The organism is Bradyrhizobium guangdongense, assembly GCF_004114975.1.
GTDB lineage: Bacteria > Pseudomonadota > Alphaproteobacteria > Rhizobiales > Xanthobacteraceae > Bradyrhizobium > Bradyrhizobium guangdongense.
On sequence record NZ_CP030051.1, the window covers coordinates 3,302,115 to 3,414,838 of the forward strand.

General features: G+C 63.6%; 107 protein-coding genes, 2 tRNA genes and 1 pseudogene (1 of these 110 only partly in view). 62 read left to right on the plus strand and 48 right to left on the minus strand.

Annotated features, from left to right (window positions below):
• Positions 1–268: the final stretch of an FAD-binding domain gene (locus tag X265_RS15670; RefSeq protein ID WP_128965627.1), read on the plus strand. The gene continues 938 nt to the left of window position 1, outside the view; 268 of the gene's 1,206 nt are visible here — the last part of the coding sequence; its start codon lies beyond the left edge, outside the window; its stop codon occupies positions 266–268.
• Between the two features lie 21 nt (positions 269–289).
• On the opposite strand, the gene X265_RS15675 is transcribed toward X265_RS15670, so the two are convergent.
• A complete protein-coding gene (locus tag X265_RS15675) occupies positions 290–685 on the minus strand; it encodes a PaaI family thioesterase (RefSeq protein ID WP_128965628.1) in 396 nt (131 codons plus the stop codon).
• A 187-nt stretch (positions 686–872) separates the two neighbouring features.
• Positions 873–1,586 carry a hypothetical protein gene (locus X265_RS15680; RefSeq protein ID WP_128965629.1) on the minus strand — a complete coding sequence of 238 codons (714 nt, stop codon included), beginning with the start codon at positions 1,584–1,586 and terminating at the stop codon, positions 873–875.
• Positions 1,587–1,808: 222 nt separating this feature from the next.
• Between X265_RS15680 and X265_RS15685 the strand changes: the two genes are divergently transcribed.
• The 5 genes from X265_RS15685 to X265_RS15705 all read left to right on the plus strand — a co-directional run bounded on the left by X265_RS15685 (position 1,809) and on the right by X265_RS15705 (position 4,185).
• The gene (locus X265_RS15685) at positions 1,809–2,138 is read left to right on the plus strand and encodes a DUF6949 family protein (RefSeq protein WP_128965630.1); all 330 of its coding nucleotides are present in this window, start codon (positions 1,809–1,811) and stop codon (positions 2,136–2,138) included.
• Positions 2,139–2,215: 77 nt separating this feature from the next.
• A complete protein-coding gene (locus X265_RS15690) occupies positions 2,216–2,746 on the plus strand; it encodes a gamma carbonic anhydrase family protein (RefSeq protein WP_128965631.1) in 531 nt (176 codons plus the stop codon).
• Positions 2,747–2,823: 77 nt separating this feature from the next.
• Complete coding sequence (locus X265_RS41370) at positions 2,824–3,105, plus strand: HAMP domain-containing protein (RefSeq protein WP_128969283.1); 282 nt, start codon at positions 2,824–2,826, stop codon at positions 3,103–3,105.
• The gene (locus X265_RS15700) at positions 2,996–3,811 is read left to right on the plus strand and encodes a PAS-domain containing protein (RefSeq protein WP_128965632.1); all 816 of its coding nucleotides are present in this window, start codon (positions 2,996–2,998) and stop codon (positions 3,809–3,811) included. The genes X265_RS41370 and X265_RS15700 overlap by 110 nt, the downstream gene beginning before the upstream one ends.
• The gene (locus X265_RS15705; protein ID WP_128965633.1) at positions 3,811–4,185 is read left to right on the plus strand and encodes a hypothetical protein; all 375 of its coding nucleotides are present in this window, start codon (positions 3,811–3,813) and stop codon (positions 4,183–4,185) included. The genes X265_RS15700 and X265_RS15705 overlap by 1 nt, the downstream gene beginning before the upstream one ends.
• 215 nt (positions 4,186–4,400) lie before the next feature.
• On the opposite strand, the gene X265_RS15710 is transcribed toward X265_RS15705, so the two are convergent.
• The 6 genes from X265_RS15710 to X265_RS15735 all read right to left on the minus strand — a co-directional run bounded on the left by X265_RS15710 (position 4,401) and on the right by X265_RS15735 (position 10,048).
• A complete protein-coding gene (locus X265_RS15710; RefSeq protein ID WP_128965634.1) occupies positions 4,401–4,895 on the minus strand; it encodes a hypothetical protein in 495 nt (164 codons plus the stop codon).
• A 238-nt stretch (positions 4,896–5,133) separates the two neighbouring features.
• Positions 5,134–5,865 (minus strand): aspartate/glutamate racemase family protein, encoded by a 732-nt coding sequence (locus tag X265_RS15715; protein ID WP_128965635.1) that lies wholly within the window; start codon positions 5,863–5,865, stop codon positions 5,134–5,136.
• A 22-nt stretch (positions 5,866–5,887) separates the two neighbouring features.
• Complete coding sequence (locus X265_RS15720; protein WP_128965636.1) at positions 5,888–6,766, minus strand: ABC transporter permease; 879 nt, start codon at positions 6,764–6,766, stop codon at positions 5,888–5,890.
• A gap of 3 nt (positions 6,767–6,769) precedes the next feature.
• Positions 6,770–7,729, minus strand: coding sequence for an ABC transporter permease (locus X265_RS15725; RefSeq protein ID WP_128969284.1), 960 nt, complete (start codon positions 7,727–7,729; stop codon positions 6,770–6,772).
• Positions 7,729–9,018, minus strand: coding sequence for an ABC transporter substrate-binding protein (locus X265_RS15730; protein ID WP_128965637.1), 1,290 nt, complete (start codon positions 9,016–9,018; stop codon positions 7,729–7,731). Before X265_RS15730 ends, X265_RS15725 begins: the two co-directional genes overlap by 1 nt.
• A gap of 43 nt (positions 9,019–9,061) precedes the next feature.
• Positions 9,062–10,048: an ABC transporter ATP-binding protein gene (locus tag X265_RS15735; RefSeq protein ID WP_128965638.1), complete on the minus strand. Its 987-nt coding sequence runs from the start codon at positions 10,046–10,048 to the stop codon at positions 9,062–9,064.
• A 265-nt stretch (positions 10,049–10,313) separates the two neighbouring features.
• Between X265_RS15735 and X265_RS15740 the strand changes: the two genes are divergently transcribed.
• Entirely contained in the window at positions 10,314–11,021 is a 708-nt protein-coding gene (locus tag X265_RS15740; RefSeq protein WP_128965639.1) for a GntR family transcriptional regulator, read from the plus strand.
• A 23-nt stretch (positions 11,022–11,044) separates the two neighbouring features.
• Here the strand turns inward: X265_RS15740 and X265_RS15745 are convergent, their stop codons facing one another.
• The gene (locus X265_RS15745; protein ID WP_244659316.1) at positions 11,045–11,803 is read right to left on the minus strand and encodes a TetR/AcrR family transcriptional regulator; all 759 of its coding nucleotides are present in this window, start codon (positions 11,801–11,803) and stop codon (positions 11,045–11,047) included.
• A 101-nt stretch (positions 11,804–11,904) separates the two neighbouring features.
• Here X265_RS15745 and X265_RS15750 point away from each other — a divergent pair, with 101 nt between their 5' ends.
• Genes X265_RS15750 through X265_RS15760 form a run of 3 tightly spaced genes read left to right on the plus strand, consistent with a single transcriptional unit; the run spans position 11,905 to position 17,650 of the window.
• Positions 11,905–13,446 (plus strand): efflux transporter outer membrane subunit, encoded by a 1,542-nt coding sequence (locus X265_RS15750; RefSeq protein ID WP_128969286.1) that lies wholly within the window; start codon positions 11,905–11,907, stop codon positions 13,444–13,446.
• Positions 13,443–14,558, plus strand: a complete 1,116-nt coding sequence (locus tag X265_RS15755; protein ID WP_430648586.1) for an efflux RND transporter periplasmic adaptor subunit — start codon at positions 13,443–13,445, stop codon at positions 14,556–14,558. Before X265_RS15750 ends, X265_RS15755 begins: the two co-directional genes overlap by 4 nt.
• 35 nt (positions 14,559–14,593) lie before the next feature.
• Positions 14,594–17,650, plus strand: coding sequence for an efflux RND transporter permease subunit (locus X265_RS15760; protein ID WP_128965640.1), 3,057 nt, complete (start codon positions 14,594–14,596; stop codon positions 17,648–17,650).
• Positions 17,651–17,761: 111 nt separating this feature from the next.
• On the opposite strand, the gene X265_RS15765 is transcribed toward X265_RS15760, so the two are convergent.
• From X265_RS15765 to X265_RS15775, 3 genes are all read right to left on the minus strand, one after another.
• Positions 17,762–18,388: a transglutaminase-like cysteine peptidase gene (locus X265_RS15765; RefSeq protein WP_164938615.1), complete on the minus strand. Its 627-nt coding sequence runs from the start codon at positions 18,386–18,388 to the stop codon at positions 17,762–17,764.
• A gap of 328 nt (positions 18,389–18,716) precedes the next feature.
• Complete coding sequence (locus tag X265_RS15770; RefSeq protein WP_128965642.1) at positions 18,717–19,328, minus strand: PilZ domain-containing protein; 612 nt, start codon at positions 19,326–19,328, stop codon at positions 18,717–18,719.
• A 140-nt stretch (positions 19,329–19,468) separates the two neighbouring features.
• Positions 19,469–20,659: an MFS transporter gene (locus X265_RS15775; protein WP_164939009.1), complete on the minus strand. Its 1,191-nt coding sequence runs from the start codon at positions 20,657–20,659 to the stop codon at positions 19,469–19,471.
• Positions 20,660–21,055: 396 nt separating this feature from the next.
• Between X265_RS15775 and X265_RS15780 the strand changes: the two genes are divergently transcribed.
• Both X265_RS15780 and X265_RS15785 read left to right on the plus strand, forming a co-directional pair.
• On the plus strand, positions 21,056–22,207 hold the full coding sequence (locus tag X265_RS15780; protein WP_128965644.1) for a zinc-binding dehydrogenase: 1,152 nt from the start codon (positions 21,056–21,058) through the stop codon (positions 22,205–22,207).
• Positions 22,208–22,410: 203 nt separating this feature from the next.
• Positions 22,411–22,923, plus strand: a complete 513-nt coding sequence (locus tag X265_RS15785; RefSeq protein ID WP_128965645.1) for a hypothetical protein — start codon at positions 22,411–22,413, stop codon at positions 22,921–22,923.
• Here the strand turns inward: X265_RS15785 and X265_RS15790 are convergent.
• Positions 22,920–23,429 carry a hypothetical protein gene (locus X265_RS15790; protein ID WP_128965646.1) on the minus strand — a complete coding sequence of 170 codons (510 nt, stop codon included), beginning with the start codon at positions 23,427–23,429 and terminating at the stop codon, positions 22,920–22,922. The two genes, X265_RS15785 and X265_RS15790, sit on opposite strands and share 4 nt — an antisense overlap.
• Before the next feature lie 283 nt (positions 23,430–23,712).
• On the opposite strand from X265_RS15790, the gene X265_RS15795 reads away from it, so the two are divergent.
• On the plus strand, positions 23,713–25,716 hold the full coding sequence (locus X265_RS15795; protein ID WP_128965647.1) for a DEAD/DEAH box helicase: 2,004 nt from the start codon (positions 23,713–23,715) through the stop codon (positions 25,714–25,716).
• A 75-nt stretch (positions 25,717–25,791) separates the two neighbouring features.
• On the opposite strand, the gene X265_RS15800 is transcribed toward X265_RS15795, so the two are convergent.
• On the minus strand, positions 25,792–26,094 hold the full coding sequence (locus X265_RS15800) for a hypothetical protein (protein WP_128965648.1): 303 nt from the start codon (positions 26,092–26,094) through the stop codon (positions 25,792–25,794).
• 123 nt (positions 26,095–26,217) lie between these two features.
• Entirely contained in the window at positions 26,218–26,721 is a 504-nt protein-coding gene (locus X265_RS15805) for a GNAT family N-acetyltransferase (RefSeq protein WP_128969288.1), read from the minus strand.
• 154 nt (positions 26,722–26,875) lie between these two features.
• On the opposite strand from X265_RS15805, the gene X265_RS15810 reads away from it, so the two are divergent.
• A complete protein-coding gene (locus tag X265_RS15810; RefSeq protein WP_128965649.1) occupies positions 26,876–27,265 on the plus strand; it encodes a COG4315 family predicted lipoprotein in 390 nt (129 codons plus the stop codon).
• 19 nt (positions 27,266–27,284) lie between these two features.
• On the opposite strand, the gene X265_RS15815 is transcribed toward X265_RS15810, so the two are convergent.
• The gene (locus X265_RS15815; RefSeq protein WP_128965650.1) at positions 27,285–27,839 is read right to left on the minus strand and encodes a PAS domain-containing protein; all 555 of its coding nucleotides are present in this window, start codon (positions 27,837–27,839) and stop codon (positions 27,285–27,287) included.
• Positions 27,840–28,290: 451 nt separating this feature from the next.
• Here X265_RS15815 and X265_RS15820 point away from each other — a divergent pair, with 451 nt between their 5' ends.
• Together X265_RS15820 and X265_RS15825 are read left to right on the plus strand one after the other, a co-directional pair.
• A complete protein-coding gene (locus tag X265_RS15820; RefSeq protein ID WP_128965651.1) occupies positions 28,291–29,100 on the plus strand; it encodes a rhomboid family intramembrane serine protease in 810 nt (269 codons plus the stop codon).
• A gap of 188 nt (positions 29,101–29,288) precedes the next feature.
• Complete coding sequence (locus X265_RS15825) at positions 29,289–29,717, plus strand: CBS domain-containing protein (RefSeq protein WP_128965652.1); 429 nt, start codon at positions 29,289–29,291, stop codon at positions 29,715–29,717.
• Positions 29,718–29,723: 6 nt separating this feature from the next.
• On the opposite strand, the gene X265_RS15830 is transcribed toward X265_RS15825, so the two are convergent.
• Complete coding sequence (locus tag X265_RS15830; RefSeq protein ID WP_128965653.1) at positions 29,724–30,749, minus strand: patatin-like phospholipase family protein; 1,026 nt, start codon at positions 30,747–30,749, stop codon at positions 29,724–29,726.
• A gap of 246 nt (positions 30,750–30,995) precedes the next feature.
• On the opposite strand from X265_RS15830, the gene X265_RS15835 reads away from it, so the two are divergent.
• Both X265_RS15835 and X265_RS15840 read left to right on the plus strand, forming a co-directional pair.
• Positions 30,996–32,069 (plus strand): hypothetical protein, encoded by a 1,074-nt coding sequence (locus X265_RS15835; RefSeq protein WP_128965654.1) that lies wholly within the window; start codon positions 30,996–30,998, stop codon positions 32,067–32,069.
• A gap of 410 nt (positions 32,070–32,479) precedes the next feature.
• Positions 32,480–32,674, plus strand: coding sequence for a hypothetical protein (locus X265_RS15840; RefSeq protein WP_018322145.1), 195 nt, complete (start codon positions 32,480–32,482; stop codon positions 32,672–32,674).
• Between the two features lie 16 nt (positions 32,675–32,690).
• On the opposite strand, the gene X265_RS15845 is transcribed toward X265_RS15840, so the two are convergent.
• Positions 32,691–33,683, minus strand: a complete 993-nt coding sequence (locus X265_RS15845) for a zinc-dependent alcohol dehydrogenase family protein (protein WP_188637374.1) — start codon at positions 33,681–33,683, stop codon at positions 32,691–32,693.
• A gap of 105 nt (positions 33,684–33,788) precedes the next feature.
• Here X265_RS15845 and X265_RS15850 point away from each other — a divergent pair, with 105 nt between their 5' ends.
• Both X265_RS15850 and X265_RS15865 read left to right on the plus strand, forming a co-directional pair.
• Positions 33,789–34,649, plus strand: a complete 861-nt coding sequence (locus X265_RS15850; protein WP_128965655.1) for a LysR family transcriptional regulator — start codon at positions 33,789–33,791, stop codon at positions 34,647–34,649.
• A gap of 930 nt (positions 34,650–35,579) precedes the next feature.
• Positions 35,580–38,042, plus strand: coding sequence for a putative bifunctional diguanylate cyclase/phosphodiesterase (locus X265_RS15865; protein ID WP_164938616.1), 2,463 nt, complete (start codon positions 35,580–35,582; stop codon positions 38,040–38,042).
• Here the strand turns inward: X265_RS15865 and X265_RS15870 are convergent.
• The 4 genes from X265_RS15870 to X265_RS15885 form a co-directional block, all read right to left on the minus strand.
• Positions 38,028–39,296 carry a serine hydrolase domain-containing protein gene (locus tag X265_RS15870; RefSeq protein WP_128965657.1) on the minus strand — a complete coding sequence of 423 codons (1,269 nt, stop codon included), beginning with the start codon at positions 39,294–39,296 and terminating at the stop codon, positions 38,028–38,030. The two genes, X265_RS15865 and X265_RS15870, sit on opposite strands and share 15 nt — an antisense overlap.
• Positions 39,297–39,359: 63 nt before the next feature.
• Positions 39,360–39,923 (minus strand): nitroreductase family protein, encoded by a 564-nt coding sequence (locus tag X265_RS15875; RefSeq protein ID WP_128965658.1) that lies wholly within the window; start codon positions 39,921–39,923, stop codon positions 39,360–39,362.
• Between the two features lie 93 nt (positions 39,924–40,016).
• Positions 40,017–42,059, minus strand: coding sequence for a threonine--tRNA ligase (thrS, locus tag X265_RS15880; RefSeq protein WP_128965659.1), 2,043 nt, complete (start codon positions 42,057–42,059; stop codon positions 40,017–40,019).
• Positions 42,060–42,214: 155 nt separating this feature from the next.
• Positions 42,215–42,910: a zinc ribbon domain-containing protein gene (locus X265_RS15885; RefSeq protein ID WP_128965660.1), complete on the minus strand. Its 696-nt coding sequence runs from the start codon at positions 42,908–42,910 to the stop codon at positions 42,215–42,217.
• Positions 42,911–42,921: 11 nt separating this feature from the next.
• Between X265_RS15885 and X265_RS15890 the strand changes: the two genes are divergently transcribed.
• Complete coding sequence (locus tag X265_RS15890) at positions 42,922–44,118, plus strand: MFS transporter (RefSeq protein ID WP_128965661.1); 1,197 nt, start codon at positions 42,922–42,924, stop codon at positions 44,116–44,118.
• Between the two features lie 91 nt (positions 44,119–44,209).
• Positions 44,210–44,602, plus strand: a complete 393-nt coding sequence (locus X265_RS15895; RefSeq protein WP_128965662.1) for a hypothetical protein — start codon at positions 44,210–44,212, stop codon at positions 44,600–44,602.
• A gap of 25 nt (positions 44,603–44,627) precedes the next feature.
• Here X265_RS15895 and X265_RS15900 read toward each other — a convergent pair whose 3' ends face one another.
• A complete protein-coding gene (locus tag X265_RS15900) occupies positions 44,628–45,950 on the minus strand; it encodes an alpha/beta hydrolase (protein ID WP_244659317.1) in 1,323 nt (440 codons plus the stop codon).
• Positions 45,951–46,316: 366 nt separating this feature from the next.
• On the opposite strand from X265_RS15900, the gene X265_RS15905 reads away from it, so the two are divergent.
• Both X265_RS15905 and X265_RS15910 read left to right on the plus strand, forming a co-directional pair.
• The gene (locus X265_RS15905) at positions 46,317–47,684 is read left to right on the plus strand and encodes an APC family permease (protein ID WP_128965663.1); all 1,368 of its coding nucleotides are present in this window, start codon (positions 46,317–46,319) and stop codon (positions 47,682–47,684) included.
• A gap of 2 nt (positions 47,685–47,686) precedes the next feature.
• Positions 47,687–48,901: a hypothetical protein gene (locus X265_RS15910; RefSeq protein ID WP_128965664.1), complete on the plus strand. Its 1,215-nt coding sequence runs from the start codon at positions 47,687–47,689 to the stop codon at positions 48,899–48,901.
• Here the strand turns inward: X265_RS15910 and X265_RS15915 are convergent, their stop codons facing one another.
• Entirely contained in the window at positions 48,902–49,114 is a 213-nt protein-coding gene (locus X265_RS15915; RefSeq protein ID WP_128965665.1) for a hypothetical protein, read from the minus strand.
• Between the two features lie 92 nt (positions 49,115–49,206).
• On the minus strand, positions 49,207–49,545 hold the full coding sequence (gene yidD / locus X265_RS15920; RefSeq protein ID WP_128969291.1) for a membrane protein insertion efficiency factor YidD: 339 nt from the start codon (positions 49,543–49,545) through the stop codon (positions 49,207–49,209).
• A gap of 230 nt (positions 49,546–49,775) precedes the next feature.
• On the opposite strand from yidD, the gene X265_RS15925 reads away from it, so the two are divergent.
• A complete protein-coding gene (locus tag X265_RS15925; protein ID WP_245478055.1) occupies positions 49,776–50,579 on the plus strand; it encodes a COG3904 family protein in 804 nt (267 codons plus the stop codon).
• A pseudogene (locus X265_RS41375) lies at positions 50,537–50,836 on the plus strand (hypothetical protein); the annotation flags it as partial. The gene X265_RS15925 and the pseudogene X265_RS41375, both read left to right, overlap by 43 nt.
• Before the next feature lie 15 nt (positions 50,837–50,851).
• Here X265_RS41375 and X265_RS15935 read toward each other — a convergent pair.
• Entirely contained in the window at positions 50,852–51,307 is a 456-nt protein-coding gene (locus X265_RS15935; RefSeq protein ID WP_128965666.1) for an iron-sulfur cluster assembly scaffold protein, read from the minus strand.
• Between the two features lie 241 nt (positions 51,308–51,548).
• Here X265_RS15935 and folE point away from each other — a divergent pair, with 241 nt between their 5' ends.
• From folE to X265_RS15955, 4 genes are all read left to right on the plus strand, one after another.
• Positions 51,549–52,241 (plus strand): GTP cyclohydrolase I FolE, encoded by a 693-nt coding sequence (gene folE, locus X265_RS15940; protein ID WP_128965667.1) that lies wholly within the window; start codon positions 51,549–51,551, stop codon positions 52,239–52,241.
• 27 nt (positions 52,242–52,268) lie between these two features.
• The gene (hisI, locus tag X265_RS15945; protein ID WP_128965668.1) at positions 52,269–52,691 is read left to right on the plus strand and encodes a phosphoribosyl-AMP cyclohydrolase; all 423 of its coding nucleotides are present in this window, start codon (positions 52,269–52,271) and stop codon (positions 52,689–52,691) included.
• A gap of 164 nt (positions 52,692–52,855) precedes the next feature.
• Positions 52,856–53,875, plus strand: coding sequence for a lytic transglycosylase domain-containing protein (locus X265_RS15950; protein ID WP_244659318.1), 1,020 nt, complete (start codon positions 52,856–52,858; stop codon positions 53,873–53,875).
• Positions 53,876–54,022: 147 nt separating this feature from the next.
• Positions 54,023–55,198 (plus strand): DUF2336 domain-containing protein, encoded by a 1,176-nt coding sequence (locus X265_RS15955; RefSeq protein WP_128965669.1) that lies wholly within the window; start codon positions 54,023–54,025, stop codon positions 55,196–55,198.
• 123 nt (positions 55,199–55,321) lie between these two features.
• On the opposite strand, the gene X265_RS15960 is transcribed toward X265_RS15955, so the two are convergent.
• The 3 genes from X265_RS15960 to X265_RS15970 all read right to left on the minus strand — a co-directional run bounded on the left by X265_RS15960 (position 55,322) and on the right by X265_RS15970 (position 57,356).
• Positions 55,322–55,900 carry an Hpt domain-containing protein gene (locus X265_RS15960; RefSeq protein ID WP_128965670.1) on the minus strand — a complete coding sequence of 193 codons (579 nt, stop codon included), beginning with the start codon at positions 55,898–55,900 and terminating at the stop codon, positions 55,322–55,324.
• Positions 55,901–55,931: 31 nt separating this feature from the next.
• A complete protein-coding gene (locus X265_RS15965) occupies positions 55,932–56,477 on the minus strand; it encodes a response regulator (protein ID WP_008133731.1) in 546 nt (181 codons plus the stop codon).
• Positions 56,478–56,576: 99 nt separating this feature from the next.
• A complete protein-coding gene (locus X265_RS15970) occupies positions 56,577–57,356 on the minus strand; it encodes an NAD kinase (protein ID WP_128965671.1) in 780 nt (259 codons plus the stop codon).
• Between the two features lie 252 nt (positions 57,357–57,608).
• Between X265_RS15970 and X265_RS15975 the strand changes: the two genes are divergently transcribed.
• On the plus strand, positions 57,609–59,171 hold the full coding sequence (locus X265_RS15975; protein ID WP_128965672.1) for a S10 family peptidase: 1,563 nt from the start codon (positions 57,609–57,611) through the stop codon (positions 59,169–59,171).
• On the opposite strand, the gene X265_RS15980 is transcribed toward X265_RS15975, so the two are convergent.
• Positions 59,161–60,546, minus strand: coding sequence for a serine hydrolase domain-containing protein (locus X265_RS15980; protein WP_164938618.1), 1,386 nt, complete (start codon positions 60,544–60,546; stop codon positions 59,161–59,163). The genes X265_RS15975 and X265_RS15980 overlap by 11 nt on opposite strands.
• Positions 60,547–60,656: 110 nt before the next feature.
• Positions 60,657–61,199 (minus strand): tetratricopeptide repeat protein, encoded by a 543-nt coding sequence (locus X265_RS15985; RefSeq protein ID WP_128965674.1) that lies wholly within the window; start codon positions 61,197–61,199, stop codon positions 60,657–60,659.
• A gap of 255 nt (positions 61,200–61,454) precedes the next feature.
• Between X265_RS15985 and X265_RS15990 the strand changes: the two genes are divergently transcribed.
• The 4 genes from X265_RS15990 (at position 61,455) to X265_RS42090 (ending at position 63,908) form a co-directional block, all read left to right on the plus strand.
• Positions 61,455–61,820: a His-rich protein BRANT gene (locus X265_RS15990; RefSeq protein WP_128965675.1), complete on the plus strand. Its 366-nt coding sequence runs from the start codon at positions 61,455–61,457 to the stop codon at positions 61,818–61,820.
• Positions 61,821–62,013: 193 nt separating this feature from the next.
• Complete coding sequence (locus X265_RS15995) at positions 62,014–62,436, plus strand: hypothetical protein (RefSeq protein WP_128965676.1); 423 nt, start codon at positions 62,014–62,016, stop codon at positions 62,434–62,436.
• Positions 62,437–62,721: 285 nt separating this feature from the next.
• On the plus strand, positions 62,722–63,429 hold the full coding sequence (locus X265_RS16000; RefSeq protein ID WP_128965677.1) for an outer membrane protein: 708 nt from the start codon (positions 62,722–62,724) through the stop codon (positions 63,427–63,429).
• A gap of 236 nt (positions 63,430–63,665) precedes the next feature.
• Positions 63,666–63,908: a DUF6719 family protein gene (locus tag X265_RS42090; RefSeq protein ID WP_128969293.1), complete on the plus strand. Its 243-nt coding sequence runs from the start codon at positions 63,666–63,668 to the stop codon at positions 63,906–63,908.
• Positions 63,909–63,979: 71 nt separating this feature from the next.
• Here the strand turns inward: X265_RS42090 and X265_RS16010 are convergent, their stop codons facing one another.
• Both X265_RS16010 and X265_RS16015 read right to left on the minus strand, forming a co-directional pair.
• The gene (locus X265_RS16010) at positions 63,980–64,234 is read right to left on the minus strand and encodes a hypothetical protein (protein ID WP_128965678.1); all 255 of its coding nucleotides are present in this window, start codon (positions 64,232–64,234) and stop codon (positions 63,980–63,982) included.
• Positions 64,235–64,529: 295 nt separating this feature from the next.
• Positions 64,530–64,898, minus strand: coding sequence for a hypothetical protein (locus X265_RS16015; protein ID WP_128969294.1), 369 nt, complete (start codon positions 64,896–64,898; stop codon positions 64,530–64,532).
• Between the two features lie 105 nt (positions 64,899–65,003).
• On the opposite strand from X265_RS16015, the gene X265_RS40495 reads away from it, so the two are divergent.
• Both X265_RS40495 and X265_RS16020 read left to right on the plus strand, forming a co-directional pair.
• Positions 65,004–65,174: a hypothetical protein gene (locus X265_RS40495; protein WP_164938619.1), complete on the plus strand. Its 171-nt coding sequence runs from the start codon at positions 65,004–65,006 to the stop codon at positions 65,172–65,174.
• 210 nt (positions 65,175–65,384) lie between these two features.
• A complete protein-coding gene (locus X265_RS16020) occupies positions 65,385–67,082 on the plus strand; it encodes a methyl-accepting chemotaxis protein (RefSeq protein ID WP_128965679.1) in 1,698 nt (565 codons plus the stop codon).
• A gap of 52 nt (positions 67,083–67,134) precedes the next feature.
• On the opposite strand, the gene X265_RS16025 is transcribed toward X265_RS16020, so the two are convergent.
• The 3 genes from X265_RS16025 to X265_RS16035 all read right to left on the minus strand — a co-directional run bounded on the left by X265_RS16025 (position 67,135) and on the right by X265_RS16035 (position 68,670).
• Complete coding sequence (locus X265_RS16025) at positions 67,135–67,890, minus strand: dienelactone hydrolase family protein (protein WP_128965680.1); 756 nt, start codon at positions 67,888–67,890, stop codon at positions 67,135–67,137.
• A gap of 86 nt (positions 67,891–67,976) precedes the next feature.
• Positions 67,977–68,051: transfer RNA gene (locus X265_RS16030), tRNA-Thr, on the minus strand.
• Positions 68,052–68,205: 154 nt separating this feature from the next.
• A complete protein-coding gene (locus tag X265_RS16035; RefSeq protein WP_128965681.1) occupies positions 68,206–68,670 on the minus strand; it encodes a hypothetical protein in 465 nt (154 codons plus the stop codon).
• A gap of 289 nt (positions 68,671–68,959) precedes the next feature.
• Between X265_RS16035 and X265_RS16040 the strand changes: the two genes are divergently transcribed.
• Positions 68,960–69,439 carry a hypothetical protein gene (locus X265_RS16040; protein WP_128965682.1) on the plus strand — a complete coding sequence of 160 codons (480 nt, stop codon included), beginning with the start codon at positions 68,960–68,962 and terminating at the stop codon, positions 69,437–69,439.
• A 44-nt stretch (positions 69,440–69,483) separates the two neighbouring features.
• Positions 69,484–69,978 carry a hypothetical protein gene (locus X265_RS16045; protein WP_128965683.1) on the plus strand — a complete coding sequence of 165 codons (495 nt, stop codon included), beginning with the start codon at positions 69,484–69,486 and terminating at the stop codon, positions 69,976–69,978.
• Between the two features lie 254 nt (positions 69,979–70,232).
• On the opposite strand, the gene rlmB is transcribed toward X265_RS16045, so the two are convergent.
• Positions 70,233–71,063 carry a 23S rRNA (guanosine(2251)-2'-O)-methyltransferase RlmB gene (gene rlmB / locus X265_RS16050; protein WP_164938620.1) on the minus strand — a complete coding sequence of 277 codons (831 nt, stop codon included), beginning with the start codon at positions 71,061–71,063 and terminating at the stop codon, positions 70,233–70,235.
• A 207-nt stretch (positions 71,064–71,270) separates the two neighbouring features.
• Here rlmB and X265_RS16055 point away from each other — a divergent pair.
• The 3 genes from X265_RS16055 (at position 71,271) to X265_RS16065 (ending at position 72,114) form a co-directional block, all read left to right on the plus strand.
• A tRNA-Tyr gene (locus X265_RS16055) sits at positions 71,271–71,356 on the plus strand.
• A 147-nt stretch (positions 71,357–71,503) separates the two neighbouring features.
• Positions 71,504–71,893 carry a hypothetical protein gene (locus X265_RS16060; protein WP_128965685.1) on the plus strand — a complete coding sequence of 130 codons (390 nt, stop codon included), beginning with the start codon at positions 71,504–71,506 and terminating at the stop codon, positions 71,891–71,893.
• On the plus strand, positions 71,890–72,114 hold the full coding sequence (locus tag X265_RS16065) for a hypothetical protein (RefSeq protein ID WP_128965686.1): 225 nt from the start codon (positions 71,890–71,892) through the stop codon (positions 72,112–72,114). The genes X265_RS16060 and X265_RS16065 overlap by 4 nt, the downstream gene beginning before the upstream one ends.
• Before the next feature lie 222 nt (positions 72,115–72,336).
• On the opposite strand, the gene X265_RS16070 is transcribed toward X265_RS16065, so the two are convergent.
• Together X265_RS16070 and X265_RS16075 are read right to left on the minus strand one after the other, a co-directional pair.
• Positions 72,337–73,377: a Bug family tripartite tricarboxylate transporter substrate binding protein gene (locus tag X265_RS16070; protein WP_128965687.1), complete on the minus strand. Its 1,041-nt coding sequence runs from the start codon at positions 73,375–73,377 to the stop codon at positions 72,337–72,339.
• 228 nt (positions 73,378–73,605) lie between these two features.
• Positions 73,606–74,565 (minus strand): LysR family transcriptional regulator, encoded by a 960-nt coding sequence (locus X265_RS16075; RefSeq protein ID WP_128969295.1) that lies wholly within the window; start codon positions 74,563–74,565, stop codon positions 73,606–73,608.
• Between the two features lie 168 nt (positions 74,566–74,733).
• Between X265_RS16075 and X265_RS16080 the strand changes: the two genes are divergently transcribed.
• The 10 genes from X265_RS16080 (at position 74,734) to X265_RS16125 (ending at position 87,782) form a co-directional block, all read left to right on the plus strand.
• Entirely contained in the window at positions 74,734–75,354 is a 621-nt protein-coding gene (locus X265_RS16080; RefSeq protein ID WP_128965688.1) for a UbiX family flavin prenyltransferase, read from the plus strand.
• Between the two features lie 26 nt (positions 75,355–75,380).
• Complete coding sequence (locus tag X265_RS16085; RefSeq protein ID WP_128965689.1) at positions 75,381–76,802, plus strand: UbiD family decarboxylase; 1,422 nt, start codon at positions 75,381–75,383, stop codon at positions 76,800–76,802.
• Positions 76,803–76,926: 124 nt separating this feature from the next.
• The gene (locus X265_RS16090) at positions 76,927–77,766 is read left to right on the plus strand and encodes a helix-turn-helix transcriptional regulator (protein WP_128965690.1); all 840 of its coding nucleotides are present in this window, start codon (positions 76,927–76,929) and stop codon (positions 77,764–77,766) included.
• Positions 77,767–77,908: 142 nt separating this feature from the next.
• Positions 77,909–80,911 carry a xanthine dehydrogenase family protein molybdopterin-binding subunit gene (locus tag X265_RS16095; RefSeq protein ID WP_164938621.1) on the plus strand — a complete coding sequence of 1,001 codons (3,003 nt, stop codon included), beginning with the start codon at positions 77,909–77,911 and terminating at the stop codon, positions 80,909–80,911.
• Positions 80,908–81,723: an FAD binding domain-containing protein gene (locus tag X265_RS16100; protein WP_128965692.1), complete on the plus strand. Its 816-nt coding sequence runs from the start codon at positions 80,908–80,910 to the stop codon at positions 81,721–81,723. The genes X265_RS16095 and X265_RS16100 overlap by 4 nt, the downstream gene beginning before the upstream one ends.
• Positions 81,720–82,238, plus strand: coding sequence for a (2Fe-2S)-binding protein (locus X265_RS16105; protein ID WP_128965693.1), 519 nt, complete (start codon positions 81,720–81,722; stop codon positions 82,236–82,238). Before X265_RS16100 ends, X265_RS16105 begins: the two co-directional genes overlap by 4 nt.
• Positions 82,231–83,775: an AMP-binding protein gene (locus tag X265_RS16110; protein ID WP_128965694.1), complete on the plus strand. Its 1,545-nt coding sequence runs from the start codon at positions 82,231–82,233 to the stop codon at positions 83,773–83,775. The genes X265_RS16105 and X265_RS16110 overlap by 8 nt, the downstream gene beginning before the upstream one ends.
• A 31-nt stretch (positions 83,776–83,806) precedes the next feature.
• On the plus strand, positions 83,807–84,613 hold the full coding sequence (locus tag X265_RS16115; protein ID WP_128965695.1) for an enoyl-CoA hydratase/isomerase family protein: 807 nt from the start codon (positions 83,807–83,809) through the stop codon (positions 84,611–84,613).
• 76 nt (positions 84,614–84,689) lie between these two features.
• A complete protein-coding gene (locus tag X265_RS16120) occupies positions 84,690–86,021 on the plus strand; it encodes an MFS transporter (protein ID WP_128965696.1) in 1,332 nt (443 codons plus the stop codon).
• 63 nt (positions 86,022–86,084) lie between these two features.
• The gene (locus X265_RS16125; RefSeq protein ID WP_128965697.1) at positions 86,085–87,782 is read left to right on the plus strand and encodes a GMC family oxidoreductase; all 1,698 of its coding nucleotides are present in this window, start codon (positions 86,085–86,087) and stop codon (positions 87,780–87,782) included.
• A gap of 654 nt (positions 87,783–88,436) precedes the next feature.
• Here the strand turns inward: X265_RS16125 and X265_RS16130 are convergent.
• From X265_RS16130 to X265_RS16160, 7 genes are all read right to left on the minus strand, one after another.
• Entirely contained in the window at positions 88,437–93,926 is a 5,490-nt protein-coding gene (locus X265_RS16130) for a trifunctional serine/threonine-protein kinase/ATP-binding protein/sensor histidine kinase (RefSeq protein ID WP_244659320.1), read from the minus strand.
• 330 nt (positions 93,927–94,256) lie between these two features.
• A complete protein-coding gene (locus X265_RS16135) occupies positions 94,257–95,264 on the minus strand; it encodes an alpha/beta fold hydrolase (protein ID WP_128965698.1) in 1,008 nt (335 codons plus the stop codon).
• Positions 95,265–95,318: 54 nt separating this feature from the next.
• Positions 95,319–95,894, minus strand: coding sequence for a VOC family protein (locus X265_RS16140; protein ID WP_128965699.1), 576 nt, complete (start codon positions 95,892–95,894; stop codon positions 95,319–95,321).
• A 24-nt stretch (positions 95,895–95,918) separates the two neighbouring features.
• Positions 95,919–96,341 carry a GlcG/HbpS family heme-binding protein gene (locus X265_RS16145; protein ID WP_128965700.1) on the minus strand — a complete coding sequence of 141 codons (423 nt, stop codon included), beginning with the start codon at positions 96,339–96,341 and terminating at the stop codon, positions 95,919–95,921.
• A gap of 55 nt (positions 96,342–96,396) precedes the next feature.
• The gene (locus X265_RS16150) at positions 96,397–97,260 is read right to left on the minus strand and encodes an enoyl-CoA hydratase/isomerase family protein (RefSeq protein ID WP_128965701.1); all 864 of its coding nucleotides are present in this window, start codon (positions 97,258–97,260) and stop codon (positions 96,397–96,399) included.
• Between the two features lie 75 nt (positions 97,261–97,335).
• Positions 97,336–98,040 carry a type 1 glutamine amidotransferase domain-containing protein gene (locus X265_RS16155; RefSeq protein ID WP_128965702.1) on the minus strand — a complete coding sequence of 235 codons (705 nt, stop codon included), beginning with the start codon at positions 98,038–98,040 and terminating at the stop codon, positions 97,336–97,338.
• 279 nt (positions 98,041–98,319) lie between these two features.
• A complete protein-coding gene (locus X265_RS16160; RefSeq protein ID WP_128969297.1) occupies positions 98,320–100,080 on the minus strand; it encodes an MOSC and FAD-binding oxidoreductase domain-containing protein in 1,761 nt (586 codons plus the stop codon).
• A gap of 199 nt (positions 100,081–100,279) precedes the next feature.
• On the opposite strand from X265_RS16160, the gene X265_RS16165 reads away from it, so the two are divergent.
• From X265_RS16165 to msrA, 10 genes are all read left to right on the plus strand, one after another.
• Positions 100,280–101,344 (plus strand): alpha/beta fold hydrolase, encoded by a 1,065-nt coding sequence (locus X265_RS16165; RefSeq protein ID WP_244659321.1) that lies wholly within the window; start codon positions 100,280–100,282, stop codon positions 101,342–101,344.
• A gap of 64 nt (positions 101,345–101,408) precedes the next feature.
• The gene (locus X265_RS16170; protein ID WP_128969299.1) at positions 101,409–102,713 is read left to right on the plus strand and encodes an epoxide hydrolase family protein; all 1,305 of its coding nucleotides are present in this window, start codon (positions 101,409–101,411) and stop codon (positions 102,711–102,713) included.
• A gap of 34 nt (positions 102,714–102,747) precedes the next feature.
• The gene (locus tag X265_RS16175) at positions 102,748–103,596 is read left to right on the plus strand and encodes an enoyl-CoA hydratase/isomerase family protein (protein ID WP_128965703.1); all 849 of its coding nucleotides are present in this window, start codon (positions 102,748–102,750) and stop codon (positions 103,594–103,596) included.
• Positions 103,597–103,736: 140 nt separating this feature from the next.
• Positions 103,737–104,213, plus strand: coding sequence for a (2Fe-2S)-binding protein (locus tag X265_RS16180; RefSeq protein ID WP_128965704.1), 477 nt, complete (start codon positions 103,737–103,739; stop codon positions 104,211–104,213).
• Positions 104,210–106,387 carry a xanthine dehydrogenase family protein molybdopterin-binding subunit gene (locus X265_RS16185; protein ID WP_128965705.1) on the plus strand — a complete coding sequence of 726 codons (2,178 nt, stop codon included), beginning with the start codon at positions 104,210–104,212 and terminating at the stop codon, positions 106,385–106,387. Before X265_RS16180 ends, X265_RS16185 begins: the two co-directional genes overlap by 4 nt.
• A gap of 36 nt (positions 106,388–106,423) precedes the next feature.
• Positions 106,424–106,849, plus strand: coding sequence for an OsmC family protein (locus X265_RS16190; protein WP_128965706.1), 426 nt, complete (start codon positions 106,424–106,426; stop codon positions 106,847–106,849).
• Between the two features lie 36 nt (positions 106,850–106,885).
• Positions 106,886–107,344 (plus strand): cupin domain-containing protein, encoded by a 459-nt coding sequence (locus tag X265_RS16195; RefSeq protein ID WP_128965707.1) that lies wholly within the window; start codon positions 106,886–106,888, stop codon positions 107,342–107,344.
• A 54-nt stretch (positions 107,345–107,398) separates the two neighbouring features.
• Complete coding sequence (locus tag X265_RS16200) at positions 107,399–108,496, plus strand: mandelate racemase/muconate lactonizing enzyme family protein (protein ID WP_128965708.1); 1,098 nt, start codon at positions 107,399–107,401, stop codon at positions 108,494–108,496.
• 4 nt (positions 108,497–108,500) lie between these two features.
• Complete coding sequence (gene sdhA, locus X265_RS16205; RefSeq protein WP_128965709.1) at positions 108,501–110,297, plus strand: succinate dehydrogenase flavoprotein subunit; 1,797 nt, start codon at positions 108,501–108,503, stop codon at positions 110,295–110,297.
• A 17-nt stretch (positions 110,298–110,314) separates the two neighbouring features.
• Entirely contained in the window at positions 110,315–110,827 is a 513-nt protein-coding gene (msrA, locus tag X265_RS16210; RefSeq protein WP_128965710.1) for a peptide-methionine (S)-S-oxide reductase MsrA, read from the plus strand.
• Between the two features lie 3 nt (positions 110,828–110,830).
• Here the strand turns inward: msrA and X265_RS16215 are convergent, their stop codons facing one another.
• Together X265_RS16215 and X265_RS16220 are read right to left on the minus strand one after the other, a co-directional pair.
• Entirely contained in the window at positions 110,831–111,481 is a 651-nt protein-coding gene (locus X265_RS16215; protein WP_128969300.1) for a response regulator transcription factor, read from the minus strand.
• Positions 111,482–111,617: 136 nt separating this feature from the next.
• Positions 111,618–112,388 carry a sensor histidine kinase gene (locus tag X265_RS16220; protein WP_244659330.1) on the minus strand — a complete coding sequence of 257 codons (771 nt, stop codon included), beginning with the start codon at positions 112,386–112,388 and terminating at the stop codon, positions 111,618–111,620.
• Positions 112,389–112,724 lie beyond the last annotated feature (336 nt).

Here is a 112,724-nt window from a genome sequence, read left to right on the forward strand (position 1 = left end):
ACTCGCCCGTGCCGACGGGTGCTACCGGGATGCTTTTAACGCCTACGAGGCGCGGCTTCGCAGTTACATCGAAGCCAAGCAGCGCGGAGCGGCGCGCTTCGCCGCGGCCTTCGCGCCGAGGACCTCCTATGGTCTGTGGTTTCGAAATCAGGTCGTCAGGGCCTGCTCATGGCCGGGCGCGGCGAGACTCATGGTCGGTCGTGACATCACGGACAGGCTGGACCTGCCGGACTATCGCTGGGACCGGCACGATACGGCGAGCGCCTGAGCCGGCCGCGATCTCCAGGTTCTAGCTCTTCGCAAGAATTCGCAGCCGCGCGGTGGCTTCGGCGACCGTAAGGTCCTGCACGTCGACGAGCTCGGCCTCTACGACCATGTCGCGCTCCGTCTGCTCGACCACACGCGCCCGCGCCGTGATCGGTCCGACTGCCGCAGGTTTCAGGAAACGCGTGTCGAGGTTCCTGGTGACCACGGTCAAGCCAGGCGAGAGTCTTGCGAGCGCGCAAATCCCCGTCGCCGAGTCCAGCATCGCCGCCAGAAAGCCGCCCTGGACCGTCCCGTGTCTGTTGGTGAATGCGACCTGCGCCTGGAAGCGAATCAGCGCATCCCCGTTCTCGTCCGTGCCGATCCATTCGCGTCCGAGCAGCTGAGCCCCGGGCGGAAGATTTGCTGTCACCTCGCTCACATAGACCCTCCCGGCGTGGAGCCCGGCTTTGCATCATTCGAATTTTCCGATGATGACACTATGCTCCTGTTTTGCCCGACGGGTCAAGCTAAAGTTCGAAAAAAGCGAAGTCGCGAGAAATGCAGGGATTGCCAGTCGCCTGGCTACTGTGCATGGGGTTGTTTTCGAGTTCTTGTCGCGGCCGGCTTCAGCCGTGCGGCCCGCGCAGCTGCGCCGTCAGCTTGTCCATGGCGTCCGCGACGTCGCGCCATTGCGACAGCCAGCTGCGCGGAAAGCGGAAGGTGAGGTCGGCGGCGCCGACGCGGCGCTCGGACAGGCACATGCCGGGCGTCGATGCATCGCGCGTGCAGCGCGCGGTCAGTGCGGGGGACGTCGCGGAATACAGATCCTCGCTGCCATAGGGCGTGTCGCTGCGGAACGGGCGCATCGTCAATCCGTCGTCCGGCGTCGTGGCGGCCTGGTCGAGATAGCGCGGATAGATCGTCGTCGTCCGCTGCTCCGGCGAGAGCGCATCGTGATGCGCCGCGATTGACAGGAAGATGCGATCGATCGGCTGCATGGCCGTGTCGACGGTGTCGGCGGTGACGTGCCTCGGACCGCTCGGTACTTCCAGCGAGGGATAGAGGAAATCGAGGTCGATGCGCTCCTGCGGTCCGGAGTGCCGTTGGATCTTCATCCGGATCGCCTGAAGCGGCAGGTTGAACAGCGTGCCGCCGACGCTCACGGGCAACTTGTCCGGTGCATCAGTGCCGCCCGTGCTCCAGGTCGGCCACAGCAGATAAGCGACCAGGGCGATCGCACCCGCCGCGACCACGCCGGTGAGCGCTAACGGGACGAGATGGGCACGCGTCTCTGCGCCTGCGCCGGGGGACCGAGGAGAGGTTGCCGAAAACACCGTCATGACGTCGCGCAAGAGACCGGAAGTCGGCCGGCGGCCGACGAATCACCGGCGAATATGCCATGCGGCGGCGAATTCGCGGAGGGGTTCCCGGTGAGGGGGAACGGGACTGGCTCTGCGCGCGGCGGGCGGGATCGTTAACCTTCCCTTAAGGATAATGTAGCGTTAACCGGCACTATTTGTCACAGGAAAGCACCTCGCGTTGCGTTAAGGCGGACTGCTCCGATGACACCCGAAGCTCTCAATACTTTCTTCTCGATCTGCATCGGCTTCGCACTCGCGGGCGCGCTCGCAAACGGATACCAGGCCCTCTCGCAGCGGCCTGCGGGCTTCGGACTGTTGCAGGAGGGCGTCGCTCCCCGGACCTTTGCAGCAGTACCGTTCCTGGTGTTCGCGGCGCCCTTCATCATCATGCGCAACACGCTGCGGGGCATGCGGCTGGAAAGCCGCCGCTTCGAATTCGTGATGATGGCGACCGTCATCGCCGGCTTCTGGAGCATGATGAGCGGAACCTTCTTCCTGATGACGCTGCGCGCGACCGGCGTGCTGGGCTGACGCTTTCCAGGACTGCGCGGCGGCCCTTTGCCTCCGCGCCCTCGTTTCGCTATGGCTTGAGGCGACAGGAGACCTCCATGGCGATCTACGAGCTCGACGGGCAAGCGCCCGATCTTCCTTCTGACGGCAATTACTTCATCGCGGAGACCGCGACCGTGATCGGCCGCGTGCGCCTGAAGCCGGGCGCCAGCGTCTGGTTCGGCGCGGTGCTGCGCGGCGACAATGAGTGGATCGAGATCGGCGAGGGCGCCAACGTCCAGGACGGCTCGACCTGTCATACCGATCTCGGCTTTCCGCTCGTGATCGGGAAGGACTGCACCGTCGGTCATAATGTGATCCTGCACGGCTGCACGATCGAGGAGGGCGCGCTGATCGGCATGGGCGCGATCGTGATGAACGGCGCCAGGATCGGCCGCAACAGCATCGTCGGCGCCGGCTCCGTCATCACCGAGGGCAAGGAGTTTGCCGAGCGCTCGCTGATCATCGGCTCGCCCGCGCGCGTGATCCGCACGCTCGACGACGCCCAGGTGCAGCGGATGGGCAGCGCGGCGAGGTTCTACGTCGCCAATGGCCCGCGCTTCAAGAAGGGGCTGAAGCGGATCGGCTGAGGCCCGCGCTGGCCGCGCGTCGCCCGCGCGGCCACGGACTCGCGGCGCTGTTGCTCGGCGCGCTCAACGTCGTCGTGATGCGAGGATCGGTGTTGGCTCCTCTCTCCGATATTGCGCAGGCGACAGATCGCATCACGACAGGCGACATCAGGAGCCAGGTGCCGCATCTTGCCCGCTACGACGAGATCGGTCGGCTGGCGCGCGCCGTGCAGAACTTCCGCGACGCCGTCGCGCAGATATTCGAGCTGGATGAACGCCAACTACCGCAAGATCTACAATCTCCCCGACACGATTCAGGCCGGATCGACGCTGGAGGAAATCCTCCAGCACCGGGTCAAGAGCGGCTTGTTCGGTGGTGATGTCACGAAGTATGTCGCGGCTGTTCTCGACCGGATCGCCAAGCGAGAGCCTGCTGCCTATGAGATCAATCTCAATGACGGCCGCACCATCAAGATCTACGAACGACCGATGGACGGCGGCGGTTGGGTGTCGGTGCAGGAGGATGTTACCGAACAACGCCAACGCGAGCGCATGCTCGAACGGATGGAGCGCTTCCTCGCCACCATCATTGAGAACGTGACCGAAGGCATCATCGCCAAGGATGCGCGCAACCTGCGCTATCTGTTCATCAACAAGGCTGCCGAAAAGCAGATCGGCATGTCCCGCGCCGAAATCGTCGGCAAGACGGCGCGCGAACTGTTTTCCAAGGAGACTGCCGATCTGATCGAGCAGCGGGACAAGCAGCTGCTAGCCCAGCAGCAGCAACTCGAGCCCATCACCGATACGATCAACAACCCCATCCGCGGTCGACGCCAGGTATCGTGGCGGCGCCTCCAGATCGGCGGAGCCGAAGAGGACTCGCATATCTTCGTGACCATGGTCGAGGATCTCGGCAAGGAGATGGGCGCCGCCGCGCAATGGCCGGCTCGGCTCGGCGCTGCGCAATACGCGCGGTCTACTGACGCTCGCGCGGAAGTGAGCTATCCCGCCTATCGTCTATGCTTGAGCGACGTTAGCTTGGCCTTGTTTGAAGCGTGGAGCGTTTCCACGCGGAGGGTAAGTTGATGTTACGCAAGATGATGATGGCCGCACTGACCGTTGTTGCGGTCGGTCTCGCAGCGCCTCAGACCGCGCAGGCGAGAGGTGGTTTCGGGCATGGCGGCGGCTTCCATGGCGGTGGCTTCCATGGTGGGGGCTGGGGTCACGGCGGCTGGGGCCACGGCTGGCATGGCGGCGGCTTCTGGCCGGGCGTCGCAATCGGTGCCGGCATCGCAGGCGCCGGCTATTACGGCGCTTATGGCTACGGCTATCCTTACTACGGCGATCCCTATTATTACGGCCTCGGTTACGAGGACTATGGTGCGCAATGCTATCCTGTGCGCCAGCGCGTGATGACTCGATCGGGCTGGCGTGTCCGCCGCGCTCAGGTCTGTGAATAGCGGCTGCGGATAAGGGGTACCCGGCGAGGCATCCAAATACCGGGACTTTAAAAAACAAGGCCGTTGACGCAGTATACCGTCAACGACCTTGCCAGCCCCGGATATTGAAATCGGCTCACGCCATCCGGTATGAGCGAACATCGCGCGGAATCACACGGACGAATGTGATCCATTTCACATCTGGCGAAAATAAAAGTCGGTCGCCCTGGATCCAATCAGCCGCGAGAGCGTTTGCGGGCGCTGACATGGACACGGTGACGCGCCGGTTTCTTCGAAGTAACCGCGGGTGTCTCGGCCTCGGTGGCGCGGGCGGAGGCAAAGGATTGCCGCAATCCGTCGATGGATTCGTTCAGATTGGCGACCTGCTCCGACAGGCGCTTGGTGTCGGCCTGCTGCGAGGCGAGCAGCCGCTTCATGGTCGAAAGCTGGTCCTGCACGACCTGAAGCTGATCGATCGATTCCTGCTGGGTCGCCTCCAACCCCTTGGTCTTCTCGACGAGCTGCTCGGAGGCTTGCGCCGCGCGCGCCTGAAGTTGCCGCGAGGCGACCACCCGGTCGGTCTCCGGCGTGGCGCCGGTATAGGCGCGCCAGATCGCGATCGAGGTGACGCCGGCGATCAGCAGCAGCAGCGCCGCAGCCGTCAGCGCGATCGGCTGGGCACCGAGACGGAAGAGGGGATTGGACGGTGTGTCCTCTGCGAGATCGATCATCGCTGACAAAACCCAAATTGAACTTGGTGAGTGGCGAAGAGCGGCAGCACAAGAACGAACAAGGCGGCCGGGACGTCCCGAAAGCGTTACAGTTCGGCAACAATTGGGACGAAAAGGTGGCCGCCGGGGAGAAAAGCGTAGCTGGAACAAGGCCACAGTTCCCCCATCCGCGCCAAAATGGCCTCGAGCAGGGGAGTATTGGGGTACGCCCAACACCCGCTACGCGCGGATCGCGGGCCTAGGGCTGAAACGGCGCAAACGGACCGGAATAGGATTTCGCTCGCGGCGCAGCGTAGGGGCCCAGCCGGGACGTCGTTAAGCCCAGCCGGACCAGCCCCTCAGCCAGGGCCACCGCAGCCGCGACGCCGTCGATGACGGGCAGACCGTGCTTGTCCGCGAGCTCGGCGGCGAGATCGGCCATGCCGGCGCAGCCGAGCACGATGGCCTCGGCGCGGTCGTCGCGGATGGAGGCCAGAATCTCGGCCGAGATCTTGCCGAGCGCTTCAGTATTGCGTTCCTCGAGCGCGAGCACGGGGACCTCGGCGGCGCGGACGCGGGCGCAGCGGTCGGCAACGCCGTACTTCTTGAGATTATGCTCGATCGGTACGATGGAGACACCGAGCGTCGTCACCACGGCAAAGCGTGCGGCGACCAGGCTCGCCATGTGGAATCCGGCTTCGCCAATGCCGATCACCGGCACCTTCGCCACGGCACGTGCAGCGTCGAGGCCGGTGTCGTCGAAACAGGCGATGATGTGGGCATTCGCTCCGTCGCGGTCGGCTTCACGAATGCAGCCGAGCATGCCAGGAACGGCGAAGGCCTCGTCGTAAAATCCTTCGATCGAGACCGGTCCCATCGCGGGCTGGCGCGCATCGATCACCGTGTCGGGCCGCGCGATCGCGCGCGCTGCCGCGGCGATCTTCGCCGTCATCGAGGCCGTCGTGTTGGGATTGACGACGTGAAGTCGCATCGTGATCAGACGAGTCCCTTTGTCAGACAAGCCCTTTGCCGGCGTCCGAGCCTTTGGCCGCCTGCCGCTTGTTGAGCATGTGGATGGTGCCGAGCGCAAGCGTGATCACCGCGAAGGACACCGCGGAGATGATGGTGCCGAGCGCATAGATGTCCGGGTTGGTCACCGTCGTGGTGAGGCCCTGGAGATCGAGCGGCAATGTGTTCACCGCGCCGATCGCCTGACTGGAGCGCGCGAGCTCGTCCCAGGACAGCGTGAAGCCGAACAGGCCGATGCCGATCACCGACGGCAGGATGATCGGCAGCACGACGTAGCGGAAGGCCTGCCACGGTGTCGCACCGAGATCGCGCGCGGCTTCTTCGAGGCGCGGGTCGAATCGGTTGAAGATCGCGAACATGATCAGCAGGCCGAACGGCAGCGTCCACGTCAGATGCGCGCCGAGACCGGAGGTCAAAAGGCCCATCGAGGTTTCGAAATTCTCGTTCCAATGCGTCTTGATCAGGTCGTCGATGATGCGGAATTCCAGCGAGATCCCAAGCGAGGTGATGATCGAGGGGACGATCAGGCTGGCGATTGCCGAGTAGAACAGGATGCTCTGCGCTCTGAACTTCCTGCGGAAGGCCATGCCGGCGGCGACTGACAGCACGACGGTGACCGCCATCACGATGACGCCGAGCAGCAGCGAGCGACGGAAGGACGCTCCGAGATCGATGATGCCGGTACCCTGAAACAGCTTGGTCAGCCAGTAGGTCGACACGCCATTCATCGGGAAGGTGAGTCCGCCCTGCGGTCCCTGGAAGGACAGCACGTAGATCGCGATCATCGGGCCGTAGAGAAACAGAACATAGGCCGCGAAGAAGATCGCGAGCACATAGAAGCTGCGCGGACGTCCTTCCTTCATCGCCTACAGCTCCTTCTTGATGTCGACGATGCGTGACATCATGGTGATGATCAGGAATGTGATGACGAGCAGGATCACGGCATTGGCGGCTGCGGCCGGGAATTGCAGTGCGTTGACCCGCGTCTCGATGATCTTGCCGGCGGCGGCGATCTGCTGGCCGCCCATCACGCCGATGGTGATGAAGTCGCCCATGACGATCGTGATGACGAAGATCGAGCCGATCACGATGCCGGGTTTTGCCAGCGGAACGACCACGTTGACCAGCGTCTGAAGGCCGGTGGCACCGGCGTCATAGGCCGCCTCGATCAGCGACTTGTCGATGCGGATCATGGAATTGAAGATCGGCACCACCATGAAGAAGGTGAACAGGTGCACCAGCGCCAGCACCACGGAGAATTCGGAGAACAACAGCCATTCCACCGGCTGGTTGATCAGGCCCGTCTTCATCAAGCCGGAGTTGACGAGGCCATTGCGCCCGAGCAGCGGGATCCAAGCGATCATGCGGATCACGTTGGAGGTCCAGAACGGGATCGTGCAAAGCAACGACAGTCCCATCTGCCAGGTCTTGGACTTGACGTGGAAGGCAAGGAAATAGGCGACCCAGAAGCCGATGAAGAGCGTGATGGCCCAGACCAGGAAGCACAGCTTGAGCGTCTTCAGATAGGTCTTTGCGATGGTGCAGAGATCGGGAAGCTGCGCGATGCAGCCTTCGAACGTGTCGGTGTAGCCGCGGCCCGAAAAGGCCGGCAGCAGCTGATATTCGTTGTAGTCCCAGAACGAGACGATGACGACGAAGACGAGCGGAATCAGGAAGAAGGCGAGAAACACCAGCATCATCGGCCCGGCCTGAAGCCAGGAGACGAAAGAGGGCGACAGGCGCGCCGCTCTCGCCGGGCGCGCCGTGTCCGATCCCCGGACGAGGTCCGGGGATGCCTGTTGCAGGATGTTGTCGGACGTATCCATCACGCGGCGATGAACTCGTTCCACTTGCGGACCATGTAGTCGTTCTCGTCCATCACAGCATTCCAGCACGCGACCGCGCCCATGCGGTCCTCGTAGGAGCCGCCGTCGCGCACCGCGCCGGCTTTCTCCAGCAGCGAGCCGTCCGGCGCCTTGATGTCCTTCTCGGCCGGCTTGCCTTCCATCCAGTACGCCCACTCGTAAGGCTCCATGTTCGCCTTCGCGGTAGAGAGCACGGCCGAGTAGTAGCCCTGGCGGTTCAGGTAAGCGCCGGCATAGCCTGAGAGGAACCAGTTCACGAACTCGTAGGCCCAGTCGAGCTTCGGACCCGAGACGCCCTTCGAAACGCAGAAGCCGGAGGCCCAGGAGCGATAGCCTTCCTTGAGCGGCTGGAAGGTGCAGGCGATGCCCATCGAGCGCACCTTCGTCACTGCCGGCGACCACATCGACTGGATCACGGTCTCGCCTGAGGCCATCAGGTTGACGCTCTCGTTGAAATCCTTCCAGAAGGCGCGGAACTGGCCGGCCTTCTTCGCCTCCGTCATCACCTTCATGGTGAGATCGATCTCCTCCTTGGTCATGTTGCCCTTGTCGGCATATTTGTACTTGCCGGTGGCTTCCACGACCATCGCGGCGTCCATGATGCCGATCGACGGGATGTTGAGGATCGAGGCCTTGCCCTTGAATTCAGGGTTGAGCAGCTCGGACCAAGAGCTGATCGGGCGCTTGATCAGGTCGGGGCGGATGCCGAGCGTGTCGGCATTGTAGACGGTGGGGATCAGCGTGACGAACTCGGTCGCCGAGGTCGCGAACTTCTTGGAGTCCTTGCCCTCGAGATAGAGCACCTTCCAAGGCGCGGTGCCCTGGCCGCCGATCTTCTTGCCGCCGGGCGTCTCGCCCTTGGTGAACACCGGCGTGATGTTGTCGAATTCCTTGATCTTCTTGGCGTCGAGGGCAAGGATGTTGCCCGACGGCACCAGCTTCTTCAGCGAGAAATATTCGGTATCCAGCACGTCGAAGGAGTTCGGCTGGGTCATCACGCGTTTGGTGACGTCGTCGGTGGTCGCGGTGATGTATTCGATCTTGATGCCGGTGTCCTTCAGGCACTGCTTGGAGATGTCGTCGCCTTCGTTCACGGCGGTGCCGAGATAGCGCAGCACCTTCGGCTCGGCCGACATGACGTAGGGGAAGCCGGTGATGGCGCCGGAGCCGGCGGCGAGGCCCGCGAGACCTGCGGTGCCCTTGAGTAGCGTGCGGCGGCTGACGCCTGAAGTCTTGGTCGTCTCGGTCATTCCAGTCACTCCTCTGTGTTGCGCATTTTCTGTGATGACGGCGCTATTGCAGGCGTTGCGCCTTGGCGGGATCCCAGGTCGCCAGCACGCGATCGCCCGGACGGAACGGGTGGACGTCGAAGGTGGCTTCGGGAACGTGCGAGAAGAGGGCGGTGCCGTCCTCGAGCGTGAGCGAGACGGCGATGTAGGAGCCCTGGTACTCGGTCTGGGTCAGCAGCGCCGGCGCGCCGAAGGCGCCGTCAGTGAACGGCACGATGCCGAGCTGATCGGCGCGCACAGCGATGAGGTTGCCGGCGTCGCTGAGGACGTTGTGACCGCCGATGAAGCGCGCCACGAATTCGGTTCGGGGGTGGTGGAAGATGTCGCGCGCCGAGCCCTGCTGCTCGATCCTGCCCTGGTTCATCACCACGATGTGGTCGGCGAGCGCCATAGCCTCTTCCTGGCCGTGGGTAACCTGGATGAAGCTGATGCCGAGCTCGCGCTGCAGCCGCTTGAGCTCGCCCCGCATCTTGACCCGCAGGAACGGATCGAGTGCCGACAGCGGTTCGTCGAGCAGGAGGATCTGCGGCTCGGTGATCAGCGCGCGGGCGAGCGCGACACGCTGCTGCTGGCCGCCGGAGAGTTGTGCCGGAAGCCGAGCGGCGTAGGGGGTCATTGCGACCAGCTCTAGCAGCTCGCCGGCGCGTTTGTGCCGCGTCGGCTTGTCGACGCCGCGCATTTTCAGGGCAAACGCAACATTGTCGAGCACGGAGAGGTGCGGAAACAGCGCGTAGGACTGGAACATCATCGCCGTGCCGCGCTTGGCGGGCTCGAGATCGGTGACGTTCTGCGCGCCGAGGATGATGTCGCCCTCGCTGACCGCCTCGTGGCCGGCGATCATGCGCAAGGTCGAGGTTTTGCCGCAGCCGGACGGGCCGAGCAGGCAGCAATAGGTGCCGGCGGGGATCTTCAGATTGATGGTGTCGACCGCCATAGTCGTGTCGTAGCGCTTGGTGACGGCGACCAGTTCGAGAGCGGCGGGAGTGGCCATGGCGTGTCCGCGAGAGGGGCGATGCTGCGCCTCTCTCCGCAAGGTCCGTGCCAACGGCGCCAAAATTGTCGAACTCGAAAACTGTGCAGCGGAGTCAGTCCGTTAGTTCGAATCCGGCGCGTTTGTGCGGCGCATGGGGCGCGCGGGACATGCACACGAAATGGGCGAAGATTGTATAAAGTTTCGCCTGTGATTGGATACAACTGGTCGACTACCATCCGAGCTCGAACCTTGATCGAGCCCTCAAACCCGCCCCTTCGAACTGATGGCCGCGAAACCCCGCCAAAAATCCGATGCGCCCGACGTGAGCGATCGAGTAATCAAGATCAGGGAGGGCGTGAGCGCGGCGATCTTCGAGCATCGTCTGCTGCCGGGTACCAAGCTTGGCGAGGACGAGATCGGCGAGATCTATGGCGCGAGCCGCACCTTGGTGCGCACCGCGCTGCAGCAGCTTGCGCATGAGGGCATCGTCAACATCGAGAAGAACCGCGGCGCCTTCGTTGCCCGACCGACGCCGGCGGACGCCCGCGAGGTCTTCGAGGCGCGGCGGCTGATCGAGCCCACCATCGTCGATCATGCAGTCGACTTCGTCTCGCCGGCCTGGATCGAACGCCTGCAGCAACATCTCACGCAAGAGCGCGAGGCCGAGCTGCGCGGCGATGCGCGCGCCTCGGTCCGACTCTCCGGCGAGTTTCACCGGCTCGTCGCCGAGATGAGTGGCCACAGCATCTATCTCGGTTTCCTGAAGGAGCTGATCGCGCGCTCCTCGCTGATCATCCTGCTCTATCGCCGTCACGACACGCCCGCCTGCGGCACCGAACATCACGCCGAGATCGTCACCGCGATCCGCGAGGGCGACAGGGAGGCCGCGCGCGTGCAGATGCTGTCGCATCTGAACGAGATCGAAGCCGAGCTTTTCTTGAAGGATCCCGCCGCCGACGAGCTGCGGCTCGCGGACGTGCTGGGCGCATGACGCCGCTCGCGGACCGCTCGATCCTATCGTCTCGCGCGCGCTTTCGCTGAACGGGCGCGCCTCTGTTTTTCGGGCTGTCGCGCAGCGGCCGGATTACGCTCATATGCGGCGAGAAACACGTTGATGCCGCCCTCGATCAGGGCACGATGCTGGGCTTCGCTCGGCGCGCTCATGGACAATGCCCATTTCAGGATTTCCTTGCCCTGGATCAGGCTGAGAAATTGCGTCGCCGCGAGCTTGATGTCTGGAATCTTGACGAGCTGCTGCGCTTGCGCCGCGCGCAGGAAGGCGCCGACCTCGGCGTCGCAGCGCTCCGGTCCTGCTTTCATGAAGACGTCGGCCACGCGCGGATAGCGGGAGGCGCATGACATGATCAACCTGTGCATCGCCAGCCCGCGCTGGTCGAGAAAGCCTTCGAGGAACGTCCTTGCGATCGTGCGCAGTCCCTTCCTGAGATCGATCGGCTCGCCGTTATCCTGCCACAGGGTCTTCGGTCCGAATCGGTGGCATTCATCGATCACCAGCGCCAGCAGCAGGTCGTCCTTGTCGTCGAAATGAACGTAGAGCGTCGCCTTCGACACGCCGGCCTGACGTGCGATCGCGTCCATGCTCGTGGTGTCGAAGCCGGATTCGAGAAACAGTTCGCGCGCGGCGTCGAGAATCTGGCGGGGCTTGGCCTTGGCGCGCGTGGGTTCGCCGACGTCGATCCGAGGCGAGGCCCGTCGTGTTTGCGGCTTTTGGGCGGCAGCAGTCATGTTCTGCAATTCTTCACGGCTTGACATTTTCCTGACTCTAGCAACATACATCACCGCGATAGAAAACTAAACGGTTTAGTTCTGTGACATCTGACCATCCCGGCCCGCGCCGGCGCAGGCGCTCCGTCCTGGCGGGCCGGCCGGGCAAGGCACTTTCCCGGGCGGGCGCGCTCCTTCCGGCTGTTCTGCTTGCGTCCTGTGCTGTAGGCCCGGACTTCGTCGCGCCCGCGAGCCCGGGCGTCGAAGGTTTCACCCCTCAGCGTCCCGCGGCGACGACCAGCGCTCCGGTTGCAGGCGGCAACGCGCAGGGCTTTGCGTCCGGCAGCGACGTGTCCGCGTATTGGTGGACGCTGTTTCGATCGAAGCAGCTCAGCGCCTTCGTCGGGGAAGCTGTTCGCAATCACCCCGACGTCAAGGCGGCCGAACTCGCGCTGCGCAACGCGCGGGAGAACGTGCTGGCGCAGCAGGGGAGCCTGTTTCCGCAGTTGACGGCGAACGGATCGGCCGAGCGCGATCGGGCGTCGACCTCCGAGTCAGGCCAATGGCCGGCGCAGGCCTCGACCTACACGCTCTATGGCGCCTCGGTCAGCGTCTCCTATGCTCTCGACCTCTGGGGCGGCACGCGGCGGCAAGTCGAAGCCCTGCAGGCGCAGTCCGAGTACCAGGCCTTCAAGCTCGAGGCGACCTATCTGACGCTGACGGCCAACGTGGTCACCGCCGCGATCACGGACGCCTCGCTGCGCGATCAAATCAGCGCGACCGAGGAGATCATCAAGGCCGAGGCGGATCAGCTCGCGCGCATCCAGCACCAGTTCGATATCGGTGCGATCTCGAAATCGGACGTGCTGTCGCAGGAGGCAACGCTCGCTCAAGCGAAGGCGACGCTGGCCCCGCTTCAGAAACAATTGGCACAGCAGCGCGACCAGCTGATGGCGTATCTCGGGCGGCTGCCGAGCCAGGACCGTGGTGAGCATGTCAGGCTCGTCGACCTGCGCCTTCCGGGTCGGCTGCCCCTGTCATTGCCGTCGGCACTGGTGCGGCAGCGTCCTGACATCAGGCAGGCTGAAGCGACGCTGCATCAGGCGACCGCGACCGTCGGCGTCGGTATCGCCAACCTGCTGCCGCAGCTCACGCTGTCCGCCAGCTATGGCGCGAGCGGTCCCGAGCGGCTGTTCTCGCCCGACACCATCGTCTGGAGTGCGGCCTCCAGCGTCAGCCAGAAGATATTCGACGGCGGAACGCTCTACCACACCAAGGAAGCCGACGTCGCCGCGTTCGAGCAGAATCTCGCGCTTTACAAGAGCGCGGTGGTGACCGCCTTCCAGAACGTTGCGGATTCGCTGCGTGCGGTCCAGTACGACGCCGCGACGTTGAAGGCGCAGGCCGCAGCGGAGAAGGCCACTGCGGACAGCCTGGCGATGGCAGTCGAGCAGTTCAAGACCGGCGCCGTCCCCTATGCCAACATCATCAACGCCCAGCAATCCTATCTCAATGCGCGCGTATCGCGCATCAAGGCGCAGGCGACGCGCTTCACCGATACGGCCGCGCTGTTCCAGTCGCTCGGCGGCGGCTGGTGGAATCGGACGGACGAAACCCCCGACGCGCTGCCGCGCGTCGATCCCGGCTATTTCGCCGGCTCCGACAAGAAAACCCAGGACGCAATGCGATGATCAAACGCATGACTATCATGCTGGGCGGGATGGCCATCCTGTTCGGCGGCCTCTACGGCTTTCAGACCTTCAAGGACATGATGATCAGGAAGGCGATCGGCGGCATGGCTAATCCGCCGCAGACCGTGTCGACCGTGGTCGCCGCCAACGCACCATGGCAAACCACCTTGAGTGCGGTCGGCTCGCTGCGGGCAGTGAATGGCGCCGATCTCGCGCTTCAGGTTGCCGGCATCGTCCAGGGCATCCAGTTCTCTTCCGGCGAAAGCGTCGCGGCGGGGCAGCCTCTGCTGTCGCTGGTCGCAACCGACGACGTCGCCAAACTCAACTCGCTGCAAGCGACCGCCGAGAACTACGCGATCGTGCTCAAGCGCGACGAGGAGCAGATCAAGTTCTCCGCGGTCAGCCAGGCGACGCTCGACGGCGACAAGGCCAATCTGAAGAACGCGCAGGCCCTGGTCGATCAGCAGAAGGCGGTGGTCGAGCAAAAGACGCTGAAGGCGCCGTTTGCCGGCCGGCTCGGCATTCGCGCCGTCGATCTCGGTCAGTATTTGAGCGCCGGTACCACCATCGTCACCCTTCAGAGCCTCGATCCGATCTATGTCGACTTCTACCTGCCGCAGCAGGCGCTGGCGTCGATCAGCATCAACCAGGACGTCACGATCTCGGTCGACGCGTTTCCGGGCGAGCGCTTTACCGGGCAGATCACGGCGATCAATGCCAAGGTCGATTCGACGAGCCGTAACGTCCAGGTCCGCGCCACCCTGCGCAACGGCGAGGCACGGCTGCTGCCGGGCATGTTCGCGAAGGTCGAGATCGCCGTCGGAAAGCCGGAGCAGGTGGTGACCGTGCCGCTGACCGCGATCGTCAACAATTCCTATGGCGATCTCGTCTATTTGGTCGATAACCTTCACGACGGGCAGGGCATCGCGCGCCAGATGTTCGTCAAGACCAGGTCGCCGAAGGGGGACCGCATCGCGGTGACCGAAGGCGTCAGTCCGGGCGAGACGGTGGTGATCGCGGGCCAGCTCAAGCTGCGCAACGGCAGCCCGGTGAAGGTCGACAATTCCCACGTGCCGGTCGCGGAAGCCGCGCCGGACATCGTCGATCAATAGACCCGGCCACGAGCACGAGCAGGCAGCCAAAAGCGATGCGTTTCACCGATATCTTCATCCGCCGCCCGGTCCTGGCGTTGGTCGTCAGCGCCTTGATCCTGGTGCTCGGGCTGCGTTCGATGTCGACGCTGTCGATCCTGCAATATCCGCGGACCCAGAATGCGATCGTCACGGTGTCGACGGCCTACGCAGGCGCGGATTCCGACATCATCGCCGGCTTCATCACGACGCCGCTGGAGAACGCCATCGCGCAGGCGAACGGCATCGACTACATGACGTCGAGCAGCGTCACCGGCACCAGCACGATCACGGTCAATCTGCGGCTGAACTACGATTCCGGCAAGGCGATGACGGAGATCAATGCCAAAGTCAGTTCCGTCCTCAACCAGTTTCCGAGCGGCACGCAGCAGCCGACGCTGACGCTCAAGGTCGGCCAGACCATCGACGCCATGTATATCGGCTTCGCCAGCGAAGTCCTGGCGCCGAACCAGATCACCGACTACCTCACGCGCGTGGTGCAGCCGCGGCTTCAGGCGGTCCCGGGCGTGCAGACGGCGGAGTTGCTGGGCGCCAAGAAGTTCGCGCTACGTGCCTGGCTCGATCCCGACAAGCTCGCGGCCTACGGCCTGACTGCGAGCGACGTCTCGACCGCGCTGTCCGGTAACGACTACATCTCGGGCCTCGGTGCCACCAAAGGCCGGCTGGTGCAGGTGGATCTGGCGGCCTCGACCAATCTGCATTCGCTGGAGCAGTACCGCAATCTGGTGATCAAGAGCGCTAACGGCGCCATCATCCGCTTGCGCGACGTGGCGAACGTGACGCTCGGCAACGACGATTACGACAGCGAGACGAGGTTCAACGGCAAGACCGCGGTTTATATCGGCATCCAGGCGGCGCCGACGGCCAATCTGCTCGACGTCATCAACGGGGTGAAAGCGGTGCTGCCCGACATCAAGACGCAGTTGCCGAACGGTCTCGTCGGCGAGGTGCTCTATGATTCCACCGATTTCGTGAACTCTTCGATCAGCGAGGTCGTCCATTCGCTGCTGGAAGCGGTGTTGATCGTGATCGTCGTGGTCTTCATGTTCCTGGGCTCATGGCGATCGGTGCTGATCCCCGTGATCGCGATTCCGCTGTCGCTGATCGGCACGTTCGGCCTGATGCTGTTGATGGGCTTTTCGATCAACCTGTTGACCCTGCTGGCGCTCGTCCTCGCCATCGGATTGGTCGTGGACGATGCCATCATCGTGGTCGAGAGCGTGCACCGGCTGATCGACGAGCGTGTGGCGCCGGTCGAAGCCGCCATCCAGTCGGCGCGCGCGCTGGCGAGCCCGATCATTGCGATGACCGTGGTCCTGATCGCCGTCTACGTGCCCGTCGGTTTCCAGGGCGGCCTCACCGGTGCGCTGTTCACCGAATTCGCCTTCACCCTCGCCGGCGCCGTGACGGTGTCGGCGGTGATCGCGCTGACGTTGTCGCCGATGAACTGCGCCTGGCTCCTGCGCCGGACTGAACGCGAAGCGACCGATTGGGAGGCGCGCCTGGTGCGCCGGATCGATCATGTGCTGGAATGGCTCTCCGGCGCCTATCGCCGTCGGCTCGAGGCCGTTTTCAAGATGAAGCCGGTCGTGGCCGTTTTTGCGCTGCTGCTGCTCGCCGGCATTCCCTGGCTCTACGCGAGCTCGACCAGCGAGCTTGCGCCGGACGAAGACCAGGGCGTCGTCCTCTCGCTGACCACGGCGGCGCCCTCGGCGACGCTTCAGCAGCGGCAGTTCTACGGCAAGCAGCTCTACGACCTAGTGGCCAACAGACCGGAAACGAAGACCGTGTTCCAGATCGACACCTCGACCCAGGTGATCGGTGGCTGGGTGCTCAAGCCTTGGGACCAGCGCAGTCTCACCACCAAGACGCTTCAGCCGGATTTCCAGAACCTGCTCAACACCATCGCCGGTACCCGCTCCGTTGCGTTTCAGCCCTCGCCGCTGCCGGGCAGCAACGGGCTGCCGATCCAGTTCGTCATCGGCACGACCGGATCGTTCAACGAACTCGACGAGGTCTCGCGCAATTTCATGACGGAGGCGATCAAGAGCGGCCAGTTCATCTTCCTCGACACCGACCTGAAGGTGGACAAGCCGCAGACCATGGTCATGTTCGATCGCGACAAGGCCGGCGATCTCGGCCTCAAGATGAGCGATGTCGGCGGAGCGCTCGCTACCATGCTGGGCGGCAATTATCTCGATTACTTCAGCCTTGACGGACGCTCCTACAAGGTGATCCCGCAAGCGCGGCAGAACGATCGCCTCACGGCCGGTCAATTGCTCGGCTACTACATCCGCGCCAGCGACAATTCGATGGTGCCTTTGTCGACGATCGCCCATCTCGACAACAAGACGGTTCCCCAATCGCGCAATCACTTCCAGCAGATCAATGCCGCGACGATCTCCGGCGTCGCCATGCCGAATGTGTCCATGGGAAGCGCTCTCGCGACGCTCAAGCAATTGGCGAAGTCATTGCCGGCCGGCTATTCGGTCGATTTCGGCGGCGCCTCGCGGCAGCTCGAGCAGGAATCGGGCGGCTTCGTCACCACTTTCGCCTTCGCCGTGATCATCATCTTCCTGGCGCTGGCGGCGCTGTTCAACAGCTTCCTCGATCCGGTCATCATCCTGGTGTCGGTCCCGATGTCGCTCGCGGGTGCGCTGATCTTCATCAGTCTCGGCCTCGGCGGCGCGAGCCTCAACATCTATACCCAGGTCGGGCTGCTCACGCTGATGGGCCTCGTCAGCAAGCACGGCATCCTGATGGTCGAGGTCGCCAACGAACTGCGCGCGGCCGGCAAGGATGTGACCGAGGCCATCGTCGAGGCCGCGGCGATCCGGCTGCGGCCGATCCTGATGACCACTGCGGCGATGGTGCTCGGCGTCGTTCCGCTGATCACGGCGAGCGGCGCAGGGGCGGTGTCGCGCTACAATATGGGCCTCGTGATCGCAACCGGATTGTCGATCGGCACGCTGTTCACGCTGTTCGTGGTGCCGGTTGCCTACGCGCTGATCGCGCGGCCGGCTCCGCTCCAAGCCCACGCGGCCGCGGCCTAGGCTCTCAAAAGGTTGCGCCCAGCCATTGGGGGATGGCTGGGCGCGCGCGAACCGGTCTGGGACGGGGAGGGGTGGGGATGTGACCGGGTCGCGTAACTCGTCCTCTGTTGACTACTGATCTCTGGCGCTGGCGGTGGAGACCGCCGGCTTGGTGTCGCCGAGCGAAACCCAGACGTTGGGATCGCTCTGCGATTGGCGCTTGACGAAGCGGTAGCCGGTCTCCGTCCAGGCAACGACGCTCTCGTTCTGATTGTCGAGAACGAACTCGCCCTTGTCGGTCTTCACCGTGAGCACCGCGTGGCCTTCGCCTTTCTTGTCGCGCACGACCGTGATGAGCAGGGCCTCGCGCGGCCAACCCGCATCCATCAGCATCTTGCGCTTCAACAGCACGTAGTCTTCACAGTCGCCGTAGCCATCGGTCGGCAGCGACCACTTCTCGACCACGCCCCAGTGGTCCTGGTCCGTCAAAGGCTTGATGGTCTCGTTGACCCAGCGATTGACCTTGACGAGGTCGCGCCACGCGGTCTGCGACATCACGATGTCGCGCGGCTGTGTCGGCCCGCCCTGACACTGAGCGGCATTCTCTGCGCAAAACTCGACCCAGCCGATCGGCGCACGCGTGGTATCGCCGAGGCTCGCGTAGAGCAGACGGCTTTCACCGGCCTGCGCTGCCGCGCTGATCCCGAAGAGCATGGCAGCAAGTGCCAGTGCCTTCCCCTGTCCCCTGAAATCCAACATTGCGGCCCCCGTTTTTTGTTGGGACCACATTGCGCACGGAGCTTTTGAGTTGCCGCTAAGTCAGCCAAGTCAAGTCGAGTCGAATGCAAGTAAAAGGCGCAGCGAATTCGATCTATACTTGAATCGAATTTGAATAAAATTTGAGAAGACTGCAATTGATTCAAATTGTAGCGATTAACGCGGGAACGCTGACGGAACTGTCAATTCTGCGCTGGGAAGGCCGTGCGTTAACCCGCTTGAGGCTGCAGCCGGACGCAAAAAGACGGCGTCCGCATCGCGGAGGCCGCCTTCGAGGCTGGAAATCCAGGGGGGCTGGTGCGCTTTCGCTTTACCGCGCGGTAACGCTCTCTTCGAGTGTCTCGATCGGCTGCTCGTGCATGAACTCGAGGGCGAAGCCGTCTTCGAGGTTTCGGACCACGCGGCCCTGGACCCGGCCGAGCAGAACGATCGATTTCAGCGGCGGCCGGTTCTCGGCGGCAATAGCGGCGCCCGACAGCGAGAGGTCGATGATGCGGCAGGTCATCTTGGTGCCGTCCTCGAGCGTCAGCACGGCGATCGGGTTGCGCGGCACGATACGGTCGTGACGGCGGTCCTCCGGCAGATTGAGGATGTCGCGGTTGGCGAGCCAGGTCAGCTGGGCCGCGAGCTTGTCGCGCTTGCGCGGCGTCGCCCCGACCGTCATGGCGAAGCCGTTGTCGATGATCCGGGTGATCTTGCCCTCGACCCGCCCGATATGGTCGAGATAGGCGACCACGCGGTCGCCGACATTGCCGATGCCGGGCGCCAGCAGCGCGAGCCCGCCGGGCGACATGTTGATCACCTGGCAGGGGAATTCACGGCGATCCGGCAGCATGTAACGGCCGAGCAGGTGCACCTTCACCCGCTGGAAACGCCGGCGTTCCTCGGTGGCCGGAAGAAATTTTTTGTTCGCCAACGCCATTTTCACTACCCGACCCCCCGCCCGGGCGGAGTCCGGCACGACCGTAAGGTGCATAGGGTTAATGCCGCGTTATGATTTGGCGCGGCGAATACATACCGACACAATGCGTTCAAAAAGCCACAACGGCGGCCGGGCCGCCCCTAGGCTTTCCTGGTTGCGCGCCCATAAAGTAGGCAGAGCAGTGCCAGCAGCACCGCGGCCGACAACCCCAGCGACCAGTGGATGCCGATCGCCGCCCCGACGACGCCGACGGTGATGCCGCTGAACGCCCGCATGCCGAGCCCGGCCATATTATAGAGGCCGACGACGCGGCCGCGGATGTCGGACGGGGCGCTGAGCTGCACCAGCGCCTGCGCCATGGTGTTGAACGACAATTCGAAGAAGCCGGCACAGAACAGCAGCACGATCGCGACCGGATAGATCCGCACCGATGCAAAGCCGAGCAGCGCGACGCTCCAGAGCATCGCGAGCGTGATCGCGGTGCGCGGCGTGCCTTTCAGCCGTCCCCAGGATTCCAGCGCGATGCCGGCAAGCAGCGCGCCGGCGGCGTCGGCCGCAAGCAGCACGCTGTAGGACACACCGGGATCGCCGTGGCCGAGATCGCCGGCAAAGCCCGGCATCTGCGCGTGATAGGCGTTGCCGATCATGAAGGAGGTGAGCCCGGCGAGCCAGGTCATGGCCGTCAGCACCGGCTGGGTGCCGATGGCGCGAATGGTCATCAGGATGTCGGCGAAGCCGCGCACCGCGAAGCGTCGCGCAGCGAGGCTCTTGTCGCGCACGGGCGCCCAGAACAGCCAGAGCAGCATCGGCAGATAGAACAGCGTGTTGAAGATGATGCCGTGCGGACTGCCGAGCGTCAGCATGATCAGGCCGCCCACCGCAGGACCCACCAGGATGCCGAGATAGCGCGCCATCGCGTTCAGCCGCACCGCGCTCGGGAGATCGGCAGGGCCGACCAGGTCGTAGAGCAGCAGCTGGTTCGGCGTCTGCCACAGCACGCCGGCGCAGCCGTGGATCACCAGCAGCAGCATCGCGTGCCACATCTGGATGCTGTCAGTGATGAAGAAGAATCCCCATCCGCTTGATGCCGTGATGAACAGCAGCATGCCACACTGGATGATGCGGCGCGGGTCGAACCGGTCGGCGAGTCCGCCGACCGCGACGGAGAACAGCAGGAACGGCAGCCAGTGCGACAGCACGGCAAAGCCGCCCAGCGTCGGCGAGTGGAATTTCTGGAACACCACCCAGTAGCTGATCACATGCTCGATATTGTCGGCCATCATCGCCAACACATAGGCGATGAACTGAAGCCGGTAGGGCACGGACTTCATCGCCGCGAACGATCCGGACGCGGCCACGGGATTTTGCGGAAGGGGATTCAAGCGGGCACCACAGGTAGGATGTTTGCGGCCTTACACGTTCGCTGCAGGCGGCTCAAGATACTAGAGTGTGCCTGAACAGCAGCCATGCAATGTCGCAACATACTCCACCGTCATCCTGAGGTGGGCGCTCTTGCGCGCCTCGAAGGATGGGCCGCAAGCGCGCCGGTGGCCCATCCTTCGAGGCTCCCATAGGGATGCCGATGCATCGCAAGGGGAGCACCTCAGGATGATGATGGAGTTTGTGGCAGGTTGCGGGACTGCGCCTTGGCACGATCGCGCATCTCACATACGCTCAGCTTCAGCCCGCACCATGCATCATAACAGACGGGCATTGAGGAAACAGCAATGGACCAGATCCGCGTATGCACCCACGCCGGACCGGGCACCGAGCCCGTCATCCGCACCGTGCCGTGGCCGAAGGTCGGTGCGAAGGGCGCGCTGATCAAGATCGGCGCGTGCGGCGTCTGCGGCACCGACTTGCATATCCTGAAAGGTCACTGGCCGAAGCCGTTGCCCTGGCCGTTCACGCTGGGACATGAGCTCGGCGGCGTCATCGTCGAATGCGGCGACGAATTCACCGAGGACTTCATGAGCAAGCCGCTCCAGGTCGGATCGAAAGTGATGATCCCGCCGCTGATGCCCTGCGGCCGCTGCTATTACTGTATCCACTATCCGCAAACCGCCAACAAATGCCTGACGCCTGTTTATTACGGCCGCTATCTCGGCTTCGACAAGGCGCCGCACATGTGGGGCGGCTGGGCCGAATATGTCTATGTCGATCTCGACATGCTGCCGGGCACCAAGATCTACAGATTGCCCGACGACATGTCGCTGCGCCTGGGCGCGCTGTCGGAGCCGCTGACCTCCTGCATCCGCGCCTTCAACCGCGCCACGCGGGCCGGTGGTTTCAGCTGGGGCGATACGGTCGTGATCCAGGGCTCTGGTCCGATCGGCATTCTGGCGGTCGCGGCGGCAAGAGAGATGGGGGCAGGGCGCGTGATCTGCGTCGGTGCGCCGGAGGAGCCGCGGCTGAAGCTCGCGCGCGAGTTCGGTGCGGAGGCGACGGTCAACATCGAGGAGTTGAAATCGCCGCAGCAGCGTATCGCGCGGGTCCGCGAGATCGTCGGCGGCTTCGGCGCCGATCTCGTGATGGATTGCTCGGGTCATCCGACCGCCGGCCCCGAAGGCATCGAGATGCTGCGCGACGGCGGCACCTATGTCGAGATGGGCCAGTTCACCGACGCCGGCTCGATCGACACGTCCTGGCATCGCATCTGCACCAAGGACCTCAACGTGCTGGGATCCTGGGGCTTCACCGGCAACGATCTTCCGCTCGGCGTCGACATGCTCTACCGCACGGCGAACAAATATCCCTGGCTGAAGATGCAGACGATCTATCCGTTCACGGAAGAGGGCGTTGCGCAGGCGGTGAAGGACGCGATGGCGATGAAGACGGTGAAGTCGACGATCGTGCCCTGGCCGGAATTGGTGGAGTGAGATCGTAGCCCGGATGGAGCGCAAGCGTAGTCCGGGGCTGCCGCTCCCGCATTTCGCGCCACTCCATGCGGGCTACGTGCTGCGGCTCCGGCGGGCCCGAACCGAATGCCCCGAAAGTTCCACAGGGAATCCGCGATTGATCCACGCGGTGGTGAAACTTAGGCCCATGTTCCGGCTTTCAGTTCACGGGAGAGAAAAACATCGTGAAGCGGATTCTGAGACCCATCACCTACGTCCTGGCGGCCGTCTACTTCCTGGTAGATGCGGTGTTCATGGCCGTGGCAATGCCGATCTCGCGCTGGTTGGCGCGGCGTTTCGAGTTCAAGCGGCTGCGCGCCTGGATCAGATCGCTGCCGCCTTATCCCTCGCTCGCGCTGTTTTCCGTGCCTGTGATCATCCTGGAGCCGATCAAGCCGGTGGCCGCGTATCTCGTCGCGACCGGCCAGTTCCTGAGCGGTGTGGCGGCGTTCATTGGCTGCGAATTGCTGAAGTTGGTGCTGGTCGAGCGCCTGTTCCATCTCACGCGTGACAAGCTGATGCGGATTCCAGCGTTCGCCTGGGTGTATGGTAAGTTCACGGAGATGAGGGCGTGGCTGCAGGCAACCGAGGCCTGGCGTGCCATCCGGGCTTTGAGCCGCGCAGCGAAAGATTATGTCCTGCGGCTCAGAACAAGGCTTACTGGCAGCGTCAGCAGACTGGTGACGTCAAGGGATTAGACCCGCAGCTCGGCAGCCTTCACCACGCTCGCGCCGACGACCTTCGTCCCCTCGAGCTCGCGCACGATGCGTTCGTCCGGCCCGACGATGCCGAGATCGAACTCGTGCTCCGGCGTAATCAGGATCATGCGCTGGCCGACGATGACGACGACCGTCATGTCATTGCGCTCGCCCTCGGCGGCCCAGGCGCGGATGTCGGTGGCGTAGGGCTCCTTGCGCCAGGCATTGGGCAAGCCCGGGTCGCAGCGGACTTCGACGCCGTCCTCGGATGTGGTCAGGACGAGCTTTGAAAGGTTCGGCTTCCAGCATTCGTCCAGGAGATCGCTGACGAGCCAGAGGCAGCTGAAGCTTTCGCATTCGGCAGGCCGGCCGGCATAGATCGCGCAGCCGCGGCCGGGCTTGCAATGTGCGCACCAGGTGCCCGCCGGCTTGGTAAGCGCCTCGATGGCCATCACCTTGCAGCAAAGCGTGCAGTCGCCGCAGTGCCGTTCACCTGATGTGGTCATACATGCGTCCCCAGCACGTCCGATGTCGCGCATTCTAGGCGAGATGACCGCGAAAATCCGCCGTTTCTGATCAAAAGCGCGCTAAAACGCGCTGACGAGCCTCCCGGGCCTGTTCACCCTGTCGCCAATGCCATGCATCAAAGGCATGGTGATTTGGCCGCTGCTGGCGTAAAGAGCGTCCAAATCAAGATCATCATGGGTGTGAGCGGGCCTATTGCTGTGATTGCAGCGTCAGGCCCTCGGTTTTCCATTCTGCGCCCCGACCAATAAGGTTTTCCACTCCGTGTCCTTTCCGGCCCTCACCCCGCCGCTCGCCCGTGCCCTGGCTGAGCGCAATTATGATTCACCGACTCCGGTCCAACTTGCCGTGCTCGGCGAGGATGCGATCGACCGCGATCTCCTGGTCTCCGCCCAGACCGGCTCGGGCAAGACGGTCGCTTACGGCTTGGCCATGGCCAAGGACCTGCTCGGTGATGCCGAGCGGTTCGGGCAGGCCGCAGCACCGCTCGCGCTGATCGTCGCGCCGACCCGCGAGCTCGCCTTGCAGGTCCAGCGCGAGCTCACCTGGCTCTACGAGCTTGCTGGGGCGCGCGTCGTCTCCTGCGTCGGCGGCATGGACCCGCGCCGCGAGCAGCGCGAGCTTGCCGCGGGCGCCCATATCGTCGTCGGCACGCCCGGCCGGCTGTGCGATCATCTGCGCCGCGGCCGCCTCGACATCTCGGAATTGAAGGTCGTCGTCCTCGATGAGGCCGACGAGATGCTCAATCTCGGCTTTCGCGAGGACATGGAGTTCATCCTCGAGACCACGCCGGAGACGCGCCGCACGCTGCTGTTCTCGGCGACGTTCCCGCGCGGCATCGTCGCACTCGCCAAGCAGTATCAGCAGGACGCGTTCCGGATCGAGGTCGCGGGCGACGAGGGCGGTCACGCCGATATCGAGTACCGCGCCATCCGGGTCGCGCCCGGTGATGTCGAGCATGCGGCCGTCAACGTGCTGCGCTTCTACGAGGCGCCGAGCGCGCTGGTGTTCTGCAACACCCGCGATGCCGTCAGGCATTTGCAGGCGGCGCTGCTCGAGCGCGGCTTCTCCGTGGTCGCTCTGTCGGGCGAGTTGACGCAGAACGAGCGCACCTTGGCGCTCCAGTCGCTCAGGGACGGGCGCGCCCGCGTTTGCGTCGCGACCGACGTTGCGGCCCGCGGCATCGACTTGCCGAGCCTCGACCTCGTCATTCACGCAGATCTGCCCAACGACCCTGAAGTGATGCAGCATCGCTCCGGCCGCACCGGGCGCGCGGGCCGGAAGGGCGTCAGCGTCCTGCTGGTGGCGCCTGTACGACGCCGGCGCGCGGAGGTTTTGCTGAATTTGTCCGGAATCGAAGCGAACTGGGGTACGGCGCCGCAGGCGGATGAGATTCGCAAGCTCGATCATGAGCGCATGAAGGACGTGCTGTTCACCGAGGAGACGACTGCCGACGATCTCGAACTGGCGAAGGCCCTGCTGGCCGAGCGGCCGGCCGAGGAGATCGCGGCGGCGCTGGCGCGGCTCTATCGCGCGCGGCTGCCGTCGCCGGAAGACATCATCGATCCCGGCGAGGATCGCGGACGGCGCGAGAGTCGTCATCGCGAGGATCGCGCATCCCGTGGCGAGGACCGCTCCGAGCGGCCCCGTGCCAAACCAGGGAAGGGATCGTCGAAGCATGTCATGGCGGAGCCCACCGTCTGGTTCCGGGCCGCCATCGGCCGCCGCAAGAATGCGGAGGCACGCTGGCTACTGCCGATGATCTGCCGCCGCGGCGGCATCGACAAGCGCGACATCGGGGCGATCAAGATCATGGACACTACCACCGAGTTCGAGATCTCCGAGCGCGTCGCGGAGGCCTTCGCCGTCAAGGTCAAGCGTCCGGACAAGGAAGACAGTATCCGCATCGAGCCGATGACGGGTGCGCTGCAAGACCATGCTGCCGTGGGCAAGCCGGCACGCGTGCCGCGGCGCGATGAACGCGACGACGACCACGTCGTGCGCCGCAGCGACGATCCCTGGAACGAGCCGAAGCAGTACGACGCGCCGCGGAGAAAGCCCGACGCCAAGCATCAGGGCAAGCCGCACGCCAAGCCGTATGCCAAGCCTCACGTCAAGTCTCACGAGGGCGGCAAGTTCGGCAAGCCGGCGTTCGGCAAGAAGAACAAGACATCAGGTAACAAATCCGGTGACTCCAAATATGCGCCGTCGGTCACCGAATGGCCGGGCGCGCCGGGCAAGAAAGGCAAGAAGAAGCGCCGCGGCTGACTGATGCGGCGAGCACAGACGGCAATGATGCCGCCGGATTGCACCGGCGACATCATCTGAAAAGTCAGCCAGGGCTTAGCGGCCGCCGCCACCACCACCACCGCCTCCGCCGCCACCACCGCCGCCGCCGGCATCACGCATCGCGGAGCTGTAGCGAGGGTCCGACTGCTTCATGTAGGTCGGGGATGTGTCACGGCTGACGCGAACGACGGGGCGCCGTCCAGGTCCCGGTTCTTGCAGGTTGATGATGCCGCAGCTTTCGAACAAGCCGGCATCGCAACCATAGGTGCGGAACTGCACCGCATTGGCACTGGTTGCGGTGAACGCGCTCGTCACAGCGAATGCAAGCAAAGCAACGCCAGGCAATGTGAGTTTCATGGCAATTCTCCAGCCTCAATTTGGCGAGACCGGAATGGCTCGCACAGGTCTTCGACGGGAGCCGGTCGAAACCGGTTCGAGGCCTGGCTTCACGCCCGCGTGAGGCGGGGGCAGGGAAGACCGTTATTTGCCGAGCTCGCGCAGCATGTAGGTCGCGCTCGCGCCATAGGACGACAGTTTGTCGCGCAGAGCCGCGTCCGGTGCGACGGCGTGGAAGCCAAGACGCTCCCACAGCACGCGCGTGCCGTAGACCGAGACCAGCGCCAGCGTCGCGATGCCTGATGATCGAGCGAGCTCCCCGATCTCCGTGACATAAGCGCGCGCAGCGCCGCCGCGGTGGTCGGGCAGCACGGCGACGTCGTGGATGTAGAGGCAGTCCGCGCCGTCGGGCAATCGGCCGAGAAAATAGTCGAGCGGCGGGACCTGATGCCGCATCCAGGGATGCGCGAGAGCGTAGCCTGCGATCTCGCCGCCTGTGGCCAGCACACGGCAACCGCGCGGATAGAGCCGCATCTTCTCGGCGAATATTTCGGGGCGCTCGGCGAGATCGGGATGAATCCGTGCCGCGATCGTGCAGATCGCTTCGAGGTCTCCAGCGTGCGCGTGGCGCCAGTGCGGCTTGCTCATGTCGGCTGCTTCGTACATCGGACGCAATTTATTCCATCGCGTTGACGCGCACAGACAAAAATATCTTTGCGAGCTTTCGAGGAATAGTGCGCGCGGTGCGGCGTCCTACCCATGCAAGTCAATTTTGCAAGCCCATTGCCTGACAGGAGACATCATGACGACATCCTCGATCCGCCTCGCGCTGACGCTGCTCACGTCACTCGCTCTCACCAGTGCTGCGTTTGCGGCGCCGCCAACCAAGACCGGCAAGACCGACAAGGGCAGCGTGCTCACCGACGCCAAGGGCATGTCGCTCTACACCTTCGACAAGGACATGGACGGCAAGTCGGCCTGCAACGGTCCGTGTGCGACAAATTGGCCGGCGCTGAAGGCGGAGGCCAGCGACACGCCCGGCGACGGCTACACGATCATCACCCGCGACGACGGCTCCAAGCAATGGGCCCACAAGGGCAAGCCGCTCTATACGTTTGCCAAGGACACCAAGCCCGGCGACATCACCGGCGACGGCTTTTTGAACGGCGCCTGGCATCTGGCGATGCCGTGAGCGCGATGGGCGAGGCCGCCTACCGCAGCCCCTCATAGACCATCAGCCCGCGTGCGATCTGCAGCTTGCGGATCGCGCGCGGCAGCAATTTCTCCGGCTGGTGCAGATAGCGCCAGGAGGTGACGGTGAAGGCTGAAAGCGCGCCGCATTCGTCGTCGAACGGCGCGAGCACGCCGGTCAAGCTCACCGGCGTGTGCGGGCGCGCGTTGAAGGGCAGCAGCAGCAGCTCGAGATGAGCCTTGCTGCCGTCCTCGCGCAACGCCGTGACGCCGGCGATGGCACCTAACGTCTCGTCGGCGACGACGGTTGCGATTTCCTCGATCTCGCTGCGGCTCGCATCGGTGAACAATGCGGCAAAGCCCTGGTCCTTGAGATCGCAGCCGGCGAGGGCGCAGACGCGGGTGCCGGCGACGCGGAACGGAAAGCCTGTCTTCGGCTCGCAGGACAGCACGAAGATGTCGCCCAGCAGCTCGCGCACGGCGGCCGGGTCGATGTCGGCCCGATCAGGAGCCCGTGCGCTGCCGCGCTTCTTGTCCCAATACGCGAAGAACGCGCGGCTCGATGGATGTTTCATGATTGACGCTCACCCCTCGGCGCAACCTCATGGGACAAACCTGTCCCGCTTCAGCGCACCCGAGATCTCCTTGATGTTGTGCAGGAGAGGAATTGCAGCGTCCATGCCGCAGGGGCGTTTTCGGCACCTCGGGCGCCGCCTTTGCTGCGTTAACGTTAAATTAACTATGCGCTTTCGCTCCGCGTCGGCCTTGTTATGGTGATCGCGGTCGCAAGCCCCGCCGCTTTCATCCAGGTTCTCGGCGAGGCCTGTACACGGGCGTCAAACAGTTTGGTCACTGGCCGCGGGGAGGGGTGGGGATACTCCTGTTCCTCCGCAGTGTCAGGAAGATCGACACGGACAGGCGGGGCTTTCCCAGGGCTCCGCCTTTTCCTTTTGTGCACTTGCGCAAGGGCGGCAAAGGCGACTATCTGCAGGCTTGTTGTTTCGATCGCCTGAAAGCGAAACCGCCTTGGACTCCCCGCCGCAACCCCCATCGGATCAGCCGGTCGTCGTCGAAGAGGCGCCCCGCGAGCCGATCCTGACGCTGCCGTGGCCACTGACGGCTTATGTCGTCCTCCTTGCGCTGATCCATCTGCGGGTGCTGCTGCCGCCGGAGCTGGACAACTGGACCATCGATGCCTTCGGTTTCATCCCGAAGCGTTACGATTCCTCGCTGGTCAATCTGCAATTCGCGGGCGGTGCCGGTGCCAAAGTCTGGACCTTCGTCACCTATTCACTGCTGCATGCCAACCTCACCCATCTCGGCTTCAACGTGCTGTGGCTGCTGCCGTTCGGCAGCGCGCTGGCGCGGCGATTTGGCGGCTTGCGTTTCTTCCTGTTCCTGGCGGTGACGGCGGTGGCGGGCGCGCTTGCCCACCTCGTCACGCACGAGCACGCGGTGGTGCCGATGATCGGCGCCTCCGCCTCGGTGTCGGGCGCGATGGCTGCGGCCATCCGGTTCGCCTTCGTGCGGGGCAGCTTCCTGTCGTTCAGCCGTTCGGATGCCGATACCGCCGCGAAGGTTCCGGCGCAGCCGCTGTTGCATGCCCTGCGAGACCGGCGGATCGTCGGCTTCCTGGGCGTGTGGTTCGTCCTCAACTTCATCTTCGGTGCCGGCGGAATCGGCGTCGACGGCGATAGCGCGGGCGTTGCCTGGCAGGCGCATATCGGCGGCTTCTTCGCAGGGCTGTTGCTGTTCGCGCTGTTCGATCCCGTGCCGCGCGTGCGAAACGGTGATGCTGCGGATGCGTCATCACAGGACATTTCAAGCGGTATTTGAAGCGGCGCTTGCAGCGCAGCCCGAATTCATCCATCATTCCCGAGAAGAATGTTCCGAAGCGACAAGCTGCTAGCAGCGATGCTTCGCAAAGCGCACGAGCGTGAAACCGGCGCCAAAACTGTTAGTTGAAGACTCGCGAACAAGTCCGGCCCGCGCAAAGCGGTCGGATCGGATTCAGGGAGGCGGCAATGACGGTACGATCCATTCTTAATACCAAGGGCCACCAGATCATGAGCGTCGAGCCCGACGCGAAGCTGGCTGCCGCGGTCAAGCTGCTTGGCGAGAAGAAGATCGGTGCGGTGCTGGTGATGAGCCAGAGCCGGCTCGAGGGCATCCTGTCGGAGCGCGACATCGTTCGCGTGCTCGGCGAGCGCGGTGCCGGCGTGCTGGAAGAGCCGGTGAGCCAGGTCATGACCCGCAAGGTTGTCACCTGCAAGGAGACCGATACGGTCGCCGAGCTCATGGAGATGATGACAACAGGCAAGTTCCGTCACCTGCCGGTGCTCGAGAACAACAAGGTGGTCGGCCTGATCTCGATCGGCGACATCGTCAAGCGCCGCGTCCAGGAATACGAGTCCGAGCAGGAAGCCCTGCGCGACTACATCAAGACGGCCTGATCAGACTTACTCCGCCGCCTTTGGCGCGGCGTCTTCAGGCGCCGGCGCCAGCACCTCGATCGTTTCCTGGATCTGTTCCAGCGCGCGTTCGGCGGCACGCGCGCCGTGGGCGATCAGGTCTTCGGCGCGGTGGAAATCGAACCAGCCGAACTGACCGACCCGGGGCGTGATCAGCAGGTCGGGCGGATCGCCGGCGAGCCGTGCGCGGGTGATGCGGTCCTGCATGATATTGAAGGCATCCACCATCACCGACGAAATGCCTGGACGTCCGGCGCTGCCGAAGAACTCGCGCTTGACGGTTTTCTCCGGCGAGAAGATGCGCGGAAACCGCCGCTTGGCCGGTGGCTCGGTGACGGGCACGTCAGTCGCGGGCATCGCGCCGTGCGAATGGATCGTCGTCGAATGGGTGAAGACGTCGGTTGAGAGGTTGACGGCGATCACGATCTCGGCGCCGAGGGCTCGTGCCGCCGAGACCGGCACCGGGTTCACCAGCGCGCCGTCGACCAGCCAGCGGTCGCCGATCATCACCGGGGAGAAGATGCCGGGCAGGGCATAGGAGGCGCGCATCGCCTCCACCAGCCGGCCGCGCGTCAACCAGATCTCGTGGCCGGTGCGGACCTCGGTCGCGACCGAGGCGTATTTCATCGGGAGGTCCTCGATCAGGGTGTGGCCGATCGATTCTTCCAGCCGGCTTGCGAGCTTCTCGCCGCCGATCAGGCCCGAACCGTTGAGGCGGATGTCGAGATAGCCGAGAATGTTGCGTACGCCTTGCAGGCTGCGCGCCCAGTCTTCCAGCGCGTCGAGCCGATCGGCCGCGTAGGCGCCGCCGACCGCCGCCCCGATCGAGGTGCCGACCACGACATCGGGCACGATGCCGTTGGCCAGCAGCGTTCTCATGATGCCGATATGGGCGAAACCACGTGCCGCGCCGCCGCCCAGCGCGAGGCCGAGGACGGGCCGGCGGATGCTGCCAAGGCCGACCTTCTCGCCATTCGCACCGTTCACGCCCCGACCTTTCAAGATATCCAGCACCGAAACTCTCCTACTCCGGGCCAGCCCTCGTTCCAGAGTAGGCACCGCGCTCCCGCTTCGCCAGAACGACGGCAAAGCTTGGTTTACAAGCGTTCGAGACGCAGGGGGCAGGAATGTGGCGAGGGCCGGGTGCCTCTGGTGTAATCACGCAGGCGTCAACCGGGTTCCAAAGATCGGTCGCCAAGCCGTATTTCCCTGGGTTTCAGAGGCTTGAATTTGCCGCGTTTTCGGTGAAAAGCAGGGGGCATGACTCCAGGGGGTGACGGCATCATCGGATGGCGGCGCGGCGGCAGGCTGCTGCCGGCGCTTGTCTTGGCCATGTGCCTCCTCGTCCTGGGCCAAAATGCCGCTCAGGCGCAGCTTTTCTCGGATCGCCCGCCGCCGGTGCCGCCGGCTTCGGTGCCCGATCCAGGCGGCGCAGTCAGCCTCGCGCCGCCCTCAGGTCTGGGCGCTGGTCCGCCCAGCCTGCCGCCGACCCTGACCCAGCCGAATACGCCCAGCATGCCGCCGCCCGCGGTGACGACCGTGCCGCCGGCAGCCCCCCTCAATGCGGCCGCGCCTGGGCAGGCCGTGCTGTCGCTGTCGGCCAAATACGGCAAGGACACGCCTGCAATCACCAGTGGCCTCGTCTGGCGGGTATTTGCCGACCGTCCCGACGAGAATGGCACCTTCAAGCTGATCCGCGAGGATCGCAACGCCACGCCCAACATCGTGCTGCCGCCTGGCAATTACGTCGTGCACGTCGCCTTCGGCCTCGTCAGCGCGGTGCGCACCGTCAGCCTGAAGGCCGAGACCGACCGCGAATCCTTCGTGCTCCCGGCCGGGGGGCTGCGCATCGAGGGGCGCGTCGGCACCAGCCGCATCCCGCAGAACCAAATCTCGTTCGCGATCTACAAGGGCAGCCAGTTCGAATCCGGCGAGCGTGCCGCGCTGGTGCCGAACGTCGCCGCCGGCGACGTCGTGCTGATCCCGGAGGGCACCTACTACATCATCTCCAATTACGGGGACGCCAATTCGGTGGTGCGCTCGGACATCCGCGTCCAGGCAGGCAAGCTCACCGACGTCACCATCACCCACCGCGCCGCCGTCATCACGCTCAAGCTCGTCAGCGACAAGGGCGGCGAGGCGCTCGCCAACACCGCCTGGTCGGTGCTGACGCCGGGCGGCGACGTCATCAAGGAATCGATCGGCGCCTTCCCGCGCGTCGTGCTCTCCGAAGGCGAATACCGCGCCATCGCCAAGAATGAGGGCAAGGTCTACGAGCGGGGCTTCAACGTCGTGAACGGCGTCGACGGCGAAGTCGAAGTCGTCGCGCACTAGCGCTGTTTGGGTCGCCAGCGCAGCCCGACTCCGTCCTCACCGGGATTCGTCTCAACTCTCGTTCAGCGCACGAAGACGCCACCTCCGATTACCTCTATCGCCGTGCGTGAGGTGAGCAGGCGCTCACCGCATCAGACATTCTGTGTTCTGGTTTGAATGCACGGGAAGCGCGACCGGTCCGCGCCGTCGAACTGCGCTGCAAGATCGGCAAAACACCGGCGGCGTCGGCTTATTCCGGGCGTCGCGACTTCGCAATAAACCGTGCAAGATACATATTTCCGATAATCAATTTCATTCGCTTTCCGTCCTGCCACGTTATATGTCGGGCGTCCGTCCAATGGGGGAAGCCGGCGCCAGCCTTCGGTAGGCTCGCGTGACCGGCAAGGAGCAAGGGGACCAAGCGCGTCGGCATGTTCGAAGTGATCCTCACCAGGCGCAAGCGGTTCGGTTGGCGGTGGCAGGTCTGCGACCAGTCCGGCAAGATTTTTGCCGATGGCTTCGAACGCACGCGGCCGTCGGCCAAATACCATGGCGAGCGCGCGCTGTTCTTCCTGCTGTCGCAGGCTTATTTGCGCAACCGCTCCGCGGCGTCGAGCGAGGATTAGCGGCAGTTCTGTGCCGTTAGATATCGACCACCAATTTGCCCTTGGCGGTGTGCTCCCGGATCAACGCATAGGCCTCGCCAACGCTCTCCATCGTAAAGCGCCTGGGATGGAGCAACGGCACCAGTTTGCCGGCCTCGGCGAGGCGCGTGGCTTCCGCCATGATCTCTCCGTGATGCGTCCGGCCTTCGCCTGACAGCAGCGGCAGCAGCGTGAACACGCCTGAATAGGAGGCGGCGCGGAACGACAGCGGCGCCAGTGCATGCGTGCCCCAGCCGAGCGCGCTGACGACATGGCCGAAGCGGCGCACCGCCGTAAAGGAGGCATCGAGCACCTTACCGCCGACAGTGTCGTAGACGATGTCGAAGCCGCGGCCCGAGGTGTGCGCGGAGACATAGGCCTCGACCGAAGCGTCTCGATCGATGAATACAGCACCAAAACCTTCGATGGTCGTACGCTGCGAGGCCGAGCCAGTCGCAAACACTTCCGCGCCAAATGCGCGTGCGATCTGGACCGCGACATGGCCGACGCCGCCCGCGCCGCCATGGATCAATACTTTCTGCCCGGCCTTCAAGACAGCACGGTCGATCAGGCCTTCCCACGCCGTGATGAAGATGAGGGGCAGGGCGGCGGCCTCGCGCATGCTGAGATTTGCCGGCTTCAGCGCCAGCAGGTCAGCATCGACAGCGGCGAATTCGGCGAGCGATCCCTGCACGCCACCGACGCCGCCGGTCATGCCATAGACCTCGTCGCCAGCTTTGAATCGCGAGACCTCGCGCCCGGTCTGCTCGACTACGCCGGCGAGATCGATCCCGGGAATTGCGGGCAGCGGATGGCGTGCATGCGCGGCTGCACCGGCATGGATCTTGGTGTCGAGCGGATTGACCCCGCTTGCGCGCACCCGCACCCGCACCTCGCGCGGACCGATCCTGGGCAGGGAGACGGTGGAGACGCGCAGGGGCCCGTTGTGGGTCTCCAGAACGCCCGCGCGCATTGTCGATGGCTTGGTCATGATCGTCTTGCTCCGTTGTCGGCCTCCAATATGCCCATGACTTTTTGCATGGAAAGGAACAAGGATGTACGGTGATCATGCATTTTTGAATGGGCGGGGACGACGATGGAATGGAGCGATCTGCGCATCTTCCTGGCGATCGCGCGCGAAGGCACGCTCGGCGCGGCCGCGCGAAAAATCGGGCAAACGCAGCCGACGATGGGGCGGCGGTTGCGCGCGCTAGAACAGGCGCTCGGGCAGACGCTATTCCAGCGTACGGCCGACGGCTTTGTGCTCACCGACGAAGGCACGGCAGTGCTCGCGCATGCCGAGCGGATCGAGGAGGAGGCGATTGCGCTTCAGCGCCAGACGACGGGGACGGAGACGCAGCTCGACGGCACATTGCGTTTATCCTCGTCGGACTGGTTCGGCACGCTGATGCTGTCGCCTGTCATCGCGACTTTTGGCAAACGCCATCCCAAGGTGACCGTCGAGCTCCTGACCGATGCGCGACTCTACAGCCTGCCGCGGCGCGAGGCTGACCTTGTCTTTCGCATCAAGCCGTTCAGCGAGCCCGAGGTCATTTCCAGGAAGCTGCTGCACATTCCCTATGCGCTCTACGGCAAGAAGGGCAGCAAGCCACCGCGGGCCGGCGACGGCAGCGGCGTCCGGCTCGTCACCATGAACGCGGAATTCGCCGATATGCCCGATGCTATCTGGCTGAAGCGCACGCTGCCGCAGGCCGACATCGCCTTGCGCAGCAACAACAGACAGGTGCAGGCGGAGCTCTGCGCCAGCGGTGGCGGTCTTGCTGTGCTGCCGCGCCCGGTGGGTGATCGCGATCGCCGTCTGGTCGCGCTCGACATCGGCGTGACGCCGCCTGGCCGCGACACTTTTGTTGGCTATCACCGCGATCTCAAGCGGCTAGCGCGTCTGCGGGCGCTGCTTGACCTGGTTGTCGAGCGGCTGGCGGGAAAGGTGTCGTAGTTCCATTCGGGCCACGAAGCTTGCGTTGCCCGACGGCAAAACACGCGAGCCGTGGGTCAATCCGCGCGGTCGCAAATATTTCACTTTACCGAAATTCGGAAATGGCGTATGTATCGCGCAACCCGGCCCGAGGAAGAGGGGCGTATCGCGATCGTCACGACGCGGGCCGGACGGCGGTGGGCGTGGGTCACGTCGGCGCGATCAGGTTTTGCAGGGCGGGCAACCGTGAGCGGGACCATCGCGCATACGACCGGTGTGATTCCTGCGTACGGCAAAATCGTGTGGTCCTGGCGCCCGGGGTCTGTGCGCTAAGTCTTGTGGTGGTGTGCGATGTCCAACCGGATGCACACATCAGCCATCTGCAAGGCGACGGGGGCAATAGTGCACCGCTCCCCGGGGAGATCACGATATAAGCCGTCAAACCACTGCGCAGGGAAGGCCGGACGTTTCGGCTTCACCTGTATGCCGCTGTGCAGCCTCTTGTAGCGCAACCGATCGCACAGTGGACCGCGGGTGCCAGTCGGGCACCCGGTCTTCCCTGCGCCCTCTTTCATGAGCGGGCAAGGCGACCAAGCAAAGCTCGGGCGAGATGAGCCGCGAGAATGCGAAGCTGTGTTTGCGATGAAGATGCAATTTGCAGAGCGACAGTGTCGCCCACCCTCCGTCATTGCGAGCGCAGCGAAGCAATCCGGGGTCTTTCCACAGCGGAATTCTGGATTGCTTCGCTGCGCTCGCATGACGTTGTGGCTGCACCTGTGTGCAGATCCAAGGCATCGCCTTTGCACAACTGTCATAGTCTCTAAAACACGCTAACCATCGCTCGACTTAAAACTGTCATATCAGCCGAATGGAACCCGCGGCGGGGCGCTCTTTACAAGGCATTAAGTGTGGTTGCCTTGGATGCGGCGCGATAGTGCGTTGGGGACTGCAATGAGTGCCGCGAAGAAGATGCCGGGCAAACCGGCCACCGAAATGTTTGACGACATCCCGGTGCTTCAGCGCAAATGGCGCGCGGCGTTGAAGCCGGGTGACCGGCTGCCGCGATATGAGGACGTGATGCTCGGTAGCCTCGGACGGCTGGCCGATCATATCGCGCTGCTCAGAGGCGAGGGTACGCTCGAGCTGTCGCGCAGCGGACGTTATGTGCAGAAATGGCTCGGCGAGGAACGTTGGGACATTCCGGTCGCGGAGCTGTCGCCGGATTGCGCCACCGCGCTGTCGGAAGCCGTGGCAAACGCGCTCCGCAGCGGACAGCCGCACCAGGCCAGCGCACACTGCGTGCGCGACGGCATGGTCCGGACCTACGATCTGCTGGCAATGCCGACGGCCTCGCGTTGGGGCGCCAAGCTCGTGGGGGTCTACGTCAACGAGCGCGGCGCGCAGTACAATCTGCTGGACGCGATCTTCGCCGCGACCGACGATGCGGTGGTCTCGCTGGCGACGCTACGTGACGCTGGTGGCAGGCCCTTCGATCTGCAGATCGTGCATCACAACAAGAGCGCGGGGCTGCTGTTGAAGGTCGAAAGCGCCGGCTTGTTGTGGCGGCGGATCGGCGAGGGCAACACGCTGCTGGCCGCGCCCGAGATCATGGAATTCCTGCTCAAGGCCGTCTCCGGCGGTCGCGGCGAGCAGCTCGAGATCGAGCACGACGGCCGCTACCTCCGGCTCAGCGCCACCGCGTTCGCCGACGTGGTCTCGCTGACGATCTCCGACGTCACGGCCCTGAAGCGGCGCGACGCCTCGTTTCGCCTGCTGTTCGACAACAATCCGATGCCGATGTGGGTGTTCGACGCCGAAACCAAGCAGTTCCTTGGCGTCAACGATGCGGCAGTCCAGCATTACGGCTACAGCCGCGCGGCGTTTCTCCGCGTGAAGCTGCACGAGATCTGGCCGGAGGACGAGTGCGACAGTCACGCCGAGGCGCTCGAACGCATCGGCGATGCCTATCATTCCTCGCGCAACTGGCGGCACCTGCGGGCCGACGGCAGCGAGATCGAGGTGCTGACGTTCGGCCGTCGCGTCGTCTTCGGCGATCGCGACGGCTATCTGGTCGCGGTGGTCGACATCACCGAGCGCCGCAGGGCCGAGGCGCGGATTGCCCACATGGCCCATCATGACGGACTTACCGATCTGCCGAACCGGGAATATTTCCGGGAGCGCTTGAAGCAGGCGCTCGACCAGGCCGGCGGCAAGCGCGTCGGCGTGCTCTATATCGATCTCGACCTGTTCAAGAACATCAACGATTCCTTCGGGCATCCCGCAGGCGACCGCCTGCTCAAGCAGGTCGCCGAACGCCTGACCACCGCGGTTCGCGGCGCCAATCTCGCGGCGAGGCTCGGCGGCGACGAATTCGCAGTGATTCTGGCGGCCGACGTCTCGCCGAACGAGGCGAGCGCCTGCGCGACCTTGCTGATCGACATGCTGAAGTCGCCCTACGACATCGACGGTCAGGAGATGGTGATCGGCGCCAGCATCGGCATCGCGCTGTCCCCGGGCGACGGCGTGACATCGGAGGAATTGATGCGCAACGCCGACATGGCGTTGTACCGGGCGAAATCCGACGGCGGTGGCGTGCACCATTTCTTCGAGCGCGAGATGGATCTCCAGGCGCAGAAGCGCCGCGACATGGAGCTCGATCTGCGCCGCGCCTTTGCCAATGGCGAGTTCGAGCTGCACTACCAGCCGCTGGTGTCGATCGCCTCCGACCGTATCTCCGGCTTCGAGTCGCTGTTGCGCTGGCGTCATCCCGACAAGGGCATGATCTCGCCGGCCGAGTTCATTCCGGTAGCCGAGGACATCGGCCTGATCACGCAGCTCGGCGAGTGGGTGCTGCGCGAGGCCTGCGCGGAAGCGGTGAACTGGCCCGCTGACGTCAAGGTTGCGGTCAATCTGTCGCCCGCGCAGTTCCGCAGCCGCAATCTGGTTCAGGTCGTGATCTCGGCGCTGGGGCAATCCGGCCTGTCGCCGAGGCGGCTCGAGCTCGAGATCACCGAGTCGATCTTCCTCGCCGAGACCGATGCCAACCTCGCGATTCTGCATCAGCTCCGCGAGCTCGGCGTCGGCATCTCCATGGACGATTTCGGCACCGGCTCTTCCAGCCTGAGCTATCTGCGCAGCTTCCCGTTCGACAAGATCAAGATCGACCGCTCCTTCGTCAAGGATCTGGCGCAGCGGCCCGATTGCGGAGCGATCGTGCGCGCGATCTCCGGGCTCGGTCGCAGCCTCAACATCACGACGACCGCGGAAGGCGTCGAAACCGAGGACCAGCTCGACTGGCTCCGCGCCGAAGGCTGCAACGAGGTGCAGGGCTTCCTGTTCAGCGCTGCGCGGCCGGCGGCGGAGATCGCAAAGTTGCTGGCCGATTTCGGCCAGCGCGCTTCACGGGCGGCGTAGCGCCTCGGGATAGCAATCGTAGACCAGCGCCTTGAACGCCGGGGTGATGCGGCCACGCTCGTTCTGGGTCTGCTGCATCAGGAGGTAGACCATATCGAGCTTGGGATCGACGCCGAAATAGGTGCCGCTGCCACTGTCCCATTTCAACTCGCCGAGCGAGCCCGGCGGCGGCGGTTTCGCGTCGCCGGGATCGGTGCGTACCGCGAGACCATAGCCATAGCCAAAGCCGTCGCCCGGGAAATAGAAATAGTCGCGCCCGACGCCGGAGCCCGGTCCGATCTGATCGGTCGTCATGTCCTTGAAGGCGGCCGGGCTGAGATAGCGCTTGCCGTCGAACTCGCCGCCGTTGAGCAGCATCTGCGAAAAGCGCTGATAGTCGGTGATGGTCGAGAGCAGGCCGCCGCCGCCGGATTGCCATTCTCGATGAGCAAGCCGTTCGCGCTCGGCATCGAGCAGGATCTGGTCGCTCGGCAGCGGCCGCGCCATGCGCTCGATCTCGTCCGGTGTCGACAGCACGAATTTCGTGTTGGTCATGCCGAGCGGATCGAGAATGCGTTGCTTCAAGGCGTCGTACAAATTCTGCCCGGTGATGATCTCGATGACGCTGCCGAGCACATCGGTGGAATGACCGTAACGCCACAACGTGCCCGGCTGCCGCGCCAGCGGCAGCTTGGCGATGCGATCGGCAAATTCCCTGTTGTCGAACTGGCCGGCGAAGATGTCGGCCTCCTTGTAGGCGAGCTCGACCCATTTGCCGCCGATATAGTCGTAGCTGATGCCGGAGGTGTGCCGCATCAGATCCCTGATCGTCACGGGACGAATCGGAGGCACCAGATCGAGCGACAGCGAACCGTCGGGCTTGGTGACCTCGAGACCCACCTTGGTGCCGGCGAAGAGCGGGACGTATTTCGACACGGGATCGGTGAGCGCGAGCTTGCCCTCGTCGATCAGCATCATCGCAGCGAGGCTGGTGATCGGCTTGGTCATGGAATGGATCGCGAAGATCGTGTCCGGCGTCATCGACAGCCGCGTCCTCACGTCGCGCACGCCGAACATCTTGAAATAGACAGGCTTGCCGTGCTGCTGGACCAGTACGATCGCCCCCGGCAATCGGCCGGTGGTGACCTCGTTCTCGAAGAACGAGGTGATGCGCCGCATCCCGTCTGCGGAGGGGGCGGGGATGTCGCCGGCGCGGCTCCGCGCCATCGTGCCGGCCAGCATCGTGGCCCCGACCAGAAATTCACGACGCTTCATCAGGGCTTCCTCCCTCGTCGGGAACAAAGCCGCAAGACGTCAGGAGCGTCAACAAGTCTTCGATTAAAAACGCGTCACGATGTCAGACAGGACCGGGCGCGGACGATCCTCGCTCGGCCTGGTCGGCTTGCCGATGTGGATGAGGCCGGCGAGTTTCTCGTCCGCCTTGAGGCCCAGGCCATCAAGCACGTCGCGGTCGAAGGCGAACCAGCCTGTCAGCCAGGCCGCGCCGTAACCGAGAGCCGTCGCCGCCGTGACGATGTTCATGGCGCTGGCGCCTGCCGACAATTCCTGCTCCCAGGCCGGCACCCTCGGATGCGGCTTGGTGAAGCTGACGATGCCGATCACCAGCGGCGCATCGGTGAGGCGCTTGCGCTCGATCTCGATATCGGCGGCGGGCGCACCTGGATTCTTGCGGGCAAAGACCTTGGCAATCACCTCGCCGGCGCGCTGGCGTGCCTCGCCCTCGAAAACGATGAAGCGCCAGGGCGCGAGCTTGCCGTGATCAGGCACGCGCGCGCCGATGGTGAGAATGGTTTCGAGCTCGGCCGGCGAGGGGCCGGGGCCGGTCATCTCGCGCGGCTTGACCGAGCGGCGGGTCTTCAGGAGTTCGATGGCGTCAAGCATTGTGATGGTCTCTTCGGCTGGTCGTCGGGCGTGCCATGCCCAGATAGGCATGCACGCCCGCAACCGAAAGCGAGTTTAGATCGATTTCAGGGATCAGACTGCGCCACGCGCCCGCCGGACGTCAGGCGGGGTCGCCTCGTCGACCAGCGCTGCGATGGCCTCCGCGGTCGTCATCACCTTCTGGCCGTCGCTGCCGAGCCGCCGGACGGAGACCGAATGAGTCTCGGCCTCTTTCTTGCCGACCACGAGCAGCGCCGGAATCTTGGCCAGCGAATGCTCGCGGACCTTGTAGTTGATCTTCTCGTTGCGCAGGTCGATCTCGACCCGAAGGCCCGCGCGCCGCGCCTGCTCCAGCGCCACCTTGGCGTATTCGTCGCCTTCGGAAGTGATGGTCGTGACCACCGCCTGCACCGGGGAGAGCCAGAGCGGGAAGTTGCCGGCATAGTGCTCGATCAGGATGCCGATGAAGCGTTCCATCGAGCCGCAGATCGCCCGGTGCACCATCACGGGCGGTTTCTTGCCGCCGTCATGGTCGATGTAGAAGGCGCCGAACCGCTCCGGCAGGTTGAAGTCGACCTGCGTGGTGCCGCACTGCCAGTCGCGGCCGATGGCGTCGCGCAGCACATATTCGAACTTCGGCCCGTAAAACGCGCCTTCGCCCGGGCTGATCTCGGTCTTGATGTGATTGTTCTGCGCCTGGATCTCGCGCAGCACCGTCGCCATCACCCGCTCGGCGTGATCCCACATCGCATCGGTGCCGACGCGTTTCTCCGGCCGCGTCGACAGCTTCACGGTGAGATCGCCGGTGAAGCCGAAGTCGGCATAGGTCGACAGGATCAAATCGTTGATCTTCAGGCATTCCTCGGCGAGCTGGTCCTCGGTGCAGAAGATATGCGCGTCGTCCTGGGTGAAGCCGCGTACGCGCATCAGGCCGTGCATGGCGCCCGACGGCTCGTAGCGATGCACCACGCCGAACTCGGCGAGCCGCAGCGGCAGGTCGCGGTAGCTCTTCAGGCCGTGCTTGAAGATCTGGACGTGACCCGGGCAGTTCATCGGCTTGAGCGCAAACCAGCGCTTGTCCTCGGCCTCGTCGCCGGCGGACTGGGCCGCGAACATGTTCTCGCGGTACCAGCCCCAGTGGCCCGAAGTCTCCCACAGCACCTTGTCGAGGATCTGCGGCGCGTTGACCTCGCTGTAATGGCCGGTGAGGCGGCGGCGCATATAGGCGATCAACTGCTGGAAGATGGTCCAGCCCTTCGGATGCCAGAACACCACGCCCGGACCTTCCTCCTGGAAGTGGAAGAGGTCGAGCTCGCGTCCGAGCTTTCGATGATCGCGCTTCTCGGCTTCCTCGATCTGCTTGAGGTAAGCGTCGAGGTCCTCCTGCTTGGCGAAGGCCGTGCCGTAGATGCGGGTCAGCATCGGGTTGTTGGAATCACCGCGCCAATAGGCGCCGGCCACCTTCATCAATTTGAAGGCATTGCCGACCTTGCCGGTCGAGGTCATGTGCGGGCCGCGGCACAGATCGAACCAGTCGCCCTGGTAGTAAATCTTGATCGGCTCGTTGCCGGGAATGGCGTCGACCAGCTCGACCTTGAAGGCCTCGCCCTTGTCGCGAAACACCTGCTTGGTCTTTTCGCGGTCCCAGACTTCCTTGGTGAAGGGTTTGTCGCGCGCGATGATCTCGCGCATTTTCTTTTCGATCGCGGCGAAATCTTCCGGCGTGAACGGCTCGTTGCGGAAGAAGTCGTAATAGAAGCCGTTTTCGATCACCGGGCCGATGGTTACCTGCGTGCCCGGCCACAGCGATTGCACGGCTTCGGCGAGCACGTGCGCGCAGTCGTGACGGATCAATTCCAGTGCGCGCGGATCGTCGCGGCCCACCAGCTCGATCTTCGCATCGGCTTCGATGGGGTCGTTGAGATCGGCGAGCACACCGTCGAGCGCCATCGCCACCGTGCGCTTGGCCAGCGACGGCGAGATGCCCTTGGCGATGTCGAGGCCGGTGATGCTCTTGTCGTATTGGCGCTGGGCGCCGTCGGGGAAGGTGAGGGTGACCTTGGCGGCGGGTGTCACGGGCTTAAGATTGCTGAGGGAATATTGGAAGCCGGATTCGGATTTGGGCTGGTCGGACATTGCTTTTCTCCTGAAGCTCACTCCTGCGAACGAGCGCAGGTAAGCGGGGAAGGGGCCGGTATAGCAGGCGAATCGGGCAGCGCAATCGGGGCGAGCAGGCAAAATCCGCATTTACGGCCGCTTCCCGCCACATTCGAGCCAAGCGGCTGCGCCCGTTAATCGATCGTCATATCGTCCACCACGCCCTTCACATGGGCCGGCGTCATCCCGAATTGACGGCCGATCGTATCCGCAAGCGCGAATTCGCGCTCTCTCATCGATTGGTTCGGTGCGACGGATATCACGGCTCGCAAGACGGCTTCCTTGCCACGATCGGTCAGATAGGCTGCCTGCTTCGCGGCATCGGCCAAGATCTCGTTCGGATCCTCCATCGCGGTGACGGCGCAGAAGGCTTCCGCTGGCGTAGTCGAAACGCCGAGCGGCGCCTTGCTCGCCTCGACGATCCGATTGGCAAGCTCGGAACTCACGTCCCGCTCTCCGGACATGAGCGTCATCAAGCGGGCAATCATGGCCGCCAACTTCAAATCCCGCTCCTGTTGCTCCTTGATCGGATCATGTTGCAAGACGGATTCATTCCAGGCCTTGCTGCAGGCGTTGCATTCGACGTAGCGATCGAGCTCTTCCATCGGAATGATTGGAATCCAGTAGAGATGTCCCCATTTCTTGGGCCTACGCAGGTTGTAGCTGCGGTGTTGCGCGCAGCCGGGGCAATAGAACTGCCCCGTCTGCACGATTTTTCGTGTAACGTACGTACCCCAGATGATCATGAGAGCCCCCGTTTCCCAACCGCTCTCATTATGTTCAGCCGCACGGAGTTGCCCAGTCCCCATCCGCAGGATCATGCGACGCATGACTATATTTCATGCAATTGCATGGGAATAGCTGCTATGGTTGCGGCGTGACCCGCCGTTTCGCTCCCACCGCCCTGATGCTCGGCAATCTCGTCACCGGCTGCTCGGTGCTGGCGCCGGCGGGCATGCTGCCGGAATTGGCGAGCGGGCTCGATGTCAGCATCCACGCAGCCGGGCTCCTCATCACCTTTGGTGCGATCGTGCTTTGCATCGGCTCTCCGCTGACGGCGTGGCTGACCAGCCGCGTTGAACGGCGGATCCTGCTCACCACGACGCTCGCCGCGCTGGCCCTCGGCAACCTTGCCTCTGCCTTTGCGCCCGATTACACGACCCTCCTCGGCATCCGCCTGGCGATGCTCGCGGTCGGTGCCTTGTACACACCGCAGGCCGCGGGCACGGCGGCGCTGATCGTGCCGGCGGAGCGGCGCGGCAGCACGATTGCCTATATCTTCCTGGGCTGGTCGCTCGCCGCCGCCGCAGGGCTCCCGCTGATCACCTTGATCGCCAGCCATTATGGCTGGCGCGCCGCCTATGGCGAAATCGGTGCGCTCGGCTGCATCAGCTGCCTGTTCTTGTTGATGCGGCTGCCGGGAGGCTTGAAGGGCGCCCCCGTGGATCTGAAGACCTGGGCCGAGGTCGGCCGCAGCAGGATCATCCTGCTCCTGCTTGCGATCACCATGCTGCAAATGTCGGGGCAGTTCGTGGTGTTCACCTATATGGGGCCGCTGCTCAACAAGCTCACCGGCGCCGGCCCCAATGCGATCGGCCTCGTGTTTGCGCTCTACGGCGTCTGCGGCTTTCTCGGCCTCGTCATCGCGACCCGCATCGTCGACACCGCGGGGCCTTACCGCACCTCCGTGCTGTTCACTTGCCTGTTGCTTGCGGGGATGACGGGCTGGGCGCTCGGTGCCGGCACGCTCGTGCTGATGGCGGGCGCGGTCGCGATCTGGGGGCTTGGCTTTGCCTCGACTAATTCGATGCAGCAGGTGCGACTGGTCGCGGCCGCGCCGCCGCTGGCGTCGGCGACCGTCGCGCTCAATACATCGGTCCTCTATATCGGACAGGCCGTCGGCTCAGCCGTTGGCGGGATGCTATTCGCCCGCGAGCAGCTGCATATGCTTGGCTTCGTGGCGGTCGGCTTCGTCGTGCTGGCGGTGATCCTGGTGATCGTGACCCAGCCCCGGCCGCCGGCTGCCGCCAAGGCCTGAATCAGGCGTTTTCGTCTCTGCAAGGTGCTTGGCAAACCGCGCATCAGAGCGCTAGAAGGCCAGTCGTGGGGACCAAAGAGAGTTGACTGAGATGAGGATGATTCTGGCGGTTGCCGCGGTGCTCTATTCAGCCTCCGCGTTGGCGCAGACCGACAAGCCTCCGATGGTGGGGGACAAGCCACTGGTGCAGGTGAAGCCCAAGGGGACCAAGGCTGGGACCAAGGAGGCGGCTGCCAAGCCGGCCGCGGCGGCACCAAAAGGCAAGCCGCAATCGATCGCCGTACGGCTCCAGGCCTGCCTCGACATCGATGACGGCACCAAGGACCGTCTCAACTGCTACGACGCGGTCATTCCGCCGGCGCCGAAGCCCAAGGCGCCCAAGGCCAAGGGTGTCGCCGACTGCCGTTTCCTCAAGGAAGAGGACGAGCGTCTGGCCTGCTTCAACGGCTTTGCCGAAAGCATTCCGAAGCTGCCCAAGAGCTGAAGAAGAGCTGAAGAAGAGCGGAAAATTATCGGTTCGATGCCGACGAAGCGGTGCTGGCGACGCGGGCCAGTGCCAGCGCCGGCGTTGCGGACATCTTCACCAGCACATCCTTGAGCGGATACTGCGTCCACGCGCGGTTGACGTAGTCGCGATGGGTAATGCCATCGCCGGTTTCGACGAAAACGACGCTGCCGGGGCGCAAGGGTCCATCCATGTCCTCGGACACGCTGATACCCTTTTGCCTGAGCATGCTCATCAGCTCGTGGTCGCGCCGTGCGGTGTAGTGAGTGTAGGAGCTGACGAAGAAGCCGGAGCGGTGGCTCTCGATCCAGGACGCGAATTTGTCCATCTCGCCATAGACCGCATCGAGCAGCACGACGCCGCGGACGCGATCGCTGATGCCGCCGACCTCGAGACTCCAGGCGGTGGGCAGGAAGCCGCCGCTGTAGCCGACGATCACGATCGGCATGTTGGCGAAGGCGCGCGCGCTGTTGGGATCGCCGGTGAGCCGGGCGAGGTGGTTCGCCGATTCCTCCATGAAGCGCTTGAGGCCGCCGGGCTGCCAGAATTTTCCGGCGCTGGAATCGGCCGCGTCAACGGCCATCTGGGGGGCGAGCAGCACGGCGTTGGCGCCGGACGCGGTGATCTGCTGCGGCACGAGCTGGCGGTCCCGCACGTCGCGCTCGAGCGTCGCGCCATTGCCATGGAAGAACACCACGATCACGCCAGGCTTGCGCACATCGAAATGCTCGGGGACGTGCACCAGCACGCGGCTGTCATTGTAGGTCTCGTCCTGCCAGAACACGCGCCCCGAGAAGCTGCGATGCCCGCGGCGGTCGCCCTTGGAGATGTTGAGGAAGGGCGCGTCGGAGGCGGGGTTGTTGCCGAAATAGGGGAAGGCCGAGGACTTCATGCTGACGAGGGTCGTCAGGTCCTCACGCGGCGGACGTTTGTATGGGATCTGCGGCTCGAGCGAGGCGACCTTGTAGGACGCCTGCTCCGGCTGAGGTTGTTGCTGCACGGCGCGCTTGGGCGAGAAGTCGGACATCTGCCGTTGCAGGAAGCTCTCGCTCGCCGAGGGGAAGCGCTCTTTGAACTGCGGGGCAGGAAAGCGATCTTCGAAGGTGTCGCCGCTTGCGGCTTGTCGATTGGCTTGAGGATTGGAGGCTTGGGGATTGGTCTTCGCGACGACCTGGACATTGGCCTGAGAGCCCGCGGCGAGCGCTGTCGGATTGGGCGACTGGCCGCATTGAACCAGCGTGAGCGAGAGTGGCACCAAGCCTGAGATCAGGGCGATCCGAAGCGCACGGCCGCGCGCCCCGGACGTCTCGGCCCGGTCAGCACGCATGTTTGCTTTCAATTTCGGAACGGCCCCGACCATCCACCCATGACCCCAAGTCACGTCTATCAAGTCACGTCTATCGGCAATATTGAGATAATTGAGCCGACTGGCGTTTAGGCGACGTTAAGCGTCCGGAGAAACTCTCCCCATCCGGAACGCTCAAAAAAGACCACGTAATCGTGTCGCGATTGTGGGAGGAGAGCGCGGATTTCCGCGGTCGACTACGGGTTTATTGCCCAAGAGCGGTCGCTCAAGGTGGCTAATTACCTATTTTGGCCGCCTCATTTAGCCCTTGTTAACCCTGCTTGAATTGACTGGACCAATCTGCACGATGCCTCCCACGAGGCGCGACGCCTGAGGCTAAGGACCCAGATGACGGCATCAGATGCGGAAACCGCGCCCTGGATCGGGCGGTTGACTGGCGGTGGCTCCGGGGTTTCCGTTCTGGTCGCGACCGCCATCGTCGTCGCAGACATGATCGGGGTCGGCGTCTTCACCAGTCTCGGCTTCCAGGTCAAGGACATCCCCTCGGGCTTCTCGATCCTTGCGCTGTGGACGGTTGGCGGCATCGTCGCGCTGTGTGGCGTATTCTCCTACAGCGAGCTCGGCGCGATGTTTCCGCGCTCGAGCGGGGAGTACAATTTCCTCGGCCGTACCTATCATCCGGCGTTCGGCTTTCTCGCGGGCTGGGTCTCGGCCACCGTCGGCTTTGCGGCGCCGGTGGCCCTCGCCGCGATGGCCTTCGGCGAATACGCCAAATCCGTCATGCCCGATCTGCCGCCGATCCCGCTCGCGATCGGCGTGGTGTGGCTGGTCTCGATTGTGCAATTGACCGGCGTCAGACATTCCTCGGCCTTCCAGCTGATCTCGACCATCCTCAAGGTCGTACTGATCGTCGCTTTCCTCGTCGCCGGATTCGTCATCGGCACGCCGCAGCCGATCTCCTTTGCCCCCCAGGCTGGCGATCTTGCCCATATCGTCAGCGCGCCTTTCGCAATCGGACTGGTCTTCGTGATGTATTCGTTCTCGGGCTGGAACGCTGCGACCTACATCATCGGCGAGATGAACACGCCGCAGCAGAGCCTGCCGCGCGCACTGCTCATGGGCACGCTGATCGTGTTGGTGCTCTATGTCGCGCTCAATGCGGTGTTCCTCTATTCGACGCCGATCAGTGCGCTGGCCGGCCAGCTCGACGTCGCAAGTGTGGCCGGGAGCAGCATCTTCGGCAGTCTCGGCGGGCGGATCGTCGGCGCGATGATCTGCGTCGGCCTGATCTCCTCGATCAGCGCGATGATGTGGATCGGTCCGCGCGTGATGATGACGATGGGGGAGGACATCCCGGCGCTGCGCGTGTTCTCGAAGAAATCGGTGAGCGGCGCGCCGGCCTACGCCATCCTGTTTCAGCTCGCCGTCGCCAATCTCCTGCTGTTCACGCGCAGCTTCGAGGCGGTGCTCGATTTCATCCAGTTCGCGCTGCTGTTCTGCTCGTTCTTCACCGTTGCCGGGGTGATCAAGCTGCGCATCACCGATCCCGATCTGCCGCGACCGTATCGCGCCTGGGGATACCCGTTCACACCGCTCGTTTTCCTGCTCGTGACCGCGTCCATGATGTACTACCTGTTGACCGAGCGACCCGTGCAGTCGCTGTCAGGGATGCTCGTCATGCTCTCCGGTCTGTTGATTTATGCTGTTTTCCGCAGGCGGCCGGCCGCCGCTGCCCCATCACACAATCGCGAATAGACATGTTTCGAACCATGAGACTTGCGGCCGTCGCACTTGCCCTTTTGGCTGCGGCCATCTCGTCCGCATGTGCGGGCGACGTCACCTTTGACGACACCGCCCGGTTCCTCGCTGGGATGCAGCCATCGGCGGACTCCCCACTGGTGCCGCTCACCAAGGACCCGTCCTGGCAGCATCACGCCAAATTCTTCGATGGCGCCTTCGCCCAGCTCGAGCAGCGCCAGATATCGAAGATTCGCGACTGGTCCGACGTCAATCTCTCCGCGCCCCGGCCGACCATGTTCTACTTCTTCAGCGGCCCGGATTTCCTCTATGCCAACGCGTTCTATTCCAAGGCCAGCACTTACGTGCTGGGTGCGCTCGAGCCGGCCGGTGCGGTGCCCGATCTGACCAGGCTGCCGCGCGGCGCGGTCAATGCCGCGCTCTACAATGTCGAGCGCTCGCTCGGCTCGATCCTGAGCTTTTCCTTCTTCATCACCAAGCAGATGAAGGTCGACCTGCACGCCAACCAGGTGAACGGTACCTTGCCGATTCTCTACGTCTTCCTGGCGCGCTCGGGCAAAACCATCCGCAATGTCGAGATGGTCGCGCTCGACGACAAGGGCGGAGTGCATACAGGCAACGATAATCCGGGGCCGAACGCCACGCGGGGCGTACGCATCACTTTTGTCGGCAGCGACGGCGAGGCGCGCACCCTGTATTATTTTTCCACCGACCTTTCCAATCCTGGCGCACGTGCGGCGGGCTTCCTGAAATTCTGCGAAACACTCGGTCCCGGCAACAGTCTGATCAAGAGCGCCTCCTACCTCCTGCATTCCGGCAATTTCACCGTGGTCCGCGACTGGCTGCTCGCCAACAGCGCGACCATTATCCAGGACGATTCCGGCATTCCGCTCGCCAGTTACAATCCGCGGCAATGGCGGTTCTTCCCGTTCGGCCGCTATCTCGGACCGATCGGGGAATTCCCCGGCCGTTACCAGGAGCGCTACGCTGAATTATTCACCCGTGCCCAGCCGATCGATTTCGGCGTCGGCTATCGCTGGCGGATGCATGAGTCGAACCTGCTGCTGGCGGTGAAGGTGCCGGGAAGCGAGAGCGCGCCGGCGGCGGAGACCACATCATCCGCCGAGCCGCCGCCGAAGCCGCCGCGGCCGAAGCGACCACGTCCGCCCGAGCCGATTCCACCGCCGCCGGGACGTTTCTTCTGGTTCCACTAACTACCAACGTACGCTCTGGCTGGGCACGATGAACGCCGTCGTGCTCGGCGGTGTCGCAAGGCTTGCTGACAGATACCAGCCGGAGCCGAGGACCAGCACGAGCAGCGCGATGATCGCGAGGATGTCGACGGTTCTGGGATCGTGATCTCTTGGATGAAGGCCAAGATGTGAGCCACGCCTGAAATGAAAATGAGGGCTGATTTTCCAGCGCATTGTTGTTTCCTCCCCGTGGGAGCGTCACAACAATCCGACACTGGAGTTCCGGTTCCGCTCAGGGCAGAAATGCGCAAAGCGCTGCAGCAAGCTCAAGATGGATTCACGCCGCGCCAGCGAGCGTAGCGCCAGGGCAAATACCAACGCGCATCCGGTGGAGTGGCGAGAGGCACATTGTCGATACCCGACGTGCCAAAGGGATTGCAGCGCAATAGGCGTGCGAGCGTCATCCAGCCACCGGCCCAGAGTCCGAACCGTTCGATCGCCTCATCGCCATAGACAGAGCAGGTCGGTAGATGGCGGCAATTGTATCCGACCAGCGGAGATAGCGAATGCCGGTAAAGCCAGATCAGCGCGCGACCAAATCTGCGCGGCAGTCGCAGTGCTTCGGCGACGGGAGCGGAACAATGCTCGCAGGCTGAGTGCTTCATATGCGCCGTGCCGACATCCTGTACGCCCTGATGCGCGGTTCCAGTGCAGGGAACAGCGAGCTGTTGTAGAGGCGCCATATTTTGCATGCTTTTTGGGAGCAGTGCAGCAAGTACCTATGGACGATCTGTATTCCCCCGGATACCATTTTTGTGACGTCCATGTGTACACTCGTTGGAACGTCGAAACGGGGCTTGCCTGAATCGCCTTGGGGCTTGGGGAAGGGACCAGTTTGAAACTTTTGAAGTCGCTCAATCTTCGCGGCTGGTTGCTGGTGGGAACCGTCGCTTGTGGTGTCGTCTTGGCGAGCGCCGTCGCGACATCGGGTTCGTCGGCCAGAGCTGGCGCCTCGCTTGAAGAGCGCAAGCTGCCGATGAAATTTAGCTGGGTGGCCTGCGAGCCCAATTGCCGTGGCTGGGTCAGCGCGGTGGGCATCATCACCGCCGACACTCCGAAGGATTTTGACGACTTTGCCCGCGGACGCCAGCTTGGCGGCGCCACCGTCGTACTCGACTCCAGCGGCGGTTCCGTCAACGACGCGATCACGCTCGGCCGGCGCTTCCGCACGCTCGGCCTTCTCACCACCGTCGGCATCACGCAGAAGAGCGGGCAGGGCGCCCGTCCGGCGGTCGCCTCGGAAGCGTATTGCGAATCCATGTGCGTGTTCCTGCTGCTGGCCGGCAAGAAGCGCTACGTGCCGGAAGCGGCTCATGTTCGTGTCCATCAGATCTGGATGGGCGACCGCGCCGACGACGCCAAGGCTGCGAGCTACACCGCGCAGGATCTGATGATCGTGGAACGCGACATCGGCCGGCTGGCCAAATACACCTTCGATATGGGCGGTGCGGGTGATCTGCTGTCGCTCGCGCTGAACGTGCCGCCCTGGGAAGATCTGCACGAGCTCGACCCAGCCGAGCTGAAGCTGACCAATCTCGTGACGACGGACCTCGTGGCCGACGTGCTGCCGCATGTGGACGTCACGGCGCCTGCCGTCACGATATGGGCGGTGCGGGTGATCTGCTGTCGCTCGCGCTGAACGTGCCGCCCTGGGAAGATCTGCACGAGCTCGACCCAGCCGAGCTGAAGCTGACCAATCTCGTGACGACGGACCTCGTGGCCGACGTGCTGCCGCATGTGGACGTCACGGCGCCTGCCGTCGCGGAGCTTGCACCGAAGACTCAGGCCAGATTCGGTCAGGAGCTAGACTCTCAGCCTGCCAAGTCGACCAAGACGGCGGAAGCCGTGGTTCCCACCGGGGGCGTGGTGGCGCCACCTGCGGCGCCGCAGAAGTAAGAGCCTAGTCCAGCTTCAGCCCTGCGCGGTGGCCGGTTGCTTCGCCTTGGCCTCGATCTGGCCGATTGCATCGACCACGGCATCGAAGGTCAACAGCGTCGAGGCGTGGCGCGCCTTGTAATCGCGGACCGGCTCGAGGAATTTGATCTCTTCCCATTTGCCTTCAGGAGGCGCGCCATTCTCCTTGAGCATCTTGCGAACGGTTTCGCGTAACTCACGGAGTTCGCTCGCAGTCGAGCCGACGACGCGACTTGCCATGATGGATGAAGAGGCCTGTCCGAGCGCGCAGGCCTTCACGTCATGGGCGAAGTCGGTGACGGTGTCGCCCTCCATCTTGAGGTCGACCTTCACCGTCGAGCCGCACAACTTGGAATGGGCAGTGGCACTGGCGTCGGGGTCCGGCAATCGCCCGAGCCGCGGAATATTCCCGGCCAGCTCGATGATCCGTTTGTTATAGATGTCGTTCAGCATGTGATGGAGTCCAACACTTACCTGCCCAATCGGCCTTGGCGGGCGTCGTTCACGGTCCTATATAGGGTCGGAACTGGCGGAAAAACAGCCCGGCGGTGCCTTGGCGGTGATCCAGATCTGCGCTGCCGGCGTTATTGCCGAGTGACCCCTTTCGCCAGATAGTTCTCTTCAGGCGTCCGGCGGCCTGTCCGCCCCGTCTGCCGGTGACACTCCGGCCGCAAGGCCGTCGAACGGAGTAGACATGGACGCGACGATCAAATCCATCCGCCCGAACAAGCCTTCCGACCGGCAGCCTGACAGCCGCCCGGCGGAGCTCGATCCTGCCGAATTCCTCGCGGCCGCCGTCCGTGCCGACCAGCCGCGCCCGGCGCGCGCCGAGGCGGAGGCGGCGGTGAAGACGCTGCTCGCCTATATCGGCGAGAACCCGCAGCGCGAGGGCCTGATTGATACGCCGCGCCGCGTGGTCGAGGCCTTCGACGAGCTCTATCAAGGTTATCATCAGTGCCCGGCCGAGGTGCTCGACCGCACGTTTGGCGAGACCGCAGGCTATGATGACTTCGTGCTGGTGCGTGACATCGAGTTCACCTCGCAATGCGAGCATCACATGATGCCGTTCTACGGCAAGGCGCATATCGCCTATACGCCGGTGGAGCGCGTCGTCGGCCTATCCAAGCTCGCGCGTCTGACCGACATCTTCGCCCGTCGGCTCCAGACCCAGGAGCATCTGACGGCGCAGATCGCGGCGGCCATCGACGAAATCCTAAAGCCGCGCGGCGTTGCCGTCCTGATCGAGGCCGAGCATACCTGTATGTCGGTGCGCGGCGTCGCCAAGCATGGCGCCTCCACCTTCACCAGCCGTTTCACCGGCATGTTCCGCGACAATCCGGCGGAGCAGGCTCGTTTCCTGTCCCTGGTGCGAGGCCTGCAGCGCTGACCTCGCGAATGACTGGCGAGAGTTGCTGTGTCCGCTCACTCCCATGAGATCGAGGAAGGCCTGGTCTTCCTCCCCAAGTTCGATGCCGCCGGCCTCGTGACGGTCGTTGCGACCGACGTCGCGACTGGCGACGTCCTCATGGTCGCGTACATGAACGACGAGGCGCTGCGGAGGACGATTGCAACGGGCGAGGCCTGGTACTTCAGCCGTTCGCGCAATGCCTTGTGGCGAAAAGGTGAGACGTCAGGTCAGACCCAGCGCGTGGTCGAGATCCGCACCGATTGCGACCAGGATGCGGTCTGGATTCGAGTCGAGCAGATCGGTGCCGCCTGCCACACCGGCCGCAGGTCGTGTTTCTACCGCAAGGTTGAAGCCGATAGTGGGGATGCAAGGCTTGTCTTCGTTGATGCTGACAGGCTGTTCGATCCGAACGACGTTTACAAGCAATAGCAACTTTTCTTTCCGGGCTCATCGCTGCGCGATGCCCCGGAATGACTCGGGGCGGGGTCGCCGCCGCCACATTAACCCGGCGTTAACCATGATTGCCCCACGGTGGACCATCAGGCGTCCGAATTGCCGGCGCCTTAAACACCGCGCGGGCCGGTCACGCCATCATGTCGGTCGACAATTCCAGTGCCTCGCTGACGGCGTTTCTCGATCCGTCGCAGACGCGTGTGGCTGGCGCGATCAAGCAGGTCTCCAACCGAACCGGCGTCAGCTTCCAATACATGCTGACGACCGCCAAGATGGAATCCGATTTCGATCCGACCGCGGGAGCCACGACCTCGTCCGCGCACGGGCTCTATCAGTTCATCGACCAGACCTGGCTTGGCACGGTGAAGGAGGCGGGAGCCCAGCTGGGGTACGGCAACTACGCCGATGCCATCACCAGGACCTCGTCGGGCAGCTACACCGTCGATGACCCCTTCATGAAGCGGTCGATCATGAAGTTGCGCGACGATCCCGAGGCTGCCTCCAGCATGGCGGCGGCGCTGACGCAGTCCAACAGTTTCAAGCTCACCGGTCTGCTCGGCCGCAGGCCCTCCGACAGCGAGCTCTATATGGCCCATTTCATGGGCGTCGGCGGCGCGGCGAAACTAATCGCCAATGCCGAGGATAATCCGCAGGCTGTTGGGGCGCGGCTGTTTCCGAACGCGGCCTCCGCCAACCGCTCGATCTTCTACGCCAGGGACGGCCGTGCCCGCAGCGTCTCAGAAGTCTATTCGGTGCTTGACGCGCGCTACGCCAGCGCGGCGAATTCGAAGGTCACTCGCAGCGCGATGGCGATGTATGGCGCTACGCCCTCGACCACGCAGGTCGCGAGCGTCAATGGCGTCCAGCCGACCGCGCCGGTGATCGACAACGCCGCTTTTCTCCAGAGCTTCCCGGACGCGCGAGGCGTCACGCCGGTGAGCGCGACATCGTCAACGACCGCCGCCGACAATGCACCTTCCGCGCCGGCATTTCGCTCGATCTATCAGCCCGGCGACGTCGGGCAGCCGGTCTCGACGACAGTGCAGAAACTATGGGGCAACAACGCCTCGCTGACCTCGGTCGCATCGGCGACGCCCGACGTGCGTCCGCCGCAACCGCTTGATCTCTTCAGCGATCGCAGCGGCTCGTTCTCGAGCTGACGCGCGTCGTCGCGCTTTCCAGCCCTTAACAAATCATCAATAAAACCAGCCAGTTATGGTGAACGCTTTGTTAAGCGTCGTGGTTTATTTTGTGTTGCAGGTGACGGGCCGTCACCATTTTCGTTTGTTGTGTAAGCCGGAAGCAGCATGATTGTTCGGCAGTTTATCAATTGGATCAGGACGGCGCCCGCCGGTGAGCGGGCGGAGGCAACGCGGGCGTTGGCCCGGGCCTGGCTGATCTCGGACCTTTCCCATGATGACCGTGTCGCGGCCGAGGGCGCGCTGCTGATGCTGCTCGACGATCCCTCGCCGCTGGTGCGGCAGGCGATGGCCGAGGCCTTTGCACGCAGCCTTGATGCGCCGGCCTCGATCGTACGGGCGCTGTCGACGGACCAGCCCACCGTGGCGCTGCCCGTGCTCGAACATTCGCCGCTGCTGGTCGACGCCGATCTCGTCGATATCGTCGCGACTGGCGACGAGGAGGTGCAATGCGCGGTTGCCCGCCGCATCGCGTTGCCGGCCTCGGTGTGTGCTGCGATCGCCGAAGTCGGCTGCGCGGCCGCCTCACTCGAGCTGATCGAAAACCCCCACGCCGAGCTTGCGCCGTTCTCCTGGAATCGCATTGTCGAGCGACACGGCCATCTCGCCGCGATCCGCGAGGCAATGCTGGTGCTGGACGACATTCCAGCCGCAACGCGTGCCGCTCTAGTGGCCAAGCTCTCCGAGACGCTGGCCCAATTCGTCGTGGCGCGGAACTGGCTCAGCGCCGACCGTGCCGAGCGCATGACGATCGAGGCGCGCGATCGCTCCACCATGAACATCGCAGCGCGCTCGCGCGGTGAGGATATGCAGGATCTGGTGAAACATCTTCGGATCACCGGCCAGCTCACCGCGGGCCTGATCCTGCGCGCATTGTTGTCGAGCAATCTCGACCTGTTCGATGCGGCTCTTGCCGAACTCGCCGACCTGCCGCTGGCGCGCGTTTCCGCACTGCTGCACGATCGCGGCGGCAACAGTCTACACGCGCTGCTTCGCCGCGCCGGGTTGCCCGAGGCGACGTTTGCCGCGTTCCAGGTCGCGCTCGATGCGTGCCACGAGCAGGGCTTTGTCGACACCGACGACACCGCAGCGCGCTTGCGTCGGCGCATGGTTGAGCGCGTCCTCACCCATTGCGAGACCGACAGAGGCGCTACCGAGCCACTGATGGTCCTGCTGCGCCGCTTCGCCACCGAATCCGCGCGCGAAGAGGCGAGGCTGTTCTGCGACGGGCTGGTCGGGGAGGATACGATCGACCCGGCGTATGACGATCTGATCGCGGCTTAGTTCGAGTCGGTCCCACAAACTCCGTCATTGTGAGCGCAGCGAAGCAATCCAGACTGTCTCCGCGGAGGGCTTTCTGGATTGCTTCGCTGCGCTCGCAATGACGAGGGGAGAGAGTCGGAGCCTTTACTCCGCCGGCACGATGCTCGGCGCCAGGATCACTTCGAGGTGCTCGGGGCGGTCGCGGTTGACGTCCGCGAGATAGTCGTCGGCGACCTTGCGCAGACGGCGGCTGAGCTCGGCGGAGACGCTGATGCTGTCGAGCCTGGTGTTTTCGTGCACGATGGCGATGATCGCATTGATGTGGTGCGTGAACAGCTCGGCCGGGACCTTCTCGAGATCCGGCGCATGCTCGATGATGCGGCAGAGGCTCTCGGCGACTCCCGCCGCGGCCGGAAAGCCAAACGTCGCGGCGTCGCCCTTGATGTCGTGCGCGGCGTGGAATAGCTCGTCGCGCCGTTCCTTGGTGAAGCCCTCGTTGCGGATGGCGGCATGGGCGGCTGACAGCCGGTTGACCTCGGTCGTCATCCAGTCCTTGAACTCGCTGGAGAGGCCGGCCAGCGCCTGCTCGGCGCGGCCAATCGGATCGTCCATGTCCTTTTCTTCGACACGGCGCAGTACCTTGCGCAGCGGATTGGGCTGCGTGATGACGTGATGCGTGGCAAAGGCCTTGACCTCGATGTCCTTTGCGCTGTTCTTCGCCATGATGCCTGCCTCGTGGTGTGAGACGTCTGCGCTAGATGGAGGAGCGGGCCTTGTCGAGCAGCGAGGGCTGCTGGAGCACTTCGTGCTTTTCGCCGACGCGGCGCTCCGGCCCCATATAGGCGGAGTTGGTGTTGCGACGCCGGTCCGGGCCGAAATAGGTCTTGGTCTTGATGAAGGGCCGGGGACTGGCGACCACGTTGAGAATGCGCTGGTAGAGGCCCTTGGCCGAGATCGGTTTGGCCAGGAATTCGGTGACGCCGGCATCGCGCGCGACGGTGACGCGGCGCTTCTCGGAATGCCCCGTCAGCATGATGATCGGCGCGTAGGGGTTACCCTTGGATTCCGGCTGCCGGATCATCTGTGCAAGCTCGAGCCCGTCGAAGATCGGCATCGCCCAGTCGGTGATGACGATGTCGGGCACGTAATGGCTGTACATTTCGAGCGCCGTCGCGCCGTCCTCGGCTTCATAGACCTCGCGCGCGCCGAACGAATGCAGCAGCGTCCGCAGGATGCGGCGCATATGCGGATTGTCGTCGCAGACGAGGAAGCGCAGCTTGTTGAAATCGATACGGAACATGACGTCCGGGTCAAAGCGGTCAACGGGTGTTAACCATATCGCGCCGGAGGTTAATGAAGGGTTGCGACCGGGCCTCCGAGAGGAGGGCCGGGAGGGGGCTCAGTACCCGAACTGCTCGCGCAAAATGCGCTCTTCCAGGCTGTGGCCAGGGTCGAACAGCATGCGCATCGAGATGCTCTTGTCGGAGAGGATCTCAACGCGTCGAACCCTGCGGACTTCCTCGTGGTCGGCGACGGCCGCAACTGGGCGCTTGTCGTCCTCCAGCACCTCGATCACGACATAGGCCGTGTTGGGCAGCAGGGCGCCGCGCCAGCGCCTTGGCCGGAAGGCGCTGATCGGCGTCAGGGCCAGCAGCGCCGCGTTGATGGGCAGGATTGGACCCTGCGCCGACAGATTGTACGCCGTCGAGCCTGCCGGCGTCGCCACAATGACCCCGTCGGCGATCAGCTCGGGCATGCGCTCGCGCTCATCGATCAGGATCCGCAGGCGCGCCGCCTGGGAGGTCTGCCGGAACAGGTAGACCTCGTTGATGGCGTGGTGCAGGTGAACGCGGTCGTTGACGTCGGTTGCGCGCATCAAGAGCGGATTGATCTCGGATTCATGCGCCGCCGCGAGCCGCGCGCGGAGATCGTGTGCCGAGTATTCGTTCATCAGGAAGCCGACCGTGCCGCGGTGCATGCCGTAGATCGGCTTGCCTGAGCGCATGTGGTGGTGCAGCGTCTGAAGCATCAGCCCGTCGCCGCCAAGTGCGACCACGACGTCGGCCTCGTCAGGATCGCAATTGCCGTATTGCGACGTGAGCTGGTGGAAGGCGGCCTGCGCTTCGTTGCTCGGGCTGGCGACGAAGGCGATCCGGTCGTATCGCGATGGCTTGGTCATGGGCTTCCAGGCAGGTGCCGCTGGCTCGAGAAAGTTCCGCCGAGGTCGTCTATACGACCTCGGCCTCTATTGTCGAGGATGACCGGCCGGCAAGGCAAATGCCCCCCGAGCCCGGTGTTACGTCCGGAGGGCAAACCGGGGCGATGGACCCGGAAGCCGGTCTCCGGCCTCGAATCCCCAAACTGTCGCAATTGCTTGTTAAAGTTTCCGGCCGGGGAAGGTGCGGAGCGCGGGCGGGCAGGGAGAACGATCATGGTCTTGAGCTTGCCGACGCTGCGCCGTGCGGGCCTGGTCCTGGCGGTGGCGGCATTCGCGCTCGCGGGCCTGGCGCGCGCGGACGATCCGCCGCAGCCGCGCGGGGAGGGGGCGGCGCCGGCGGGCCAGCAGAAGGGCGGGCGCGGCGGCACTGCGGCGCCGGGCTCGCCGTCGGCCGCCGAGCAGCATCGTCTGCCCGGCGACTCGACGACCAAGCAGAGCCTCGACCTGCCGGGCCGAACGCTCAATTTCACCGCAACTGCGGGCTCCATCCGCGTATTCGACGACAAGGGCGAGCCGCTCGCCGACATCGCCACCACGTCTTACGAGCTCGATAGCCAAGATCACGCCACGCGCCCGGTGACGTTCCTGTTTAACGGCGGGCCGGGCGCCTCCTCGGCGTGGCTCCAGTTCGGCGCGGTCGGGCCCTGGCGGCTGCCGCTCGACGGTGAGAGGCTGTCGCCGTCGGCTTCGCCCGAGGTGAAGCCCAACGCGGAGACCTGGCTCGATTTCACCGACCTCGTCTTCATCGATCCCGTCGGCACCGGCTACAGCCGTGTCATCGCGAGCGGCGAGGATGCGCGAAAACGATTCTATTCGGTCGACGGCGACGTCGATTCGATTGCGCTCGTCATCCGTCGCTGGCTCGAGAAGCACAACCGCCTGACCTCGCCGAAATACGTCGCGGGCGAGAGCTATGGGGGCATCCGCGGGCCGAAGGTGGTGCGCCAGTTGCAGCTTAAGCACGGTGTCGGCGTCAGGGGATTGATCCTGGTGTCGCCGCTGCTGGATTTCCGCGAATTCACGGGCACCAGCCTCCTGCAATATGTCGCGACCTTACCGAGCTATGTCGCAGTGGCGCGGGAAGCCAAGGGGCCGGTGACGCGCGCCGATCTCGCCGATGTAGAGGCCTATGCACGCGGCGAATTCCTGGCTGATCTCGTCAAGGGCGAGGCGGACAAGGAGGCGACCAATCGCCTCGCCGACAAGGTCGCTGGGCTGACCGGCATCGACCAGGTGGTGAGCCGCAGGCTCGCTGGGCGCTTCGATGTCGGCGAATTCCGCCGCGAACTCGATCGCAAGAACGGCATGGTGACCGGCCGCTACGACGCTTCCGTGCGCGGCTTCGATCCCTATCCGGATTCGAGCAGCTCGCGGTTCGGCGACCCCTCGGGCGATGCGCTTCAGGCGCCGCTGACGAGCGCCGCGGTTGATGTGCTCACGCGAAAACTCAATTGGCGCCCGGACGGCTCCTATGAAGTGCTCAACGGCGCCGTCGAGCACAACTGGGATTTCGGCGGCGGTATCAACCCGCCACAATCACTATCGGAGCTCCGCCAGATCCTCGCTACCGATGCAAAGCTGAACGTGCTGGTCGCGCATGGCCTGTTCGATCTTGCCACGCCCTATTTCGGCACGCAGCGGGCGCTCGACCAGCTGCCGGCTTTCGCAACGTCACGGGTGAAGTTCGTCGTCTATCCCGGCGGCCACATGTTCTATTCGCGCGACGGGTCGCGTCAGGCGTTTCGCGGAGAGGTCGAGGCGCTGATCAGGGAGTAGGGCGTTTCTTGCGCGGCGGGTAGCGCCGCGCGATCTCGCGTGCCACAACGTTCGCAGGCTTGATGTCGGCGCCGGCGAGCCAGATGTCGCTGATCCTCCCGCGCTTGTCGCGGACGCGCCGCACGGGCTCGCCGTGGCTGGAATAGCCGGCCGCCCAGGCCAGCCTGCCGGTGTCTCGGCCGGTGACCTCGATCTCGGCGGCATCCATGAACGGGTTGTTGAACTGCGGATTGGCGACGAGGACGCGGTTGCCGGCGGGCACGAGGTCGGTCGCCCCCCAGATCGTCCACCAGCGGCCGGTCCAGTCGCGCACGCGCCGGTCGGGCGCGCCGCGTGTCTTGAAGACCCTCAGGATCTGCATCGCGCCGTCCATCCAGAACGGCGCCGCGCCGTCGATGGAATTGCTGAGGATGCTGATTGCGAGCTCGCAAGCGGGAATGGCGCAGGTCCGGGAGATGTAGCCCTGGAAGCCACCGCCATGACCGAACCAGTCCCAGCCGTCGGTCTTGCCGGCGTTGACGCCGAGGCCGTAATAGGCCTCGAAGCTCTGCGGCACGCGCCAATGGTGTCGCGTCATCTCGCGACGGCTCGTGACCGACAGCACGCTCTTTTTGGCGCTCGGGGCAAGCTGGGCGAAGAAACGCGCGGTGTCTGCGGCGGTGGCGACGAAGCCCGCGGCCGATGCCATCGCATGGGCGGGATTGTCGCCGGGAATCACGCAGCGCTCGCCGAGCGGCAGCTTTCGCGTGTGGCCGCGGGCGAACAGCGCGCCTTTCGGAAGCGGTGCATTCGGCTCGGTCTCGCGCAAGCCGACCGGTTCGATGATCTCGCGCTTGATCCACGCGGAATAAGCCTCCTTGGTCACCGCTTCGATGACAAGGCCCATCAGGCCAAAGCCGTGATTGGAGTATTTGAAGCGCGTGCCTGGTTCGATCGCGGTCGGCAGCGTCAGTTCCGCAAGCAGCTCGGTCGCGTTGAGATAGGGACGGCTGTCAATGAACTGACCGGAATCGGCGCCGTCGCGCGTCAGCCCGGCGCTGTGCGAAAGCACCTGCGCAATCGTCGTCTCGGCGATGCGCGGATGCAGGCTGCCGACATATTGGCCGATGGGATCGTCGAGCCGGAGCTTGCGTTGCTCACGCAGCTTCATCACGCCGGCCGAAGTAAAGCTCTTGGAGTGCGAGGCGATGCGGAAGCGATGGCGCGGCGTCAGCTTCTCGCCGGTATCGAGATTGGCGAGGCCGAAGGCGTGCTCGGCAACGACCTCGCCGCGGTGGACGAAAGCCACCATGACGCCGGGCTGCTGGAAGGTGCTCTGCTGGAATTCAATCCAGGAGCTGATGTAGTCGATCGCGGATCGCAGCCAATTGTCCATTGCGCTATCAGTTTGCGAGGGAGATAGGTGTGCGAAGGCTAGCCGAGATAGCAGAACGGGCACAACCGGTAAGGTTGTGCCCGTTCATCTCATGCAAAGATGCGCCGTGCTTAGTAGACGAGCGTCGCGCCGGTGGGCTTGTCGAGCGCGGCAGCCAGCGAGCGATACTCGGAGCTGTCGGTGCCGGCGAGCGAGGCGATCTTGTTCAGGTGGTATTGCGCCTGTTCGCGGTTGCCCTGCTCGAGCTGCCAGAGACCGTAATACTGCCAGGTGCGGACGTGGTTCGGATCGTCCTTCAGCGCGATCTCGTAATAGATCTTCGACGATTGGTAGTCGCCGAGCTTGCGATAGGAGTAGCCGATCAGGTTCGCAACGTCGGCGACGTCGTCACGCTTGAGCTGCTTCAGCTGGCCAATCGCGTCCGTATAATCGTGCTTGTCGTAGATCGTTGTGTAAGCCGTGCGATAGGCCGCGAGGAATTTGGGGTCGCTGACGGAAGAGCTCTTCTTCTTTCCTTTTTTGGTCGAGCTATCCGACTTCGGCGGCGGCGAGGGATCATCGCTACCGGCGGCATAGGCGCTCGTCAGCACCGGTCCGGCCGCCAGCGCCATCGAGACAAGGCCCGGTACCAGAAGCATGGAAAGTCTGCGCATCTAAGTTCTCCCGTATGGAACGTGGCGATCCTACACGATTGCCCAAAGACCGGAACACCCGGCGGGTGGAAACATTCCCGGTGGTCCCCAGCCGTTCGGCGCTCCCCGGGCAACATAACAAACTTGTCATCCAGATGAACGGAAGCCTGCCAGGCGCTTCAGAACGGGTTCAGCGTGCGCCATCTAGGCTCTCACCTATGATCGAAGGGTCGGCGAGAGGGCGCCGCCTCAAGATCCTTCCAAGAGGAGACCAGCATGTTGAAGACCATTTCCGCCGCCTTGCTCGCAGCTTCCGTCATCGCAGCCCCGGCCTTCGCCGCTGAAACCGGCAAGACCACGACTGCGCCGGTGATCAAGGCGGATCAGACCCAAAACAAGGTCTCGACCACCGCCGCCAAACCGGACGCCGGCGTCAAGGCCGATGCCAAGACGGCCGACATCAAGTCGGGAGCCAAGGTCGATGCCAAGAGCAAGGCGATGAACGCCAACGCCGCGATCACGCCCGACGAGCACAAAACCGTGCGGACGCACCGCCATCACCACAAGCATCTGTCGGCCAAGAAGTCGCTGAAGGCGCAGCCGGACCTCGGCAAGCCGGTCACGACCGAGAAGCGTAGCTAACGACTGATCCCACGGGCGGCATCCATTGCCCGCCGCCCCGTGCGGAGCTCAGGCCGGCCCGTTTCGTCATACCCTGTGCGGGAGCGCATGGTGCTGACGACGGGCCGGCGCGTCGTCGCGGAAGCGAATTCCCTTTGTGCAACCTTGGAGCTAGAAACATCCTGCGAGTCTGGGTGGTCGGAGAACTCTGTCCTTGGGGCAATTGGCGAAACGTGCGGCAGTCCTGGTTCTGCCGCTGTTGCTTGCGGCATGCTTCGGCAGCGATGGTGACCGTCCATCCCTGATGGAAGGGACCCAGGCCGGAGGGCCGCAGCCGTTTCCCGACAATTTTCGTGGCGACACGCTGGCCCTGATGCACACCTATTTGAATAATCCGGTCGGTGTTCGCGACGCCGGCATGGCCGATCCGGTGTTGCGAGAGGTCGGCGGGCGACAGTTCTATGTCAGCTGCCTGCGTTACACGCCGCGCGAGAGCGACGGCAGCTACAAGACGATGCGCGAGCGCGCCGTCGTCTTCGTCAACGGCCGGGGCGACCGCGTCGTCGATCGCGCCAGCGAGCTGTGCGCCGGCGCGGTTTACGCACCGTTTCCAGAACTGGAAAAGATGACGCGGTAGCGCAAAGCGCGCCTTCATCGGCAGGTGCTAGGACAGTGCTGCCGGAGCCGCTGGATCACATTTTGGCGAGCTTTGAACGGAGTAGCTTTGCCTTGCGACAAAATGTTGCGGCGGGTCCTGCGTGGTCGAAAAATCGCTGGCCGCAGGCGGACGTGACGGAACAAAATCGCATTGTTGCCGCCCCGTCACAGTAACGAACGATCAACGTTCCGGCATCGCCTCGAAGCAACCAAATTCACGCCACGTTGTTTCCCGAGGGTCGATTTTGAAAGAACGGGGACGATCATGAAGACGATTTTACTCGGTGCAGCAGCTCTGCTTGCGCTGGCCGCACCGGCGGCTGCGGCGGATATCCAGCCGCGCACCTACACGAAGGCTCCGGCCTACACACCTCCGCAAGTGATCTACAACTGGACCGGCTTCTACATCGGCGGCCATGTCGGCGGCGCCTTCGCCGGCGACACCACTTTCCAATCGAGCGACGCCCGCTTCCTGGGCGGCGTGCAGGGCGGCTTCGACTACCAGTTCGCACCCAATTGGGTGCTGGGTATCGAGGCGCAGTATTCGTGGCTGCCGACCAACAACAACGGTGTCACGTTCCCGCTGGGCACCCAGGTGACGTCGAACACCGATCAACTCGGTTCGGTGACCGGCCGCATCGGTTACACCTGGGGCCCGACGCTGCTCTACGCCAAGGGCGGTTACGCCTGGCGTAATGGTGGACTTGGCGTCAACATTGCCGGGGTGCCGCAGGCCTTCACCGCCACCGGTAACAGCAAGGACGGCTATACCGTCGGTGCGGGCCTCGAATACATGTTCGCTCCCAACTGGTCGGCCAAGGCCGAGTACCAGTACTATAATTTCGGCAGCACCACGTTTACCTCCGGGCCGGCCGACATCGTCGGCGTTCGTGGCCGGGATGACGAGCATACCGTCAAGGTCGGTGTGAACTATCGCTTTGGCTGGGGCGGCCCGGCGGCTTCGCGCTACTGACCGCGCGAGCGCGGGCGCGATCACAATCTGGCAAAGGCCGGCGTCCCGCCGGCCTTTCGTTTGCCTGTTTGCCCCGCGTGAACCATCTGGCGCATCACTTGCAAGCAAACAGTCCGGCGCGCGTCTTCTCACGCGTGTCACGGGGATCGGGTAAAGCAAAAATAATTTTTGCGACTTACGGAACTCGCGCTTCGGAACGCGTTATTAGTGAATTGCCGGGCTGGTGGGGTAAGAACATGCGTATATTGGCGTCGGTGGCGGTGGTCTCGTGCTTCGTTGCCCTGCCGTGCTCTGCCCAAACAATCCTCAAATCCGAGCCTCTGATGTTGGCACCTTATGAGGTCGCCTTCGTGAGGGACGCCTCCTGTCCGTCGGGGCAGGTCCTCAAGGTGACGGGAGCGATCCGCGGGCTGCACCGTCGCAAGACCTGTGTGGCCCTCCCCGGTGAGCAGGCTTCGCTGGCGACCGCCACGCCCTGAGGCACGATCGCGGAAGGTGCGAAGCGGCATTCCGTGATGATCGTGCGACCTGGCTGCCGGCCTTCGACGGCTCACGAACTGAGCTGAAGCTCCATCCTGGATTCCCGCTCGGCATCCGCTTTGTTCTTGGCCGGATCCTCCCCCTGGGCGGCCGGGCAGGATTTGATCTCATAGTCGTTGTCGAGCATCCGGCGCGGACCGTGCCGCTCCTCATCGGTGCCGACATCCACGACCAAGCCGCTCCGTTGCGCGAGCTTCCAGACGTCGGCTTCGTCAGGATAGGCTTTGCTGATCTGGCTGTCGTTGCAGAACAGGGCGTAGGGCATGCTTTCCGCTCCGGGAAAGCGCGTTAACGAAGCTAGACAGCGAGGAGTTCCAGATTGATCACGGGAGCGTGATCGAAGGCGCCAGAGAGCCAGGATCTGAGTCCTTAACGAGTCCTGAATCCCCCAAAAAAGAAACTTTGGGACTCATTTGGCGGAATCAGCGGATGTTTCCGGCCATGACGACCGACCTGAAAACCTGCTGCGGGCACATGCTCCTGCCACTCACGCTGGCACTGTTTGGCGCCTGCGCAGCCAATCTCTGGCTGGTTTGGTCTTGGTTGTAGGTGACCCGACTCTACTTGGGGGGCGGGGCCGCGTCGCGGATTGCGGCGCGTAGCTTGGTCAGAGTTGCCGCGCAATAGTCCTCGCGCTCGCGCTCAAAGCGCTCCTGATGTTTTCTGAAACGGGCAATGCGGGCCTGCATCTCGCTGCGAAAATCGCTTGCCGAGGATGAAGGGGCGGGCAAGGGCTGGGGCGTCGGGGCAATCTGCCGCGGTGGATCCGCCTGCGGCGGTTCGAACGCAATTGTCACGGCCTGGACCGAGGCGATTTCTGCGGCCGCAGCGGTATCCGGCTGACGGAAGTCGTCCTTCCTTCCGGAGACTGATTGCACGAAGGCCAGTGTCTGCGCGATCAGTGCGTCGCGCTCTCTGATCCACTTCATCGTCCACCACCCTGTTGGGACTATTTCACCAAAGCAGGGCGGCCGAATCAAGCAGACTGTCCGCAAGGGATTGCATATTTTTCCCGGACGCCCGACATTAGAGGGATGGATTCCAAGGTCGAACCGTCAGACGAAGCGCAGGGGCTGCGGCTCGTGCGCGCCTTTCTCTCCCTTCCGCCTGACAAGCGGGCGGAGGTGATCGCGTTCGTCGAGGATCTTGTTGTGCGCGTCCATGCCGGGCCCGACGATGGCCAAGATGTCTCACTGGATCGCTAGTCCGATTAACGCTGCTCGACTTTGAAATCGCCTAACGCCTCAAAAGTGGGCTCAAGCTTACGTGAGGCTTACCAACGAACGCTGATTGGGTATTTCTTCGTAATCCTATTCCGCGCATTTACTATCAAATGTTAATTTCCCCTCTCTCAAATGCTGCCGACCAGTCGTTCCGATTCTGGAACCGGGCATTGCGAATGGACAGCGGCTGCGATGAGCCTTTTGAACAATTTGAAAATCGTGTGGAAGGTTGCGCTGATCGTGGCCGTGATGGGCTGCGCGTTGATTGCGGTCGCCACTTTTGGGACGCGCGAGCTTTCGGCGACCGTCGATGGATTCAGCGAACTTGCGGCCGCGCAGTCCTCCGCACTCAACCTCACGCGGGCGCAGCGCCGCGCCGAGACCTATCACGCGGCTCTCTATGCGGTCCTGACTGAGACGACGGAGGCGGGCAACGCCAATCGCCTCAAGATCGCAAGCCAGAACCGCGACGAAATCCGTCAATATCTCGAGGCGGCGGAGCAGGATGATGCCTCTCGTGCGAGCCAGATCAAGAGCATCGGCGACCAGCTGAAAGCAGTGTTCGCCGGCTGCGATCCGGTGCTGAAGGCCGGTGCGCAGGCAAGCACCCCCGAAGAAAATGCCAGGGCTGCCGAACGTGCGCACAAGGAGTGCGACCCGATCATGGATGCGGCCCTCGCACGCATCGCCGAGTTCGTGACCGAGACTGCTCTTTCCGCGAGCAAACGCAAGGACGCGATCAATCGCGACTCCAAATCAGCGATCTGGACCGTGATGAGCGTCAGCGCCGGGGGCCTGATCGTCGGTATCGCAATCGCGCTCTTCATCGGCCTCGTGGCGATGTCGAAGCCGATTGCCCGGCTCAAGCTCGCCATGGAGGGCTTGGCTCGGAATGACCTTACGACCGAAGTGCCCGAGAAGGATCGCCGCGACGAGATCGGCGACATGGCCAAGACCGTCGAGGTGTTCAAGACGAATGCGCTCGAGGTGGAGCGGCTCAAGGCAGCGCAGGTGGAAGCCGAGAAGCAGGCTGCCGAGCAGCGCCGACGCGACTTGTTCAATCTGGCCGACGGCTTCGAGCGTGCGGTCGGCGAGATCATCGACACCGTCGGATCCGCCTCCACCGAGCTCGAAGCGTCGTCCTCGACGCTGGCCACCACCGCGCAGCGCGCGCAGGAGCTGACCTCGGTCGTTGCGGTTGCCTCGGGCGAAGCCACCGGCAACGTCCAGTCAGTGGCGACCGCGACGGAGGAATTGTCGTCGTCGGTGAACGAGATCAGCCGGCAGGTGCAGGAATCCGCGCGGATGGCGAGCGAGGCCGTCAACCAGGCACGCACCACGACTGAACGGGTCAGCGAACTCTCGATTGCGGCCACGCGCATCGGCGACGTTGTCGAACTCATCAACACCATTGCGGGCCAGACGAATCTGCTGGCGCTGAACGCGACGATCGAGGCGGCGCGGGCCGGCGAGGCCGGCCGTGGCTTCGCCGTCGTCGCCTCCGAGGTGAAGACTCTGGCCGAGCAGACCGCGAAGGCCACCGGCGAGATCAGCCAGCAGATCTCCGGCATCCAGAACGCTACCCAGGAATCGGTGACGGCGATCCGCGGCATCTCGGCGACGATCGAGCGGCTGTCCGAGGTATCCTCGACTATTGCCGCTGCCGTCGAGGAGCAGGGCGCGGCGACCCAGGAGATCTCGCGCAACGTACAGCAGGCCGCGCACGGCACCCAGCAGGTCTCGACCAACATCACCGACGTACAGCGCGGCGCGGCCGAGACCGGTTCGGCTTCCTCACAGGTGCTCTCGACCGCGAAGATGCTGGCTACCGACAGCACCCGGCTGAAGGACGAAGTCGGAAAATTCCTGCAGACGGTCCGCGCCGCCTGAGCGGCGACAAAACAGGATTCTGCGGTTTCGGGTCTCGTTAGGCCGGCTGGGGTCAGGCCGCGAGTTTGGCCTGGAAGAACCGCGTGATCCGATTGATCGCGTCTGCTGTCATCGGGTCGGTGTCGGAGAAGTCAAAGCCGTGGCCCTTGCCTGGATAGGGTACAAATTCGGTCGCGGCGCCGACCGACTTGCCGAGCGCGACCAGCTCCCGTCCTTCCGAGATCGAGACGTTCTTGTCGGCCTCGCCATGCAATGCGATCAGCGGCGGCAGGTGCTTGACCTTGGCGGCCATCGCCGCGGGTATGCCGCCATAGAGCACCGCGAGAGCTGCAACGCGATTGTCGCGCGCAGCGGCCTCGGCAGCGATGTAGCTGCCTAACGAGAAGCCGAGCAGGCCGACGCGACCTGAGCTGTCAGAGCGGCCAAGCACGGCCGTCACGGTGGCGGCGACCGCATCGGCCCAGCCGTCGTACCGCGTCTTCTCATAGGCCACGCGGTCTTCACGCGCGGCGGATGCCAGCATCGCCGTATCGGCAGGCGTCATGTAGTGGAGAAAATAAGTGTCGATGCCCCGCGCCGTCAGCGCGTCGGCATAGCGTTCGTAAGCGCGGGGCTTGAGCTCGATGGCGCGGGCGCCATGCAATACGATCACGGCAGGACGTTTCGCGTCGGCCGCGGCCGCATAACGCGATACTGGGAGGCAGTCATGGCCGGAGGTGACGCTGAACTGTTCGCCCGGCGCGCCGCGTGCGGCGACGGGCGACAGTAGCACCGCGATGGCGGCAAGAGCCGTGCGTCGGCTGATCATAACGGGGCTCGCTGGAGAGACGCTTCGGATGCGATAGCTCGCATCTATCACGTCTATCGCTGCCTATACAGCGAGGCGCAAAGCGCTGGTGCCGGCTGAGGGGATTGAACCCCCGACCTTCGGTTTACAAAACCGCTGCTCTACCGCTGAGCTAAGCCGGCGATGCCCAAGGGAAGCGGGCAGGGGCCGGCATGCGCAGGGCTGCCCGCCCGCGCGTCGCAATATCAGACTTGGTTGGAAAGTGCCAGAACCCGCGTGGGCAGAAACAGGCGGCCCTGATGGCCGCCTGTTGCCGCGTACGCCACCTGAATCGGTTTACTGGCAGATATGCCGGCGGCCGTCCTCGCCCTTGAACCAGGTACCGGGCGTACAGACGAAGCCGTTGCGCTGGGCGTAGCTGCGGGTGTCCCAACCGCGATTGTCCCAGCCACGGTTGTCGTAGGCGTAGCTGTTGTCCATGGCGCGGAACGGCGCGGTTGCGATCGCACCCGCCGTCCCGATCGCAGCGCCTGCGACGCCCGCGGCAACATCGGTCGGCCAGAAGCCGGTGCGGCTCCTGTTCCAATCATTGTTCCAATCGCCATCGGCATGTCGATAGGCGATGCGGCGGTGGCGATAGCCGCTATCCGTGTACGGGTTGCCCGGTCCGACATTCGAGCAGTTGGCGTTCGGGAATTGCGCCGCGCACCGGCCGGGATTGGTGACGACGGCCTGCGCCATGGCGGAGCCTGCCAACATGGTTGCTGCGATCGCCGTGGCTCCAAGAAGTTTGACGTTCATGGTGTTTGTCTCCCGTCTTTTGATTTGACCGGGGCTTAAATGCTGACGGCGTTGGACGTTCCGGCGAAACCGTTTCTTTTTCGCGCGTCGAAGGTCACACGGATGTGAGCTGGTGGACTGGGCTCAGGCAGCGAGTCCCTGCGCTGTTAACGCTTCGCTAGTGAGCGTTGCAGCATTTGAGCGAGGCGCGATCCTTACGCGTTAGGCTTACCGGAATTTGGTGAGCTGTCCTTAACCCTCTCTGCGTCGGTATCGGTTAGGTTGTGTTCCGGATAACCGGAACCCTTCCATGCGCGCATCCGCGCTTGCCGCCTTTCTGATCGGACTGCCCGCGACGGCCTTTGCCGGCGGCGGCTTCGACATCGTCGTGCCCGGCCGTCCCGGCGTGCCCATCATCATCAACAATATCGATGCGTCCTACAGCGTGGTCGAAAGTGTCTGGGGTCTCGGCAAGAACGTCCAGGTGCAGCCCACCATCTACGGCGGACGCTACGTGGCGGAACGGCAGCCCAGCGAGGTCGGCCATTATTACCCCAGCATGGGCCTGCAGCCCGGCTATGGCCGCCTCGAGGTCGAGCCGCCCGCGCACCGCAAATTGCCGCAGCCGGCCGAGAGCTATCAGCGGAGCTGGGGCGCATCGTCCGCGCCGCTGCCGCCGCAAATGGATGTGCCGGTCAATCCGCCGCCGGTGATCCTCGCGCCCGAGATCAACGACTATCCGCGGCGCCCGCGACCGCACACGGAAATGCCCGGCAGGCCGCCGGGATAAGAAACGCCAAAACTCAACAAGACGGAAATCAACAGGAGAGAGTAATGCGTCAGATGATTTCGGGACTGGTCGCGGCGGCTGCCGTGATGTTCGTGGGCAGCGCGCCGGCCATGGCCTGCGGCTTCAATCCGTGCCAGCCGCTTGCGCCGGTCTTCTCCGGCTGCGACACCGGCTGCGGCGGTTACGGCTACGGCGCCGGCTATGGTTATGGCTATGAGCGCCTGGCCGAGCCGACCACGCAGTACTACTACGTCAACCAGGGGCCGACCTACACCGGTCCCGGCGCTTTCGCGCCGTATCCGACCTACCAGGAGGACGCGGTCGTCGCGCCCGCGAACTACGGCTACGGTTACGGTTATCGGGCGGCTGCGCCGTACGCTTATCATCACCGCCCTTACTATCGTCCGTATCGCTATGGCTACGGCCCGCGCTACGGCTATCTGCCGCGCACGCATTACGGCTATGGCCCGCGCTACGGCTACAGCCATCGCTATCAGCCGTATTACGGCGGCCATCGCGTGCTGCGCCGCTATTACTGATCTCTGCTCGGTTGAGCTGACGAAGCGCCCGTCCGCGTGCTGCGGACGGGCGCTTCACTTTTCTTCGAAACAACCCCATGCACAGTAGCCGGGGACAGCGAAATCAAGGACTTGAAGCGCAATGACATCGAGATGAGGAATCATCGCGCATGGCATCATGGCTCGAGCCTGGCCACTTCTGAAAATCCGTAATTGCGCTTGACCCGTCGGGCAAAACAGGCGCATGATGGCATCGTCGGGAATGCGTGGCGCGCTCAGCGCTTCATCAGCCCCAGCCTGACAGCACCGACATAGAGTGAGAGCACGGCGGCATTCGAGACGTTGAGGCTCTTGATCTCCCCGGGCATGTCGAGCCGCGCCACCACGCTGCAGGTCTCGCGGGTCAATTGCCGCAGACCCTTGCCTTCGGCGCCGAGCACCAGCGCGAGCGGTTCGCGCAGCGCGACGTCGGAAAGATCCTCGCTGCCCTCGCTGTCGAGGCCGACGGTCTGGAAGCCGCGCTCGTTCAAGGCCGTCAGGGCACGCGCGAGGTTTTGCACCGATACCATCGGCACCAGCTCCAGCGCGCCGGAGGCGGCCTTGGCGAGCACGCCCGTTGCCTCCGGGCTGTGACGCGCGGTGGTGACGATCGCCTTGACCGCGAAGGCGGCGGCGGAGCGCAGGATGGCGCCGACATTGTGCGGGTCGGTGATCTGGTCGAGCACCAGCACCATGCCTTCCTGCTTCAAGGTCTCGATGTCGGGCGAGGGCAGGGGATCGGCCTCGGCCAGCAGGCCCTGATGCACGGCGTCCGGCGAGAGCAGGCGGTCGATCTCCTGGGGCCGGACGATCTCGGGCGCGACGCGCGTATCGATGTTTTCGTCCGCCAGCCGCCGTGCGGCATTCTCGGTCAGCGTCAGCTTGCGGATCCGGCGCTGCGGGTTGGCGAGCGCCATGGTGACCGTGTGCCAGCCATAGAGGATGACGGGTCCGTCGGGGTGCGAATCGCGGTCGCGCCAGGCCGGCCGGCCCGCCGATTTCCCGGGCTTCTTAAAGGGCTTAGACCCGCCGCGGGGCCCCTTGGGCACGAATTTTCGATCCTTCATCCGCTCGCTTGTGTCACGGGTCCCGGAATATGGCAATTTGGATGGGGTCGGGGGCGATTTTAGCTGTCGGCCTCGGTTGACTTTGCCCCACCGCTTCGCCCATAAACGCGCCCGGTCGCGCCCCCATCCGGGCTGTCGCGGCCTTCACGTTCCATGGCCGACTTCGGTCCGCCGGCAAGGTCCGGCCCGATTGTGCTGCCGTCGAGCGGGGGAGTGTCCCGAGTGGCAAAGGGAGCTGACTGTAAATCAGCCGCCTCATGGCTTCGCAGGTTCGAGTCCTGCCTCCCCCACCATCTAACCGTCTGGAATGATGTATATATTTTCGTTTCTGTCCGCGCGTTAGAGCTTGGGCAGCTTGACCCAGCGAGCTGGGTCAGCGCTGGGTCAAGAATCAAGGGAACCGCGGGTCTAGAGGTAGTTTTCAACAAGTAATCGAATCCTTGACCGAATCCATTCAACTAACCCCCTCTCAGGATGCGGAGCTGCATCAGAAGCGGGACAGCATGTGCTCCAATCCCACGCCGGGCCGCGTTCGAGAAATTTGCGCTCAGCTCGATATCGATGAGGCTCGGTATTCTGACCACGGTTGTCGTCCGCCGGATAACCTCTATTATCTGAACTCGGCGCGCGAGTTTTGTTCGATGAGCAAGTTCCAAATCTTGTTGCGGACAATCCGCCTCGTTGGTCTGACAAATGTTTCGGGAACGCAGAGAACTTTGGAAGGATTGTTCTACTATCTCGGCGAACTAATTGCCGCCCAGAATTACTCTGCTCAGCCGTACATGCCGGAGGTTCTCCTGGAAGGCCCGATCGCGTGCATCGGCCGGTGAAACTCTTTGTGGTCCAGCGCGGCGACCCTGGCGAAGGTCTGGCCGCAGTACATGTTAACTTCAACGGCGAGGACTTTTTTATTCGCAAGCCTCGTGTCGGCGCCCTGGATGAGGAGCGATCTCTTCAGGTGCTCGACTTCGTATCTACCGCACTCACCATGGTTACAACGAAAGATAGTCTGCCGAAGGCCAACACGGTTAGCTTGATAGCGGTGAGATAATCGACATTTGAGGTTGATGCTCGTTCGGCTTCTGTCGCTGCGGAGAAACATCAGATCGGTCGGTCATCAGTAGTGAAACGATTTCCTTCGGCCATTTGTGTTCTTGGAAGTATCGCAGAACCTTCGGATCCATCGGATCGTGGATTGCGCTTTTGGAGAGTAAAGCGGGGCGGCGGATGGCGGAGAGAAAGAAAAGTCTGACGATAGCGCCAAAACTGAAAGTTACATCGGCTCGATGCCGATCTTCTTAATGATCCCGGCCCACTTCGCTGTCTCAAAGGTCATGTAATCCGCAAGGCCTTTGGAGTCCATCACCAGCGGCTCGGCGCCCTGCTCGACGAAGAGCGCGCGCACCTTCGGATCGTTCACGGCATCGACCATCGCCTTGTAAAGCTTGTCGATCACGGCTTTGTCGGTGTTCGCTGGCGCAAGCAGCGCGAGCCAGGCCGCGCTCTCGTAATTCTTCAGGCCCGCCTCCGCCGCAGTCGGCACATCGGGCAGCGCCGTCATGCGCTTGTCGCTGGCCACCGCGAGCGGGCGCGCATCGCCGCTCTTGATCAGGCCGAGGACGTTGGGCAGCAGCTGGAAACCGAGCGGCACCTGGCCTGCGATGAAGTCCGGCGTGTAAGCGGCGATGTTGCGATAGGGAACATGCGTGAGCTCGGTCCCCGTGAGCTGCTCGAAATAGGCGGCCGACAGATGCTGCGACGAGCCGACGCCGACCGTGCCGTAGTTCAGCTCGCGCGGATGCTCTTTGGCGTAATCGATCAGCTCGCCCAGCGATTTCGGCGGCAGCTTCGAATTGATCACGATCACATTCGGAAGCATCGCGAACAGGCCGATCGGTGCGAGATCCCTGAGCGGATCGTAAGGAAGCTCCTTGTAGAGCGACTTGTTCGCGGCCAGCGGGCCGGAGGTGCTCATCAGCAGCGTATAGCCGTCCGGCGCCGCATGCGCCGCGGCCGCCGTGCCGATATTGCCGCCGGCACCGGGACGATTGTCGACCACAAAGGCCTGCCCCAGCGACGTCGACATGCGATTGAGCAGGATGCGGGTGATGACGTCGCTGGCGCTGCCGCCGGCAAAGGGCACCAGCACCTGGACCGGACGGGCTGGATAGTCCTGCGCCTGCGCAGGACACAGCCCTATGGCGGCGAAGGCCGCGAATGCGCCGGACGACAGCAAAGACCTGCGGCTGGGGTGAAAGCCGTTCGCGCGCCGCGCTGCGCTGACCGTGATCTTGCTGCGATCGAACCGTGTCATCTCGGACTGGATCTCCCGATTGCGTCTCGTTCTGCAAGACCTGGGATCATCAGGGAGAGAAATCGTCGGATGCGGGCCAGGTTCGCGAGCTTCTGCGCCTGGAGCGTAATGAGCGGCTCGCTGCCGCCGTCATGCCAGCCGGTCTCAAAACTTACCAAGGCGTCTCATTTTGCGGCGGCCGCGACAGTTTGCCCGTGCGGGCCGAGCGAGCCCCGATCTCGATCGGCTCTAACCGGCGCGATTCCGTGGTGCCTTGCGCGAGGGCGAGCTTGCGCGGCGGGAAGCAGGCTCGACGAATTCCCTCGCCACGAAAGCTGCTTGCGCAAGATCGTGGCTGATGACGTCGAGCACGGCCTTCGCCGCGACCGATACTGCGCGGCGCGGGTGATGCACCCAGGCAATCGAACGCACGATCCGTTGTTCATCGAAGCGATGCGCCCTGATAGTCCCGTTGGCGAGCGACTGCCGGAGCGCGATGGTCGGCAGCACCGTCACGAAGTCGGTGGTCGCGATCACGTCGCAGAGCGCAGGCAGCGTATCGAGCTCGAGCCGTGGGCGCAGGTCGATGCCGATGGCGGCGGCGTGCTCGTCGAGGATCAGGCGCAGACCGTGCCGCTTCGACGGCAGCACGAGATCGAAGCTGGCGATGTGGTCGAAACGCAGCTTGGCAGGCGGCCGGATCGGGCCGTCGTTCCGGCAGGCGAATACCATCTCCTCGTCCATGACGTGATGCGCGGCCAGCGGCGTCTTGCGGCGCGGCACGTTGATCAGCGCGAAATCGAGTTGGCCGGTGTTGACCCAGTCGACCAGCGTCTCGGTGTAGCCCTCGCAGACCGACAGTGTGATCTCGGGATAGCGGCTGGCGACGGTCGCCGACGACCTCGCCATCGTGCTTTGCGCCACCGAGGTGATGAGGCCGACCGAGACGCGGCCCGAGATGCGCCCGCCGAGCTGCGCCATTTCCTGTCGCGCATACTCGGCATCGCGCACGATCGGAGCCGTCAGCCGCACCAGCGCCTCGCCGGCGCTGGTCAGCGTCATGCCCTGGACGCTGCGGTCGAACAGCTTTTGGCCAAGCTCGGCCTCGAGCTTTGCGATCTGCATGCTCAGCGCCGGCTGCACGATGTTGAGCTGGCGGGCCGCGCGGGTGACGTTCTTCTCCTCGGCCAGGCATAGGAAATATTGCATCTGCCTGAGTTCCACTGGGCCTGTACTCCGGTCTGCCTGAGGTCATCATTTCAGATGATCGATTATATAATCAATCATTATTTGTGGTGATGGTTGCCATTGCCTAGGCTTGCGCGAACGACCGTGGCCTGCGGCAGCCGCGCGATCCACCGGAGCAAAACCAAAGATATGCAGGACACCACGCCTAAGCGGATGATCATCGGTATTTCCGGCGCCTCGGGCGTCACCTATGGCGTGCGCCTGCTCGAGCTTCTGCGCAATGCCGGCGTCGAAACCCACCTGGTGATGTCGAAGACCGCCGAGCAGACCTTTGCCTACGAGACGGACCTGAAGATCGCGGAGGTGAGGGCGCTCGCCAATGTCAACCATGCCATCGACGACATGGCCTCCGCTATCTCCAGTGGCTCGTTCCGCACCGCCGGCATGATCGTGGCACCCTGCTCGATGCGCTCGATGTCCGAGATCGCCTCGGGCGTCACCACGACGCTGCTGACCCGGGCCGCCGACGTCGTGCTCAAGGAGCGCCGTCGCCTCGTGCTGATGGTGCGCGAGACCCCGCTGCACACCGGGCATCTCCGGACGATGACGGCCCTCTCGGAGATCGGCGCGATCATCGCGCCGCCCTTGCCGGCTTTCTACGCCAGGCCCGAAAGCCTCGACGACATGGTCGAGCACACCGTCGGCCGCGTGCTCGACCTCTACGACATCGATATCGGCGTGGTGCGCCGCTGGGGCGAGGACGAGGCGCTCAAGCGCCGCTCGCCGTCGCTGCGCAAGATCGCGCCTTGACCCGAACAGCCCAAGGAAAGACTGGAATGCAAATGGAGACGATTGCGAGCAAAGCGGCGAATGTGCCCGCCGATCTGCGCGCCTGGCTCGCTCATCTTACCGAACGCGGCAAGCTTGCGATCGCCCGCGAGGGCATCTCGCTCACGGACGAGCTCGCCGCAATCGCCAAGCGGCTGGAGCGCGACAGCGCCGTATTGTTTCCGCGTCCCGACGGGCACGCAATCCCGGTCGTCGCCAACCTCTTTGCCGGGCGCGACTGGGTCGCCGATTCCATCGGCGTGAGCGAGGACCAGCTGCTGCCGCGGTTTCTGGCGGCCGCGAGCCATCCGCTGCCGACGCATGAGGTTGCAAGCGGCCCGGTGCAGGAGGTCGTCCATGACGACGTCGATCTGCTGCGTCAGCTTCCGGTGCCCAAGCACAATGAACGCGACAGCGGTCCCTACATCACGGCGGGCCTGCTGATCGCGCGCAATCCCAGGACCGGCGTCCAGAACGTTTCGATCCATCGCTGCCAGATCTCTGGCAAGAACCGCATCGGCGTGTTGCTGCTACCGCGGCACACCTTCTCCTATTATCGCCTCGCCGAAGAGCTGGGGCAGGCGCTGGAGATCGCGATCGTGATCGGCGCGCATCCGGCGCTGCTGCTCGCCTCGCAGGCCATCGCCGCGCTGGACGAGGACGAGATGGCGATCGCCGGTGCGCTGCTCGGCACCCCGGTCGACGTCGTGAAGTGCCGCACCAATTCGGTCCGCGTGCCCGCTTATGCGGAGATCGTGATCGAGGGGCGCATTCTTCAGGGCGTGCGCGAGCCGGAAGGCCCGTTCGGCGAATTCCCTCAATATTATGGGCCGCGCGCCAACCGCGAGGTGATCGAGGTCGACGCGATCACGCATCGCAAGGCGCCGATCTTCCACACCATCGTCGGCGGCGGTTTCGAGCATCTGATCCTCGGCGGCGTGCCGCGCGAGGCGACGCTGCTCCAGCACCTGCGCCGCAGCTTCCCCAATGTGCTCGACGTCCGCCTCACGCGTGGCGGCACCTGCCGCTACCATCTCGCGATCAAGATCGACAAGGCCAATGACGGCGAGCCCAAGAACATCATGATGTGCGCCTTCGGCGCGCATTACGACATCAAGCATGTGGTCGTGGTGGACAAGGACGTCGACGTCTCCTCGTCCGAGGAGATCGAATGGGCGGTGGCGACGCGCTTCCAGGCCGATCGCGACCTCATGGTCGTGTCGGGTGCGCTCGGCTCGAAGCTCGACCCGACCACCGACAATGGCATCGGCGCCAAGATGGGCCTCGATGCGACCTCGCCGCTCAGCGCGCCCGAGCTGGCCTTCAAGCGCATTCGGGTCAAGGGCGAGGAGGAGGTCGATCTTGCCGCGGCCTTGCAGGCCGATCCAGGCGCCGCGGTCACGCAATTGCTTGCGGAGACGCGCGCATGAGCCGGCGACCGGCTCCCGGCAGCTTGCGTCCGTTTCCGCGATTGGAATATGTAGCTGACGCTGCTTATAGTGCCGCGCCAAACGGCCAATCGTTTTGCAGTGCAAAGATGGGAGGAAGGAACTGATGTCGACGGCCCTGCGCATCGCTCATGGCGCTTTCGGCAGGGTCGCTCTGCTCGACATGGACCGGTCGCTGGTCCGTCATGCCCATCATCATTGCCACGTCCTGCTCAAGGTCGAGGGCGCCGACACGCAGTTCATGGTCGGCGATCAGGTCACGCCGCTGACCGATACGGCCGCAGTGCTGGTCGATGGTTGGAAGCCGCATGCCTATGTGCACGACGCCAATCGTCCGCGCACGCTGATCATGGCGCTCTATATCGAGCCGGAATGGCTGAAGGAGTTCCGCCCGGGATGGGCCGCGAGCGGTGCGCCCGGCTTTTTCGAGCGGCCCTCGGGCGAGGTGTCGCCGCGTATTCGCCAGCTCACGCTGCATCTGGCGGCCGAGATGATGGCCAATCCGGACGCGGTGCGGACCCACGAGCAGACGCTGTCGGACCTGATGATCGCGGTGATCGAGCGCTTCACGCCTTGGCGCAGCTTTCCGATCTCGATCCGGGGCATGAGCGCGGTGAGCTGCGACTGGCGCATCCGCCGCGCAATGGATGCGATGCTCGTGCAGGATTCCTACGGCAGCGTCGATCAGTTCGTGAAGCGCGCGGGGCTCTCGCGCGCGCAGTTCTTCCGCCTGTTCGAGACCTCGCTCGGCGTCTCGCCAAAGATCTATCTCAACGTCGTCCGCATGGAGCGCGCGCTCGATGCCGTCATGCGCGAGGACACGCCGCTCGGCGAGCTCAGCGAGCGCTTTGGTTTTCCTGAGCCGGCGCACTTCACGCGCTTCTTCCGCGATCATGCCGGCGTCAGTCCGCGCGAATTTCGCAACGTCTCGCGCCTCGCGGGCTGAGTCTCGCCGCCGATATTGCGCTGCACGCGCTCGAATGAGACGATTTGGTAAGTCGTGAGAGCGGGCGGTATGGCCCGCGCAGCCCCTGTCCTGACAAGTGTCGCCGTCGCGTCAAAGAACGCGTCGGGAGGTATGCCGGGACATGTTGCAGGCGGTCAGATCCGCAAATCCGGAAAGTGGCCATGAACCGTGGGTCGGACGCTCGATCGAGCGTGTCGAGGATGCCGCGCTGCTCTCTGGCCGCGGCCGTTTCATCGACGATCTCGGCGTCGCGCCCGGCACGCTGCACGCGGCGATTCTGCGCTCGCCGCACGCGCACGCCGATATTGTTTCGATCGATGCCGAGGCGGCCAGGCGCTCGCCGGGCGTTGCTGCGGTTCTGATCGGCAGCGACGTCAAGGCCGTCACCACGAGTCTCGTCGTCGGCGTCAAGGCGTCGGTGGAATGCTGGCCGATCGCGGTGGACCGCGTGCGCTATGTCGGCGAGCCCGTCGCCGTGGTCGTCGCGACCGACCGCGCCCGCGCCGAGGATGCGGCGGAGCTGATCAACGTCGAATATCGCCCACGCGGGGCCGTGGTCGATCCGCTGGGCGCACTCGCCCCCGGCGCGGCCGTGCTGCATGACGGCTTTCCCGGCAATCTCGCCAGCGACCGCGCCTTTCGCTACGGCGATCCGGAAAAAGCCTTTGCGAATGCGCCGCACCGCTTTTCCATCGGCATCAAATATCCGCGCAATTCTTGCACGCCGATCGAGACCTATGGTGTCGTCGCCTCGCATGATGCCGGCGAGGACGCCTATGAGGTGCTCGCCAACTTCCAGGGCCCGTTCAGCATCCACACGGTGATCGCGCGTGCGCTGAAAGTGCCGGGCAACCGGCTGCGGCTGCGCACGCCGCCGGATTCCGGCGGCAGCTTCGGTGTCAAACAGGGCGTATTTCCCTATATCGTGCTGATCGCCGCCGCCGCGCGCGTCACGGGGCGGCCGGTGAAATGGATTGAGGATCGGCTCGAGCATCTCACCGCATCGGTGTCGGCGACCAACCGCGCGACGACGCTGTCGGCGGCGGTCGCGGCCGACGGAAGGATCCTCGCGCTCGATTGGGACCAGGTCGAGGATTGCGGTGCTCATCTGCGTGCCCCCGAGCCGGCGACGCTCTACCGCATGCACGGCAATTTGACCGGCGCCTATGACATTCGCCACGTCAAGGTGCGCAACCGCGTCGTCGTCACCAACAAGACACCGACCGGTCTCAACCGCGGCTTCGGTGGGCCGCAAGTCTATTTCGCGCTGGAACGATTGGTTCAGAGGATCGCCACAAGCCTCGGCCTCGATCCGCTCGACGTCATCAAGCGCAACCTGATCGACGCCGGGGTATTTCCCTATCGCACCGCGACCGGTGCCTTGCTGGACTCAGGCAACTACCAGGAGGCCGTCGCGCGCGCGGTCGAGCAGGGCCGTCTTGCCGAACTGAAAGCGCGGCGCGACAAGGCGCGGGCGCAGGGGCGGCTCTACGGCATCGGCTTCACCGCCGTGGTCGAGCCCAGCGTCTCCAACATGGGCTACATCACCACGGTGCTGACGGCGGCCGAGCGTCGCAAGGCCGGGCCGAAGAACGGCGCGCAGGCAACGGCAACCGTCGGCCTCGATCCCGTCGGCAGTGTCACCGTTCACGTCGCCTCGGTGCCGCAGGGGCAGGGCCATCGCACCGTGCTGTCCCAAGTCGTCGCCGACGTCTTCGGCCTTCAGCCCAAGGACATCCGTGTCAATACCGAGATCGACACGGCCAAGGATGCCTGGTCGATCGCGTCGGGCAACTACGCCAGCCGTTTTGCCGCAGCCGTGGCAGGCACCGCGAAGCTCGCCGCCGAACGCGTCGCTGGCCGTCTCGCCCGCATCGCGGCGAGCCAGCTCAATGTCGAGGCCGCCGACATCGTGTTCGCGAACGGCTTTGTTGCCTCGAAGCACAATCCGGAGAACCGGATCGCGTTCTCCCGCGTTGCCGCGCTTAGCCATTGGTCTCCGGGCTCGCTGCCCGATGATGCCGGGCAGACCATCCGCGAGACCGTGTTCTGGACGCCGCCTGAGCTGACGCCGCCCGACGACGAGGACCGCATCAACTCCTCGCTCTGCCACGGTTTCATCTTCGATTTCTGCGGCGTTGAGATCGACCCGGTCACGCTGGAGACGCGGATCGATCGCTACGTGACCATGCACGACTGCGGCACGATCCTGCATCCCGGCATGGTCAACGGCCAGATCCGCGGCGGCTTCGCCCAGGCGCTCGGGGCTGCGCTCCTCGAGGAATATGCCTACGCCGCGGACGGCAGCTTCCTGACGGGAACGCTCGCCGACTACCTGCTGCCGACGGCGACGGACGTGCCGGAGCCCGAGATCTTCCACATGGAGACGCCGTCGCCGTTCACGCCGCTCGGCGCCAAGGGCGTTGGCGAAGGCAATTGCATGTCGACGCCCGTTTGCCTCGCTAATGCGGTCGCGGATGCGCTCGGCGTTGCCGACGTTACGCTGCCTCTTGTGCCCGCGCGGCTCGCTGAACTGGTGCGGGGCGCCGAGCCGCCGCCGCCCGCAGGCGGCGCGACCGCTGCGCTCGTGCGCAAGGGTGACCGCCGGCTGCGCGGCGAGGGAGCGGCGTCGGTGAAGGGCGGGCCCGAGCAGGTCTGGGCGATGCTGCTCGATCCCGCGACGCTGCAATCTGTCATTCCCGGCTGCCAGAGAGTCGACAAAGTCACCGAGACGCATTTCCGCGCCGACGTGACGCTCGGCATCGGCCCGGTCACCGGCCGCTATCGCGCCGACGTCGAACTGTTCGATCTCGATCCGCCACGCGCGGTCACCCTGCGCGGCAGCGCCACCGGCGCGCTCGGGTTTGGCAGCGCCGAGGGACGCATCACGCTTGTGTCTGATGGCAACGGCGGAACGACGCTGACCTACAACTATGACGCCGCCATCGGTGGCAAGGTCGCCAGCATCGGCGGCCGCCTGCTCGACGGCGCGACCCGCGTGATCATCGGCCAATTCTTCACCGCGCTGGCCCGCAAGGCCGGCGGTGGCGGCGCAGCGGGCGGCGGCTTCTCGCTGTTCGCACTGCTGGCGAAGGCGGCCGGCCTGTTCGGGGGCCGTCGATGAAGCCGCCCGCATTCGACTATCTCCGCGCCGAAACCGTCGGCGACGTCCTCGACGGCCTCGCGCAGCAGGGCGGCGATGCCAGCGTGCTCGCCGGCGGGCAGTCGCTGATGGCGATGTTGAACATGCGCCTCGCCAAGCCGAAGCTGCTGATCGACATCATGCGCATAGGAGCGCTGCGGCAGATCGAGCGGAAGGACGATGCCGTCATGATCGGCGCCGGCGTGCGGCAGGCCGATCTGCTGGCCTGGCCGGAGCTCGCCGAGTCTCTGCCGCTGGTCGCGCTGGCGCTTCCCTGGGTCGGGCACATGCAGACCCGCAGCCGCGGTACGATCTGCGGCTCGCTCGCGCATGCCGATCCCAGCGCCGAGATGCCGCTCGCACTCCTCGCCCTCGGTGGCGAGGTGCTGCTGCGCAGCGCGAAGCGCCGCCGCCGCGTCGCGGCCAAAGACTTCTTTGCCGGCATGATGTCGACCGCGCGCGCGGATGACGAACTGATCGAAGGCATTTCGCTGCCTGTCAGCAAGGGATCGCGCGTCGCCTTCCGCGAAGTCGCGCGCCGACATGGCGATTTTGCCATCGTCGCCTGCGCCGCGATGAAGATGCCGGCGGGCGTTCGCCTCGCTGTCGGCGGGGTCGCCGACGTACCGACCGCGCGAGACTGGCCGAAGCTCGACGGCAGCGCGCTCGATGATGCCCTCAATGCCTTCGCCTACGAGCTCGGCGCCCGCGATGACGTGCACGCCACCGCGCGCTACCGCCGCGATCTCGTGCGCTCGATCGGCCGCGACTTGATCCGCGAGGTGCTGCAATGACCCGTCTCAACGCGGATAGCCGTCATGCCATCCGTTTCACGCTCAACGGCAAGCCCGTCGAGGCGGAGGCCGAGCCGCGCATGCTGCTGTCCGACTTCCTGCGCCACCAGCTCGGCGCAACAGGCACCCATGTCGGCTGCGAGCATGGCGTCTGCGGTGCCTGCACGGTTGTCGTCGACGGCATGCTGACCAGGTCCTGCCTCACGCTCGCGGCGCAGGTCCATGGCAGCGAGATCAGCACGGTCGACGGGCTGGCGCCGTCGGCGGACCGGCTCGGAGTGCTACAGCAGTCGTTTCGTCGCAGCCACGCGCTCCAGTGCGGCTTCTGCACCGCCGGCATCCTGATGTCGCTCGACCATTATCTCGCGAACAACCCGACGCCGACTGAGGCGGAGATCCGCGATCTCCTCAGCGGGCATATCTGCCGCTGCACCGGCTACACCCCGATCATCCAGGCGGCGTTGGATGCCGCCACCCGGCTCGCTTCATCCCAAAAAGAGACGTCCGATGCTTGATCTCGCCAGCAGCTTCATGGCCAGCGCCGCGCGCGATCCCAATTCGATTGCACTGGTCGACGGCGACCTCCGCCTGACCTACCGGCAATGGTACGACAAGATCTCCGCGCTGGCGGCCTCGTTCGATCGCCTCGGTCTCAAGCCCGGCGATCACGTCATCACCCTGCTGCAAAACCGCTGGGAGGCGGCGACGCTGCACTGGGCCTGTCAGTTCGCCGGCCTCGTGATCACGCCGATCAACTGGCGCGCCAAGGCCGATGAGCTCGATTATGGTATCGAAAATGCCGAAGCCTGCGCGGTGTTCTACCAGGACGCCTCCGCCGAGGCCGTGCGGGGTTCCGCGCTGGCAGGCAGGCTGCTGCGCGTCTCCGTCGATTCCGGAACCGGTGAAGCGACAAGTTTTGCCGATCTGATCAGGGACAGTGCGTCTGACGCGGCGCCGCGTGTCGGCGCCGATGCCTGGTCGATCATGCTCTATACGTCGGGCACGACCTCACGGCCGAAGGGCGTGCCGCGCCGGCATCGCGCCGAGCGCGCCGCGGCGATCGCCCATGTCGCGCAGAATCTCTACGGTCGCGGCGAGCGCACGCTCGGCGTCATGCCGCTCTACCACACCATGGGCGTCCGCTCGTTGCTGGCGATGTCGCTTATCGGCGGCAGCTTCATCTGCCTGCCGCGCTATGACAGCCGCCAGGCCCTGGCGCTGATCGAAAAGGAGGCGATCACCAACCTCTATCTGGTGCCGACGCTCTATCACGACCTCGTCCACCACGAAGCCTTTGCCAGGACCGACGTTTCCAGCGTGCGCAAGCTCGGCTTTGCCGGCGCCTCGATGACCGACGGCCTGCTCAAGAAGCTGAACGAGGCGTTCAGGCCGGAGCTGTTCGTCAATCACTACGGCAGCTCCGAGATCTACACTTTCACGATCGATCAGAACGCTGCTGCAAAACCCGGCTCGGCCGGCAAGGCGGGACTGAATCAGCATGTGAAGGTCGTTCGGATCGGCGCCAAGTCGGTCGGGGACCTTGCCGCAGTCGGTGAGGAGGGTGAGATCATTGCGACGCTCGCCGGTGACGAGGCCTTCGAAGGCTACTGGCGGCGTCCCGAAGCGGACGCGAAGTCGCTGCGCGAGGGCTGGTATTTTACCGGCGACACCGGCCTCATCGATTCCGACGGTGACCTGTTCGTCACCGGCCGCGTCGACGACATGATCATCACCGGCGGTGAGAACGTCTCGCCTGTCGAGATCGAGAGCTGCCTGTCGCTGCATCCCGCGGTCGACGAGGTCGCGGTCGTCGGCGTTGCTGACGAGAAGTGGGGCAAGATCGTCGCCGCCTTCGTCAAGCGCAACCGCGCGGTATCGGCAAGCGAGCTGGAGCAGTTCTGCCGCACCTCCGGCCTTGCCAATTTCAAGCGGCCGCGCCGCTACGTCTTCGTCGACGCGATCCCGAAATCGCCGGTCGGCAAGCTGCTGCGGCGGTTGCTGATCGCCGGAGAATACGAGGCGGAGCGTCTGCCGCCATCGGACGCGGCCTGATCGTCACACCCATCAACAGAAGGAAGCCGAAATGCCGTCAGCCTATGCGTTTACCGATCCGCGATTAGCAAAACTCGACGGGTTCAAGGTCGAGATCGATGAGGCGAATGAGCGCGCCGACATCATCCTAGGCCGTCCGCCTTATAACGTCGTGGCGATGCCGCAGCGCGACCAGCTCCGCCTGACCTTCGAGACGCTGGACGAGGATCCGCGCGTCCGCGTCATCGTGGTGCGCGGCGAGGGCGAGCACTTCTCCAGCGGCGGCAATATCGGCGGCTTCATGGAGGCGAGCCCCGAGCACGTCTCCAAGCTCGCCTGGAACATCGCGGCGCCGGCCCGCTGCGCCAAGCCTGTGATCGTCGCCAACCGCGGCTATTGCTTCGGCGTCGGCTTTGAGCTGTCGCTCGCCTGCGATTTCCGCATCGCGTCCGAAACCACGCAATACGCGCTGCCGGAGCAGAAGCTCGGCCAGATCCCGGGCTCGGGCGGCTCGGCGCGCCTCCAGAAGATGGTCGGCATCACCCGCACCAAGGACATCGTGATGCGCTCCAAGCGCATTTCGGCCAAGCAGGCCTATGAGTGGGGCATCGCCACCGAATGCGTGCCCGATGCCGAGCTGGAGAAGGCGACCGACAGGCTGGTCGACGAGCTCCGCACCTTCTCGCCGCTGGCGCAGCGCACCGCCAAGAAGCTGCTCAACGACACCGAGGATTCAACGCTCGCCATCGCGATCGAACTCGAAGGTCACTGCTACAGCCGCCTGCGCCAGTCGGAGGACTTCAAGGAAGGCGTCGAGGCCTTCAACGCCAAGCGCCCGCCGAAATTCGTCGGCCGCTGATCGAAAGAAACGACGACTGCCGCGGTCTGCAATGGCGCGGACCGCGGCGCTACTCAAACGGGGGAGGTAGGACAACATGGCTGAGATAGATATGCCGATCGCCGGTGCCGAGGCGTCGGCAGGCAACAAGCAGATGGTCAATGCGATCATCGCGTCGGTGCTTGGATGGGCACTGGATTTGTTCGATTTGTTCATTCTGCTCTACGTGGCGCCGGTGGTCGGCGCGCTGTTCTTTCCGTCGAGCAATGCGGCGCTGTCGCTCGCCGCGGTCTACGGCTCGTTTGCCGTAACGCTGCTGATGCGGCCGCTGGGCTCGGCGGTGTTCGGGCATTATGCCGACGTGCACGGCCGCAAGCAGGCCATGCTGGTCGCCATCATCGGCGTCGGCCTAAGCACGGCCGCGTTCGGTCTGTTGCCGACCATCGCGCAGGTCGGCGTGCTTGCGCCGATCGTGTTCCTGATCCTGCGCCTGGTGCAGGGCATCTTCGTCGGCGGTGTCGTGGCCTCCACGCATACGATCGGAACGGAATCGGTCCCGCCGCAATGGCGCGGCGCGATGTCGGGCCTGGTCGGCGGCGGCGGCGCCGGCATCGGCGCGCTGCTCGCCTCCTTCATCTTCCTGATCACATCCTCGGTCTTCCCCGGTGATGCCTTTGCAGTCTGGGGCTGGCGCTTCATGTTCTTCTCGGGCCTGCTGAGCTCGCTGCTCGGCTGGTTCATCTTCCGCAACCTCGAGGAGTCCCCGTATTTCAAGGAGCTCAAGCGCCAGCAGGGCAACAAGCAGGCGAAGGTCTCGAAGGCGCCGGTCAAGGACGTGTTCTCCGGCCAGTATCGCGGCGTGCTGCTCATCAATCTACTGATCACCTTCGGCGGCGGCGCCGGCTATTACCTGACCTCAGGCTACCTGCCGAGCTTCCTCAAGGTCATCAACGCGGTCCCGAACCAGACCTCGTCGCTGATCCTGATGGGCGCGAGCGTGTCGGCGTTCTTCTCTGCGGTCCTGGTCGGCGCGCTGAGTGACCGCATCGGCCGCAAGAAGACGTTCCTGCTGATCGGCGTCTGCGCGGCGGTGCTCTTGCCGCTGTCCTATCTGAACCTCGCTGCAACGAAAGACACGACGCAGATCACGCTCTATGCACTTGCGATCGCCTTCATCGGCAATGCCGGCTATGCGCCTGTGCTGATCTTCCTGAACGAGCGCTTTCCGACGGCGCTGCGCGCCAGCGGCACCGGCCTGTCCTGGAACATCGGCTTCGCGCTGGGCGGCATGATGCCGACCTTCGTCTCGCTGGTGAGCGGCAGCCCCGCGGCAATCCCGATGTCGCTGGCTTATTTCGCGGTCGGCGTGTTCGTGATCTACCTGATCGGTGCGGTCGTGATCCCGGAGACCAGGGGCAACTTCCGCTGAGCCTTGCGCTGGCGCGGCTGCCTTGCAGGCGCGCCAGCCCGCTTAGGGCATAGCGAGACGGAAATGGACGAGCTGCATTTTGACGATGTGATCGTCGGCGGCGGGTCGGCGGGCTGCGCGCTCGCGAACCGGCTTTCCGCGGACGGACGCCGCCGCGTTCTGCTGATCGAAGCCGGCATGGACACCCCGCCCGAGGCGACGCCGCCGGAGATCCTCGACAGCTACCCGATGCCGCTGTTCTTCGGCGACAAGTACATCTGGCCCGGCCTGTCCGCGGCGGCCGGCCGCGATGCCGAGGGCAAGCCGGTCGTCCGCGCCTACGAGCAGGCGCGGGTGATGGGCGGCGGCTCCAGCATCAACGTGCAGTCGGCCAATCGCGGCCTGCCGCGCGATTATGACGAATGGCACGCTCTCGGCGCACGGGGGTGGGGCTGGACGGACGTGCTGCCGTACTTCCTCAAGCTCGAGACCGATCTGGATTTCGACGGGCCGCTTCACGGCCGAAGCGGCCCGATCCCGATCCGCCGCATCGCGCGTGAGGCGATGCCCCGATTTGGCAAGGCCGTCGGAGAGGCATTGTCGGCGACCGGCCTGCCGTCCCGGAACGATCAGAATGCCGAGTTCGACGATGGCATCTTTCCGCCGGCGTTCTCCAATCGAGACGACCGCCGTGTCTCCACGGCCGCCGGCTATCTCGACGCGGCATCCCGCGCCCGGTCGAACCTGACCCTCTGGGCCGAGAGCGAGGTCGAGCAGATCCAGCTCGAAGGCCGCCGCGCGACCGGCGTGGTGCTCGCCCGCGGCGGCCAAAAGCTCAGCGTCCGCGCGGGCCGCGTGATCCTCACCGCTGGCGCATTGCAATCGCCGGCGATGCTGATGCGGGCGGGCATAGGTCCCCCCGCCGCGCTGCAATCACTCGGCATTCCCGTCATCATCGATCTACCCGGCGTCGGCAGCAATCTGCGCGATCATCCCGCGCTGACGTTCTGCCAGTATCTGCCGCGCCGATTGCGGCTGCCGCTGACCCGGCGGCGCCCGAATTTCGTGGCGATGCGCTTCTCGTCGGGACAACAGGGCTGCTGTCCCTCCGACATGTACATCACCGCCTCGGCCCGCGGCGGCTGGCACGCGCTCGGCACGCGGCTCGGGCTTTATTTTCTCTGGTGCAACCGGCCGTATTCGAGCGGCTCGCTCACGCTGGCGAGCCGCGATCCGAAAACCTATCCGGTTGTCGATTTCAACCTGCTGTCCGATGCACGCGATCTGGAGCGGATGGTTGCATCCGTCCGGCTGCTGGCAAAGCTCGTGGTGCATCCGGCGCTCAACCCCGCGGCCGGCGACTTCTTCCCGGCGTCCTATTCGCCCCGCATCAAGCGCCTCAGCCGGCACAGTACCTCCAACCGCATCATCGCCTCCGTGCTCGGGCCGATACTGGACGTGCCCGCCGGTCTTCGGCAACTCCTGATCAGGCTGGTACTGCTCAACGGCAGCGCCTTCCGGGCGACGCTAACGGACGACCGTGCCCTCGAAGCATTCGTGCGGCAGAACGTGTTTGGCGTCTGGCACCCCGTGGGGACATGCCGCATGGGCGATCCCGCTGACCCCATGGCGGTGGTCGATCCCGAGGGCAGGGTGATCGGCAGCGACAATATCTTCGTGGCGGATGCCTCGATCATCCCGCGGCTGCCGACCGCCAACACCAACATCCCCGTCATTATGGCCGCTGAGAAGATCAGTGATGCGCTTTTGCGTCGATGTTAAACTCCGGCTGCGCTAACGCGAAAGGTCATTCTATTGACTTGTGCTCGCGGACTGGGGCAGTCGATCGACTCTGGCTCCGATCGCATAACGTTGAGTCAGGTTCGACCGTCTTCGCTGCTATCCTACGAAATGGAGTCAGTCCGCAACAGATAAGCTTTGGTCGCAAATGGAGTCAGTTGGCGAACTGATAAGGTAATATGCGAAACCTTATCAGTCTTGCGGCGGGGCAATCGGTGTCGGCTAATTTGGCTTAGCCGTGATGGTGAATAAAGTCGGGGGTTCGAGTCGCTCCCCCGCTACCAATCGTACGATTTCGTACGCTAAACTGCGATTTTCCCCGCTTTCATACTCCCAATGGTAGCGGTCGCGACTGATCTGCATCAGTTATGAGAGGCAAGTCCGGCTCGGCCTGCGGTGCTCCGGGGACCATCTGCGAGATGAACACGGTCGCCCTTGGTCACGTAGTGCTGATCAACCGCGAGCACATCATCCCGCGTCAAGCCGCTCGAGAAGGCGCTCGTCGGCACGCCTGCCGCGCTATCCGTACGAGGGTCCGTAGCCCAGTCGAGCATGCGACAGCTGATGCCATCGAGACCCAGCGTTAGGCCGCAAAATTGCGAAAATATTTCGACGCGAGTCGTTGCAAAAACAAGATCATTCAACCGACGTCTCTCCGGCCGGCAGCGCCATGCAAAAGGTGGCGCCGTGGGGCTCGTTGGGGATTGCCCACAGCCGTCCGCCATGCGCATCGATGATGGAGCGGCAGATCGACAGCCCTAAACCCAAGCCGGTGCGTTTAGTCGTATAGAACGCGTCGAAGATACGATCGGGTAAGGTTTGAGGCAGCCCTGGCCCCGAATCGCTCACCGCGACAAGCATGCGGTCGGATCCGACCTTGCTGGTGCTGATCACCAGTTCGCGGGTTCTCTCACTGACCTCTCCCATCGCCTCAATGGCGTTCATGATCAGGTTCAGCATCACCTGTTGCAGCTGAACTCTGTCAGCGAAAACCGGCGGCAGCCCGTCCGCCAGATTGAGTTTTGCCTGAACAGCCCTCTCAAGCATGGCGACGCGGGTTAGCGCTATCGATCCCAGAATTGTTTCGTTTATTTCTAGCTTTTCCTTCCGCAGTGGTTCCTTTTTGGAAAGATCACGAATTCGGCCTACAATATCGGCAGCCCGCCTGCCGTCGCTAATTGTGCGCTCGATCAATGGTTTGGCTTTCCCAAGATCTGGTGGGTGACGGGCAAGCCAGCGCAAGGCGGTTTCGGCATTCGTGAGCAGGGCGGCAAGAGGTTGGTTGACTTCGTGGGCTATGGAAGCGGTGAGCTCGCCCATCGTCGCGACGCGGTTCGAATGTGCGAGCTCCGCTTCGGCACGCTTCCGCTCGGTCAAATCGAGCGCGAAGGCGACGCCCTGATGCCGAACCTCGTCAAAGCTTGCGCCTGCCATGAAAACTGGCACGCGGAGGCCGTCTTTCCGGAAGAACTCCTTCTCGTAAGGGACGCAGGTTCCAGTGGCGGCAATATCCGCCAAGGCTCGCTCGTCGGCTGCCCCCCATTCCTGAGGTGTCAAATCCTTCCAGCGCAGGCGCCCTGACGTGAGATCGTCGCGACTACGTCCCACAATGCCGAGGAACGCTTCATTGGCCTCTATGACCCGCCCGTCAAAATCGAAAATGCATATTCCGATGATATTGGAGTCGACAAGACGGCGGACCTTCGCCTCCCGCTCCTGAAGATCGCCATAGAGACGTGTGTTCTCCAGCGAGATCGCGGCTTGTGCCGCCAGCAGCTCGAGAATTGCAATCCGGGCGGGTGTAAATGCATGTGAGGTCAGCGTGTTTTCGAGAAGGAGAATGCCAGTCAATTCTCCTTGTTTGATCAAGGGAAGGCAAAGAATCGAATTCGATTGGCGGTTGCGCAGATATTCATCGCTGGAGAAGAGGTTGGGTTTGGAGGCATCATCGAGGATGACGCTCTCCCGCGTGCGGATGACGTAGCGGACGAGCGATTCCGGGCACGTGACCCGGCTAACTGCCTCCTGACGCATGGTGACCTCTACCTGATCGGCGGTCGCTCGCGCCTCTGCCTGGACCAGATATTCATTCCCTACCGGGAGTATCAAAAGCCCGCGATCCGCGCCCGCATTCTCGATTGCAATCGTCATCAACCGATCGATCAGCTTCGGTAGCTCGATCTCGCCGGACAGGGCTTGGGAAGCCTTGACAACGCTTGCAGCGTCCAGCCGGTCGATTGCGGAGCCCTTGGCTTCCGAGGAATGCTGTTTCTCTGTAACAGCCAAATGTGGATATAGCTCGTCAAGCTGTCGCACCTTGCCGTTCGCGCCCCAGCGGAGATAGCAGTGTCGGGCATTGCGCAGATGGGCGTTGGCGGATGTCGCTGAGCCGCGTGTGTCGTAGAACCGCGCCGCGATCTCATAAGCAATGGCCTCATTCTGAACGAAACCGTGCTCACGGGCCGATCGAATAGCCCGCTCGTACAAGTGCATGGCATCGAGGTCGCGGCCTTCGATCCGAGCGATTTCCGCGCCTACCAGTGCGGCACGGTTTTCGAAATTTTCCGGACAGTTCTCCGCCCAAATTGCTAGCTGCCGGTGGTAGTCAGTCAGAGCTTTGAAGTGTGCCTGTCGCGAGTCCTGGCTTGCAGCATCAAAGGCGCCGGCCCGGGCGAGAGCGCTGTAAAAGCAATGCTCCGCCGTTTCAAAATAATAATTGCACGACCAAAGAAGTCTCTCGGCATTCAATGATGCCTCGATTGCTGAGGAGTAATCGCCAGCAGAGAACCTCGCCTGCAATTTTCGAATCCAATACCAGCACTCCGGAACCAACAAGGTTGGGTTACTTGATAGATGGCTCTCGAACTGAAGCTCGTCAAAGTGGTCCTCGTTGAAGAATCCGAAGCTTGTGGTCAAACCGCGAAGTGTTCGGACAAGCGCGAGCTGTGTAGTGATCTGGTCAGTGACCCGGAGGAATCTCGCCTTCTGTGCAAACTCAAGGCCTCTTTCGGCCTCATGTTGCACATAGTCTAAAGGATCTCCGGCGGCGATAAGATTTGTGTTGAGAAAGTTGTAGCTGTACGCAGCAAAAGTGAAATCACCGATTGTGTTCGCGGCGTCGAAAGCGCGTCGAATGAGCTCGCGTCCGGTATTGATGTGTCGCGTCCATGGCATGATGCAGAGCCCAAAGCGCAAATAGACGCGGGCTTGATAGCGGAGCAATCCGTGCTTCTCAACCAGATCGTAGCCCAGCTTGCCAAGTTGGAAACCGACCTCATAATTCCCAAAACGAGACCCGGCGACCGTACCCAGCGATACGTACGCAAAGCACGATGCGTCGCTGTTGCCGTACTCCAGGCTGAGGCCGACCATTCGACACAGCACGAGTGCATAGAGGTTCGCGTCGGTGAAGCTCGCAACCATCACAACTTCGGCAAACACGTCCTGCATATCGAGCACGTCAGGATTGGTAATCAAGGGCAGATCGACAAGCTGCTGGATTTCCCGAGAATCCAAAAGAGAGATGACCCGATCATATTCTCGTTTTACTTCTTCGTCGGTGGGGTGCGGCGACCACTCTTCTCCGAGACGTCTCTGGTATTCGATGAACACTTCTGTGCCGCGGGGGCTGCCCACAAGGATATACAGGGTCACACGCAAACGAGCGACGAGGGCGATTTCGTGGGCGGTTCTCGCCCGGTCGGCCAACTTTGAAAGCCGATCTTCTGCTGCAGATATGTCAGCGGTCAGCAGCTCGCATTCTGCTAGCAGGGCCTCGATCGAGAAGATGAGATCGTAGTTGCGATTCCACGTCTCGTCCGTCAGTAATCCGCGCCCAGCATGGAGACAATTGAGAGCCGATGCGTACGCCGTTGAAAGCTTTGCTCGCCTGCCTGCAATGAGATTCAATTCCGCGATGCGCTCGCGGTCTGCGATCGATAAGATCAAGTTAGAGCCGCGATTGAGTTGGCTGACTATTTCGAAGATGTTTTCCTCAAGCTTGTCCGGTGGTACGCGCGCCGCCATCAACGTGCCGATGCGCAGATGCGTTTCCGCCCGCGATTCCTGAGGAATAAGGGAGTAGGCGGCTTCCTGCACGCGATCGTGGAGGAACGTGTACGAGTCCTCTGATCGGGAAATGAGTCCAGCTCGGACTGCTTCCCAGAGTTGTCCATGCATCCCCTCGCCTAAGTCGTGAGCGATCATGCCGAGCATGCAAAATTCGGCGCTGTTCCCGAGGCAAGCGAGCTGCTGTAATCCTTTCTGCGTCTCGGCCGGCAGGCGATTCAATTTCCCCACCATGAGGTCCACGACATTGTCGGTGTAACCCTTGGCAAGGATGCGATTGAGGTCCCAATCCCACCGTCCTTTAACGTGATCGAAGATGAGTAATCCCTCTTCGAAGAGAGCAGATAGGAATTGAACGACGAAAAACGGATTTCCGGTCGTCTTATCCTCAACCAATTCCGCCAATAAGCCAGCACGTTGCGGTTCGCAGTGAAGCGAATCTGTAATCAATCGTTCGAGGTCGTAACGCGTCAGTGGCGCGAGTACGATGTTCTGCAGGATCGCGCCGGCCTGGTGCAATGCGTGCAGCTTTCGCATCAGCGGATGTGTTGGCGCCACCTCATTGTCACGATATGCGCCAATCAGGAGCAGATCTTTGACGTCCGGATGCGTCAGCAAGTGCTCCACGAGATCCAGGGTGGATGCGTCCAGCCATTGCAGATCATCAAGGAACAGGGCAAGGGGATGCTCCCGTGTGAACGCGCTGAGGAATCGGCGGAATACCAGCTGGAAGCGCTGCTGCGCGTCCCGCGGCGGAAGTTCCGGGACCGGCGGCTGCTCCCCGATGATGAGCTTCAACTCCGGAACGAGTTCCACCATGAGCTGGCCATTTGGACCAAGCGCCTCGCGTATTGTATTGCGCCAGCGACTTAGCTCTTCCTCATCCTTCGCGAGGATTGGACGGATGAGGCTCTGGAAGGCTTGCGCCAGCGTCGCGTAGGGAATGTCGCGCTTGTATTGGTCGAATTTACCGGATGCAAAAAACCCGCGCGGCGGGACGAGCGGCTTATGGAGTTCATTGACGACGGAGGATTTGCCGATGCCCGAGTATCCGGAAACGAGAACGAACTCTGGTCGGCCTCCCCCTACGACACGATCAAAAGACGCTAGCAACGTCGCGATCTCGACTTCGCGCCCGTAGAGCACCTCTGGGATGAGTAATCGGTCCGAGGCGTCATGTTCGCCCAGCGGAAATGGATCAATACGGCCGTGCGTCCGCCATTCTTCCAGGCAGCGTCGTAGGTCACGTTCGATGCCAGGAGCGGTCTGGTAGCGGTCTTCGGCAGTCTTTGCCAGGAGCTTCATCACAATCGAGGAGATGACGTCGGGAATTCCCTTTGTCCGTTCGCCAGGCCGGTGAGCCTGCCTCGCAATATGGCAGTGGACCCATTCCATCGGATCAGAGGCCGTAAAGGGAAGGCTGCCGGTAAGCATTTCGTAGAGTGTCACGCCGAGCGAATAGAGATCGCTGCGTGAATCGATCGAACGATTCATTCGCCCGGTCTGTTCGGGCGCCATGTAGGCCAATGTGCCGGCAATGACCTCGGGAGGATCGGGCGCCTGTCTTTCCCGCGTCAGGCGTGAGGCGATTCCGAAGCCTGTAAGCCGCACCTCGCCGTTCGACGTGTTCACCAGAATGTTAGTTGGCTTGATGTCCTTATGGATGAGGCCGCACTGGTGCACTTTGGCAATGGCCGCGGCAACGCCTAGGGCGATGCGCAGGAAGCGTCCTATCTCCATCGGCGCGCCCGTCTGCGCGCTCAGCAACTCGCCGCCGGGGTCCTCGAGCACCAGAATGCTCTGACCGCGCTCTCGCAAGAGCTCGAGGGGCCGTACTGCCCACGCGCCGTCGAGCACATCCTTGAAAGAGTATTCGCGGGTGAGTCGCTCGACAGTGTTTGGCGCCGGCTGCTCCGAGTCTGAGAGTACGAGCAGTACATCCTTTCGCGCATCCCCTAAGCGCCCACGCCACGCTCGGCCGAGGATGAGCCCACCATCCTCCGACAAGACCTCAAAACCGCCAATTCCGCTCGCGCTAAACCGAGAAGACAGCTCCACGCCCAAGCCTCGCCTATGAGACAATCACCCTGGATCCGCTCGGCAGCGACAAAGTTAGCATTTTGGGTGCATCCGCGCACGCCCTTTTTCTCTTTGCAGATCTTCGGCCAACCAAGTCTGGTAGGGAGCTTCCATCAGCGCCCTATCATTGGCGATCATGATAGAAGCTTTAGGCCACGCGAACCGGTGGCGTGGGTCCACTTTCCATTTTAGGTTGCTTGCAGCAATGATGGGCTGCGCTTTTTTCTGAGTAAAGTGACGTAGCTCCAATAGCCTTGGACCTAATCCTGCCGAAGCCGGCTTTCGTTCAGAGAGCCGATTGTGCAGCCGTCAGTCCAGTAGGAAATGCCGGATCTCATCGCCGATCATGTCACCTTCTGTTTCAAGCGCGAAGTGGCCTGTATCGAGAAGAACGATGCGGGTGGCGGGGATATCGCGCCGGAACGCTTCTGCACCCTCTGGACCGAAAAATGGATCGCGTTTTCCCCAAATAGCGAGCAGTCTGGGCTGCTGCCGGCGAAAGAAGTCCTGATAGAGCGGATAGCGCGCAATGTTGCGGTTGTAGTCCAGCTTGAGATCGATCTGCAGCTCTGCATTGCCTGGTCGGGCCAAGATCGCCGCATCGAGCGTGTAGGACTCTGGCTCGATGTTCGATGGATCGGCCACGCCATGGAAATAAGCCGCTCTCACCCCATCGAGGCTCATCCGCGCGCGGATCGGCTCGCGCTTGTCAGGGCTCGGGCTCGCCCAATAAGAGCGTAGGGGATTCCACGCCTCAGGCCTCAGGCCTTCGATATAGGCATTGCCGTTTTGGCTGATGATTCCGGCCACACGGTCGGGATATGTCAGTGCCAAATCCCAGCCGACCGGCGCGCCGTAATCGAAGACGTAGAGCACGTAGCGCTTGAGTTCCAGGGCATCGACGAACGCGGCAATGGTGCGGGACAGCGAGTCGAATTTGTAGGCGTAATTTCGCTCGGCCGGGATTTGCGTGAAGCCGAACGATGGCAGGTCCGGCGCGATCAGCCGGAACCGGTCTGCCAGTTGTGGCATCAGGTGACGAAAATAGAAGGAGGAATTCGCAAAGCCGTGTAGCAGCAGCAAGGTGGGTGCGTCGGCGGGACCGGCTTCACGGTAGAACACTTCGACGCCGTCGGCGCGGACCCATTTGTGCCGTATTCCGGTCGTGGCCTGTGGAACCAATGCTTGCGCCGGCGAGGACGTACCTAGGCCAACGGCCGTCACGCTGCCTGCCAGCACGGCGCCTCGCGTAGCGCCGGCTGAACCTCGATTTCCCGCGATCGTTGGCGGCTCGGATGAACATGAAAAGTGAATCATGGGGTCTCCAATCCCTAGTCGGCGATCGACGGATCAACTGCGATTGCGCGCCACTCAACGATGCTTGCTGGCCAGCGCGCGCAGAACCAGCTCCGTGATCTCGGGCGTGAAGCGGTTCTCGCCGGGTTCGAGATGCCCCGTCAGTCGGGCCGTGACCTCCTGCAGTACCCAGCCATTGCCGTCGGGATCGCTGAATGAAGCGAATGAGGCGTAGCTCTTGCGCTGCGGATTGGGGCCGGGGACGATGCGCTTGCCGTCGGCGTGGTGGAAGATCCCGCCGGTGTCGTGGAAGGGCTCGCTGATCGCGATGCCGCGGCGGATCAGGTCGGCGCGCGCCGCCTCGATGTCGGAGACGATCAGGTGCAGTCCCTGCACCGATCCCGGCAAGGCCGACGTCACGTTCCTGCCGAAGATCACCGAACACCCGGATCCTGGCGGCGTGAACTGGATCACCCGGTAGTCGTCGCCGTCGATGAAGTCTATGTCGAGCCTCCAGCCGAGATCGCTGTAGAAACGCTTGGCGCGATCGACGTCGGAAACGGGGATCACGACAACCTCGAGCCTCATGTCGATCGTGCTCGCGCGAAACGCCTTCGCAGCAGACTCAATTTGCAATTCAGTCATGCTCATGTTCGCCTCCTTGGAGATGTCGTGTCACGATGCCGCCGCAAGCGCGGGCGTTGCGGTATCCCGAAGGGCCGCCTCGAGAATGGCGACGTCCTGTGCGACGGTGCCACCACTGACGCCGACACCAGCGACCAATTGCCCTTCGCTCGTGACCGGCGCGCCGCCTGCCATGGAGCAAAACCGTCCGCCGGAGAGACCCATCAGAGGAAAGAGGTCCTGCCCCGGCTGTACTAGCGGTGCGATGTCGGCCGTGCGAAGCCCGACCAGTGCGGCAGTGTAGGCTTTGCGTTCCGCGACCTCGATCGAGAAGGCAGGCGCCCCGTTCATGCGGTGCTTGAGAACGATGTTGCCGTGAATGTCGATCACGCAAACTGCGACCGGCACCTTGGAGCGGGCCGACTGTGCTTCGACTCGGTCCGCGATATCCTTCGCAAGAGCAAGCAAGTCCATGACTAAGTCCTCATTGTACGATGTTGCGTTTCGGGGAAATGCGCGCGAGCGCCGTTCAGGCGCCCTGACCGAGCCGCTCCAGACAGGATCCAAGGCGGTCTTCGGCTTCGCCGGGCTGATGAAAGCCCAGCTCGAAAAACGTCTTCAGCCTGCCCTGCGCGGACGGCCGCGGGATCGAAGCCATGCAGGCTTCCCAGCCGGCGGCGATCTCGACATCGGGCGGGAGGCTTGCGGCATTCACCAGCCGCTTGGTGTTCGCGATCGCCCATTTGTCGAACGAGGCGATGCGCGTCGCCAGCGCGTCGACGAAGCTGTCTAGCTCGCTGTCCGGCAGCGACCGATTCACATAGCCATAGGCCTCGGCGAGGTCGCCGTTAATGTCGTTCGAGCTCAGCAGCACTTCTAGCGCACGTTGCCGGCCCATCACGCCCGGCATCCGCGCCATCGGGCCTCCGCCCGCAACCAGGCCGACGCCCACTTCCCATTGCGACAGCACCGCCTTCTCGCGGCTGGCAAAGGTCATGTCGCAGGCCAGCGCCAGCTCGCTGCCGTTCCCCGTCGCGCGGCCGCGGATCAGGGCGATCGACACCACGGGTACCCGCGTCAAGCGGACGAGGACATCGGGCCATGCCTCCAGGCCGGTCGGCCCCTGCGGCATGCCCGTCAGCTCCTTGAAGTCGGCATGGAAATCGCTGTGATTGAGAAAGAAGCCCTCGACCGCGCTTTCGAACACCACGACCTTGAGGTCCTCGTCGGTCTCGATCGCCGAGACGATGTCGCGGAACTCGCGAACCATTGGCGGACCCATGACGTTGAGCGGTGGGTTGTCAAGCGCGATCCGCCAGCAGGCGCGCGAGGCGCGAGTGACTCGGATCTGCGTCTTCGTCGTCGTCACGTTCGTCAATGCCGGCGCGTTCATTGTGGGGCCTCCATGCGCTTGCTGTTTCGGTGAGGGAGGCACCCGCGGGAGGCGCCTCTCCGATCCATCCTCGATCTACGAAGCGCGCGCCGTGGTGGACTTCTGCTTCAACGCCGCCATCAGGGTTTTCGCAGCCGGGCCCGAGGAGTGCGGATTCTGGCCGGTGATCAGTTGGCCATCGTTGACGACGTGCACGCCCCAGTTCACGACCTTCGAGAATACGGCGCCGAGCTTCATCATCTCGTCTTCGACCAGGAACGGCACCACGTGGGTGAGGCCGACCTCCTCCTCTTCGCCGTTGGTGAAGCCGGTGACTTCCTTGCCCTGCACCAGCAGCTTGCCGTGCGGCGTCTTGACGTGGCGCAGCGCGCCCGTGGAGTGACAGACGACGGCAATGGTCTTGCCCGCCGCGATGAAGGACTCGATCAGCTTGATAGAATCCTTGTCTTCTGCGAGATCCCACATCGGGCCGTGGCCACCCGGATAGAACAGGGTGTCGAAGTCTTCCTGCCGGACGCTGTCGAGACGCAACGTCTTGTCGAGCTGCGCCTCCGCGGCCTTGTCCTTCTCGAAGCGCACCGTCAGGTCGGTGCGGAATTCAGGCTCATTGCTCTTCGGGTCGAGCGGCGGCCGTCCGCCCTTCGGCGATGCGAGCGTGATCTCGACGCCGGCGTCCTTGAAGACGTAATAGGGAGCGGCGAGTTCTTCGAGCCAAAAGCCCGTCTTGCGGCCAGTGTTGCCGAGCTGATCGTGGGACGTGATAACCATCAGCACCTTCATGATTGTCTCCTTTTGTGGTCACTGAATGAAGCGCCACCTGGCACCACGAGAGAGATGCTTCGGCGCGATCTCGTCGCCTTCCGATTCGCCGTCGAGTTGACCGAGAGAATTGCGAGGGCGACTGACGTGTTCTTACCGGCTGAGGCTGCGGCATTCACTCATACATTGAGCGCCGATCACTCATACGTTGATATGAGCGACGTCTTGCCAATGTTGGATGTCGCCGAGAAATCGCGGATTGCGATCGCTTCGCGATGATCTTCCGATATCGCGCTAACGTCACAAATCGACGACAATGTCGCCGCGCGGTCGCGAGCAGCAGATGAGAAGATTGCCGTCGGCCGGCATGTCGAGCGGCTCCGGGCCGTAGACGATGTCTCCGGACACCAGTCCGCTTTCGCAACTGTGACAGACGCCTGCCCGGCAGGCCCACCGCACCGGGACGTCGCAAGCTTCCGCCAGTTCCAGGATGCTTTGATAAGACGACCTCCAATGTGCCGCGATTCCGCTGCGCGAGAAGGACACCAGCGGGCCTGTCTTGCTGTCGTCCGCGGGACCATGCGCGGCTCGCTTCGCCGCACCGACGACTCCCGGGGTCATCGCTTCGGCGCCATCGAAGATCTCAGCGAAAATACGTTTCGGTGCGACCCCGATGGCGGCAAGAGACTCCTTCATGTCCGACATGAAGCGGGCGGGACCGCAGAGATAGACGTCCGCATCACTTTGGACGCCGGCTGCCTCCAGCGCCGACCGCGATAAGTGTCCGATCTCGTCAAAATCCATGCCCAGCCTGTCGCGTGCGTCCGGCTTGCTGTAGCAGATATGGCTGCGGCCCTGGATCAGCGCCGGCATAAGACCTCGGACTTCAGCGGCAAATGGATGATGCATCCCGTCGCGTGCCGCGTGCAGCCACAAGACTGGTCGCGCCGAGTGCACAGCTGCCAGCGCATGCAACATCGCCAGAACGGGCGTCGCCCCGATGCCTGCGCTGAGCAACACCACGGGGCCGTCGCTAGGCTGCAGGATGAAGCTGCCACGCGGGGAGCTGACGTCGAGCACATCGCCCACCCGGATATGCTGCTGCAGCCATGTTCCAGCCGCTCCATTAGGTTCGATCTTAACACTGATGCGGTAACGATCCGGCGAGGGAGGGCCGGACAGCGAGTAGCTGCGAAAGAGGAATGAGCCGCCGTCGGCAGGCCGAAGACGCAAGACCACATATTGACCAGGCAGATACGGAGGTAGTGGCCGGCCGTCGGCATGCTGCATCGACAGCGAAAGAACGTCGGCCGATTTCTGCTCGATCGCTACCACTGGTAGCGGCTGAAATCCAGGGGAGGCGGGATGCGCGGCTGAAGCTGGCGCGAGTCCGGCATTGCCGCTGCCCGAAGCAGTCGCTTGACTCTCCAAGAGCGCTTCGAGCGATGAACGCCACCCGCCTGAAAGAGCCTCGATCCGCAATGCTCGCTCCAGGCTAGCGCGCGCATGATGGGACGAATAAAGCAGCGCATTGATCTCGGCGATCGTCATCCGCTCGTTCGCTTCGCCCACTTTCACGATTTCGTCGCCGGCGCCCACGTCACCTTCCTGCAAGACACGGAAGTAGAAGCCGGGGCGTCCGCTGGATGTCAGCAAGGCCGGCATTAGCGGCTCGTTCATCCGGATGCCGACGCGATAGCAGGTGACGCGGGGCTGCGTGACCTCGAACAGCGCGCTGCCAATCTGGTAGCGGTCGCCGATACACACAGCATCGTCTGCCAGTCCTTCAATGGTGAAATTTTCGCCGAACTGGCCGTGGATGAAGTCGGTCCTGTTCAGTTGTTCCTGCCAGTAGCGATAGGATTCGATCTGGTAGACGAAGACAGCGCGATGTTCACCACCATGACCATCCAGATCGCCTTGACCGTCTCCGTCGAGATTGAGTCGTCTGGCCCGGCATCGGCCTTGCACCGGGTTCTTCCAGATTCCGGTATGAACGGTGCGTCCCTTCCACGCGACGTCGCGCGGAAGTCCGACATTCACTGACAGTAACCGGCCCATGGCGTTCTCCGCGGTCGCCGCTCTCACCTGCGCATTCATATCGAACAGCAAGAGGAGGCCAACTCATACCTTGATATGAGCGAGACCTTCCCAACGTTGGATGGTTCGCAACCCGGCAGGTGGACAATATCCGTTCAATGCTGATTGCCGCGTAACGCAGTAGTTACCACGCGGGCGAGCAAAGGGAAGGGTGTCAATCATGGTCTTGCAACAAACCCTTCAGAATATCGCACGCCGGCGCTTTCTGGAAATGACCGCCGGAGCAGTGACGGCGGTGCAGCTCATGCCCGACCGCGCGGCGAATGCGACGCTCGTTGTCGACAGGCCGATTGAACTCGCGGAAGCCGACACTCGCGGTCCGTCTTCGGCCTTTTCATCGCTGAAGCAGATCGATGCCGGTGTGCTCAATGTCGGATACGTGGAAGCCGGCCCTGCTGACGGCCCGGTCGCCATCCTTCTACATGGCTGGCCCTATGACATTCACAGCTTCGGTGAGGTGACCCCGCATCTCGCGTCGGCAGGCTTTCGCGTCATCGTCCCCTATGCGCGCGGATACGGTTCCACGACCTTCCGGGCGAGCGAAACGTTCAGGACTGGGCAGCCGTCCGCGCTCGCGGTCGACACGATCGCCCTGATGGACGTGCTCAACATCAAGCAGGCGATCCTGGCCGGTTTCGATTGGGGCGCGCGCACCGCCGATATCGTGGCCGCACTTTGGCCGGATCGCGTCAAGGGCATCGTCTCAGTCAGCGGCTATCTGATCGGCAGCCAGGCCGCCGGCAAGGTGCCGTTGCCGCCGAAGGCCGAGCTGCAGTGGTGGTATCAGTACTACTTTGCGACGGATCGCGGCCGCGAGGGATACGAGAAGTATCGGCGCGATTTTGCCGAGCTGATCTGGAGGCTCGCCTCGCCGAGGTGGCAGTTCAGTGACGCGACGTTTGCACGGAGTGCCGCGTCTTTCGACAATCCGGATCACGTCGATATCGTCATTCACAATTATCGCTGGCGTCTCGGACTTGCGAAGGGCGATCCGGCCCTCGACGAGCTGGAGGTGAAGCTGGCCGCGGCGCCGCAGGTTGGCGTACCGGCCATCACGCTCGAAGGCGATGAGAACGGCGCGCCGCATCCTGACCCGTCGGCCTACGCCAAGAAATTCTCCGGCAAGTATATACACCGCCTCGTCAAGGGCGGCATCGGCCACAATCTGCCGCAAGAAGCTCCCGCAGCCTTTGCGCAGGCCGTCATCGACATCAGCAAGAGCTGACACAACCGCATCTGCATCAGGAGCAAACGCCATGACGAATTTCATCGATCTGCAGGGACAAATAATGACGACCGCCCTCGAAACCCGCCAGGACCGTCGTCGGTTTCTGAAAAACGCGGCGATGGGGATTGCATTCGCTGGCGCGGCCAGCTTGTTCTCGGCGCATCCGGCGTCTGCCGCCAAGGGCGAGGACATCCGCCCGTTCCATGTCAGCATTCCCAAGGATGCGCTTGACGATCTACACCGTCGCTTGACCGCGACCCGCTGGCCCGATCGTGAGACTGTTGCCGACGCGTCCCAGGGCGTGCGGCTGAGGACGATCCAGCAACTCGTGCAGTATTGGCGGACCGACTACGACTGGCGCAAGATTGAGGCGCGGCTCAACGCGTTACCCCAGTTTGTGACCGAAATTGACGGAATCGACATCCACTTCATCCACGTGCGCTCGAAGCACGAGAATGCGCTACCGCTCATCGTCACGCATGGCTGGCCGGGATCGATTATCGAGCAGCTCAAGATCGTCGATCCCCTGACCAATCCGACGGCGAACGGAGCCGGCGCTTCGGATGCCTTCCATCTCGTGATCCCGTCGATGCCGGGTTACGGTTTCTCGGGCCGGCCGACGGCGACGGGGTGGAATCCCCAACGCATAGCGCGAGCCTGGACCGTGCTGATGAAGCGTCTCGGTTACACCCGCTACGTCGCGCAGGGCGGCGACTGGGGCAATGCCGTCACCGAGCAGATGGCGCTGCTTGTGCCGCCGGAACTGCTCGGCATTCACACCAACATGCCGGCCACGGTTCCGGACGACATCGCCAAGGCATTGCAGCCCGGCGGCACCATGCCTTCCGATCTGTCGGCCGACGAAAAACACGCCTATGAGCAGCTTGACGACTTCTACAAGCACGGCCTGGGTTACGCCATCGAAATGGCGAACCGTCCGCAGACGCTGCAGGGGATCGTCGATTCGCCGTCCGGCCTGGCGGCCTTCATTCTGGATCACGACATCCGCAGTTATGAACTCATTGCTCGCGTCTTCGACGGCAAAGAGGAAGGGCTGACGCGCGATGACATCCTCGACAACATCACGCTCTACTGGCTCACGAACACAGCGATCTCGTCGGCACGACTGTACTGGGAAAACAAGCTGAACTTCTTCGAGCCGAAGCACATCGCGATCCCGGTCGCCGTCAGCGTCTTTCCGGACGAGATCTATGCGGCGCCGCGGACCTGGACGGAACGCGCCTATCCGAAGCTGATCCACTTCAACAGGCTCGACAAGGGCGGTCACTTTGCCGCCTGGGAGCAGCCAAAATTGTTCAGCATGGAAATGCGCTCGGCTTTCCGCTCGCTGCGTCAATCGATCTGAGGCAACGGATCCTCAAGGGACCTAAGGAGCAGTCATGAATCGCCCTGAAAGAGCTTTTCCGCGCCAGGAAATCCGCCTCGAGCGCCGCCTGCCGACATATTGGCGGGTCACCTTCGATCTCCCGCCGGTCAACATCTTTGGGCCGAGAGAGACGCTGCGCCTCGGCGAGATCATCACGGCGATCGAGCAGGATGAGCAGGTTAAGGTCGTGGTGTTCGACAGCGCCGTCGATGGCTTCTTCATCACGCATTATGACTTCCTCGCGCCGCTCGAGGAATCGGCGAACATTCCGCCGGGGCCCACCGGCTTGCAGGCCCTGCCGGATATGCTGGTACGTCTCAGCAAGGCGCCGGTAGTATCGATCGCCTCGATCCGCGGTCGCGCAACCGGGGTCGGCAGCGAACTGGCGCTCGCGAGCGACATGCGGTTCGCAAGTCGCGAGAAGGCGATCCTGTCCCAATGGGAAGTCGGCGCGGGCCTGGTGCCCGGCGGCGGCCCGATGGCGCGATTGCCGCGACTGATGGGCCGCGGCCGCGCGCTGGAGGTTCTGCTGAGTGCTGACGACATCAACGGCGATCTCGCCGAGCGTTACGGCTACGTCAATCGCTCCATTCCGGACGCCGAATTGGACGGCTTCGTCGATGCGCTCGCAATGCGGATCGCTTCATTTGACAAGCAGGCGATCGCGGATACGAAGCAACTGGTCGATGTTGCGAGCCTACCGCGGGATTCGGAGATCAAGCCCGAGTGGGACGCCTTCATCGCGGCGCTTGGACGGCCCGCCAGCCAGAAGCGGATCAAGGCGCTGATGGACCGTGGCTTCCACCGCGCCGGAGACGTCGAGAATCGGCTTGGCTTTTACGTCGGGCAACTCGGCAGCTGAAGGGGGTTGCGGCTGGTCAGGAAAGAACATCTACGTCATGTTCAACTTGATTTGAGATATGACGATCATCATTCAATGGTAAGAGCGACCATTCCGCGTGCCACACGTCACGTGGTTCGATAGTAAGGAAGGAGAGGCATATGGCCTTTGCCATCACGATTAACGGAACAACGCACAGCGTCGATGTCGACGGCGACACTCCCCTGCTTTGGGTTCTGCGAGACGTGCTCGGGATGACCGGTACGAAATTCGGCTGCGGCATGGCACTATGCGGGGCGTGCACGGTCCATGTCGACGGCGCTGCTACGCGCTCCTGTATCACGACGATCGACAGCGTTGGTGCCGCCAAGGTCATGACGATCGAGGCGATCGGCGCGACTCCGGCAGGCGAGAAGATCCAGAAAGCCTGGCTCGATCACGAGGTGGCGCAGTGCGGGTACTGCCAGTCCGGCCAGATCATGTCGGCCTCCGCGCTGCTCGCCGACAATCCGCGCCCGACAGATAAAGATATCGACGACGCCATGAGCGGCAACATCTGCCGGTGCGGCACCTACGTTCGCATCCGCGAGGCAATCAAGGTCGCGGCGCAGGCGCACGGAAAGGCGGGCCAGCCATGAATCTTGACCGTATAGCGTCACACACTTCCGAGACCAATGTCTCCCGCCGCAACTTTCTCATCAGCGGTGCTCTTGTCGGTGGCGGATTCGTGCTGAGCCTCAGTTTGCCATTCGGCAGCGGCGAAGCTGCAGCTGCGGACGCATTTGCACCGAACGCTTTCATCCGGGTCGGGAGCGACGGCCAGATCGTGCTGACCATGCCCTATGTCGAGATGGGGCAGGGCACGTACACCTCGATTCCGATGTTGATTGCGGAAGAGCTTGAGGTCGGGTTGGACCAGATTCGTCTTGAGCATGCTCCGCCCAACGAGAAGCTTTACGCCAACCCGATGCTGGGCGTGCAGGCGACCGGCAACTCCAATGCACTGCGCGGCGGCTGGAAACCGCTGCGCGAAGCGGGCGCAACCGCAAAGGCGATGATGGTCGCAGCCGCTGCCAAGCGCTGGGGAGTCGACGCCAAATCCTGCCGTGCGCAGGACGGTGAGGTGATCCACGAGGCGAGCCAAAAGCGACTGAAATATGGGGAACTGGCCGCCGACGCTGCGCAAATTCCGATTCCGAACAAGGTCGAGCTGAAGCGGCCGGAGGACTTCAGGCTGATCGGTATGCCGGCGAAGCGGCTCGATGCGGCCGGCAAGGTGAATGGCGCGGCCACCTATGGCATCGATGTCCGGCCCCCCGGCGTGAAGATCGCAACGCTCACGCAATCGCCCGTCTTCGGTGGGCGGATCAAGAACGTGGATGATAGCGCGGCGAAGGCGGTCAAGGGTGTGCGCCAGATCGTTCGTCTCGATGATGCCGTGGCTGTCGTGGCCGATCATATGGGCGCTGCGAAAAAGGGGCTAGAGGCCCTCAAGATCGAATGGGATGGCGGGCCGAATGCCGGGCTATCGACTCGGGATATCGCTCGCGAACTGGAGCAGGCGACGTTCAAGCCGGGCGCTGTCGCGCAGAACATCGGTGATGCCGACAGCGCGATGGCTGGTGCGGTGACGAAGGTCGAGGCGAGGTACGAGGTTCCGTTCCTGGCGCATGCCACCATGGAGCCGATGAACTGCACGGTGCACTTCCGCGGCAACAAGTGCGAGATCTGGATTGGCACCCAGGCCATCGCACGCGTGCAAGCGATGGCCGCCAAAGCCGCCGGTCTGCCGGCCGAGAAGGTCATCGTCCACAATCATTTGCTCGGGGGCGGCTTTGGCCGGCGTTTGGAAGCTGACGGCGCGGTACGTGCGGTTGAGATCGCCAAGCAGGTCGATGGTCCGGTCAAGGTCGTATGGACGCGCGAGGAAGATATCCAACACGACCTCTACCGCCCGTACTGGTTCGACCGTCTCACGGCAGGTCTCGACAGGGATGGCAAACCGATCGTCTGGCGCCACCGCTTTGCGGGATCCTCGGTCATCTCGCGCTGGCTTCCCCCCGCATATGCAAATGGGCTCGATCCGGACTCGACGGAAGGCGCCATCAACCTCCCCTACAGCTTCCCGAACTTCCACGTGGAATATGTCCGGGTCGAGCCGCCGGGGATTCCGACGGGGTTCTGGCGCAGCGTTGGTCCGTCGCACAACGTCTTCGTAACGGAGAGTTTCGTCGATGAATTGGCGGCTGCCGCCAAGCAGGACGCGGCGGCCTTTCGCCGCGGTCTGCTCGAACACAATCCGCGCGCCAGGACGGTGCTTGATCTCGCCGCCGAAAAGGCTGGCTGGGGCCAGCCCTTGCCGAAGGGGCGAGGCCGCGGCATATCGCTGCAAAACGCCTTTGGCAGCCTTCTCGCGCAGGTCGCGGAAGTTGAGGTGGCGAAGGATGGCTCGGTGCGAGTCCATCGCGTCACCTGTGCGATGGATTGCGGCACCGTGGTCAATCCCGACACGGTCGAGGCGCAGCTCCAAGGCGGGATCATGTACGGCGTGACGGCAGCGCTCTATGGCGAGATCACACTCAAGAACGGTCGCGTCGAACAGACCAATTTCGACACTTACCAGATCCTGCGCATGAACGAGGCGCCGGCCGTCGAGGTGCACCTCGTCAAAAGCACGGAGCCGCCGGGCGGCATGGGCGAGACGGGAACGTCGGCGATCGTTCCCGCCATCGCAAATGCCATTTTTGCAGCAACGGGCAAACGGCTCCGCAAGATGCCGATCGACATCAATGTGCTGAAGCAGCCGGCGTGAGGGCGAGCACAACGGTCCACCAGCGAGGAGTATCAAATGATTCGCAAGGCAACAGCAGTTTGGCACGGGACAGGTCGCGCGGGCAGCGGCCATCTGTCGAGCGATTCCGGTGTGCTCGCCGATACCCCTTATTCGTTCAAGACTCGCTTCGAGAACGAGAAGGGCACCAATCCCGAGGAACTGGTCGCAGCCGCGCATGCCGGCTGTTTTACCATGGCACTGGCCTTCGGCCTGCAGGCTGCGGGTTTCACGCCAACCGAGCTCTCCACCGAGGCGGCTGTCACGTTGGAGCAGGATGGGCAGGTGTTCCATATCGGCCGCTCTGCGCTGACACTGCGCGCGAAGATCCCGAACATCGACGAGGCCGCCTTCGCCCGCATCGCGGGCGAGGCTGAGAAGAACTGTCCGGTCTCCAAGGTGCTCAACGCGACAATCACGCTCGATGCGAAATTGATCGCTTGAACACAAACGTCCTCAGCAGAGGAAAGGATCGAACCGATGACCGGCAACCATCAACCCGATCAGTCTCAGTTCAGGGCGATCCTGCCCGAAGATATCGACTGGAAACCGTTCCCGGCATTTCCGACCGGAGCGCGTCTCGCCATCGTCGTGGGCCATCCCACGGAGCCCGGTCCTTATGTGGTCAGGGTCAAGGTGCCCGACGGCACGAAGCTGATGCCGCATAAGCATCCTGAGGATCGCATCTACACGGTGATGTCGGGCGTGTTCTACATCGGGCTCGGCGAGGCTTTCGACGGCGACAAGGTGAAGGCTTATCCGCCGGGAAGCGTCATCGTCCTGCCTGGCGACACCTGGCATTTCCATTGGGCGAAGTCCGGCGAATACGTCACGCAGGTGACGGCAATCGGGCCGCTCGGCCTCGAGTACCACGATCTCGATGACGATCCGCGCCATGCGGCTGAGCCCGTCAGCCAGCGGGCCGGAACCGCGGCGTAGTTGCCGTCAGCAGGTGAGAACGCTGATCGCGCGAACGAAGAAGGGTGCTCGACAATGATCATCACCGGCATCGAGAGCATTCCGCTGCGCATCCCGTTCAAGCCTGGGACCAGAACCGCTTCTTCAGCGTGGGGCGATGGCAACCTGCCTGCCGCCGATTCCCTGCTGGTCAAGGTCACGACGGATCACGGCTTGGTCGGGTGGGGTGAGGCGTTCGGCTTCCGCGCGGTCGCTTCCGCCAAACTTGCGGTCGACCAACTGATTGCGCCGCTCTGCCTCGGGCAGGACGCGCGGCGGACCGAACCGCTGATGTTAGACATTCAGAAGAAGCTGCACGTCTTCGGTCGAGGCGGCGCGCTGGCCTTCGCGTTGTCGGCGGTCGACATCGCCCTTTGGGATCTTGCAGGAAAGGCCGGCAGCGCGCCGCTCAGCCGGTTGCTCGGCGGCGGTGCGGAGGAGCTGGATTGCTACGCAAGCCTGGTGCGTTACTCCGACCCTGCGCTGGTCAGTGCTGCCGTTCGGCAGGCGATCGATGCCGGATTTCGCGCGCTCAAGCTTCATGAGATCGAGCTTCCCGCCATTCGCGCCGCGCGCGAGGAGGCCGGCGCGGATATCGAACTGATGCTCGACGTCAATTGTCCGTGGACGCTCCACGAGGCGCGCCAAAAAGCGGAAGAATTCAAAACGATTGACCTGAAATGGCTCGAGGAGCCGGTCTGGCCCCCGGAGAATTTTGATGGCCTTGCCGCAGTGAGAGCTTCGGGCATCCCGACTGCGGCCGGCGAGAATGTCTATACCTTGATGGACTTCGAGCGCCTATTGGCAGCAAAAGCCGTGGATTTCGTCCAGCCGAGCCCGGCCAAGATGGGAGGTCTCAGCGAGCTCCGCAAAATCTTTCCGCTCGCTGCAGTCCACAACATTCCGGTGATGCTGCACTCGTTCTATGATGGGCCCGGTCTATTGGCGGCCATCCATGCGACGGCAGCGCTGGGAACACCCGACTCCATGATCGAATGGCGCTGGTTCGATTTGGAAGCGACGATATACGGTGACGCGCTGAGGACGAAAGAGGGCAGGATTGCGGTGCCGCAGGGGCCGGGCCTCGGTCTTGATCCTGATCCCGATGTCATCAAGGCCTACCGCTGGAAATAGCCATATGACCGAAGCCTACGAGATCATCGAGCACAGCTATGACGTGGTGATCGTCGGGGCCGGCGGCGCGGGGATGCGGGCGGCGCTGGGCATGGCCGCATCGGGATTGCGCACGGCCTGCGTCACCAAGGTGTTTCCGACCCGAAGCCATACGGTCGCGGCGCAGGGAGGCATGGCCGCTTCGCTCGGCAACATGGGCGATGGCGACAATTGGCGCTTCCACATGTACGATACGGTGAAGGGCTCGGACTGGCTCGGCGACCAGGACGCGATTGAATATATGTGCCGCGAGGCGGTGCCGGCGGTGCTTGAGCTCGAGCATTACGGCGTGCCGTTCTCGCGCACCAGGGGCGGCATGATCTACCAGCGTCCCTTCGGAGGGCAGACCATCGGCTTCGGCAAGCAGATGGCGCAGCGCACCTGCGCGGCGGCGGACCGCACCGGCCATGCCATCCTGCACACGCTCTACCAGCAATGCCTGAAGCACAACACAGAGTTCTTCATCGAATATTTTGCGCTCGACCTCTTGATGGATGACGACGGTGTCTGTCGCGGCCTGCTCGCCTGGAATATGGAGGATGGCACGCTGCATCGGTTCCGCGCGCATCGGACGGTGCTGGCGACGGGCGGCTATGGCCGCGTCTACTTTTCCTGCACGGCCGCGCACACCTGCACCGGCGACGGCAACGCCATGGTGTTGCGCGCAGGATTGCCGCTGGAGGACATGGAGTTCACGCAGTTTCATCCAAGCGGCATCTATGGGTCGGGCTGCCTGATCACCGAAGGCGCGCGCGGCGAGGGCGGCTACTTCACCAATTCGGAAGGCGAGCGCTTCATGGAGCGTTATGCGCCAAGCGCGAAGGATCTGGCGGGACGCGACGTCGTCTGCCGCGCCATGACCATCGAGATCAACGAGGGACGCGGCTGCGGCCCTCGCAAGGACTACATCGAGCTGCATCTGGAACACCTCGGCGCAGACATCCTGCATGAGCGCCTGCCCGGCATCAGCGAAACCGCGCGGGTCTTTGCCGGCGTCGACGTGACGCGCCAGCCGATCCCGGTGCTGCCGACGGTCCACTACAACATGGGCGGGGTGCCGACGAACCTGCATGGCGAGGTCACGACCAAGCACAAGGGTAATGCCGAAACGGTGGTGCCGGGCCTGATGGCCATTGGCGAGGCTGCGTGCGTGTCCGTGCACGGCGCCAACCGGCTCGGCTCCAACTCGCTGCTCGATATCGTCGTGTTCGGCCGTGCGGCGGCCCTCCGTGCGACCGAAATGCTGCGTCCGGGCGAAGGTCATCCGCCGGCCCCGCAGGCGGCCACCGACCAGGCGATCGCCCGACTCGACCGCATTCGGTGGTCGAAGGGCAAGACGGGCACAGGCGACATTCGGCTTGCGATGCAACGGACCATGCAGAAGCATTGCGCGGTGTTCCGGACCGGGCCGTTGCTGGACGACGGCGCCCGCGAGCTCGCCAACGTCATGGCGACGATGCGTGACGACCTTGCGGTGGCCGATCGTTCCATGATGTTCAATTCCGATCTTACCGAGGCGCTCGAGCTTGACAACATGCTGGCGCAAGCCAATGTCGGCCTGAGGTCGGCGATAGGCCGGACCGAAAGCCGTGGCGCTCATGCCCGCGAGGATTTTCCAAAACGGGATGACGAGAATTGGCTGAAGCACACGCTGTCCTGGGTGGACCGGGAAGGGCACGTGCGACTTGACTACCGGCCGGTGCATCTGCAGCCTTTGACCAACGAGGTTGCGACGATCCAGCCCAAGGAGCGGGTCTACTGAATGGATGTAGGCATCAAATGACGACAGAACGCGCCGTGCTCGCGGGAGGGTGCTTCTGGGGCATGCAGGACCTGATCCGCAGGCTGCCGGGCGTGATCTCGACACGCGTCGGCTACACGGGCGGCAGGGTGAAGAATGCCACCTACCGCAATCACGAGGGCCATGCCGAAGCGATCGAGATTACCTTCGACCCGGCAAAGACGGATTTCAGGGCCCTGCTGGAATTCTTCTTCCAGATCCACGATCCCTCCACCCTCAATCGCCAGGGCAACGATGTGGGCACGAGCTACCGCTCGGCGATCTTCTACACCAACGGCGAGCAGAAGAGGGTCGCTGAGGACACGATCGCGGACGTCGACGCCTCGCAACTCTGGCCCGGCAAGGTGGTCACGGAAGTCACGCCTGCCGGTGATTTCTGGGAGGCCGAGCCCGAGCACCAGGATTATCTCGAGCGCTATCCGGACGGCTACACCTGTCATTTCCCGCGCCCCGGCTGGAAGTTGCCGAAGCGGATGGCCGGCGCGGTCTGACCCCTATCGTCCCGGTCTGCGCCGGTCCGGCTTGAGCGCATCGGCCATCCGGACCAGTTCGGCATAGGTGCGCGCGCCCATCTTGTGCATGGCCGCGCCGCGATGGATCTTGACGGTGATCTCGCTGATGCCGAGATCACCGGCGACCTGCTTGTTCATCTTGCCGGCCGTGACGTGCAGCATCACTTCCTGTTCGCGTGGCGACAGGGTCTCGAAGCGCTGTCTCAATTGCGTGGCGTCGTTCTCGACCGTTCGCCGTTGCCGATCGCGCTCGATGGCTGCCATCACGGCGTCGAGCATGTCCTGATCGCGAAACGGCTTTGGCAGGAAATCGACCGCGCCGTGCTTCATGGCGTGGACCGACATTGGAATGTCGCCGAACCCGGTCATCATCACGACAGGAATGCCGACGCCGATCTGGACCAGCCGGCCCTGGAACTCCAGGCCGTTCATGTCGGGCAGCCTGACGTCGAGAACGATGCAGCCCGGCCTGTCCGAGAGATTTGTCGAAAGAAAGTCCTCTGCGGTGGCATAGGTCTGGCTCTGTAGCCCGACTGAGTCAAAGAGGCCTGCCAGCGCATCGCGCATGGATGCGTCATCGTCGACGACGTACACGAGGGGCTTTTCTGGTTTTTCGTTCGCCGCGGACCGCATTGCCTTCGGACACACCGTATTTTTGCGGGCATGTCTAACATGAACGGCGGCGGGCCGGGGATCACACCTATGTATAGGTATGGCGGAGGCCACCAGCGGGCTGCCCCCGAAAGTTCAATGACAGCGGCACCTTAGGTCAGGCCGCGGGTGCATAGATCGAGAACAGCGATCCTTCTCCAACGACGGAACGAACCTCGATCCGGTGGCCGAGCGCTTCGAGCGCGCGGCGGACGATTGAGAGCCCGATGCCGAGACCGTGGCCGCGCTCGGGCGCGAGCCGTGTGAAGGACTCGAAGATTCGCGGCAGTTGGCTCTCGGGAATGCCGATGCCCGTGTCATAGACATCGATCCTGATCTCCGCTCCCTTGCGGCGGCAACCGATCAGGATACGGCCTCCTGGCTCCGTATATTTGATCGCGTTGGTCAGGAGATTGCCGAGGATGCAGCCCAGCAGGATCGGGTTGCTCGTGACACAGGCATTCGTCGAGATCGCCCGAACGGCGATCCCCCTTTGAAGCGCGGCATCCTCGTTTTCGTGCCTTAGCCGCCAGAAGAGCGCTCCAAGGTTGAGCGCGGATACCTCGAGCCCATTGGTACGCTCGGCGAGATAAAAGGCGTCCACCAGGCTATTGAGCTGCTCGGTCAGTTTCGTGACGGCGCGCTCGCCGCGGTCGATCCATGCCTGGTGCGGGACGTCATCGAGTCGCGAACGCAGCAGCGCGTAGGTGCCCTGGATAATGTGCAGCGACGACCGGAGGTCGTGTCCCATCATGCCCACCAGCGTCGTCTGCAACTCGACGCCAGCAAGCGTTTGCAGGTTTTGACCTTGTCTGGCCGGTGCGGCCGCGAAGCTGTCGATCGTTCTCATGGGTACCCCCAATGTTGCTGGATCTTGCCACGACGCCACCAAGCGCCTGCCGGAGAGGAATTGCCATCCTACGTTCCGGTGTCGTCATCAACCGATCGTATGATCGTGGCGTCCCACCGGTGCGCCCCGCAATGACGCTCCCGTGTGATGCATCCAACGCCAGTGTTTGATTCATCCGATCCGAGCGTCGGCGCAGTATCGCCTCATGCAGGCAGGCCGCGAGATGGTCTCCCCGAATGGAAAGTCGGCCGCATGCCGTTCAACGTGGATTCTTCGGCGGACTTCCAATTATACCTGCCGCTCGGGGACGGATTGGACGTTCGCCAAATTCTCAGCCTGCCTGCCAGGCTAAACGCGACCTATAACACTCATGTA

What these genes read in the sequence shown, in the direction of transcription:
- X265_RS15680 (WP_128965629.1), bottom strand. Translation starts at nt 1,586, where the DNA reads ATGACGGTGTTTTCGGCAACCTCTCCTCGGTCCCCCGGCGCAGGCGCA.
- X265_RS15685 (WP_128965630.1), top strand. Translation starts at nt 1,809, where the DNA reads ATGACACCCGAAGCTCTCAATACTTTCTTCTCGATCTGCATCGGCTTC.
- X265_RS15690 (WP_128965631.1), top strand. Translation starts at nt 2,216, where the DNA reads ATGGCGATCTACGAGCTCGACGGGCAAGCGCCCGATCTTCCTTCTGAC.
- X265_RS41370 (WP_128969283.1), top strand. Translation starts at nt 2,824, where the DNA reads ATGCGAGGATCGGTGTTGGCTCCTCTCTCCGATATTGCGCAGGCGACA.
- X265_RS15700 (WP_128965632.1), top strand. Translation starts at nt 2,996, where the DNA reads ATGAACGCCAACTACCGCAAGATCTACAATCTCCCCGACACGATTCAG.
- X265_RS15705 (WP_128965633.1), top strand. Translation starts at nt 3,811, where the DNA reads ATGTTACGCAAGATGATGATGGCCGCACTGACCGTTGTTGCGGTCGGT.
- X265_RS15710 (WP_128965634.1), bottom strand. Translation starts at nt 4,895, where the DNA reads ATGATCGATCTCGCAGAGGACACACCGTCCAATCCCCTCTTCCGTCTC.
- X265_RS15715 (WP_128965635.1), bottom strand. Translation starts at nt 5,865, where the DNA reads ATGCGACTTCACGTCGTCAATCCCAACACGACGGCCTCGATGACGGCG.
- X265_RS15720 (WP_128965636.1), bottom strand. Translation starts at nt 6,766, where the DNA reads ATGAAGGAAGGACGTCCGCGCAGCTTCTATGTGCTCGCGATCTTCTTC.
- X265_RS15725 (WP_128969284.1), bottom strand. Translation starts at nt 7,729, where the DNA reads ATGGATACGTCCGACAACATCCTGCAACAGGCATCCCCGGACCTCGTC.
- X265_RS15730 (WP_128965637.1), bottom strand. Translation starts at nt 9,018, where the DNA reads ATGACCGAGACGACCAAGACTTCAGGCGTCAGCCGCCGCACGCTACTC.
- X265_RS15735 (WP_128965638.1), bottom strand. Translation starts at nt 10,048, where the DNA reads ATGGCCACTCCCGCCGCTCTCGAACTGGTCGCCGTCACCAAGCGCTAC.
- X265_RS15740 (WP_128965639.1), top strand. Translation starts at nt 10,314, where the DNA reads ATGGCCGCGAAACCCCGCCAAAAATCCGATGCGCCCGACGTGAGCGAT.
- X265_RS15745 (WP_244659316.1), bottom strand. Translation starts at nt 11,803, where the DNA reads ATGTCAAGCCGTGAAGAATTGCAGAACATGACTGCTGCCGCCCAAAAG.
- X265_RS15755 (WP_430648586.1), top strand. Translation starts at nt 13,443, where the DNA reads ATGATCAAACGCATGACTATCATGCTGGGCGGGATGGCCATCCTGTTC.
- X265_RS15760 (WP_128965640.1), top strand. Translation starts at nt 14,594, where the DNA reads ATGCGTTTCACCGATATCTTCATCCGCCGCCCGGTCCTGGCGTTGGTC.
- X265_RS15765 (WP_164938615.1), bottom strand. Translation starts at nt 18,388, where the DNA reads ATGTTGGATTTCAGGGGACAGGGGAAGGCACTGGCACTTGCTGCCATG.
- X265_RS15770 (WP_128965642.1), bottom strand. Translation starts at nt 19,328, where the DNA reads ATGGCGTTGGCGAACAAAAAATTTCTTCCGGCCACCGAGGAACGCCGG.
- X265_RS15775 (WP_164939009.1), bottom strand. Translation starts at nt 20,659, where the DNA reads ATGAAGTCCGTGCCCTACCGGCTTCAGTTCATCGCCTATGTGTTGGCG.
- X265_RS15780 (WP_128965644.1), top strand. Translation starts at nt 21,056, where the DNA reads ATGGACCAGATCCGCGTATGCACCCACGCCGGACCGGGCACCGAGCCC.
- X265_RS15790 (WP_128965646.1), bottom strand. Translation starts at nt 23,429, where the DNA reads ATGACCACATCAGGTGAACGGCACTGCGGCGACTGCACGCTTTGCTGC.
- X265_RS15800 (WP_128965648.1), bottom strand. Translation starts at nt 26,094, where the DNA reads ATGAAACTCACATTGCCTGGCGTTGCTTTGCTTGCATTCGCTGTGACG.
- X265_RS15805 (WP_128969288.1), bottom strand. Translation starts at nt 26,721, where the DNA reads ATGAGCAAGCCGCACTGGCGCCACGCGCACGCTGGAGACCTCGAAGCG.
- X265_RS15810 (WP_128965649.1), top strand. Translation starts at nt 26,876, where the DNA reads ATGACGACATCCTCGATCCGCCTCGCGCTGACGCTGCTCACGTCACTC.
- X265_RS15815 (WP_128965650.1), bottom strand. Translation starts at nt 27,839, where the DNA reads ATGAAACATCCATCGAGCCGCGCGTTCTTCGCGTATTGGGACAAGAAG.
- X265_RS15825 (WP_128965652.1), top strand. Translation starts at nt 29,289, where the DNA reads ATGACGGTACGATCCATTCTTAATACCAAGGGCCACCAGATCATGAGC.
- X265_RS15835 (WP_128965654.1), top strand. Translation starts at nt 30,996, where the DNA reads ATGACTCCAGGGGGTGACGGCATCATCGGATGGCGGCGCGGCGGCAGG.
- X265_RS15840 (WP_018322145.1), top strand. Translation starts at nt 32,480, where the DNA reads ATGTTCGAAGTGATCCTCACCAGGCGCAAGCGGTTCGGTTGGCGGTGG.
- X265_RS15845 (WP_188637374.1), bottom strand. Translation starts at nt 33,683, where the DNA reads ATGACCAAGCCATCGACAATGCGCGCGGGCGTTCTGGAGACCCACAAC.
- X265_RS15850 (WP_128965655.1), top strand. Translation starts at nt 33,789, where the DNA reads ATGGAATGGAGCGATCTGCGCATCTTCCTGGCGATCGCGCGCGAAGGC.
- X265_RS15865 (WP_164938616.1), top strand. Translation starts at nt 35,580, where the DNA reads ATGAGTGCCGCGAAGAAGATGCCGGGCAAACCGGCCACCGAAATGTTT.
- X265_RS15870 (WP_128965657.1), bottom strand. Translation starts at nt 39,296, where the DNA reads ATGAAGCGTCGTGAATTTCTGGTCGGGGCCACGATGCTGGCCGGCACG.
- X265_RS15875 (WP_128965658.1), bottom strand. Translation starts at nt 39,923, where the DNA reads ATGCTTGACGCCATCGAACTCCTGAAGACCCGCCGCTCGGTCAAGCCG.
- thrS (WP_128965659.1), bottom strand. Translation starts at nt 42,059, where the DNA reads ATGTCCGACCAGCCCAAATCCGAATCCGGCTTCCAATATTCCCTCAGC.
- X265_RS15885 (WP_128965660.1), bottom strand. Translation starts at nt 42,910, where the DNA reads ATGCGTCGCATGATCCTGCGGATGGGGACTGGGCAACTCCGTGCGGCT.
- X265_RS15890 (WP_128965661.1), top strand. Translation starts at nt 42,922, where the DNA reads ATGCAATTGCATGGGAATAGCTGCTATGGTTGCGGCGTGACCCGCCGT.
- X265_RS15895 (WP_128965662.1), top strand. Translation starts at nt 44,210, where the DNA reads ATGAGGATGATTCTGGCGGTTGCCGCGGTGCTCTATTCAGCCTCCGCG.
- X265_RS15900 (WP_244659317.1), bottom strand. Translation starts at nt 45,950, where the DNA reads ATGCGTGCTGACCGGGCCGAGACGTCCGGGGCGCGCGGCCGTGCGCTT.
- X265_RS15905 (WP_128965663.1), top strand. Translation starts at nt 46,317, where the DNA reads ATGACGGCATCAGATGCGGAAACCGCGCCCTGGATCGGGCGGTTGACT.
- X265_RS15910 (WP_128965664.1), top strand. Translation starts at nt 47,687, where the DNA reads ATGTTTCGAACCATGAGACTTGCGGCCGTCGCACTTGCCCTTTTGGCT.
- X265_RS15915 (WP_128965665.1), bottom strand. Translation starts at nt 49,114, where the DNA reads ATGCGCTGGAAAATCAGCCCTCATTTTCATTTCAGGCGTGGCTCACAT.
- yidD (WP_128969291.1), bottom strand. Translation starts at nt 49,545, where the DNA reads ATGAAGCACTCAGCCTGCGAGCATTGTTCCGCTCCCGTCGCCGAAGCA.
- X265_RS15935 (WP_128965666.1), bottom strand. Translation starts at nt 51,307, where the DNA reads ATGCTGAACGACATCTATAACAAACGGATCATCGAGCTGGCCGGGAAT.
- folE (WP_128965667.1), top strand. Translation starts at nt 51,549, where the DNA reads ATGGACGCGACGATCAAATCCATCCGCCCGAACAAGCCTTCCGACCGG.
- X265_RS15950 (WP_244659318.1), top strand. Translation starts at nt 52,856, where the DNA reads ATGTCGGTCGACAATTCCAGTGCCTCGCTGACGGCGTTTCTCGATCCG.
- X265_RS15955 (WP_128965669.1), top strand. Translation starts at nt 54,023, where the DNA reads ATGATTGTTCGGCAGTTTATCAATTGGATCAGGACGGCGCCCGCCGGT.
- X265_RS15960 (WP_128965670.1), bottom strand. Translation starts at nt 55,900, where the DNA reads ATGGCGAAGAACAGCGCAAAGGACATCGAGGTCAAGGCCTTTGCCACG.
- X265_RS15965 (WP_008133731.1), bottom strand. Translation starts at nt 56,477, where the DNA reads ATGTTCCGTATCGATTTCAACAAGCTGCGCTTCCTCGTCTGCGACGAC.
- X265_RS15970 (WP_128965671.1), bottom strand. Translation starts at nt 57,356, where the DNA reads ATGACCAAGCCATCGCGATACGACCGGATCGCCTTCGTCGCCAGCCCG.
- X265_RS15975 (WP_128965672.1), top strand. Translation starts at nt 57,609, where the DNA reads ATGGTCTTGAGCTTGCCGACGCTGCGCCGTGCGGGCCTGGTCCTGGCG.
- X265_RS15980 (WP_164938618.1), bottom strand. Translation starts at nt 60,546, where the DNA reads ATGGACAATTGGCTGCGATCCGCGATCGACTACATCAGCTCCTGGATT.
- X265_RS15985 (WP_128965674.1), bottom strand. Translation starts at nt 61,199, where the DNA reads ATGCGCAGACTTTCCATGCTTCTGGTACCGGGCCTTGTCTCGATGGCG.
- X265_RS15990 (WP_128965675.1), top strand. Translation starts at nt 61,455, where the DNA reads ATGTTGAAGACCATTTCCGCCGCCTTGCTCGCAGCTTCCGTCATCGCA.
- X265_RS16000 (WP_128965677.1), top strand. Translation starts at nt 62,722, where the DNA reads ATGAAGACGATTTTACTCGGTGCAGCAGCTCTGCTTGCGCTGGCCGCA.
- X265_RS42090 (WP_128969293.1), top strand. Translation starts at nt 63,666, where the DNA reads ATGCGTATATTGGCGTCGGTGGCGGTGGTCTCGTGCTTCGTTGCCCTG.
- X265_RS16010 (WP_128965678.1), bottom strand. Translation starts at nt 64,234, where the DNA reads ATGCCCTACGCCCTGTTCTGCAACGACAGCCAGATCAGCAAAGCCTAT.
- X265_RS16015 (WP_128969294.1), bottom strand. Translation starts at nt 64,898, where the DNA reads ATGAAGTGGATCAGAGAGCGCGACGCACTGATCGCGCAGACACTGGCC.
- X265_RS40495 (WP_164938619.1), top strand. Translation starts at nt 65,004, where the DNA reads ATGGATTCCAAGGTCGAACCGTCAGACGAAGCGCAGGGGCTGCGGCTC.
- X265_RS16020 (WP_128965679.1), top strand. Translation starts at nt 65,385, where the DNA reads ATGAGCCTTTTGAACAATTTGAAAATCGTGTGGAAGGTTGCGCTGATC.
- X265_RS16025 (WP_128965680.1), bottom strand. Translation starts at nt 67,890, where the DNA reads ATGATCAGCCGACGCACGGCTCTTGCCGCCATCGCGGTGCTACTGTCG.
- X265_RS16035 (WP_128965681.1), bottom strand. Translation starts at nt 68,670, where the DNA reads ATGAACGTCAAACTTCTTGGAGCCACGGCGATCGCAGCAACCATGTTG.
- X265_RS16040 (WP_128965682.1), top strand. Translation starts at nt 68,960, where the DNA reads ATGCGCGCATCCGCGCTTGCCGCCTTTCTGATCGGACTGCCCGCGACG.
- X265_RS16045 (WP_128965683.1), top strand. Translation starts at nt 69,484, where the DNA reads ATGCGTCAGATGATTTCGGGACTGGTCGCGGCGGCTGCCGTGATGTTC.
- rlmB (WP_164938620.1), bottom strand. Translation starts at nt 71,063, where the DNA reads ATGAAGGATCGAAAATTCGTGCCCAAGGGGCCCCGCGGCGGGTCTAAG.
- X265_RS16070 (WP_128965687.1), bottom strand. Translation starts at nt 73,377, where the DNA reads ATGACACGGTTCGATCGCAGCAAGATCACGGTCAGCGCAGCGCGGCGC.
- X265_RS16075 (WP_128969295.1), bottom strand. Translation starts at nt 74,565, where the DNA reads ATGCAATATTTCCTATGCCTGGCCGAGGAGAAGAACGTCACCCGCGCG.
- X265_RS16080 (WP_128965688.1), top strand. Translation starts at nt 74,734, where the DNA reads ATGCAGGACACCACGCCTAAGCGGATGATCATCGGTATTTCCGGCGCC.
- X265_RS16085 (WP_128965689.1), top strand. Translation starts at nt 75,381, where the DNA reads ATGCAAATGGAGACGATTGCGAGCAAAGCGGCGAATGTGCCCGCCGAT.
- X265_RS16090 (WP_128965690.1), top strand. Translation starts at nt 76,927, where the DNA reads ATGTCGACGGCCCTGCGCATCGCTCATGGCGCTTTCGGCAGGGTCGCT.
- X265_RS16095 (WP_164938621.1), top strand. Translation starts at nt 77,909, where the DNA reads ATGTTGCAGGCGGTCAGATCCGCAAATCCGGAAAGTGGCCATGAACCG.
- X265_RS16100 (WP_128965692.1), top strand. Translation starts at nt 80,908, where the DNA reads ATGAAGCCGCCCGCATTCGACTATCTCCGCGCCGAAACCGTCGGCGAC.
- X265_RS16105 (WP_128965693.1), top strand. Translation starts at nt 81,720, where the DNA reads ATGACCCGTCTCAACGCGGATAGCCGTCATGCCATCCGTTTCACGCTC.
- X265_RS16110 (WP_128965694.1), top strand. Translation starts at nt 82,231, where the DNA reads ATGCTTGATCTCGCCAGCAGCTTCATGGCCAGCGCCGCGCGCGATCCC.
- X265_RS16115 (WP_128965695.1), top strand. Translation starts at nt 83,807, where the DNA reads ATGCCGTCAGCCTATGCGTTTACCGATCCGCGATTAGCAAAACTCGAC.
- X265_RS16120 (WP_128965696.1), top strand. Translation starts at nt 84,690, where the DNA reads ATGGCTGAGATAGATATGCCGATCGCCGGTGCCGAGGCGTCGGCAGGC.
- X265_RS16125 (WP_128965697.1), top strand. Translation starts at nt 86,085, where the DNA reads ATGGACGAGCTGCATTTTGACGATGTGATCGTCGGCGGCGGGTCGGCG.
- X265_RS16135 (WP_128965698.1), bottom strand. Translation starts at nt 95,264, where the DNA reads ATGATTCACTTTTCATGTTCATCCGAGCCGCCAACGATCGCGGGAAAT.
- X265_RS16140 (WP_128965699.1), bottom strand. Translation starts at nt 95,894, where the DNA reads ATGAGCATGACTGAATTGCAAATTGAGTCTGCTGCGAAGGCGTTTCGC.
- X265_RS16145 (WP_128965700.1), bottom strand. Translation starts at nt 96,341, where the DNA reads ATGGACTTGCTTGCTCTTGCGAAGGATATCGCGGACCGAGTCGAAGCA.
- X265_RS16150 (WP_128965701.1), bottom strand. Translation starts at nt 97,260, where the DNA reads ATGAACGCGCCGGCATTGACGAACGTGACGACGACGAAGACGCAGATC.
- X265_RS16155 (WP_128965702.1), bottom strand. Translation starts at nt 98,040, where the DNA reads ATGAAGGTGCTGATGGTTATCACGTCCCACGATCAGCTCGGCAACACT.
- X265_RS16160 (WP_128969297.1), bottom strand. Translation starts at nt 100,080, where the DNA reads ATGGGCCGGTTACTGTCAGTGAATGTCGGACTTCCGCGCGACGTCGCG.
- X265_RS16165 (WP_244659321.1), top strand. Translation starts at nt 100,280, where the DNA reads ATGGTCTTGCAACAAACCCTTCAGAATATCGCACGCCGGCGCTTTCTG.
- X265_RS16170 (WP_128969299.1), top strand. Translation starts at nt 101,409, where the DNA reads ATGACGACCGCCCTCGAAACCCGCCAGGACCGTCGTCGGTTTCTGAAA.
- X265_RS16175 (WP_128965703.1), top strand. Translation starts at nt 102,748, where the DNA reads ATGAATCGCCCTGAAAGAGCTTTTCCGCGCCAGGAAATCCGCCTCGAG.
- X265_RS16180 (WP_128965704.1), top strand. Translation starts at nt 103,737, where the DNA reads ATGGCCTTTGCCATCACGATTAACGGAACAACGCACAGCGTCGATGTC.
- X265_RS16185 (WP_128965705.1), top strand. Translation starts at nt 104,210, where the DNA reads ATGAATCTTGACCGTATAGCGTCACACACTTCCGAGACCAATGTCTCC.
- X265_RS16190 (WP_128965706.1), top strand. Translation starts at nt 106,424, where the DNA reads ATGATTCGCAAGGCAACAGCAGTTTGGCACGGGACAGGTCGCGCGGGC.
- X265_RS16195 (WP_128965707.1), top strand. Translation starts at nt 106,886, where the DNA reads ATGACCGGCAACCATCAACCCGATCAGTCTCAGTTCAGGGCGATCCTG.
- X265_RS16200 (WP_128965708.1), top strand. Translation starts at nt 107,399, where the DNA reads ATGATCATCACCGGCATCGAGAGCATTCCGCTGCGCATCCCGTTCAAG.
- sdhA (WP_128965709.1), top strand. Translation starts at nt 108,501, where the DNA reads ATGACCGAAGCCTACGAGATCATCGAGCACAGCTATGACGTGGTGATC.
- msrA (WP_128965710.1), top strand. Translation starts at nt 110,315, where the DNA reads ATGACGACAGAACGCGCCGTGCTCGCGGGAGGGTGCTTCTGGGGCATG.
- X265_RS16215 (WP_128969300.1), bottom strand. Translation starts at nt 111,481, where the DNA reads ATGCGGTCCGCGGCGAACGAAAAACCAGAAAAGCCCCTCGTGTACGTC.